The organism is Pseudomonas putida (assembly GCF_050990305.1).
Lineage (GTDB): Bacteria > Pseudomonadota > Gammaproteobacteria > Pseudomonadales > Pseudomonadaceae > Aquipseudomonas > Aquipseudomonas putida_AH.
This window is the reverse complement of record NZ_CP158817.1, coordinates 2,291,475-2,406,817: the sequence shown is the minus strand read 5'-3', so window position 1 is coordinate 2,406,817 and position 115,343 is coordinate 2,291,475. Positions and strand designations below refer to the sequence as shown.

Here is a 115,343-nt window from a genome sequence, read left to right as displayed (position 1 = left end):
GCAGATCGCCAAATCCTCACGAAAAGTTAAAATATTCGTGATAACTCGCAGCGCCAAAACCGTGTCGGCCCCTGTGGGAGCGGGCTTGCTCGCGAAGGCGTAGTGTCAGTTGACATCAACTGCGCCTGACACACCGCATTCGCGAGCAATCCCGCTCCCACAGGGGTTATGTGTGATCCGCCAGTAGCGCATTTATGGTTAAATGCCGCCCCCGCAAATTCGCCGACCTGACCCCATGAACACCGAAGCCCTCGCCACTCTCCACGACCATTTGCTTGCGGCGCTGGCAACCGCTCCCGCCGAAACCCGCCGCCTGTTCCACGGACGTGGCCGTTGCTGGCCGGGGCTTGAGCAGGTGACGGTCGACTGGTTGCAAGGCGTAGTGCTGGTGGCGCTGTTCAAGGAGCCAGAGCCTTCGCAACTGGAAGGCTTGAAGCAACTGTTGATGACGATCACCCAGTCGAGCGAGTGGGCGCAATCCGGTGCGCACACTTTGCTGCTGCAACATCGCTATCTGCTGCAAAGCACCACCGAATGGCTTTTCGGGGAAGAAATCGACGAACTGGCCATCACTGAAGGCGGCCTTAAATATCGGGTGGACCTTGGCCGCAAGCAAAACACCGGCCTGTTCCTCGACATGCGTTATGGCCGCAACTGGGTGCGGGCCAACGCCGAGGGCAAGCGAGTGTTAAATCTGTTCGCCTACACCTGCGGCTTCTCGGTGGCGGCCATCGAAGGCGGCGCGACCCATGTGGTCAACCTCGACATGTCGAGCCCGGCCCTGAGCCGTGGCCGTGACAACCACCGGCTCAACGGACATGATCTGGGCAAGGTCACCTTTCTCGGTCACGACCTGTTCAAGTCCTGGGGCAAGGTGATCGGCAAGGGGCCGTATGACCTGGTGATCATTGACCCACCATCGTTTCAAAAAGGCAGCTTCCTGCTGACCAAGGACTACCAGCGCGTGCTGCGGCGCCTGCCGGAATTGCTCAGCCCGCAAGGCACGGTACTGGCCTGCATGAACGATCCGGCGTTCGGCGCGGATTTCCTCATCGACGGCGTCACCCGCGAAGCGCCGAGCTTGCGGTTCGAGCAACGGCTGGACAATCCGCCGGAGTTTCCGGACGCGGATATCGAGTGTGGGTTGAAGGCGTTGGTGTTTAAGTTGGAGCCTTGATAAGCAAAAGATCGCAGCCTGCGGCAGCGCCTACAGAGGTCCGTATTCCAATGTAGGAGCTGCCAACGCGCGCCGACCATCGACCACCTGAGCAACGCCAATAACGATCACATCGGCGAATTGTTCCTAGCAGCCACCGAAACTGCGGAAGAGGCCATCATCAATGCTCTGTCGGCCGTCGAAACGACCGAAGGTAATGGGTATGCGGTACCGGGCCTGGACGCCGAAGCGCTGCTCAACGCCCTGCATCAGGCCGGGTGGCAAGGTCGCTGAAGCTGACAATTGTGGGAGGATTCGACTAGCGGTACTTGAGGGCGCCCCCCCAACTTTCTACGATGATGGTGCGCAGCCGCTTGCTTGCCCAAGCCGTTGCGTAGGTGGTGAGTGCATTGAACCCCTATCAAGCTCACCGCCTGCTTCATGCGCATCTTGAGCCTCAACGGCTCCACTCCTCCCCATCAAAGAGCTTTGAGGCTCTTTTTTAACCGCATGAAATCCAGACACTTCAAAGCCCGGCACCTGGCCGGGCTTTGTGCAAATTGAGTATCCCCCCATGTGGGAGCGGGCTTGCTCGCGAAAGCGGTGCGTCAGTCGCCATTGGCATTGCCTGGCACACCGCTTTCGCGAGCAAGCCCGCTCCCACGGAGATGTTGTGGTGCCTGATTTTTTGCGTTCAGACCAGTCGCAACCGTGGGCCGCTGGCTGGCACCGCATCGTCGCCCAACCGCTCACGCACAAAATCCCGCGCCTTGCGTGTCAGTTGGTCCAGATGCCGGTCACGCTGCTTTTCCGCATCCTGCATCGCCCGCTTGCCGTGTTTTTGCAGCAGGTAGGTATGGATCTGCCGCACTTCCAGCGAGCTGTAGATCGATGCCACATCCAGCAGGGCCATCAAGCCGTCACTGCCGTGGTCGCGGGTGTTCATCAACACCTGGGTCTCGCGCGCGCCCACCACTTGAAAGCCCATCGCCTCGAAATACGGCACCTTGACCACCGCACAGGACAGCTCAGCGTGGGGATAACGGCCGACCATCTCGCGCAGCATCCGCCGGGCAATGCCCTGGCGTCGATGGCTGGCGTGCACCGCCATGTACGCCACGGCGCAGGCCTCGGGATCGTCCTTGACTGGCAAGTACAGCAGGAAACCGATGACCTGCTGCGGGTCATCAAGATCCGTGGCGACGATCAGCTCCACATCGATCCCTTTTGCCCCGTTCAATGCCTCCAGATACAGGTGCACCTCAAAACCGATCGCGTACTGGTAGATGTTGTACAGCAGGTTGCTCGCCGGGATCGCGACCATGCTGATGTCGGTCAGGTTGTCGACCACCAACTGCAGGATCTGGCTGTTGATGTGCTCGGGGCATGGGGTTTTGAAATGGGTGATGTGGGGCATTGCGGGGATGACTCCGGGACAAGGCATGGGTGGCGCGGCTGCCTATGATAGCGCGACTGGCGGGATGACTCGCTTTGATGTTCCGGCCCCTTCGCGAGCAAGCCCGCTCCCACAACGATCTTTGGCGTCCACAAAAACCTGTGGGAGCAACTGTCTTGACCCTGCCATTTGTCACCGCCACTCGGTGCCATCTCCGACAGGAGCACCGGTCGGTGGTGAACGTAACCCAATGAAATCAGGGAACCCCCCCCGAAATTGAGGAATATTCCCCACCGCTGTCTGACACGCGGCTGAAACACCCTGAAACAACTAGTTAATTAGTCTCGGCTTTTTCCCCGCGACCAATGATGGCCCAACAGTTGCACACCCCCTTTTTACCGCATTAGTTGTCGTTCCCAAATGGGGATGGCGGGTTTCGCCGACTTGGCATGATGCAAGGGGAACCCAAATGAAAGCCGCTATATCGCATACCAAAACACTCCACTTCCTTCGAGGGCCGGGCGTGGTTTCTTTGTTGTTGATCAGTGCCGGCCTGGCTTCGGTCAGCGCCGCACCGCTCGATGATGTTGGCCAGCCACCACCGACCGATCCGTCGGCATACTACAACCCACCCGCCGACCCGGCGGCAGCACTGGAAGCCTTGAAAACCCTGCCCGAAGCCAACCAGGGCGCAATTGCCCTGCCCAATGGCGTGTTCGGCGACCGCGACACACCTCGCACAGACAACGTGCTGCCACCGGCCGCGCAAACCTCGTTCAACTACCCCACCAACGGCAAACCCAGCCCGTTGTACGGGGCCCAGCCGTTCACTCAGCAACTGCTGTTGTTCGAAGAATTCGGCCCGGAAAAACTCGACCCGACGACCCCGGCGCCGTCGCTGTCCTTTCCGGTGCCCACCGTCGGCCCGGCACCGCAGCAAGACCCGAACTTCGTTGCCCGCAGCGGGCCTTCCAGCGCCGCGCTGGACGCCTTCCTGCGCCAGCCGGGCATTTTTCCGTTCCCGTCGCAGTTCTCCAACGTGTTGGACCGCAACCCCTGGCAGGCGCAAATCGAAGCCTTCCTCAACCGTCATCCGGTGGGTTCGCCAGCCGAAGGGCGTCCGCCAGGAAAAGGCTGGTCGCACCAGCGCTGGAACGAGTTCTACCCGCAGTACGCCTACAAGACCGTACAGGCCGGCGTGCGCACCAACGGTGGCTTGCGCGACCGCAAGCAACTGCACAACTACGCTGTCGGTGAATTCGGCCCTGGCGGGCTCTACTACCAGACCTCGGACATCCCGACCACGACCGGCACCACCAAAGGCATCGACGCGCGCTTTCACCCCAACATGCCGATTCAAAACCACAATGCGCTCTGGACCTTCGACGGCAGCTTCCCGCCCAAACTGTTGATGGTCCGCTACGGCCAACCCGTGCTGATGCGTCACTACAACGCCCTGCCCATCGACCCGGCCGCCAACATGGGCTTCGGCCTGCACACCATCAGTACCCACGAGCACAACGGCCACTCCCGGCCGAGAGCGATGGCTATGCCAACGCGTTTTTCTTTCCGGGGCAGTACTACGACTATCGCTGGCCGCTGCAACTGGCCGGCTATGACACCATCAACACCACCGCCCAGGACCCTCGCGCGGCATTTCCTTGCGCGCCGGGCGAAACCCTGTTCGTCAACGACGCCACACCCGGTTTGAAAACCTGTGACAACGGCACGATCAAGATCCGTGGCGACTGGCGTGAAACCATGAGCACCCATTGGTTCCACGACCACATGCTCGATTTCACCGCCCAGAACGTCTACAAGGGCAACGCGGTGATGATGAACTATTACAGTGCCCTGGATCGCGGCAACGAAGCCGTGCAAGACGGTGTCAACCTGCGTCTGCCCAGTGGTACTGCGCTGCCATGGGGCAACCGCGATTACGACGTCAACCTGGTGGTGGCTGACAAGGCCTGGGATCAGAACGGCCAGCTGTGGTTCAACCCGTTCAACACCGACGGCTTCCTCGGCGACCAGATGCTGGTCAACTGGCAGTACCAGCCAAAACTGAAAGTGCGGGCGCGCAGCTATCGCTTCCGCATCCTCAATGGCTCGGTGTCGCGCTACGTCAAGATTGCCGTGGTGCGTGAGGTTGCTGGTAATGGCGGGGAATTCCAGGGGCCTTCCGGCTCCGGCGTGTCCTACAACCGCGTGCCGTTCCACATGATCGGCAACGACGGCAACCTCATGGCCCACGCCGTGCCGTTCGATGGCAGCATGGACCTGGACGGCGACGGCGATAAGCAGGACCACAATGCGACCCTGCCAACCCAGGGCATTGCCGAACGCTACGACATCATCGTCAACTTCGCGAAAAACGGCATCAAGACCGGCGATAAGATCTACTTCGTCAACCTGCTGGAACACAAGACCGGCAAGGGCCCGGAGAAGAACGAACTGAGCCTGGCCGACGTGCTGTCCGAGAAGTACAAAGCGGTGATCAAACAGGGCAGCAATGGGCCGGAATGGGACAAGGGCGACCCTGTGGTCGGCAAGTTCCTGCAACTGGTGGTGCAGCCTTACAGCGGCACGGACGTGAGCATGAACCCGGCCGATTATGAGCCGGCGAAACCGGGCAAACCGGAAGGCAAGATCATGATCCCGCTGACCATCGATCGCGACAATCCGGTCGACCAGGCCAAGCTGAAAGCGGCACGGCATCGCGAGTTCGTCTTCGGTCGCTCCGATGGCACTGACCAAGCCCCATGGACCATCAAGACCGACGGCGGCCCAGGCTACAACATGGACCCACGGCGGATCAGCGCGGCACCGCAACTGGCCAACGGCCCGACCGATGCCGGGTTCTCCGGCGACGGCACCCTGGAAGTGTGGAAAATCAAGAACGGCGGCAATGGCTGGACCCACCCGGTGCACGTGCATTTCGAAGAAGGCATCATCCTCAGCCGCGACGGCAAGGCGCCACCAGAATGGGAAAAATGGGCGCGCAAGGATGTGTATCGCATCGGTGAAGGCATCGACGGCTCGGTGGATGTGGAAATGGCGATCCATTTCCGCGAGTTTGCCGGGACCTACATGGAGCACTGCCACAACACCCAGCACGAGGACAATTCGATGCTGCTGCGCTGGGATATCGAGCATCCGGGTCAGTTCCAGTTGATGCCAACGCCCCTGCCTGGCTGGGACGGTGTCACCTACGTGAGTTCTGCGGCGCTGCCAACCTTCCGCACTGGTGGCACCGGTGACAACAACAACGAAGGCGAAAACAAAAAGCCCGTGGCCAACCCTGACAGCGCCGCCAGCGCCAACGGGCAACCGGTGACCATCAACGTGCTGGCCAACGACACCGATCCGGACGGTAACCTGCCACTCAAAGTGGTGGGCCTCACTCAACCCGACTCCGGCCTGGGCACGGTGACCACCGACGGCACGCGTGTGATCTACACGCCACCGGCCAGTGCTCCTGCTCCCTTCACCGCGACCTTCACCTACCAGGCCAGCGATGCCAAGGACGCCGTCTCGCCGCCGGCCACCGTCTCCGTGGCAGTGACGCCAGCGCCAGCAGTCAACGAAGACCTGGTGGTGACCAGTGCCACCGTCTCGGTGCGCAGCAACAACCGCTACACCTGGGACCTGGCCGGCACCACGTCACGGGGTACGGGCAACACGCTGACGGTCACCGCGGCCACGACCGCCGGGCCGCTCAACCTCGGTAACGCGATCCTCACGCCAACCGGCACCGGGGCTCGCTGGAGGGTGACGGCCAGCACCACGGGGGCAGGTCCGGCGTCTACTCCAACCGTGACCATCACCTCGACCTTCGGCAAGTCGGTGACGGCGCCGCTATCGGTGAAATGAGGTAGCTCGATAAACGCCCGGTCCCTGCAATGGGGACCGGGCGTTGCTCGTCCAGGGGGCAATCGCCTGTAAAGCGACGCCGATCAGCCGATTTTGTTAACCGGCCGGTAATTACCCACCAAATAGATATCCACGGGATTTTTCGGGCGATATGCACCTGATGCGGTCACCCGCTGTTGCACGCTGTCATCGAAGCACTCCTGACCGAATGGCGTCTTGCCAATAGGCCGGAAATACCGTGCGTTCAACAACCGATAGGTTCCGCCAAGAAAGTCCTGATAAGAGTCGGTAATGTCCGCCAGTGCGTTCGGTTGCTTGGGGATTTTCTTCGGGTTCAATTCCAGCCCACAGTCCATGGCTTTCGTGGCCATCCAGCGCAACGGAACATCCGACAGATTGTTATCGGCATACCCGCCGCCCACATTGGCATGCGCGCCGCAAAACCAGACCTGCTCCATCACTTGGTTCGGCTTGGCGATCGGGTCCCACAAGGTGCATTCGTAATTGGCGCGGTTTTCATCAATGGCAACGGCATGGAAAGCGTTGCGCACGATGCCGCTGAGCTCGGTGTCATGAAACTCGTAATATTTATGGTTGAACCACTCGGCAGATTTGAACGGGACACCTAATGCGCCGACCGTGTCCCAGACACCCAAAAAGTGAATGTCAATTTCCCGGGAGTAACTCTCGCGAAAGAACTTGGCGTTTTCCGTATCCGCGCTCGAGTCGCGGGTGCGGTACAGGCTGTAGGCTTCATCGACGCGGTCGATGTGCTTTTTGGTCAGCAGCCCGACGTTACGGATCAATCCCACCAGGCTTCGCGCGGAATAAGCCCCGCGACTGAAACCGAAAATGAACACCTGATCGCCCTCCTCGTAGCTCTTGGCCAGGGCGAGGTAACCTTCCTTGATCTTCTTCGACAGCCCAACCCCGAATGCCCCGCCCTCAAGCTTGTCGTACCAGTCGGTGCCCACGCCGGAAACGTAGATTCTTTTCTGTACCGTCCCGTCTTTTTGACTGGGCAAGATCGCATCATGAAGCTTGACCACATTGGTACTGGTGTTGCCGTCGATCTCCGGCTTCTGGTCAGGCAGGTTCCAGGTGCCATCGAAGGCCACAATGATTTTTTTTGGCATGCGCTTGCTCCTTGACAGTGGATGACCCTTGCACGCCCGCTAGCGCTGCGGCGCGACTATCCGAAAGCGAATATTGATCTGGTTGGAAACAACCGTGTCGGCCCACTCACCCTCACCGATTTTGAAATCATTGCGCTCCAGCGCCAGCTCGCCATCGAAGATGCCGATGGCGTTTTCCGCTTTCAGGTGCACGGGCACCGACACTTCCCGAGTCTGCCCCCGGAGGGTGAGTTTGCCCGTGATCAGGTAGCGGCTGTTGCCCAGGTCCTTGAATCGGGTCGACTCGAAAACCGCCACCGGATAAGCCGCCGTGTCGAACCAGGCGGGCTTTTGCAATTCTTCGTTGGCGTCGCTGCTGCCCGCATCAATGCTTTGCAGGTCAATCGTCAATTTGGCCTGGGCAGCTTCGGGGTGGCTGGTGTCGAATTCCAGGTCGCCTTCAAACTTGCCGAAGGTGCCGTAAACCCTCGAGCCCATCTGGTTGTAAGTGAAACTGATGGTGCTGGCGGTGGGATTGACATCGGTGTATTCGGCCGCAAAAACGCCAGGCACAACACCAAATGCCAGCAAGGCAACACGTGTACAGGCAGGCCAGAATCCAAGGCTCATACAACTCTCCAGACGGCGCTCGCGCGGTGAGATGTGGCGCGTGTCGACAACTCAAAGACTATAGATAGCGATACTTGCCCGAACAAATCCAGCGGCTCTAAACATCAGGCCAATTTGGAATAATTCACACCGGCGCCAACACTATAATTATGACGGCATCAGTCACTTGCCAGTACGCCACTGACTCACCCCGATGTATTCATGCCTGCATGTCAGATGGAGGCCGTCATGACCATTGAAGTCAACCTCGCGCAAATATTGACACTGGCACCCAGCGCGAGATCCAGCTACCGCGAGGCATTTGAGCAGAGCCAACCGGTGCTTGATCATTACGGCATTTCCGATAATTCCTTGCGGGTCGCGCACTTCATGGCTCAGGTCCTTCATGAGTGTGGCGGTCTGACCATTCAGTTCGAAAACCTCAATTACAGCCCGGAGCGGCTGCCCAAAGTCTGGCCAAGTCGTTTCCTGCCCAAAGGGCCTCTCGATCCTCAGCAGTTCGCGCACAACCCGCAGAAACTGGCGAACGAGGTGTATGGCAAGCGCATGGGCAACCAGCCAGGGACCGACGACGGGTTCACTTTTCGGGGTCGTGGGTTGATTCAATTGACGGGCAGGGAGAGCTACACCCACGCCACGCAACTGATCCGCCAGTGGCGGCCAGAAGCTCCGGATTTCAGCGAAATGCCTGACGAAGTGCTGAGCGCACAGTGGTGCGTCGCTGTCGCGGCGGCGGAGTGGGACGAGAAGCAGTGCAACGCGCTGGCGGACTCAGACAGCCTTCGCAAAGTGACACAGGCGATCAATGGCGGCCTGATCGGCCTGGCGGAACGGGAAGAGTGGCTGCGTCGAACCAAGCATGTCTGGTAATCAACCGCCCTGCACACCCGTTCGCTGCCACGCTCGCTGCAGCAGATCCATGACTTCCTTATCCGAGGTCTGGGAAAAATCCATGTACCAATAACCGATCGACATCAACCAATCGGGGATCAGCGGGCAGATCAGCTCGTCCACTTCACGGCGCAACGCCTCGGCGGTTTCAATTGGTGCCACAGGTACGGCAACAACGATCCGCGCCGGCGCGTGAACCCGTACCGCGTGGATCGCCGCCATCATCGAGGCGCCGGTGGCCAGGCCGTCGTCGATCAGGATCACCACCTGATCCTTGAGTTGCAGCGGCGCGCGCGACCCGCGATACACCTGCTCGCGGCGCAGTAACTCTTTCGTCTCCCGGACCACCACGGCATCGAATGCCGCCTTGTCGATCGGATGCCCCCGCAGCGCTTCTTCATTGAGAATCTGTATGCCGCCACTGGCAATCGCGCCCATGGCGAACTCCGGGTTCGACGGCACCCCGAGCTTGCGCACCAGCATCAGGTCCAGGGGCACCTCAAGGGCGGTGGCCACTTCATAAGCCACCGGCACCCCGCCACGGGGCAAGGCCAGGACAATCACATCGGCACGATGGGCGTACACCATCAACGGCTCCACCAGGCGCCGGCCAGCAGCGGCACGGTCCTGGAGAATGGTTTGTGATGAGTGATTCATTTGAAAACCTCCTCAGGCGAGCACACCTGTCGGTTTACATCACACACTCATCGGAATTGTCGGCCTGGTGTTGACCGACAACAAGCCCGGTCATGGTCTAATGCTGTTCACTTAAGTAGATCTTGAGACGCACCAACTCCTGTGGCGAGCGAGCTTGCTCGCGTTGGGCTGCGCAGCGGCCCCAAAAAATCTGACAACCACCGCAATTTTTATGAGTGCTTCGCACTCAAGCGGGACGATGCGGCGCCCCGACTAGCTCCCTCGCCACAAATTTCTTGCTGACTCAAGATTCGCTTATGTGAACAGCATTACGGTCATGGTCTATTTTCAGCTTCACCACATTCACTTGTGGGGGCCGTTGCGTACTGCTTGCCCTATGCAGGTCCTGCCGCGTTGTAACCCTGCACCGAGCACTACAGCCAGAACGAAGTGACGCCAAAAGCATCACGCAGTTGTTGGGCAGTGACGGTTCGGTGCTTCGTATCGAAAGCCAGTGCTGTGCGCAAGGTTGGCCAGTAGCGTTTGGGGAGAAGATTGGGTGCGGGTAGATGGCGGGGCACCCGCTGAAGAGATTCAGACCGCGCATAGGTTTCTGGAGGATGACCAGCAGGTTATGAGAGCTGTGGTGAAGGTGTGAGGAACTGCACTGGGATTGGGTGTGGTCGTACAGTAGAAAGCGCCCTGCTCTACTGGTCTTAGTGGCCTAAAAGTCTTAGAAAATCCAGCATCAACTCAACACCTGTGGTGAGAGGATTTATCGCCGTTAGCCTGCGTAGCAGTCCCTTTTTTTCGGGCCGCTACGCGATCCAACGGGGATGAATTTTCTCCCCCACAATCAATCCCCTCGCCACAGGTGATGTGTCAGAACAACCGAACTACTCCCGCGGATCAATCTGATCCAACACCCGATTGGCCGTGATCTCCGCCAGCATCACGCTGTTGGAAATCCCCAACAGCGCATGTCGCGATCCACCGTCCAGATGATCCACCAACTGATGAACCATCACATCGACCGAGGCCAGCGTCTCGACCAGATAAACCACAAGGGTTTCCGTCGTCGCCTTTGGGTCGACGGTGAACAATGTGCTGGGCGTACGCGGCGTGGCTTTGATATCGGCTGTCGAGGGGAAATGGAAATCGAGGGCGCGTTCGGCGGCGTCGTTGAGTTTGTTTGAATCGGGCTCGTAGGGGGAAGTCGGATCGGCGTCCGGGGGGTTGGGTGTGACCTTGAACATAAGCTTGCTTCCTGGTTGGGTGCCCAGCCTCTTGCTGCTAAACGAGAGGGAGGCAGCTGTGCGCAGGTTAGCAGACCGGGGAAGCTAGCAAAGCCGGCGCGCCCGAAGGCGCCCTGCGCACAGCCACCATCGAGTGCAGGCATGGGAATGCCTGACTGACAGCGCTTGTGCAACTTGCTTACAACCCAGGGCTGCTAAACCCGATCACTGATGAGCAGTGACGCGAATCAAGTTACCGAGCAGCCCCAAGGTGCACAAGCCGGCGGATTCTGGCGTAACCGTAGGCAGCGACGCAAGGTTTTGTAGCCCTCATCCCGTAACCGCAAGTGCTTTTAAACAAGCTCTTTCGGGTGACGTTTAATGAGTAGGTGAACGTGTCCTGTGTGAGTGGGAAGCTTGAGAAATTGAGAAGGCGTTTGGTGTATTTGTCGTAAATGGTACGAGCCACGTGGGGGCTTGATCAGTCCGTATTCGGCCAAAAGCGGACTTTCCACTCTGTGCGCTTTCGACCCATAACGGCCCTCCGTGAGGGGCAGAAACGGCCAGGGTCAAACTGACGGACCTCCAAGGCGTGGCACTGAATTTTGCTTCCCTTGGTTACATTCTTTTTGTTGAAGGTAGGTTTCAGCGCGGGCCTGACGAATTAGAAACTTACTCTTACAGGACAATCGATTCACTGGTAAAGCGCGGCTTTCTTGAGTGAAACGGCTCGGATGGATACGTGATAACTCAAGCGGGACGCGACGGGCTGAAGAGTCATAGCGGATTTGGGTAGTTGCACAGACCACTAGCTTGGTTAGCGGTTTTTTCGCCCCCAAAAAAAGGCCTTTCCATCTCTGAAAAGGCCTGTCGCAATTAGCCTAGGACCGCCGAAAACCCCTAAAGTTTCAGTGAAAAAACAGCAACTTAGAGAATTGTGCCAAGTCGTGTTACTCGTCGGATTTCAATTGTAAGCCCCCGTCCAGAGCCTCAGGATCGCCTCGGCACCCCTTTGAGGTTTTCATAAATGAAGTACTCCTCGATTCTCTTGTTGTCGCTTGGCCTGTTAAGCGGCGTTGCGTCGGCAGGCGGCAATACCGAAGCAGGCATAGGCGGCGCATTGGGCGGAGTATTGGGCTCGGTGGTCGGCCAGTCGATCGGCGGCAGCACCGGCTCGGCAATCGGCGCAGGCGTGGGTGGCGCGGCCGGTGGTGCGGTGGGCGCCAACAAACACAGCCGTGGCGAAGCGGCCATTGGCGGCGCACTGGGCGCAGCCGGCGGTAACGTGGTAGGTCGCAAGATGGGCGGCACCACTGGCAGCCTGATCGGCGCGGCAGCCGGTGGCGGTGTAGGCGGCGCCCTGGGCAATCACATGGGCCGGGAATATGATGATGAAAGTGGTCATCGCTACCGTGGTGGTTACTATGACGACGATCGCGGCTGGCGTCGTCACCACCACGACCGTGGCCATCACTATGGATGGCGCAAACACCACAAAAAATGGCACGACGACGACAACGACGACCAAGACTGATCCCCGCGTTACAGGCCCATTGGAAGGGCTGGCCGCAGCAGTCGCGGCCGGCTAGACCAACATCTCCAGTCCCCCTAGGCTGCCCGAACCATTTCTGCAAGCCTCAATCTTCCTAAGCATATCAGTGGCGGTGGATGTGCCAGGAGCAACAATCAAATCATTTGAATGTTGGTAAAAAGTAGGACATGAGTCCGCTTTGGGTCGATTGCCGCCCTTGGTGACAGGCAGAAACCGGCCAAAAGAAGTCATTCGCACACGTATACTTCAGACTCCAGATTACGGCTTCATTGGCTATCTGGGGAATGCGTGGGTGCGGTATGCAACTCCGCTCCCACGACTAAACCACAATAACCAACGTCGTCCCTGTGGTGGTAAATGCCCAATGTCCCTCAGCATTGTTATCCATCTGATAACTCATGCCCTGCGTCAATACAGACGATGCGTAAACCCGGAGGCTAGTTGCCCCGCCCGCCACCAAACGACCAATCATCACCGGCCGTAGTGGAGATCACCACCATGACATCCTCCGCGTTCAGACCCGTCGCTCATCCCAATTTTTCAACCAGATCGCGGTAAAAAACGCTGCTTGGTCTCAACACTTCGAGGACGGCCTGCGGTTATCGCGATCAGCACAAAGTCATGGCTACGCGGTCCGCCCAAGTAGTGGGGATCGAATATCAGCTCGCCGATTTCATGTTGGTGAATGGCCTGGAAGCGATCAGTCTTCGGCACGTCGAAGCTCTCGTCCAAGGCGTCGTGCAAGCAACTCGCGCTGACGACTCCAGAGCTGCCCTTCCAAGCCGAAGCCCCACGTGACACAAGCCGCTTTAAGGCTCGCGAACCGCGGTGTTTTGCCGACTGCCTGACAGACATTTCCCAAAGCACGCGCCGACTGTCTGCTGTCGAAGCGTTGCTGCGCGATTACCGCGAATGTTTCTTTGAAACGTGCACGCGGTACAACGTCCTTTATCGAAGACAACTTGGCTGTAGGCACGGTAGGAACTGTAGGAGCTGTCGAGTGCAACGAGGCTGCGATCTTTTAATAACAAAGATCAAAAGATCGCAGCCTGCGGCAGCTCCTACACAGTCGGCGTTAATTCATCGCCGTATATACGCACGCATGTTATTTCGCGTTCTTGGAGCGCGCATCCTGCAAGTATGACGGACAACCGCTTGTGCTACTCGTAATGACGCAAGGGTTTTATATGTTCAACGCACCTACTATTTCAGCTATTGATGACAACGAACTTATTCTTATCTCTCTGGACAGCTTATTTCGCGCTTATGAAAGCTGAGCCCCCAAGCAACTTTTTAATCCCTGAATTGGCCGCATTCAACCGGTAAACACGACCCAATGTAGGAGCTGCCGAGTGCAACGAGGCTGCGATCTTTTGATCCTGAACAAAATCAAAAGATCGCAGCCTGCGGCAGCTCCTACAGGGGAGTGATGGTAAACGCCCTTCGCCGGTCCACTCATAAAGCTTTATCATGGCCGCAGTTTCGCTGATCGAGTCCGTCATGAAGTTTGCCATCGCCGTTTTTAGCGCCGCCCATGCGCCCTCCTCGCGCCGCGCCTTGCTGTTCGCCCAGGCCGTGCTGGCCGGTGGGCATGAGATTGTCCGGCTGTTTTTCTATCAGGATGGCGTCTACAACGCGTCCACCAGCGTGGTCACGCCACAGGACGAACTGGACCTGCCCAAGCAGTGGCGCGCCTTTGTCAGCGAACATCAATTGGACGGTGTGGTGTGCATTGCCGCCGCCCTGCGCCGTGGGGTGTTGAATGAGGAAGAAGCCAAGCGCTATCAACGCGAAGCTGTCGCCGTCGGCACGCCCTGGGAACTGTCAGGCCTGGGTCAGTTGCATGACGCGGCGCAGGACGCCGACCGACTGATCTGTTTCGGAGGCGCTTGAAATGGCTAAATCCCTATTGATCATCAGCCGTCAGGCACCGTGGTCCGGGCCGAGTGCACGGGAAGCACTGGACATCGTCCTGGCGGGCGGCGCTTTCGATTTGCCGATCGGCCTGCTGTTTCTCGATGACGGCGTGTTCCAACTCGCCGCGAAACAGGACGCCAAGGCCCTGCAACAGAAAGACTTGAGCGCCAACTTGCAGGCCTTGCCGATGTTCGGTGTCGAAGAGCTGTTTGCCTGTGCCGACAGCGTAGCCCAGCGCGGCCTGGACCCAAACGCCCTGGCACTGGAAGAAGCTCGGGTGCTGGCCACCCATGAAATCACCGCCCTCATTGACCGTTACGACCAGGTGATCACCCTCTGATGTCGACCTTGCATGTGTTGTCTCATTCCCCGTTCGGCGACGACCGCCTGACCAGTTGCCTGCGCCTGATCGGCGCCAGCGATGCACTGTTGCTGTCCGGCGACGCGGCCTACGCCTTGCAGCCGGGCACCGCGCCGTACGCGGCACTCAATGCACGCGGCCTGAAACTCTATGTCCTGGCCGAAGACGCCCAGGCGCGGGCCATCGCGGTGCCAGACTGGGCCGAGGCCATCGATTATCCGGCCTTCGTCGAGTTGTCGATCCACCACGACAAGGTCAACAGCTGGCTATGAAGGTATTGACCGTCGGCGCACGCGCCATCGAGTTGGACAAGGACGGCTTCCTGGTCGAATTGAGCGACTGGTCTGCTGACGTCGCCAGCGCCCTGGCAGCCGCCGAAGACATCCAGTTGAGCCCCGAACACTGGGAAATCCTCGAACTGCTGCGCAGTTTCTATGCCGAGTTCCAACTGTCGCCAGCCACCCGGCCACTGATCAAATACACCGCCTTGAAGCTCGGCCCCGACAAGGGCAACAGCTTGCACCTGAACCGATTGTTCAAAGGCACCCCCGCCAAACTCGCCGCGAAACTGGCGGGCCTGCCCAAACCGACGAATTGCTTATGACCGACTACCCAGCGCTGACCCTCGAAACGCCCGCCGAACACCCGTTTGCCCAGTTCGTGCGCATCCTCGGTAAAGGCAAACGCGGCGCCCGCGACCTGACCCGTGAAGAGGCGCGCCAGGCCATGGGCATGGTGCTCGATGAGCAGGTCGAGGCGACCCAGCTCGGCGCTTTCCTGATGTTGTTGCGGCACAAGGAAGAAAGCGCAGAAGAAATGGCCGGGTTCACCGAGGCGCTGCGTGAGCGGTTGCAGGCACCGGCATTGAATGTCGACCTGGATTGGCCAACCTACGCCGGCAAGAAGCGACACCTGCCGTGGTACCTGTTGGCCGCCAAGTGCCTGGCGCAGAACGGTGTGCGGATTTTCATGCACGGCGGCGGCGCGCACACGGCAGGCCGGCTGTACAGCGAGCAATTGTTGGATGACTTGAAAATCCCGTTGTGCCGCAACTGGCAGCAGGTGGGTGCAGCACTGGATAACGGTGGCCTGGCCTTCATGCCGTTGGTGGACTGGGCACCGCAACTGCAACGGATGATCGACCTGCGCAATACCCTGGGCCTGCGCTCGCCGATCCACTCCCTGGCGCGGATTCTCAATCCACTGGGCGCCCGTTGCGGCCTGCAAAGCATTTTCCACCCCGGCTATCAGGCGGTGCATCGCGACGCCAGCGGCCTGCTCGGCGACACGGTGATTGTGGTCAAGGGCGATGGCGGCGAGATTGAGATCAACCCGGACACCGACAGTCATCTGTACGGCACCACTGGCGGCGAAAGCTGGGACGAAGAATGGCCGCAGCTGTCGAGCCAGCGCCACGTCAAACCGGCCAGCCTCGACCCTGAACATCTGAAGGCCGTGTGGCGTGGCGATGTGGTCGACAGCTATCCGCAGATGGCCCTGATCTCGACCATGGCCCTGGCCTTGCGCGGTCTCGGCCAACCCCGCGAGCAGGCGTTCGAAACCGCCCAGCGCTACTGGGATGCGCGAGACAAATCGATTTAATCGATAATGACACTGCAGTCTTTGCGCTTTTTTATCGAACCTATCGGACTAGACTCTTCTCCAACGCTTATCGGTTGAGGAGTCTCGGACATGGGTTTGTTAGTCGACGGTCGCTGGCAGGACAAGTGGTACGAAAGCAGCAAGGACGGCGCGTTCCAGCGCGAACAGGCGCAGCGCCGCAACTGGGTCACCGCTGACGGCCAACCCGGCCCGAGCGGCATCGGTGGCTTTGTCGCCGAACCCGGTCGCTACCACCTCTATGTATCCCTCGCCTGCCCCTGGGCCCATCGCACACTGATCCTGCGCAAACTCAAGGGCCTGGAAAGCCTGATCGACGTGTCGGTGGTCAGCTGGCTGATGCTGGAAAACGGCTGGACCTTCGACAAGTCCCTGGGATCAACCGGCGACAAGCTCGATCACCTGGACTTCATGCACCAGCGCTACACCGCCGATACCGCCGACTATACCGGCCGCGTCACCGTGCCGGTGCTGTGGGATAAACAGCAAAAACGCATCGTCAACAACGAATCGGCGGAAATCATCCGCATGCTCAACAGCGCCTTCGATGACTTGACCGGCAATGACCTGGATTTCTACCCGGCACCGCTGCGCAGTGAAATCGACACGCTGAACGAACGCATTTATCCGGCGGTGAACAACGGCGTGTACCGCGCCGGGTTTGCCACTTCGCAGCAGGCGTACGAAGCCGCGTTCGATGAGGTGTTTGCCGAGCTGGATCATCTGGAGCAGTTGCTGAGCGCCAACCGCTACCTGACGGGCGAGTACCTGACCGAAGCCGACATCCGCCTGTTCACCACGCTGATCCGTTTCGACGCGGTGTATCACGGCCACTTCAAGTGCAACCTGCGGCGAATTGCCGATTATCCGAATCTGTCGAACTGGTTGCGGGAGATTTATCAGTGGCCGGGGGTTGCCGAGACGGTGGACTTCACCCACATCAAGCACCACTACTACGGCAGCCACAAGACCATCAACCCGACGGGTGTCGTGCCCAAAGGTCCGGCGCAGGATTTCACCGCAGCCCATGATCGGGAGCGGTTGAGCGGGAAAGGGGTTTGGCGCAGGGTTTAAGATTTGTGTTGTTTTTGAAGGCCTCTTCGCGAGCATGGCTCGCTCCCACATTTGATTTGTGCCGATCACAAATCTCCCTGTGGGAGCGAGCCTGCTCGCGAATGGGGCAACTCGGTTTCTAGACCTGCCCCTGAGCCCCTTCAAACCACGCCAGCTTCTCGCGCAGTTGCACCACTTCACCAACGATCACCAGGGTCGGCGCATGCACTTCATGCTCCGCCACCAGTTGTGGCAGGTCCGCCAGGGTGCCGGTAAAGACCCGCTGATTGACCGTGGTGCCCTGCTGGATCAAGGCAGCCGGGGTATCGGCGGCGCGACCGTGCTGGATCAGCTGCTCGCAGATGATCGGCAAGCCCACCAGCCCCATGTAGAAGACCAGGGTTTGCGCTGGCGCGACCAGGTCCGCCCATGGCAGATCGGTGGAGCCATCCTTGAGGTGACCGGTGACAAAGCGCACGGACTGCGCGTAATCGCGATGGGTCAACGGAATCCCGGCATAGGCCGCGCAACCACTGGCCGCCGTAATACCCGGCACCACCTGGAACGGGATGCCTTGGGCCGCCAGTTCCTCGATCTCTTCACCGCCACGGCCGAAGATGAACGGATCGCCGCCCTTCAAACGCACCACGCGCTTGCCCGCCTTGGCCAGGTCGACCAATTGCTGGTTGATCTGATCCTGCGGCACGGCGTGATCGGCGCGGCGCTTGCCGACGTAGACCCGCTCGGCATCGCGACGGCACAACTCCAGAATCGCCGGTGCTACCAGACGGTCATACAACACCACGTCGGCTTGTTGCATCAGGCGCAAGGCACGGAAGGTCAGCAGGTCCGGATCACCGGGACCGGCGCCCACCAAATACACCTCGCCCGTAGCCACCGGTGCCTCGCCATCCACTTTTGCCTGCAGCAAACGTTCAGCTTCGGCCCCCTGCCCGGCCAGTTGCCGATCGGCAATCGGGCCCTGGAACACGTCTTCCCAAAATGCGCGACGTTGCTGCACATCCGGGAACAGCTTTTTCACCTGATGGCGAAAACGCGCCGCCAACCCGGCCAGTTGACCGTAGGTGGACGGAATCCAGGTTTCGATCTTGGCGCGGATCAAGCGCGCCAGTACCGGCGCATCGCCGCCACTGGACACGGCGATGATCAACGGCGAACGGTCGACGATCGCCGGGAAAATCACGCTGCACAGCGCAGGCGCATCGACCACATTGACCGGCACGCCACGTCGATGGGCATCAGTGGATACCTGTGCGTTCAGCGACTCGTCGTCGGTGGCGGCAATGATCAGCCCGCAACCGTCCAGATCCGCTTCGACATAGCCACGCAACAGACACTCGCCACCGCTGGTGGCAACCAGCTCGCGCAGTTGCTGTTCGATTTCAGGTGCGACCACCCGCAGTAGCGCACCGGCATCGGCCAGCAGGCGAGATTTGCGCAAGGCAATTTCCCCCCCACCGACGACCAACACACGACTGCCGCGCAGGTTGTGGAACAGCGGCAGATATTTCATTTAACCGATGACCTCGAGGCCACCCATGTACGGCTTCAATACCTCAGGCACACGGATCGAACCGTCGGCCTGCTGGTAGTTTTCCAGCACCGCCACCAAGGTACGACCGACCGCCAGGCCGGAACCGTTCAGGGTGTGTACCAGTTCCGGCTTGCCGGTTTCCGGGTTGCGGAAACGCGCTTGCATGCGACGGGCCTGGAAGTCGCCGCAGTTGGAGCACGACGAAATTTCACGGTATTTGTCCTGGCTCGGAATCCACACTTCCAGGTCGTAGGTCTTGACCGCGCTGAAGCCCATGTCGCCGGTGCACAGCGCGATGGTGCGATAAGGCAGTTCCAGTAGTTGCAGGACTTTCTCGGCGTTGGCGGTCAAGCCTTCCAGCGCATCCATCGAGGTCGACGGATCAACGATCTGCACCATCTCAACCTTGTCGAACTGGTGCTGGCGAATCATGCCGCGGGTATCGCGACCCGACGCGCCGGCTTCGCTGCGGAAGCACGGCGTATGGGCGACAAACTTGATCGGCAGCAGTTTGGAATCGACGATGTCGCCGGCGACGATGTTGGTCAGCGACACTTCAGCGGTCGGGATCAGGTAGAAGTCGGCTTCACCTTCGCGAGCGATCTTGAACAGATCCTCTTCGAACTTCGGCAGCTGGCCGGTGCCTTGCAGCGCCGGAGCCTGAACCAAATAAGGCGTGTAGGCCTCTTCGTAGCCGTGCTCGGTGACGTGCAGGTTGATCATGAACTGCGCCAGGGCGCGGTGCAGACGGGCGATCGGGCCGCGCAGCAGAGCGAAACGCGCGCCGGACAACTTGGCGGCGGTTTCGAAGTCCAGCCAGCCGAATTTCTCGCCCAGGGCCACGTGGTCTTGTACCGGGAAATCGAAGGCGGTCGGCGTGCCCCAGCGGCGCACTTCGACGTTACCGTCTTCGTCTTCACCGATCGGCACCGATTCGTGCGGCAGGTTCGGGATGCCCAACAGGATCGAATCCAGCTCGCTCTGGATCGCGTCCAGTTCGGTTTTACCGGCAGCCAATTCGCCCGCCATACGCTCGACGTCAGCCATCAACGGCGCGATATCTTCGCCGCGCTGCTTGGCCTGACCGATGGACTTGGAACGTGCATTGCGCTCAGCCTGCAATGCTTCGGTGCGGGTCTGGACGGTCTTGCGCTGTTCTTCCAGCGCTTCGATGCGCGCGACATCCAGGGCAAAGCCACGGGATGCCAGGCGGTCCGCTACGTCCTGAAGGTTGCTACGTAACAGTTTGGAATCGAGCATGTCGGTTTCTCGTTATCAAAGTTTGGTCAAGGATAGGCCAGCCCAGGTGGCTAGCAACCCGCCGAATACGCTGATCGCCGCATAGCCCATGGCCAGCGGCACTTGCCCGCTTTCGAGCAGGCGCACCGTATCCAGTGAAAAAGATGAAAAAGTCGTCAGCCCTCCGAGGAAGCCGACGATCAACCCGGCACGCACCTCGAGCGGCACCTCCGGACGAATCAAAAACAGACCGTATAGAACGCCGATCAGCAAACAGCCGACGATATTAACGGTCAGCGTCGCGGTATAGAAGTGCCGCGGCCAATTCGCGTTGATCCAGTTGCCGGTAGCGAAGCGCAACAGCGTGCCGGCGATCCCGCCAACGGAAACCGCAACAATCAAAGGAATCACTATTTTCTCCGCTGCCGGGGGCTCAAACGGTCGAGTTTCGCAAGATGATTGAGCTTTTCACCGATTTTCAACTCCAGGCCACGGGGCACCGGTTGATAGAACGGTTGTGGCTCGAGCTCTTCGGGGAAGTAATCTTCACCGGCGGCGTAGGCATCCGGCTCATCGTGGGCATAACGGTATTCGTCGCCGTAACCCAATTGCTTCATCAGCTTGGTCGGTGCATTGCGCAGGTGCAGCGGCACTTCCAGCGAGCCATGCTCGGCGGCGCTGCGCAGGGCGGCCTTGAAACCCATGTACACGGCATTGCTTTTCGGCGCGCAGGCCAGGTAGGTAATGGCTTGCGCCACCGCCAGCTCGCCTTCGGGACTGCCGAGGCGTTCCTGCACTTCCCACGCCGCCAGGCACAGGCTCAAGGCACGTGGATCAGCGTTGCCAATGTCTTCGCTGGCCATGCGCACCACGCGCCGGGCCAGGTACAAAGGATCGCAGCCGCCGTCGATCATGCGCGCGAACCAGTACAACGCACCGTCGGGATTGGAGCCGCGCACCGATTTATGCAGCGCGGAAATCTGATCGTAGAAGGCTTCGCCGCCCTTATCGAAACGACGACGGGTGTCGCCCAGCAGGCTCTGCAGCAGATCGACGCCGATTTCACTGTTGTCTTCGGCCAAGTCGGAGGCGTTTTCCAGCAGATTGAGCAGGCGCCGGCCGTCGCCGTCGGCAGCCGACAACAACATCTGAAAGCCTTCATCGCTGAGGGTCAAGTGGCGCTTGCCCAGGCCTCGCTCTTCAGTCAGGGCGCGGTGCACCAGTTTGCGCAGGGCCGTTTCGTCGAGGCTTTTGAGCACGTACACCCGGGCACGGGACAGTAAGGCGTTGTTGAGTTCGAAGGACGGGTTTTCCGTGGTCGCGCCGATGAAAATCAGCGTGCCGTCTTCGACATAGGGCAGAAAGGCATCCTGTTGGGACTTGTTGAAGCGATGCACTTCGTCGACAAACAGGATCGTGCGTCGGCCGTACTGCGCCGCCTGCTGCTTGGCGATTTCCACCGCCTGACGGATTTCCTTGACCCCCGCGAGCACCGCCGACACCGTTTCGAAGTGCGCGTCGGAGACTTCCGCCAGCAGCTTCGCCAGCGTGGTCTTGCCCACCCCCGGCGGTCCCCAGAAAATCATCGAATGCAGGGCACCCTGCTCCAAGGCTTCGCGCAATGGCTTGCCGCGAGCGAGCACGTGTTCCTGACCGACGTACTCATCCAGGTTGGCCGCGCGTAAACGAGCGGCCAGGGGTTGAGCGATCGGGGTGCTGCGAAACAGGTCCATCACTGCTTATGAAACCTCGGGGTAATACAACTCTCTCAAGCCTGCCGCGAACCTGTGGCGAGGGGATTTATCCCCGCTCGGCTGCGTAGCAGTCGCGAAGCATGGCATGCGCAATACCTGATATACCGCACTAGCATGTCTTGGGGTCGCTGCGCTACCCAGCGGGGATAAATCCCCTCGCCACAAAAGCCCGCTCCAACAGGGGTTACTCTTGGATAACGTCCGCACCCTTGGGGATGTCGAATTTGAATTTGGACGCCGGGATCGGCTCGTTGGCCTTCACGCCGGTAAACAGAATGTTGGTGCGCTGGCCGACGCTGTCGATCAGTTGCATGTCATTGACCAGGCCATTGCGGAACGACAGGCGCAGGCTGTCGAACAGGGTGTCCTTGGTTTTCGGCTTGAGGGTGAAGTCGATCACGCCACCGGCTTCCTTGGAACTGATGTCGAAGCTCTGGTTGATCTTGGACACATCACCGGACAGCAACAAGGCCGGAGTTTGAGTCAGGCGCACGTCCAGCTTCTTGATGGTCGCTTGCTCCAGATCCGGGTCCCACAGGGTGACCTTGTTGCCATCGGACACCACCAGTTGCTCCTGAGGCGCATCGGTGTGCCAGTAAAACAGGCCGGGACGCTGCAGCGACATCTGGCCGGCGGTTTCCTGCAATTGGGTGCCGGAGCCGTCAAGGGTCAATTGGGAGAAGCGTGCGCTCAGGGTCTGGGATTTTTCCAGCAATTGGGTCAGGCGCGCCACGTCCTTGTCATCGGCGTTAGCCTGGAGCGTGGTCAAGGCCAGTACCGGCAGCAACAGCATGCGGATCAGACGCATGGGAGTCCTCATAACATTCGTGGGAGTGCGGGTGGCGCCCTGAAGACGCCCTCCGTTCAATTTCGGGTCAGTCGCGCACCGGGCCAGGGGCCAGGACTTCACGCGAACCGTTGGTGTTCATGGCCGTCACGACGCCGGCCATTTCCATGGCTTCGATCATGCGCGCGGCGCGGTTGTAGCCGATTTTCAGCTTGCGCTGAACGGCGGAGATCGACGCACGACGGCTTTCCAGGACGAACTGCACCGCTTCGTCGTACAGCGCATCGGTTTCAGGATCGTCACCGTCACCACCACCGCTGCTGCCTTCAAAGCCACTGCCGGCCTCTTCGACGCCGTTGAGAATGTCGTCGTTATACTCCGGCGCGCCACGCAGCTTCCAGGCTTCCACCACCCGGTGGACCTCGTCATCGGAGACGAAAGCACCGTGGACACGAATCGGCAGGCTGGTGCCCGGCGGCATGTACAACATGTCACCGTGGCCCAACAACTGTTCGGCGCCGCCCTGGTCGATAATGGTCCGGGAGTCGATCTTGCTCGATACCTGGAATGCCATACGGGTCGGGATGTTGGCCTTGATCAGACCGGTGATCACATCCACCGACGGCCGCTGGGTCGCGAGGATCAAGTGAATACCGGCCGCCCGCGCTTTCTGGGCGATACGGGCAATCAGCTCTTCAACCTTCTTTCCAACGATCATCATCATGTCGGCGAACTCGTCGACGACCACGACGATGGTCGGCAGCTTCTGCAACAGCGGCGCTTCGTCGTGGATGCTTTCGCGCTTGTACAGCGGATCGCTCAGCGGCTCGCCTGCGTCAATGGCTTCCTTGACCTTGGCGTTGAAGCCCGACAGGTTTCGCACACCCATCTTCGCCATCAGTTTGTAGCGCCGCTCCATTTCGGCAACGCTCCAGCGCAAGGCATTGGCCGCGTCCTTCATGTCGGTTACCACCGGGCACAGCAGGTGCGGAATGCCTTCGTAGATCGACAGTTCAAGCATTTTCGGGTCGATCATGATCAGCTTGGCGTCATCCGGGCCGGACTTGAACAGGATCGACAGGATCATCGCGTTCACCCCCACCGATTTACCGGAACCGGTGGTACCGGCCACGAGCAGGTGAGGCATTTTCGCCAGGTCAGTAATGACGGGTTTGCCACCGATGTCATGCCCCAAGGCCAGGGTGACCGGCGACTTGAAGTTGTCGTACTCGGGAGTCGACAGCACCTCGGAAAAGCGCACGATCTGCCGGTCTTCGTTGGGAATCTCGATACCAACGGTGGTCTTGCCTGGAATCACTTCCACGACGCGGACACTGGTTACAGCCAGGGAACGCGCCAAGTCCTTGGCAAGGTTGGCGATGCGGCTGACCTTGACCCCGGCCGCCGGCTGGATTTCGTATCGGGTAATCACCGGGCCCGGATGGATCGAATCCACGGCCACTTCGACGCCGAATTCCTTGAGCTTGATTTCCAGCAGATGGCCGACCGCCGCCAGGGATTCCGGGGAGTAATTGAGTTGTTTCTTTTCCGCGGGGTCGAGAATCGAGATCGGCGGCAAGGTGCCTTCCACGGCACTGTCGACGAACAGCGGTGCCTGTTTCTCTTTTTCCACGCGTTTGCTGGGCGCTGCCGGCTTGACCGGGGCCGGGGCAATGACCGGCGGCACCTGCTTCTCGCGCTCGGACATGTGCTTGCTCAGGGCTTGCTCACGCTCGATCAGGCGCTCCTTGACCTTGGCCTGTTCGCGCTTGTCCGTCACGGTCGGTGCGACCACTTCGTGGACGCGATCATCGACTTCACGCAATTGCGCGACCAGTTGCTTGCGTTCAGTGCGGGTAGCCCACCAGCGATTGGCCGCGCCCTGGAACAGTTCGAACAGGTCAAGGGTGATCTTGCCGGTGATGTCCATCACCTTGAACCACGACAGGTCGGTGAACACCGTCAGGCCAAACAGGAACAGGGCAATAAACAGCAATGTGCTGCCTTGAATGTTCAGCGCGTTCTTCGCCAGGTCGCCCAGGCTTTCACCCAGCGCGCCGCCTGCGCCGGCCGGCAGACCGGTCGCGGCATGAAAATGGATATGCGCCAGTGCAGCGCCAGACAGCACCAGGAACACCAGGCCGATCAGGCGCCAGGAAAACAGCCAACCACTCCACTGCCATGGCTCGTGGCGCTGACGGAAAATCTGATAAGCCTTGATTGCCAGCAGCAACGGGAAGATATACGCGAAGTAGCCCAGCACCATGAACAGGATATCGGCGCTGTAGGAGCCCGCCGGCCCGCCGAAGTTCTGAACGTCGTCGATCTTGCTGTTATGACTCCAGCCCGGGTCATCCTTGCCGTAGGTCAGCAAGGCCATCATCAGGAACAGGCACAACGCACCGATGGCGATCAATGCACCTTCCTTGAGGCGGTAGTGCAATTGCTGGCGCCAGAGCGGAACGACTGTCTTGGGTGCTTCGGTGGATTTCTTCAAAACGCTTCTATTCCTGCGCCAAGGGCGCGTCCATCTGTTGATTGACTATAAAAAACTGCCCAATCCAGGCAGGTAAAAAAGTTAACAAGCGTAACCGGGTCTACTTTTAACACTGCGCCTAGGCTTTTATAAACCCGAGACGCAACCTTGCTCTTTTTACAATCATTGTTACAAACGCTGTTACAACCGGGCATTGTACGGGTTTGTCCGTCCGATGCCATGCTTGAAGCACTTGGATGTAGCATAGTCAAAAGCACATCACATGCGACTCAATTTGAGCATGCATTCTCTTTTGTGACAAAGGCTTATGAGGTGTTTTTATGAGCGAAGCGCAACATCACCGCCTGATCATCCTGGGTTCCGGCCCCGCCGGTTACAGCGCAGCCGTGTATGCCGCCCGCGCCAACCTCAAACCCGTTGTCATCACCGGCATACAGGCAGGTGGCCAGCTCACCACCACGGTCGAAGTCGACAACTGGCCAGGGGACGTCGAAGGTCTCACTGGCCCGGTCCTGATGGAGCGCATGCAAAAACACGCCGAGCGCTTCGCCACACAGATCGTTTACGACCACATCCATACAGCCAAGTTGCAACAGCGCCCGTTCGAGTTGACCGGCGATAGCGGTACTTATACTTGCGATGCATTGATCATCGCCACCGGCGCCTCCGCACAATACCTGGGGCTGCCCTCGGAAGAGACATTTGCCGGCAAAGGCGTTTCAGCCTGCGCAACCTGCGACGGCTTCTTTTATCGCAACCAAGTGGTCGCGGTCGTAGGTGGCGGCAATACCGCGGTTGAAGAAGCGCTGTACCTGTCGAATATCGCCAAGGAAGTTCACTTGATTCACCGCCGCGACAAACTGCGTTCGGAAAAAATTCTCCAGGACAAACTTTTCGACAAGGCCGCCAATGGCAACATTCGCCTGCATTGGAACCAGAATCTGGAGGAAGTGCTGGGCGATGCCAGCGGCGTAACCGGCGCGCGACTGCGCGACAGCCATACCGGCGAAATCAAGGAACTGGCGGTGGCTGGCGTGTTCATTGCCATTGGCCATAAACCCAACACCGACCTCTTCATTGGCCAACTGGAAATGCGCGATGGTTATCTGTTGGTAAAAGGCGGCAGCGAAGGCAATGCCACTGCAACCGCCATCGACGGTGTATTTGCCGCCGGCGATGTGGCCGATCACGTCTATCGCCAGGCAGTGACTTCCGCCGGAGCCGGCTGCATGGCTGCCCTGGATGCGGAAAAATACCTCGACGACATTCCCGCCGTTTAACGGCACACTGGTTGGCGGGCCTTGCGCCCGTCACCGCCCTCCCCTTCTGCAAGCCCGGACGCCATGCTGACTTGGTTACAACGCAATTCCCTGACCTTCCCGCCGCTGGACAAAGCCATGCGCGACCCCAACGGCCTGCTGGCCGCTGGTGGCGATCTGTCTGCCGATCGACTGATACAGGCCTACCGCCATGGCTGCTTTCCCTGGTTCTCGGAAGGCCAGCCAATCCTCTGGTGGTCGCCGGATCCGCGCACCGTGCTGTTTCCCGACGAACTGCACGTTTCCCGCAGCCTGAACAAGTTGCTGCGCCAACAACGCTATCAAGTGACCTTCGACCGGGATTTTGCCGCAGTTATCCACGCCTGCGCCGCCCCCAGGGAATACGCCGACGGCACCTGGATCACCGAAGCGATGCAGGATGCTTATCTGGCGTTGCATAAGCGCGGTTACGCACATTCCGTGGAAGTCTGGGACCAGGGCACACTGGTCGGCGGGTTGTATGGACTGGCCATGGGCCGGCTGTTTTTCGGCGAGTCCATGTTCAGCCGCGCCGACAATGCCTCCAAATACGGCTTTGCCATGCTGGTACGACATCTGAAAGACTCGGGTTTTGTGCTGATCGACTGCCAGATGCCTACCGATCATCTGCACAGCCTGGGTGCGCGATCGATTCCCCGCAGCGCGTTTGCCGGCTACCTGGCACAGTATCTGGACCAGCCCAGCCGCGCGACCTGGGTTTGCTGAGCGCCTTTTGCTCGCGTGGCTTACACTTAGAGACGCCCCCTAATCAAAAGCTTATCCGAGGGTTGATCATGACCGAGTTGGCGCGTTTGAAGTTTTATGCCACTCAGCCCCATTCTTGCAGCTATCTGCCTGAGGAGCAGGCGACGACCCTGTTCCTCGACCCTAGCCAGCCCATGGACGTGCATGTCTATGCAGACCTGTCGGAAATGGGTTTTCGTCGCAGTGGCGACCACCTGTATCGACCCCACTGCCAGAACTGCAATGCCTGTGTGCCGGCGCGCATCCCTGTGGCGCAATTCACGCCCAATCGTCAGCAGAAACGCATTTTCAAACGCAACGCCGACTTGCAGGTACGCCCAGCCAAGCCAGGCTTCAGCGAAGAGTACTTCGATCTTTACCAGCGCTATATAGAAGAACGGCACGCCGATGGCGACATGTACCCGCCCAGTCGCGATCAGTTTTCGACGTTCCTGGTACGCGACCTGCCGTTTTCACGGTTCTACGAATTTCGCCTCGACGGTCGGCTGCTGGCGATTGCTGTCACCGACCTTCTGCCGAACGGTCTTTCGGCGGTCTATACCTTTTACGAACCCGACGAAGAACGCCGTAGCCTGGGGCGTTACGCCATTCTCTGGCAAATCGCCGAGGCCCGCCGGCTGGGCCTGGATGCGGTCTACCTGGGCTACTGGATCAAAAACTGCAAAAAAATGAGCTACAAGACCCAATATCGCCCCATTGAACTGCTGGTCAACCAGCGCTGGGTCGTTCTGAACTAGAGCACACCCTAAACCCCTTGGCTTGAACCCCACTTTTCGGGCACAATGCACGCCGCTTTTGCCTGGCGCAGTTGCACCGGGCCATTCACTGGACACCGAGGGCTTTACTGCATGTCGAAAGAAGACAGCTTCGAAATGGAAGGCACTGTCGTCGACACCCTGCCCAACACCATGTTTCGCGTGGAGTTGGAAAATGGGCACGTCGTAACCGCGCACATCTCCGGCAAGATGCGCAAGAACTACATTCGTATTCTTACCGGCGACAAAGTGCGCGTCGAGCTGACGCCCTATGACTTGAGCAAAGGGCGCATCACCTACCGCGCTCGCTAATCAGGTCAATACAAGACGCCCGGCTTATGCCGGGCGTTTTTGTTTGCCCGGGATTTGCGGGGCACGCCGAAACCCTTGTAGGAGCTGAGCTTGCTCGCGATGACTGACTGACATTCAACATTGATGTCGATAGTTAGGCCGCCATCGCGAGCAAGCTCGGCTCCTACAGGGTTTGCGTAACCCTTTAAAATTTGGCAGACAGCAAAAAGGCGCCAAACGGCGCCTTTTTGTTTTGCTGCGATAACGTCAGGCCATTTCGGCCGTGGTCTCGAACTCGAAGGTCAGTTCGCCGTCCTTGATATCGATGTGCACCACACCGCCATGCTCGGCCAGCTCGCCAAAGAGAATCTCCTCCGCCAGTGGACGCTTGATCTTGTCCTGAATCAGGCGAGCCATGGGGCGAGCCCCCCATCATGGCATCGTAGCCAGCTGCGGGCAGCATCGGTGACTTCCAGCAAGTCACGCCGAAACCCTTGTAGGAGCTGAGCTTGCTCGCGATGACTGGCTGGCATTCAACATTGATGTCGATAGTTAGGCCGCCATCGCGAGCAAGCTCGGCTCCTACAGGGTAGGCGTGACGCATCAACATTTGGCAGGCAGCAAAAAGGCGCCAAACGGCGCCTTTTTGTTTTGCTGCGATAACGTCAGGCCATTTCGGCCGTGGTCTCGAACTCGAAGGTCAGTTCGCCGTCCTTGATATCGATGTGCACCACACCGCCATGTTCGGCCAGCTCACCAAACAGAATCTCCTCCGCCAGTGGACGCTTGATCTTGTCCTGAATCAGGCGAGCCATGGGGCGAGCCCCCATCATGGCATCGTAGCCAGCTGCGGGCAGCATCGGTGACTTCCAGCAAGTCACGCCGAAGCCCTTGTAGGACCTGAGCTTGCTCGCGATGACTGACGGGCATTCAACATTGATGTCGATAGTTAGGCCGCCATCGCGAGCAAGCTCGGCTCCTACAGGATTTGCGTAACCCTTTAAAATTTGGCAGGCAGCAAAAAGGCGCCAAACGGCGCCTTTTTGTTTTGCTGCGATAACGTCAGGCCATTTCGGCCGTGGTCTCGAACTCGAAGGTCAGTTCGCCGTCCTTGATATCGATGCGCACCACACCGCCATGTTCGGCCAGCCCGCCAAAGAGAATCTCCTCCGCCAGTGGACGCTTGATCTTGTCCTGAATCAAGCGAGCCATGGGGCGAGCCCCCCCATCATGGCATCGTAGCCAGCTGCGGGCAGCATCGGTGACTTCCAGCAAGTCACGCCGAAACCCTTGTAGGAGCTGAGCTTGCTCGCGATGACTGGCTGGCATTCAACATTGATGTCGATAGTTAGGCCGCCATCGCGAGCAAGCTCGGCTCCTACAGGGTAGGCGTGACGCATCAACATTTGGCAGGCAGCAAAAAGGCGCCAAACGGCGCCTTTTTGTTTTGCTGCGATAACGTCAGGCCATTTCGGCCGTGGTCTCGAACTCGAAGGTCAGTTCGCCGTCCTTGATATCGATGTGCACCACACCGCCATGTTCGGCCAGCTCGCCAAACAGAATTTCCTCCGCCAGTGGACGCTTGATCTTGTCCTGGATCAGGCGAGCCATGGGGCGAGCCCCCCCATCATGGCATCTTAACCACCGCATCGGTGACTTCCAGCAAGTCACGCCGAAGCCCTTGTAGGAGCTGAGCTTGCTCGCGATGACTGACTGACATTCAACATTGATGTCGATAGTTAGGCCGCCATCGCGAGCAAGCTCGGCTCCTACAGGGTTTGCGTAACCCTTTAAAATTTGGCAGGCAGCAAAAAGGCGCCAAACGGCGCCTTTTTGTTTTGCTGCGATAACGTCAGGCCATTTCGGCCGTGGTCTCGAACTCGAAGGTCAGTTCGCCGTCCTTGATATCGATGTGCACCACACCGCCATGTTCGGCCAGCTCACCAAACAGAATCTCCTCCGCCAGTGGACGCTTGATCTTGTCCTGAATCAGGCGAGCCATGGGGCGAGCCCCCATCATGGCATCGTAGCCACCGGCAGCCAGCCAGCTGCGGGCAGCATCGGTGACTTCCAGCAGTACGCGCTTGTCTTCCAGCTGCGCCTGAAGTTCGATAAGGAACTTGTCCACCACACTCTTGATGACCTCATGACTGAGGCGACCAAACTGGATGATGGTGTCCAGACGGTTGCGGAATTCTGGCGTAAAGCTCTTCTTGATCACTTCCATCGCGTCGGAAGAGTGATCCTGAAGAGTGAAGCCGATCGACGCACGCGCTGCGGTTTCGGCACCGGCGTTGGTCGTCATGATGACGATCACGTTACGGAAATCCGCTTTGCGCCCGTTGTTATCGGTCAACGTACCGTGGTCCATGACCTGCAACAGCAGGTTGAAGACTTCCGGATGCGCCTTCTCGATCTCATCGAGCAACAGCACGCAATGAGGCTGCTTGGTGATGGCTTCGGTCAGCAAACCACCCTGATCGAACCCGACATAACCTGGAGGCGCACCGATCAGACGCGATACGGTGTGGCGCTCCATGTATTCGGACATGTCGAATCGCACCAACTCGACACCCAACGCCTTGGCCAGTTGCCGCGCCGCTTCGGTTTTACCGACACCGGTGGGACCTGCGAACAGGAACGAGCCGACGGGCTTGTCTGGCGACTTGAGACCGGCGCGGGACAGCTTGATCGCAGTCGCCAGCGAATCGATCGCGGCATCCTGACCAAACACCGTCAGCTTCAGGTCACGCTCAAGGTTACGCAGCAGCTCTTTATCGGAGCTCGTAACGTGCTTTGGCGGAATCCGTGCGATTTTCGCAACGATGTCCTCGACCTGAGGCACTTCGATGCGTTTTACACGCTTCTCGACCGGCTGCAGGCGCTGGAAGGCACCCGCCTCGTCGATAACGTCGATGGCCTTGTCCGGCATATGCCGGTCATTGATGTAGCGCGAAGCCAGTTCGGCAGCGGCACGCAGGGCTTCATCGCTGTACTCGATGCTGTGATGCTGCTCGAATCGACCTTTGAGACCGCGCAGAATACCGACGGTATCCTCCACCGAAGGCTCCGACACATCGACCTTCTGGAAGCGTCGCGCCAGGGCACGATCCTTCTCGAAAATCCCACGGAATTCCTGGAAGGTAGTCGAGCCAATGCACCGGATGTCACCGGACGACAGCAGCGGCTTGAGCAGGTTCGAGGCATCCATGACACCACCGGACGCAGCACCCGCACCAATGATGGTGTGGATCTCGTCGATGAACAGAATCGCCTGCGGACGTTTTTTCAGTTCGTTGAGCAACGCCTTGAAGCGCTTCTCGAAATCACCGCGATACTTGGTACCTGCAAGCAATGCCCCCAGATCAAGGGAGTAGACGACACTGTTGGCCAGCAGGTCCGGCACTTGGTTGTCGACAATGCGCTTGGCCAGGCCTTCGGCAATCGCAGTTTTACCCACGCCCGCCTCGCCCACCAGCAGCGGATTGTTCTTGCGACGACGCGCCAGGATCTGCGCGACACGCTCGACTTCCAGCTCGCGGCCTACCAATGGATCGATACGACCCTGACGCGCGAGTTCGTTGAGGTTACTGGCATATGCATCCAGAGGATTGCCTGAAGAAGAAGACTCACCGCCCTCGTCGTCCTGCATATCTTGCTCACCCTCGGAGTGATCACCGTGCCCTGGCACCTTGGAGATACCGTGGGCGATGTAATTGACAACATCGATACGGGCAACGCTCTGCTGTTTCAGCAGGAACACTGCCTGACTCTCTTGCTCACTGAAGATCGCGACCAGCACGTTGGCACCAGTCACTTCGCGTTTGCCCGAGCTCTGTACGTGAAACACAGCACGCTGCAGGACACGCTGGAAGCCCAGGGTTGGCTGGGTTTCACGGTCCTCGTCATGAATGGGGATCAATGGCGTGGTGGAGTCAATGAACTCCTGCAGGTCGTGCTTGAGTTTGTCGAGGTTTGCACCGCACGCACGCAAAACGGTGGCGGCAGCCTCATTGTCCAATAGGGCCAGCAGAAGATGTTCGACGGTCATGAATTCATGACGTTTCGAACGGGCCTCCTTGAAGGCAAGATTGAGGGTGACTTCGAGCTCGCGGTTTAACATAGCTTCACCTCATACCCAAGTGTCCGGCGATTAACCGTCCTTCTCGATTTCACAGAGTAGCGGATGCTGGCTTTCCCTAGCGTACTGGTTGACCTGCATGGCCTTGGTCTCGGCGATGTCGCGGGTAAACACTCCACATACTGCCCGTCCTTCTGTATGGACGGCCAGCATGACCTTGGTCGCCAGCTCGCGATTCAGGTTAAAAAACACCTCGAGCACTTCGACGACGAAATCCATCGGTGTGTAGTCATCATTAAACAAAACCACCTTGTACATCGGCGGCGCCTGTAAAGCAGGCTTAGCCTCCTGAACAGCAATGCCTGCGGAATCGTCGTCGTGTAAATCAGGGCGATCCTGATTGAATGTTAGTCGAATCTGGCTGATTGCATGCATGGAAAGAAAGGTTCGTCAGTTGTGCGAATACAGTGGTGGGGGCACCTATTAACGATTTCAACTCCGAGTGCCGGGTCACCTTGACTATCGGCAAAACGGTGTTACAACCAATAGAGCCCACAGTGGGTAAAAAAGGTCCGCGGAGTCAACTTTTTTCGAAGAAGTGACTGCGGATGAACTGGATGATACTCCAGTGATGGAGTCTGTTGCAGAGGGAGTTGGTATGTCAGGCGACAAGGTCAGAGGCACGGTCAGCGGCAAGGTGAAATGGTTCAACAACGCCAAGGGATACGGTTTCATCAACGAGGACGGCAAAACAGAAGACTTGTTTGCTCACTACTCGGCCATTCAAATGGAAGGTTATAAAACCCTGAAGGCCGGACAAGCCGTCGTCTTCGATATCATCCAGGGGCCAAAAGGCCTGCATGCCGTCAACATCGGCGCCCCTGTGGATGCCTCGAAAGCCACGACACCCGCTACGCAACAGACCGTGACGGCTTAAATCCGCACCGTCATCCAGTCATAAAAAAACCGCCCGACTCAATCACTTGAATCGGGCGGTTTTTGTACGCCTGCCGGTTGCTTACATGTGTTTGATCAACGCCTCACCGAACCCGGAAGACGAAACCAACGTGGCGCCCTCCATCAAACGCTCGAAGTCGTAGGTCACGGTCTTGGCCTTGATCGCGCCGTTGGTGCCTTTGATGATCAGGTCCGCCGCCTCGGTCCAGCCCAGGTGACGCAACATCATCTCCGCAGAGAGGATCACCGAGCCCGGGTTGACCTGGTCCTTGCCGGCATATTTCGGCGCGGTGCCGTGGGTAGCCTCGAACATGGCCACGGTGTCGGACAGGTTCGCACCCGGCGCGATACCGATACCCCCCACTTCCGCCGCCAGGGCATCGGAAAGGTAGTCACCGTTCAGGTTGAGGGTCGCGATCACATCGTATTCGGCCGGGCGCAGCAGGATCTGCTGGAGCATGGCGTCGGCGATGGCATCCTTGACGATGACTTCGCGACCGGTTTTCGGGTTCTTGAACTTCATCCACGGACCGCCGTCGAGCAGCTCGGCGCCGAACTCTTCCTTCGCCACCTCATAACCCCAGTCCTTGAAGGCACCTTCGGTGAATTTCATGATGTTGCCCTTGTGCACGATGGTCAGCGACTTGCGGTCGTTATCCACGACGTACTGCAGGGCCTTGCGCACCAGACGCTTGGTGCCTTCCTTGGATACCGGCTTGATACCGATACCGCAGTCCTGATCGAAACGGATCTTGGTGACACCCATTTCTTCTTTCAGGAACTTGATGACTTTAGTGGCTTCAGGGGAACCGGCCTTCCATTCGATACCGGCATAGATGTCTTCGGAGTTCTCGCGGAAGATCACCATGTCGACGTCGCCAGGCTTTTTCACCGGGCTAGGCACGCCGTCGAACCACACCACTGGCCGCAGGCAGACGTACAAGTCCAACTGTTGGCGCAGGGCAACGTTGAGCGAGCGGATACCGCCACCGACCGGCGTGGTCAGCGGCCCCTTGATGGAGACAACGTAATCTTTCACGGCATCCAGGGTTTCCTGAGGCAGCCAGGTGTCCTGGTCGTAGACTTGGGTGGCTTTCTCACCGGCATAGACCTCCATCCAGGAAATCTTGCGCTTGCCCCCATAGGCTTTTTGCACGGCAGCATCAACCACTTTGATCATCACGGGACTGACGTCGACGCCAATGCCGTCGCCTTCAATGAACGGAATGATCGGATTATCAGGAACATTAAGAGAATGGTCGGCGTTGACGGTGATTTTTTCGCCGACGGCTGGAACCTGAATCTTCTTGTAACCCATGCTGAACTCCATTGATTGGATTGAACATCTGGCTTGGTTCGAGCGTAACCCAGTTAAATCGGCGCGCAAACCCTATGTTCCATTGATCTTCCGCAAAGCCATGAAACAGCTGAGCTACAAGCCTGAAAGCAAAGGGAAAAACGCCAAACTCCAGCACGACGAATGACTCGGGGCCCGATGCGTCCCTGCGACCTTTAGACCAATGGACGAGAATCGATTCACATGAACCATCGGCAGATTGCCAGCTACCTATGTATAATGCCGCCCGCTGACCACAGGGTCACGACGGCCGACCTCTCCCTGCTACTCAAATGTAGCCCGAGACTTTCCGCCCAAAAGCCGGCCTGTTACCGCAGTCCGACTGCTTGACGCTCTACTGATGCACCCAACATCACCGCGAAGAAAACTCGACATTCGACTCATGGATGACTTTGAACGAACGCGCTTACCCGGCGCCCCTCGAGTTTCTGCGCACGCTTTAGCAAAGAAGAGAGAGTTAATCCGAATATGCCCACCCGCTCGAAGATCATCTATACCTTCACCGACGAAGCCCCAGCCCTCGCCACCTATTCACTGTTGCCTATCGTAGAGGCCTTCACCGCCTCGGCTGATATCGCCGTTGAAACCCGCGATATCTCTCTTGCAGGGCGCATCCTGGCCAGCTTCCCCGAGCAACTGGGCGACAAAGCCGTAGCCGACCACCTCGCCGAACTGGGCGACCTGGCCGTTACGCCTGAAGCCAACATCATCAAGCTGCCGAACATCAGCGCCTCGGTTCCGCAGCTGCAAGCCGCGATCAAAGAACTGCAAGCCCAGGGCTACGCCTTGCCGGACTACCCGGAAACCGTGACCTGCGACGCCGACAAAGAAGCCAAGGCCCGTTACGACAAGGTCAAGGGCAGCGCCGTGAACCCGGTTCTGCGTGAAGGCAACTCCGACCGTCGCGCGCCGCTGTCGGTCAAGAACTACGCACGCAAGCACCCGCACAAAATGGGCGCCTGGGCTGCGGACTCCAAGTCTCACGTTGCGCACATGAGCACCGGCGATTTCTATGGCAGCGAAAAAGCCGCCCTGATCGACGCCGCTGACGCCGTGAAGATCGAGCTGGTCGCGCAAGACGGCACCACCACCGTCCTGAAAGAAAAAACCAGCGTTCAGGCCGGCGAGATCCTCGACTGCGCCGTGATGAGCAAAAACGCCCTGCGCGCGTTCATCGCCGCCGAAATCGAAAGCGCCAAGCAACAAGGCGTGTTGCTGTCGGTTCACCTCAAAGCCACCATGATGAAGGTCTCCGACCCGATCATGTTCGGCCAGATCGTTGCCGAGTTCTATAAAGACGCCCTGGCCAAGCACGCAGAAGTGCTGGCACAGATCGGCTTCAACCTGAACAACGGCATCGGCGACCTGTACACCCGTATCAAGGCCCTGCCAGCCGAGCAACAAGCAGCTATCGAAGCCGACATTCAAGCGGTTTACGCCGCTCGTCCGTCGCTGGCGATGGTCAACTCCGACAAGGGCATCACCAACCTGCACGTGCCGAGCGACGTCATCGTCGACGCCTCGATGCCAGCCATGATCCGTGACTCCGGCAAGATGTGGGGCACCGACGGCCAGCTGCACGACACCAAGGCTGTGATCCCGGATCGTTGCTACGCCACCATCTACCAGGCCGTGATCGAAGACTGCAAAGCCAATGGCGCTTTCGATCCGACCACCATGGGCAGCGTGCCAAACGTTGGCCTGATGGCGAAGAAAGCCGAAGAGTACGGCTCCCACGACAAGACCTTCCAGATCAAGGCCGATGGCGTGGTTCGCGTGACCGACAGCAAAGGCACCGTGCTGATGGAACAGGCTGTTGAAGCCGGCGACATCTTCCGCATGTGCCAGACCAAGGACGCGCCGATCCAGGATTGGGTCAAACTGGCCGTCAACCGTGCTCGCGCAAGCGCCACTCCAGCCATTTTCTGGCTCGACCCAATGCGCGCCCACGACGGCGTGGTGATCGAGAAAGTTCAGGCTTACCTGAAGGATCACGACACGGCCGGCCTGGACATCCAGATCATGGCGCCAGTCGATGCAATGAAGTACACCCTGCAGCGCACCCGCGAAGGCAAGGACACCATCTCGGTAACCGGTAACGTACTGCGCGACTACCTGACCGACCTGTTCCCGATCATGGAACTGGGCACCAGCGCCAAGATGCTGTCGATCGTGCCACTGATGAACGGTGGCGGCCTGTTCGAAACCGGCGCCGGCGGTTCGGCTCCGAAGCACGTGCAGCAACTGCTGGAAGAAAACTTCCTGCGCTGGGATTCCCTGGGCGAGTTCCTGGCCCTGGCCGCATCCCTTGAGCACCTGGGTGTGAACTACAACAACCCGAAAGCGCTGGTTCTGTCCAAGACCCTGGACCAGGCCACCGGCCTGTTCCTGGACAACAACAAGTCGCCATCGCGCAAAGTCGGCAACATCGACAACCGCGGCAGCCACTTCTACCTGGCGCTGTACTGGGCTCAGGCCCTGGCCGCCCAGACCGAAGACACTGCACTGCAAGCGCAGTTCGCGACCCTGGCCAAGACCCTGACCGAGAACGAAGCAACCATCGTTGCCGAACTCAACGCCGTTCAAGGCAAGCCAGTGGACATCGGCGGTTACTACCACGCCAATGCCGAGCTGATCAGCAAGGCCATGCGCCCGAGCGCCACGCTCAACGCGGCGATTGCTGCGCTGGTGTAAGGCTGTAAAGATGTAAAGAAACCCCGGCCTTCGTGCCGGGGTTTCTGTTTGTGGAAATACGCCGACCACAACCCTGTAGGTGCCAGCTTGCTGGCGATAGCGGCTCATCATTCAACACTTTTATTGGCTGATACACCGCATTCGCCAGCAAGCCGGCTCCTACAGATTCGGTATTTCAACATTTGAGGGCATTTCATGGACTGGCAACCCCACATCACCGTCGCCACCATCGTCGAAGACAACGGCCGCTTCCTGATGGTTGAAGAATCCAAAGGCGGTCGCAACGTGCTCAACCAACCCGCCGGCCATCTGGACCCGGACGAAACCCTGACCGAGGCCGCCATCCGCGAAACCCTCGAAGAAACCGGCTGGGACGTCGAGCCGACCGGCGTGTTGGGCATCTACCTCTATACCGCACCCAGCAACGGCGTGACCTACCAACGGGTCTGCTTCATCGCTAAGCCCTTGAAACACAACCCCGATTACCAACTGGACGACGGCATCGTCGGCGCCAGATGGCTGACCCGTGACGAATTGATGCAACAGCGCGCAAACTGGCGCAGTGAGCTGATCATCCGCTGCATCGATGATTATCTGGACGGCAAACACTTCGGACTCGAACTGATCCGTCCTTCTCTTTAGCCTTGCGGGCCCGAGCCTGTTAGAATCGCGTCCTTTTTCAAGACACTCATTGAATCCCTATGCGTGATCCAGCCCCTTCTGACACACAAAAGAAGCGCGTCATTGTCGGCATGTCCGGCGGCGTGGACTCTTCCGTTTCCGCCCTCCTGCTGATCGAGCAGGGTTATGAGGTGGAAGGCCTGTTCATGAAGAACTGGGAAGAAGACGATGGAACGGAATACTGCACCGCCATGGATGACCTGGCGGACGCCCAGGCCGTGTGCGACAAGATTGGCATCAAGCTGCACACCGCCAATTTCGCCGCCGAGTACTGGGACAACGTGTTCGAGCACTTCCTGGCCGAATACAAGGCCGGTCGTACGCCGAACCCGGACATCCTGTGCAACCGCGAGATCAAGTTCAAGGCATTCCTCGACTACGCCATGATGCTCGGTGCCGACCTGATCGCCACCGGTCACTACGTACGTCGGCGTGACATCGACGGTCGCACCGAACTGCTCAAAGGCCTGGACCCGAACAAGGACCAGAGCTACTTCCTGCACGCCGTCGGCGGCGAACAGATCGCCAAGACCCTGTTCCCGGTCGGCGAGCTGGAAAAACCCCAGGTGCGGGCGATTGCCGAGAAATACGAACTGGCCACTGCAAAGAAAAAGGATTCCACCGGGATCTGCTTTATCGGCGAGCGCCGCTTCAGCGATTTCCTCAAGCAGTACCTGCCAGCGCAACCGGGCGAAATCAAAACCACCGAAGGCGAAGTCATCGGTCGCCACCACGGCTTGATGTACCACACCATCGGCCAGCGCCAGGGCCTTGGCATTGGCGGTTTGAAAGACGCGAGCGACGAGCCGTGGTACGTATTGATCAAAGACCTGGAGCACAACGAACTGATCGTTGGCCAGGGTAACGATCATCCGTATCTGTTCTCCCGCGCCCTGCTCGCCTCGGATATTTATTGGGTCAACCCGATCGACCTGAGCCAGCCGCGCAAACTGACGGCCAAGGTCCGCTACCGCCAGAGCGACCAGCCCTGCACCCTGGAAAAGACCGCCACCGGCTATCGCGCCACCTTCGATGACCCGCAACGCGCGGTCACGCCGGGTCAGTCCGTGGTGTTCTACGACGGTGAAATCTGCCTCGGTGGCGGCGTCATCGAAGTCGCCGAGCCGTGGACCAGCAAAGGCCAGCAGCAATGAGCCCCATTCAGGAGCAACTGACAGCGCTGGGCGGCGTGTTTCTCGCCGCCGTGCTGGTCGACAGGATCGCCAAGACCGGTCAGACCAACGAAGCCGGTCTGACGTGCATGCTCGGCAGCCTGTTGATCCGCGACCCCAAGGACACGCTGGAAGTGTACGGCGGCGACGACATCAACCTGCACGAAGGCTACCGCGCCTTGATCGGCGCCCTCGAGCGCGACCCGAGCGCCCTGCAGCGCGAGCCGCTGCGCTACGCGCTGGCCATGCTGGGTCTTGAGCGTCAGCTGGCCAAGCGTAACGACATGTTGGACGTGATCGGCAAACGCCTGCCGCAAATCCAGTCCCAGGTCGAACACTTCGGCCCCGCGCACGAAAACGTCATCGCGGCGTGCGGCGCGCTGTACCAGGACACACTGAGCACTCTGCGCCAACGCATCCAGGTCCACGGCGACATGCGCAACCTGCAACAACCGAGCAATGCCTCGAAAATCCGCGCGCTGTTGCTGGCCGGGATTCGCTCGGCACGGCTGTGGCGGCAATTGGGTGGCCATCGCTGGCAGCTGGTGATCAGTCGCCGCAAATTGCTCAAAGAGCTTTACCCGCTGATGCGCAGTAGCTGAAGCGCGTCAATTACACGATTTTGTAGTCAGTAACGCGTAATACGCTGGTCAGTTGGCAACGGACCCGCGGATTTTTTCATGTATGATACGCGCCCCATTTCGTTGCCCGACTGTCCGAGAACACCCCATGCAGCTCTCTTCGCTCACTGCGGTTTCCCCTGTTGACGGCCGCTACGCCGGCAAAACCCAGGCCCTGCGCCCAATTTTCAGCGAGTACGGCCTGATCCGTGCCCGCGTTCTGGTTGAAGTGCGCTGGCTCCAGCGCCTGGCCGCTCACCCTGCCATCAGCGAAGTGCCGGCGTTCTCCGCCGAAGCCAACGCCGTATTGAACACCCTGGCGGAAAACTTCTCTCTGGAACACGCCGAGCGTGTCAAAGAGATCGAGCGCACCACCAACCACGACGTCAAAGCCATCGAATACCTGCTCAAAGAGCAAGCGGCCAAACTGCCGGAACTGGCCAAGGTCAGCGAATTCATCCACTTTGCCTGCACCAGCGAGGACATCAACAACCTGTCCCACGCCCTGATGCTGCGCGAAGGCCGTGATGACGTGATGCTGCCGCTGATGCGCCAGACCGCCAACGCCATCCGCGAACTGGCCCTGCGTTTCGCCGACGTGCCGATGCTGTCGCGCACCCACGGTCAACCGGCTTCGCCAACCACCTTGGGCAAAGAGCTGGCGAACGTGGTTTACCGTCTGGAGCGTCAAATCGCCCAGGTCGCCGCCGTTCCGCTGCTGGGCAAGATCAACGGTGCTGTCGGCAACTACAACGCACACCTGTCGGCCTACCCTGAGATCGACTGGGAAGCCAACGCCCGCGCCTTCATCGAAGACGAACTGGGCCTGGCCTTCAACCCGTACACCACGCAGATCGAACCCCACGACTACATCGCTGAGCTGTTCGATGCGATCGCGCGCTTCAACACCATCCTGATCGACTTCGACCGCGACATCTGGGGCTACATCTCCCTGGGCTATTTCAAACAGCGCACCATCGCTGGCGAAATCGGTTCCTCGACCATGCCGCACAAGGTCAACCCGATCGACTTCGAAAACTCCGAAGGCAACCTGGGCATCGCCAACGCACTGTTCCAGCACCTGGCGAGCAAACTGCCGATCTCTCGCTGGCAGCGTGACCTGACCGACTCCACCGTACTGCGCAACCTCGGTGTCGGCTTCGCCCACAGCGTGATCGCGTACGAAGCAAGCCTCAAAGGCATCAGCAAGCTCGAACTCAACGCTGAAAAAATTGCTGCCGACCTGGACGCCTGCTGGGAAGTCCTGGCCGAGCCAATCCAGACCGTGATGCGTCGCTACAACATCGAAAACCCGTACGAGAAGCTCAAAGAATTGACGCGCGGCAAGGGCATCAGCCCGCAAGCGCTGCAAACTTTCATCGATGGCCTGGAAATGCCGGCCGAAGCGAAAGCCGAGCTCAAGCAACTGACTCCGGCCAACTACATCGGCAACGCTGTAGCGCAAGCAAAACGCATCTGATCGACTGTTTGACCCGTTTGAGACGCCCGGCCGCGCCGGGCGTTTTTATTCCCGTCTGAAAAATGCTTTTTTTCAATAGGTTACATATGAATCCCGATATTCCTCTTCAACTTCTGGGTGGTCTTACGGCGCGCGAGTTCATGCGCGATTACTGGCAGAAAAAGCCACTGCTGATCCGTCAGGCGATTCCTGATTTCGAAAGCCCGATCGACGCCGACGAGCTCGCCGGCCTGGCCCTGGAAGAAGAAGTCGAATCGCGCCTGGTGATCGAAAACGGCGAGCGCCCTTGGGAGTTGCGCCGCGGACCGTTCGCCGAAGACGAATTCAGCAAATTGCCGGAGCGCGACTGGACTCTGCTGGTGCAGGCGGTCGACCAGTTCGTGCCGGAAGTCAGCGAGCTGCTGGAAAACTTCCGCTTCCTGCCGAGCTGGCGCGTCGACGACGTGATGATCAGCTTCGCCGCTCCAGGTGGCAGCGTCGGCCCGCACTTCGACAACTACGACGTGTTCCTGCTGCAAGGCCACGGCAAGCGCAACTGGAAAATCGGCCAGATGTGCGACACCGACAGCCCACTGCTGCAGCACGCCGACCTGCGCATCCTGGCCGAATTCGAAGCCACCGATGAATGGGTACTGGAACCGGGCGACATGCTCTACCTGCCACCACGCCTGGCTCACTGTGGCGTGGCGGTCGATGACTGCCTGACCTACTCCGTGGGCTTTCGCGCGCCAAGCGCCTCCGAAGTGCTGACCCACTTCACCGACTTCCTCAGCCAGTTCCTGTCGGACGAAGAGCGCTACACCGACGCCGACGCCCAGCCTGCAGCCGACCCGCACCAGATCCAGCGCGACGCCCTTGATCGCCTGAAGAACCTGCTGGCCGAGCACATGAGCGACGAGCGCTTGCTGCTGACCTGGTTCGGCCAATTCATGACCGAGCCGCGCTATCCGGAACTGGTGGTCGGCCCTGAAGACCTCGAAGAAGAGGATGTCCTCGGTGCCCTGGAACAAGGCGCGGTACTGATCCGCAACCCGAGCGCACGCCTGGCCTGGTCGGAAGTCGATGACGACCTGCTGCTGTTCGCCAGCGGCCAGAGCCGTTACTTGCCGGGCAAGTTGCGCGAACTGCTGAAGATGATCTGCGCCGCCGATGCACTCCATGCCGACAACCTCGGCCCATGGTTGAGCGATGAAGACGGACGTGGCCTGCTGTGCGAACTGGTCAAGCAAGGAAGCCTGGGGTTTGCCGATGAATAAAATTCACGTACGTGTCGCAGACTGGCAAAAGGACAACGCCGAGATCCGGCGCATTCGTGAAGCGGTGTTTGTCGCCGAGCAGTCCGTTCCGCCAGAACTGGAATGGGATGCCGACGACGTGACTGCCGTGCACTTCCTCGCTCTCGAAGGCGATTTCCCGATCGGTACTGCACGCCTGCTGCCTGACGGCCATGTCGGCCGAGTGTCGGTCCTCAAGGACTGGCGCGGCCTGAAGGTCGGCGATGCGCTGATGCACGCGGTGATCGACGAAGCCGAGAAGCGCGGACTGAAGCAGCAGATGCTCAGCGCCCAGGTTCAAGCCACGGCGTTTTATGAGCGCCTGGGCTTTTGCATGGTCAGTGAGGAATTTCTGGAAGCAGGGATTCCCCATGTGGACATGGTGCGCCATTCGGCCTGACCCTGTGGCGAGGGGATTCATCCCCGCTCGGCTGCGTAGCAGTCGAAAACCCTGTGCATGCGGTATGCCTGAGACACTGAGGTAGCACGTCTTGGGGCCGCTGCGCTGCCCAACGGGGATAAATCCCCTCGCCACAAAGGCTGTGAAACACACCACAAAACGCCCCGTCATTTTCAAATGCCGGGGCGTTTTGCTGTCTAGGATTCAACTAGCCCCAATACAGGCCGACAAACTGACACTATCAGCACATTCACCTGTAGGAGCGAGCATGCTCGCTCCTACAGATCAAGAATTCGAAGTCGGAGATAACGGAAATGTCCCTACGCACCCTGCTCACCACACTGCTGGTGGCATGCAGTTTTTCAGTCATGGCGGCCACCGAAATCGTGCCACTGAACTACCACACCAGTGCCGATATGTTGCCGGTGGCACAGGAGTTCATCGGCAAGGATGGCCAGGTCAGCGCTTATGGCAATCAACTCATCGTAAACGCCGATCAACGCAAAATCGACGAACTTAAGGCGCTTTTGAGTCAACTAGACACCGCCCCCAAGCGCCTGCTGATCACCGTCGACACCAACGAAAATAACACTCAGGGCGATCAGGGATACTCCGTGAACGGCGCCAAGCCGAGCCAGACCCGCATCATCAGCCACAGCACCGATAGCCGTGACGGCGGCATCCAGCAAATCCAGGCCACCGATGGTATGCCGGCCCTGATCCAGGTCGGTCAGAGCGTGCCAATCACCAGCAGCCAGAGCGACTCCTATGGCGGTTACAGCAACCAGACCCAATACCGCAACGTCACCCAGGGCTTCTACGTCACTGCCAGCGTCACTGGCGAGATCGTTCACCTGTCGATCAGTACCAACCATGACCGCATGAGCCAGGAACGTCCCGATGTAGTGAACGTACAAAGTACCGACACAACCGTCACGGGCCGCCTGGGCGAGTGGATCCTGCTGGCCGGGGTGAATGGCCAGACTCAAGCCGACAAACAAGGCCTTAGCCGCACTTACTCAACTCAAAGCCGGAACGACATGACGTTGCGCGTGAAAGTCGACACCTTGGACTGAGTCACCGAATACTGACTACCGAGTCGTATTAGACCAAAGATGTAGTGCTTGAAAAAAAGCACTACAAAACGTTTGACGAGTCAAAAAAGCGAAGGCATGATGGCCTCGCTCCCGCTAATCAGGGGCCCTGGCAAGGGCCTTCGAGGCGATGTTCGCACCTACCCCCGCGAACCGCTTCGTGTCTGTACCGCCCACAAGGTGTGTTTGACGAGGTTGTCGACTGGAACGAAGTTGTCCCGAGGGACGGAAGCGTAATTAGGTAACCCGGCACCACACTGATGTTCGTACCAAGGCCCACGACGCCCGAATGCGCCCGCAGTTTCGCCTTTACCTGCTCACTTCCCCTCGAGCCCATCGTTCACCCCGTCGCCTCCCCCGCCGAACCGACTTGAGCTTCCTAGTCTCTGGTCAGCGAGCGCACGAATATTCCACCGCAGAACAACTTTTCATAAAGACGCGACGAGGTTTATCTCCATGGCACTGACACGCGAACAGCAAATTGCAGCCCTCGAAAAAGACTGGGCTGAAAACCCGCGCTGGAAAGGCGTGACACGCACTTACTCCGCTGCTGACGTCGTCCGTCTGCGTGGCTCGGTTCAACCTGAGCACACCTTTGCAAAAATGGGCGCCGAGAAGCTGTGGAACCTGGTCACCCAGGGTGCCAAGCCAGCCTTCCGCCCAGAGAAAGATTTCGTCAACTGCATGGGCGCCCTGACCGGTGGCCAGGCTGTACAACAAGTCAAAGCCGGCATCCAGGCCATCTACCTGTCGGGCTGGCAAGTGGCTGCGGACAACAACTCCGCCGAATCGATGTACCCAGATCAGTCGCTGTACCCGGTGGACTCGGTTCCAACCGTGGTCAAGCGCATCAACAACTCGTTCCGTCGTGCTGACCAGATCCAGTGGAAAGCCGGTAAAGGCCCGGGCGATGAAGGCTACATCGACTACTTCGCACCAATCGTGGCTGACGCCGAAGCCGGTTTCGGCGGCGTACTGAACGCCTACGAGCTGATGAAGAGCATGATCGAAGCAGGCGCCGCCGGCGTTCACTTCGAAGACCAACTGGCTTCCGTGAAAAAATGCGGCCACATGGGCGGCAAGGTACTGGTTCCTACCCAGGAAGCCGTACAGAAGCTGACCGCTGCCCGCCTGGCGGCCGACGTTGCTGGCGTACCGACCATCATCCTGGCCCGTACCGATGCCAACGCCGCTGACCTGCTGACCAGCGACTGCGACCCGTACGACCAGCCATTCGTGACTGGCGAACGTACCCAGGAAGGCTTCTACAAAGTGCGCGCCGGCCTGGACCAGGCGATCGCTCGCGGCCTGGCCTACGCGCCGTACGCCGACCTGATCTGGTGCGAAACCGCCAAGCCTGATCTGGAAGAAGCTCGTCGTTTCGCCGAAGCGATCAAGAAGGAATACCCGGACCAGATCCTGTCCTACAACTGCTCGCCTTCCTTCAACTGGAAGAAAAACCTGGACGACGCGACCATCGCCAAGTTCCAGCGCGAATTGTCCGCCATGGGTTACAAGCACCAGTTCATCACCCTGGCCGGCATTCACAACATGTGGCACAGCATGTTCAACCTGGCGCACGACTACGCCCGCAACGACATGACTGCCTACGTGAAGCTGCAAGAGCAAGAGTTCGCTGACGCCGCCAAGGGCTACACCTTCGTGGCTCACCAGCAGGAAGTGGGCACCGGCTACTTCGACGACATGACCACCGTAATCCAGGGTGGCTCGTCCTCGGTAACCGCGCTGACCGGTTCGACTGAAGAAGAACAGTTCCACTGATTCTCTTCATCTGAGTCAACGGCCGCTGCGGACTGAATAGAAAGCTAACCGCAGTGCCGCACATCTGACGCCCCGACTGGTTCGGGGCGTTTTTTTGCCTGCGACTCAACAAACACCACAAAACTCTGTAGGAGCTGACGAGTGAAACGAGGCTGCGATCTTTTGATTTTTCTTAGAAGCAAGATCAAAAGATCGCAGCCTCGTTTCACTCGTCAGCTCCTAAAGTAATGCCCATATAAGACAACTTCCCGAGTACCCGAGGGATAAGCAGTTTGAAAACCACCACAAACAATATTGATTATCATTTAGCTGCAACTATGTTCGTTACATTCCCTACAAAACATAATTCCCGAAAAGCCGGCTAATGCCCGCAACGCATGGGCTACAGGGCTTCGCAGGCTCGCTATGTCCTTATTCCTATAAATAATTTCGCTATAGGAATTTTACTTGCCGGGTGTTTAGCCATAAAATCAGCGGGATTGATTGCTGCGACATATCGTCACTGCTTTGTTTCTTTTTCAAGCTCAGAGACCTTTGCTCTCTGTTAAGGATTACCAGCATGCCCGAAGCGACAGGACTCATGGCCCACAACTGGGGCTTTGCCATTTTCCTTCTGGGCGTTGTCGGCCTCTGTGCCTTCATGCTCGGCGTCTCCAGCCTCCTCGGGTCAAAAGCCTGGGGCCGCAGCAAAAACGAACCGTTCGAGTCCGGCATGCTACCTACAGGTGGCGCCCGCTTGCGGCTCTCAGCCAAATTCTATCTGGTCGCGATGCTCTTCGTGATCTTCGATATCGAAGCCCTCTTTCTCTTTGCCTGGTCTGTGTCCGTCCGCGAAAGCGGCTGGACCGGATTCGTCGAAGCTCTCGTTTTCATAGCAATTCTGTTGGCAGGTCTTGTCTACCTATTCCGAGTGGGCGCCCTTGATTGGGCTCCGGAAGCTCGGCGCAAGCGGCAAGCGAAGCTGAAACAATGAGGCTTTGGCAATGCAATACAATCTCACCAGGATCGACCCCGATGCTCCTAACGAGCAGTATCCGATTGGCCAACGGGAAACCGTTTCCGATCCGTTAGAAGATCAAGTCCACAAAAACATTTTCATGGGCAAGCTCGAAGACGTGCTTAACGGCACGATCAACTGGGGGCGCAAGAACTCTCTGTGGCCGTATAACTTCGGTCTTTCGTGCTGCTACGTGGAAATGACCACCGCCTTCACGGCGCCCCACGACATCGCGCGCTTTGGCGCCGAAGTTATCCGGGCATCACCGCGCCAGGCGGATTTCATGGTTATCGCCGGTACCTGCTTCGTCAAGATGGCGCCGATCATCCAGCGTCTCTACGAGCAAATGCTCGAGCCGAAGTGGGTCATCTCCATGGGTTCGTGTGCCAACTCCGGTGGCATGTACGACATCTACTCCGTCGTTCAAGGGGTGGACAAGTTCCTGCCCGTGGACGTCTACGTGCCTGGCTGCCCGCCTCGCCCTGAAGCTTTCCTGCAAGGCCTGATGCTGTTGCAGGAGTCGATTGGCCAGGAGCGTCGCCCACTTTCCTGGGTCGTTGGCGATCAAGGCGTGTATCGCGCCGAGATGCCTTCTGAAAAGGAAAAGCGCCGCGAACAGCGTATTCAGGTGACCAACCTGCGCAGCCCCGACGAAGTCTGATCCAGTTCCGCTGTTTCAAAGAAACGAAAAACTGGCTTCATTCTTTACGTTGACCGAAAGCGATAAATAACCATGACTACAGGCAGTGCTCTGTACATCCCGCCTTACAAGGCAGACGACCAGGATGTGGTCGTCGAACTGAACAACCGTTTTGGCCCCGAGGCATTCACCGCCCAGCCTACCCGCACCGGCATGCCGGTGCTTTGGGTTGCCCGCGCCAAACTCGTCGAAGTCCTGACCTTCCTGCGCAACCTGCCCAAGCCGTACGTCATGCTCTATGACCTGCACGGCGTGGACGAGCGTCTGCGCACCAAGCGTCAAGGGCTGCCCAACGGCGTCGACTTCTCCGTGTTCTATCACCTGATGTCGATCGAACGTAATAGTGACGTCATGATCAAGGTCGCCTTGTCCGAGAGCGACCTCAGCCTGCCTTCCGTCACCAGCATCTGGCCGAACGCCAACTGGTACGAGCGTGAAGTCTGGGACATGTACGGCATCGACTTCAAAGGTCACCCGCACCTGTCGCGCATCATGATGCCGCCGACCTGGGAAGGTCACCCGCTGCGCAAGGACTTCCCGGCCCGCGCCACCGAGTTCGACCCGTTCAGCCTGACCCTGGCCAAGCAACAGCTCGAGGAAGAAGCCGCGCGTTTCAAGCCGGAAGACTGGGGCATGAAGCGTTCCGGCCCGAACGAGGACTACATGTTCCTCAACCTGGGTCCCAACCACCCTTCGGCGCACGGTGCGTTCCGCATCATCCTGCAGCTGGACGGTGAAGAGATCGTCGACTGCGTCCCGGACATCGGCTACCACCACCGTGGCGCCGAGAAGATGGCCGAGCGTCAGTCCTGGCACAGCTTCATCCCGTACACCGACCGTATCGACTACCTCGGCGGCGTGATGAACAACCTGCCGTACGTGCTCTCGGTCGAGAAGCTGGCCGGCATCAAGGTGCCGGAGAAAGTCGACGTCATCCGCATCATGATGGCCGAGTTCTTCCGGATCACCAGCCACCTGCTGTTCCTGGGTACCTACATCCAGGACGTTGGCGCCATGACCCCGGTGTTCTTCACCTTTACCGACCGTCAGCGCGCCTACACCGTGATCGAAGCCATCACCGGTTTCCGTCTGCACCCGGCCTGGTACCGCATCGGCGGTGTCGCCCACGACCTGCCACGCGGCTGGGAAAAGCTGGTCAAGGACTTCGTCGAGTGGATGCCAAAGCGTCTGGACGAATACCAGAAAGCCGCCCTGGACAACAGCATCCTGCGCGGCCGGACCATCGGCGTCGCCGACTACAACACCAAGCAAGCCCTGGAATGGGGCGTCACCGGTGCGGGCCTGCGTTCGACCGGTTGCGACTTCGACCTGCGTAAAGCGCGTCCATACTCGGGCTACGAGAACTTCGAATTCGAAGTGCCGCTGGCGGCCAATGGCGATGCCTACGACCGTTGCATTGTGCGCGTGGAAGAAATGCGCCAGAGCATCCGGATCATCGACCAGTGCCTGCGCAACATGCCGGAAGGCCCGTACAAGGCGGATCACCCGCTGACCACGCCGCCGCCGAAAGAGCGCACCCTGCAGCACATCGAAACCTTGATCACGCACTTCCTGCAAGTTTCGTGGGGCCCGGTCATGCCGGCCAACGAATCCTTCCAGATGATCGAAGCGACCAAGGGCATCAACAGTTATTACCTGACGAGCGATGGCGGCACCATGAGCTACCGCACCCGGATCCGTACCCCAAGCTTCGCCCACCTGCAGCAGATCCCTTCGGTGATCAAAGGCAGCATGGTCGCGGACTTGATCGCGTACCTGGGTAGTATCGATTTCGTTATGGCCGACGTGGACCGCTAAGCATGAACAGCACGCTTATCCAGACAGACCGTTTCACCCTGAGTGAAACCGAGCGCTCGGCCATCGAGCACGAGCTGCATCACTACGAAGACCCGCGCGCGGCGTCCATCGAAGCCCTGAAGATCGTCCAGAAGGAACGTGGCTGGGTGCCGGACGGCGCCCTGTACGCCATCGGCGAAATCCTCGGCATCCCGGCCAGCGACGTCGAAGGCGTGGCGACCTTCTATAGTCAGATCTTCCGTCAGCCGGTGGGTCGTCACATCATTCGCGTCTGCGACAGCATGGTCTGCTACATCGGCGGCCACGAGTCCGTGGTCAGCGAAATCCAGAGCAAGCTGGGCATCGGCCTGGGCCAGACCACCGCCGACGGTCGCTTCACCCTGTTGCCGGTCTGCTGCCTCGGCAACTGCGACAAGGCACCAGCGCTGATGATCGACGACGACACGTTCGGCGACGTGCAGCCTGCCGGCGTTGCCAAATTGCTCGAGGGCTACGTATGACCCTGACTTCCTTCGGTCCTGCCAACCGCATCAAGCGTTCGGCCGAGACTCACCCGCTCACCTGGCGCCTGCGTGATGACGGCGAAGCCGTCTGGCTCGACGAGTACCAGGCCAAGAACGGTTACGCTGCTGCGCGCAAGGCCTTCGCCGACATGGCCCAGGACGACATCGTCCAGACCGTGAAAGACTCCGGCCTCAAGGGTCGTGGCGGTGCAGGCTTCCCCACGGGCGTGAAGTGGGGGCTGATGCCCAAAGACGAATCCATCAACATCCGTTACCTGCTGTGCAACGCGGATGAAATGGAGCCCAACACCTGGAAAGACCGCATGCTGATGGAGCAACTGCCCCATCTGCTGATCGAAGGCATGCTGATCAGTGCCCGCGCGCTGAAAACCTACCGTGGCTACATCTTCCTGCGTGGCGAGTACACCACCGCCGCCAAGCACTTGAACCGTGCCGTGGAAGAAGCCAAGGCAGCCGGTCTTTTGGGCAAGAACATCCTGGGCAGCGGTTTCGATTTCGAGCTGTTCGTCCACACCGGCGCCGGGCGTTACATTTGCGGTGAAGAAACCGCACTGATCAACTCCCTCGAAGGCCGCCGCGCCAACCCGCGCTCCAAGCCGCCCTTCCCTGCCGCCGTTGGCGTGTGGGGCAAGCCGACCTGCGTGAACAACGTCGAAACCCTGTGCAACGTCCCGGCGATCATCGCCGACGGCGTGGACTGGTACAAATCGTTGGCTCGCGAAGGCAGTGAAGACATGGGCACCAAGCTCATGGGCTTCTCCGGCAAGGTCAAGAACCCGGGCCTGTGGGAACTGCCGTTCGGCGTCACCGGTCGCGAGCTGTTCGAAGACTACGCCGGCGGCATGCGCGACGGTTACCAGCTCAAGGCCTGGCAGCCCGGCGGCGCCGGTACCGGCTTCCTGTTGCCGGAACACCTGGATGCACAAATGTATGCCGGCGGCATCGCCAAAGTGGGCACCCGTATGGGTACCGGCCTGGCCATGGCGGTGGACGACAGCATCAACATGGTGTCCCTGCTGCGCAACATGGAACAGTTCTTCGCTCGCGAGTCCTGTGGTTTCTGCACCCCTTGCCGTGACGGTTTGCCATGGAGCGTCAAGCTCCTGATGGCGATCGAGAACGGTCAAGGGCAAGCCGGCGACATCGAGACCCTGCTGGGTCTGGTGAACTTCCTCGGCCCAGGCAAGACCTTCTGTGCTCACGCACCGGGCGCCGTGGAGCCGTTGGGCAGCGCAATCAAATACTTCCGCCACGAGTTCGAAGCCGGCATCGCGCCTACCAGCGCCGCCGTCCCGCCTCTGGCAAAGCCGATCGTAGTCGGCGCGTAAACGCTTAAAGAAGCGAAGGGTCCGTGCCCTTCGCTTTTCGTGCGATGACGCCTTCACCGGCTGTGTTGATTCGCACGGATGACAAGATTCCATTAGCCACGCCCGCTGACACCGGGCCAACGAAGAACTTTGAACCATGGCCACTATCCACGTAGACGGCAAAGCGCTCGAAGTCGACGGGGCAGACAACCTGTTACAGGCATGTCTGTCGCTAGGCCTCGATATTCCGTATTTCTGCTGGCACCCTGCCCTGGGCAGCGTTGGCGCTTGCCGCCAATGCGCGGTCAAGCAGTACACCGACGAAAACGACACCCGTGGTCGTATCGTCATGTCCTGCATGACCCCTGCCACCGACAACACCTGGATCTCCATCGACGATGAAGAATCCAAGGCCTTCCGCGCCAGCGTCGTTGAATGGCTGATGACCAACCACCCTCACGACTGCCCGGTCTGTGAGGAAGGTGGTCACTGCCACCTGCAAGACATGACGGTGATGACCGGCCACAACGAGCGCCGTTATCGCTTCACCAAGCGTACCCACCAGAACCAGCAACTGGGCCCGTTCATTTCCCACGAAATGAACCGCTGCATCGCTTGCTACCGCTGCGTGCGCTTCTATAAGGATTACGCCGGCGGCACCGACCTGGGCGTATTCGGCGCCCACGACAACGTGTATTTCGGTCGCGTTGAAGACGGCACCCTGGAAAGCGAGTTCTCCGGCAACCTCACCGAGGTCTGCCCGACCGGTGTGTTCACCGACAAGACTCACTCCGAGCGCTACAACCGCAAGTGGGACATGCAGTTCTCACCGAGCATCTGCCATGGCTGCTCCAGCGGTTGCAACATCTCCCCGGGCGAACGTTACGGCGAACTGCGTCGCATCGAGAACCGCTACAACGGTTCGGTGAACCAGTACTTCCTGTGCGACCGTGGCCGTTTCGGCTATGGCTACGTCAACCGCAAGGACCGTCCGCGTCAGCCGCTGCTGGCCAACGGCGCCAAGCTGAGCCTCGACGAAGCACTGGATAAAGCCGCCGACCTGCTGCGCGGTCGCAACATCGTCGGTATCGGTTCGCCACGCGCCAGCCTCGAAAGCAACTACGCGTTGCGCGAACTGGTCGGCGCCGAGCACTTCTACTCCGGTATCGAAGCCTCCGAGCTGGAACGCATCCGTCTGGTACTGCAGGTTCTGAAAGACAGCCCGCTGCCTGTGCCGAACATGCGCGACATCGAAGACCACGACGCTGTGTTCGTCCTCGGTGAAGACCTGACCCAAACTGCCGCCCGTATGGCCCTGGCCCTGCGTCAGTCGGTCAAAGGTAAAGCTGAAGACATGGCCGACGCCATGCGCGTCCAGCCTTGGCTTGACGCCGCGGTGAAGAACATCGGTCAGCACGCGCTGAACCCGCTGTTCATCGCCAGCCTGGCTGAAACCAAGCTCGACGACATCGCCGAAGAGTGCGTTCACGCCGCTCCCGACGACCTGGCCCGCATCGGTTTCGCCGTGGCTCACGCCCTCGACGCCAGCGCACCAGCCGTTGAAGGCCTGGACGCTGAAGCCCAGGAGCTTGCCAAGCGCATCGCCGACGCCCTGCTCGCGGCCAAGCGCCCACTGATCATCGCCGGTACGTCCCTGGGCTCCAAAGCCTTGATCGAAGCCGCCGCGAACATCGCCAAGGCCCTGAAGCTGCGCGAGAAGAACGGTTCGATCAGCCTGATCGTGCCAGAGGCCAACAGCCTGGGCCTTGCCATGCTCGGTGGCGAATCGGTCGACGCTGCGCTGCAGGCCGTGATCGATGGTAAAGCCGACGCCGTCGTCGTGCTGGAAAACGATCTGTACACCCGTACCGACAAAGCCCGTGTCGATGCCGCCCTGACTGCCGCGAAAGTGGTGATCGTGGCTGACCACCAAAAGACCGCCACCAGCGATCGCGCGCACCTGCTCCTGCCAGCCGCCAGCTTCGCCGAAGGCGACGGTACCCTGGTGAGCCAGGAAGGCCGCGCCCAGCGCTTCTTCCAGGTCTTCGACCCGCAATACATGGACGCCAGCATCCTGGTCCACGAAGGCTGGCGCTGGCTGCATGCCCTGCGTGCGACCTTGCTGAACAAGCCGATCGACTGGACGCAACTGGACCATGTCACCGCTGCCGTGGCTTCGAGCACCGCGCAACTGGCCGGCATCGTCGACGCCGCACCGTCCGCCGCGTTCCGCATCAAAGGCATGAAACTGGCTCGTGAACCGCTGCGCTACTCCGGTCGTACCGCCATGCGCGCCGACATCAGCGTGCACGAACCGCGTACCCCGCAGGACAAAGACACCGCGTTCGCCTTCTCCATGGAAGGTTACTCGGGCTCGGCAGAACCGCGTCAGCAAGTGCCATTCGCCTGGTCTCCGGGCTGGAACTCGCCGCAAGCCTGGAACAAGTTCCAGGACGAAGTCGGTGGTCACATCCGCGCTGGCGACCCGGGCACCCGCCTGATCGAAAGCACCGGTGACTCGCTGAACTGGTTTGCCGCTGTTCCACGCGCGTTCAACCCGGCTCCAGGCACCTGGCAGGCCGTGCCGTTCTTCCACCTGTTCGGCAGCGAAGAAAACTCTTCGAAAGCCGCGCCGGTCCAGGAACGCATTCCAGCTGCCTACGTCGCTCTGGCCAAGTCCGAAGCCGACCGCCTGGGTGTCAACGACGGTGCCATGCTGAGCTTGAACGTGGCGGGCCAGACCCTGCGTCTGCCGCTGCGCATCAACGAAGAGCTGGGCGCAGGTCTTGTGGCACTGCCTGCGGGCATCGCCGGCATTCCACCGGCAATCTTTGGCAAATCCGTTGACGGTCTGCAGGAGGCAGCTCAATGACCTGGTTCACTCCTGAAGTGATCGACATCATCATCGCGATCCTCAAGGCCGTGGTGATCCTGCTGGCCGTGGTGATCTGCGGCGCCCTGCTCAGCTGGGTCGAGCGTCGTCTGCTCGCCCTCTGGCAGGACCGTTACGGTCCGAACCGTGTCGGTCCGTTCGGTGCGTTCCAGATCGCCGCCGACATGATCAAGATGTTCTTCAAGGAAGACTGGACGCCTCCATTCGCCGACAAGATGATCTTCACCCTGGCACCGGTAGTCGCCATGAGCGCCCTGCTGATTGCCTTCGCGATCATCCCGATCACCCCGACCTGGGGCGTGGCGGACATCAACATCGGCATCCTGTTCTTCTTCGCCATGGCGGGCCTTTCGGTCTACGCGGTGCTGTTCGCCGGTTGGTCGAGTAACAACAAGTTCGCCCTGCTCGGCAGCCTGCGGGCGTCGGCTCAGACCGTGTCGTACGAAGTGTTCATGGGCCTGTCGCTGATGGGCATCGTGATCCAGGTCGGCTCGTTCAACATGCGCGACATCGTCGAGTATCAAGCCCAGAACCTGTGGTTCATCATTCCGCAGATCTTCGGTTTCCTGACCTTCTTCATCGCTGGCGTCGCCGTGACTCACCGTCACCCGTTCGACCAGCCGGAAGCGGAACAGGAACTGGCCGACGGTTACCACATTGAATACGCCGGCATGAAATGGGGCATGTTCTTCGTCGGCGAGTACATCGGCATCGTGTTGATTTCGGCGCTGCTGGTGACCTTGTTCTTCGGTGGCTGGCACGGTCCGTTCGGCATCCTGCCGCAGATCCCGTTCATCTGGTTCGCACTGAAAACCGCTTTCTTCATCATGATGTTCATCCTGTTGCGCGCTTCGATTCCGCGCCCACGTTATGACCAAGTGATGGATTTCAGCTGGAAGTTCTGCCTGCCGCTGACCCTCGTCAACATGCTGGTGACCGCTGCGATCGTGTTGCTCAACACGCCCGCCGTCGCGGCTCAGTGAGGATAGAGAATCATGAAGTACATATTTGACATCGTGCATGGCCTCTACACCCAGCTTCGCAGCCTGGTGATGATTTTCGGCCACGCCTTCCGCAAGCGCGACACGCTGCAGTACCCGGAAGAACCGGTCTACCTGCCGCCGCGCTACCGTGGCCGTATCGTCCTGACCCGCGACCCCGACGGTGAAGAGCGCTGCGTAGCCTGCAACCTGTGCGCCGTGGCTTGCCCGGTCGGTTGCATCTCGCTGCAGAAAGCTGAAACCGAAGACGGTCGCTGGTACCCGGACTTCTTCCGCATCAACTTCTCGCGCTGCATTTTCTGCGGCCTCTGCGAGGAAGCCTGCCCGACCACCGCGATCCAGCTGACACCGGATTTCGAAATGGCCGAGTTCAAACGTCAGGACCTGGTGTACGAGAAAGAAGATCTGCTGATCTCCGGCCCCGGCAAAAACCCTGATTACAACTTCTATCGTGTTGCAGGTATGGCCATTGCCGGTAAGCCGAAAGGCTCCGCGCAGAATGAAGCCGAACCGATCAACGTGAAGAGCTTGCTGCCTTAAGGAAGAAAGATGGAATTCGCTTTCTATTTCGCATCGGGTATCGCGGTTGTGTCCACGCTTCGCGTGATCACCAACACCAACCCTGTGCACGCCCTGCTCTACCTGATCATTTCGCTGATTGCCGTGGCGATGACGTTCTTCGCCCTCGGCGCACCGTTCGCCGGTGTCCTGGAAGTGATCGCCTACGCTGGCGCCATCATGGTGCTGTTCGTGTTCGTGGTGATGATGCTGAACCTGGGCCCGGCCTCGGTTCAGCAAGAGCGCGTCTGGCTCAAACCCGGTATCTGGGGCGGCCCGGTCGCGCTCGCGGCCTTGCTGCTGGTTGAACTGCTGTATGTGCTGTTCTCCCACCAGAGCGGCCAAGCCGTCGGCCACACCACCGTAGACGCCAAGGCCGTGGGCATCAGCCTGTTCGGTCCGTACCTGCTGGTGGTCGAACTCGCCTCGATGCTGCTGCTCGCTGCAGCCGTCACGGCGTTCCACTTGGGCCGCAACGAAGCCAAGGAGCAATGACGATGCCTGCTATCCCCATGGAGCATGGTCTGGCGGTCGCCGGCATCCTGTTCTGCCTCGGTCTGGTTGGCCTGATGGTCCGCCGCAACATCCTTTTCGTGCTGATGAGCCTGGAGGTCATGATGAATGCCTCCGCGTTGGCGTTCATCGTTGCCGGTAGCCGCTGGGCGCAACCAGATGGACAGATCATGTTCATCCTGGTGATCAGCCTTGCAGCCGCCGAGGCCAGTATCGGCCTGGCAATCCTGCTGCAACTGTATCGCCGCTTCCACACGCTCGATATTGACGCTGCCAGTGAGATGCGCGGATGAATCTTCTCTATCTGACTTTCGTATTCCCTCTCATTGGTTTCCTGCTGCTGTCGTTCTCCCGTGGACGCCTCTCGGAAAACCTCTCGGCGCTGATCGGCGTCGGCTCTGTCGGCCTGTCTGCCATCGTCGCGGCTTACGTGATCTGGCAATTCAACGTCGCGCCACCTGAAGGCGGCCACTACACCCTGGTGTTGTGGCAGTGGATGGCGGTGGAAGGCTTCAAGCCTAACTTCGCGCTGTACCTGGATGGTCTGTCCCTGACCATGCTCGGTGTGGTGGTTGGCGTTGGCTTCCTGATCCACCTGTTCGCGTCCTGGTACATGCGCGGTGAAGCCGGTTACTCGCGCTTCTTCGCCTACACCAACCTGTTTATCGCCAGCATGCTGTTCCTGGTGCTGGGCGATAACCTGTTGTTCCTGTACTTCGGCTGGGAAGGCGTGGGTCTGTGCTCGTACCTGTTGATCGGTTTCTACTACAGCAACCGCAACAACGGTAACGCCGCACTCAAAGCCTTCATCGTGACCCGCATCGGCGACGTGTTCATGGCTATCGGCCTGTTCATCCTGTTCGCCCAACTGGGCACCCTGAACGTCCAGGAACTGTTGGTGCTGGCACCGCAGAAATTCCAGGCCGGCGACTTCTGGATGGTCATGGCCACCCTGATGCTGCTGGGCGGTGCGGTCGGTAAATCCGCGCAACTGCCGCTGCAAACCTGGCTGGCGGACGCGATGGCCGGTCCTACCCCGGTTTCGGCACTGATCCACGCCGCAACCATGGTGACCGCGGGTGTCTACCTGATCGCCCGTACCCATGGCCTGTTCACCCTGGCGCCGGAAATCCTGCACCTGGTCGGCATCGTTGGTGGCGTGACCCTGGTCCTGGCCGGTTTCGCCGCCCTGGTCCAGACCGACATCAAGCGTATCCTCGCCTACTCGACCATGAGCCAGATCGGCTACATGTTCCTGGCCCTGGGCGTTGGCGCCTGGGACGGCGCGATCTTCCACCTGATGACCCACGCCTTCTTCAAGGCCCTGTTGTTCCTTGCCTCCGGTGCGGTGATCGTTGCCTGCCACCACGAGCAGGACATCTTCAAGATGGGTGGCCTGTGGAAGAAACTGCCTCTGGCCTACGCCAGCTTCATCGTCGGCGGCGCGGCCCTGGCGGCCCTGCCACTGGTGACCGCCGGCTTCTACTCCAAGGACGAAATCCTCTGGGAAGCATTCGCCAGCGGCAACCATGGCCTGCTCTACGCCGGTCTGGTCGGTGCGTTCATGACCTCGCTGTACACCTTCCGCCTGATCTTCATCGCGTTCCACGGTGAAGCGAAGACCGAAGCCCACGCCGGCCACGGCATTGCTCACTGGCTGCCACTGTCGGTACTGATCGTATTGTCCACCGCCATCGGCGCGATGATCGTTCCACCACTGCACGGTGTACTGCCGGAAAGCGTCGGCCATGCCGGCGGCGAAGCCAAGCACAGTCTGGAAATCGCTTCGGGCGCTATCGCCCTGGCGGGTATCCTGCTGGCCGCGCTGCTGTTCCTCGGCAAGCGTCGCTTCGTGACCGCCATCGCCAACAGCGGCATCGGTCGCTTCCTGTCGACCTGGTGGTTCGCTGCCTGGGGCTTCGACTGGATCTACGACAAACTGTTCGTCAAGCCATACCTGGCGATCAGCCACATCCTGCGCAAAGACCCGCTCGACCAGACCATCGGTCTGATCCCGCGCATGGCCAAGGGTGGTCACACCGCCCTGAGCCGTACCGAGACAGGTCAACTGCGTTGGTATGCCGCCTCGATGGCTGCTGGTGCCGTGCTGGTTATCGGCGCCGTCGTGCTGGTAGCGGTCTGATATGAACCTTGCGAACTTGCGAAAGGAATTGAGCCCGTCATGATTCTGCCTTGGCTAATCCTGATCCCCTTCATCGGCGGCCTGCTGTGCTGGCTGGGTGAGCGCTTCGGCGCCACCCTCCCCCGCTGGATTGCGCTGATCACCATGTCCCTGTTGCTCGCCCTCGGCCTCTGGCTGTGGGCCCACGGTGACTATTCGTTTGCCCCGGCGCCTGGCGCCGATCCGACCTGGGCGCTTGAGTTCAAGCACGTCTGGATCCAGCGCTTCGGCATCAACGTGCACCTGGCCCTCGACGGCCTGTCGCTGTTGATGATCATGCTGACCGGCCTGCTGGGTGTCCTCTCGGTACTCTGCTCCTGGAAAGAGATTCAGCGTCACGTGGGCTTCTTCCACCTGAACCTGATGTGGATCCTGGGCGGTGTCGTCGGCGTGTTCCTGGCCCTCGACCTGTTCATGTTCTTCTTCTTCTGGGAAATGATGCTGGTGCCGATGTACTTCCTCATCGCGCTCTGGGGTCACAGTTCTTCGGACGGCAAGAAAACCCGGATCTACGCGGCGACCAAGTTCTTCATCTTCACTCAGGCTTCCGGCCTGATCATGTTGGTGGCGATCCTGGGCCTGGTACTGGTCAACTTCAACGACACCGGCGTGATTACCTTCAACTACGCCGACCTGTTGAAAACCAAGATGTCGGCCGGCACCGAGTACATCCTGATGCTCGGCTTCTTCATCGCCTTCGCGGTGAAACTGCCGGTCGTGCCGTTCCACTCCTGGTTGCCTGACGCTCACGCCCAGGCGCCAACCGCAGGTTCCGTGGACCTGGCCGGTATCTTGCTGAAAACCGCTGCCTACGGCCTGCTGCGTTTCGCCCTGCCGCTGTTCCCGAATGCCTCGGCCGAGTTCGCGCCGTTCGCCATGACCCTGGGTCTGATCGGGATCTTCTACGGTGCGTTCCTGGCGTTCGCGCAAACCGACATCAAGCGTCTGATTGCCTTCTCGTCCGTTTCCCACATGGGCTTCGTACTGATCGGCATCTACTCCGGCAGCCAACTGGCGCTGCAAGGCGCTGTGATGCAAATGCTGGCGCACGGTCTGTCCGCTGCCGCACTCTTTATCCTGAGCGGCCAGCTGTACGAACGCACCCACACCCGCGACATGCGTGAAATGGGTGGCCTGTGGTCGAAGATCGCTTACCTGCCGGCCATCAGCCTGTTCTTCGCAGCCGCCTCCCTGGGTCTGCCGGGCACTGGTAACTTCGTCGGTGAGTTCCTGATCCTGATCGGCACCTTCCCGTTCGCGCCATGGGTCACCATCATCGCCACGTCGGGCCTGGTGTTCGGTTCGGTCTACTCGCTGATCATGATCCACCGTGCGTACTTCGGTCCGGCCAAGTCGGACGCGGTCATGCACGGCATGGACGGTCGCGAAATGATCATGGTGGTCGGTCTGGCAGCGCTGCTGATCTACATCGGCGTCTACCCGCAACCGTTCCTCGACACCTCTGCCGCTACGATGCATGGCGTGCAGCAGTGGCTCGGCACCGCCTTCACTCAACTCGCTTCGGCCCGGTAAGAGCGCTATGGAATTCACGACTCAACACTTTATCGCGCTAGCGCCGCTGTTGATCACCAGCGCCACGATCATCGTGGTGATGCTGGCGATCGCCTGGCGCCGCAACCACTCCCAGACCTTCCTGCTGTCGGTGGCGGGTCTGAATCTGGCACTGCTGTCGATCCTGCCAGCCCTGAAAGTCGCGCCATTGGCCGTGACCCCATTGCTGCAGATCGACACCTTCGCCTGCCTGTACATGGCGCTGATCCTGGTCGCCACCCTCGCCTGTGTCACCCTCGCCCACGCCTACCTCGGTGATGGCGGTTCGGGCTACCCGGGCAACCGTGAAGAACTGTACCTGCTGATCCTGATGGCCGCCGCCGGTGGCCTGGTACTGGTCAGCGCGCAACACCTGGCCGGCTTGTTCGTTGGCCTGGAGTTGCTGTCGGTACCGGTCTACGGTCTGGTGGCTTATGCCTTCTTCAACAAGCGTTCGCTGGAAGCCGGCATCAAGTACATGGTGCTGTCGGCTGCCGGTTCCGCGTTCCTGTTGTTCGGCATGGCCCTGCTCTACGCTGATGCCGGCTCCCTGAGCTTCGTCGGCATCGGCCAGGCCCTGGCGGCCACCGGCATGCCAAGCTCCCTGGCACAACTGGGCCTGGGCATGATGCTGATCGGCCTGGCCTTCAAGCTGTCGCTGGTTCCGTTCCACCTCTGGACCCCGGACGTGTACGAAGGTGCTCCGGCACCGGTGGCCGCGTTCCTGGCCACCGCTTCGAAAGTGGCCGTGTTCGCGGTCATGGTGCGTCTGTTCCAGATCTCGCCAGCGGCGAGCAGCGGCGTGCTGAGCAACGTACTGACCATCATCGCCATCGCGTCGATCCTGTTCGGTAACCTGCTGGCCCTGACCCAGAGCAACCTCAAGCGTCTGCTGGGTTACTCGTCCATCGCCCACTTCGGTTACCTGCTGATCGCCCTGGTGGCGAGCAAGGGCCTGGCCGTGGAAGCCATCGGCGTGTATCTGGTCACCTACGTGATCACCAGCCTCGGCGCCTTCGGCGTGATCACCCTGATGTCCTCGCCGTACAACGGTCGTGACGCGGATGCCCTGTACGAATACCGCGGCCTGTTCTGGCGCCGTCCTTACCTGACCGCCGTCCTGACCGTGATGATGCTGTCCCTGGCCGGTATCCCGCTGACCGCGGGCTTCATCGGCAAGTTCTACATCATCGCCACCGGTGTCGAATCGCATCAGTGGTGGCTGGTCGGCTCCCTGGTACTGGGCAGCGCCATCGGCGTGTTCTACTACCTGCGCGTCATGGTCACCCTGTACCTGATCGAACCGAACCTGCGTCGCCACGATGCTCAAATGCACTGGGAGCAAAAGGCAGGCGGCGTGATGTTGCTGGCCATCGCCGTAATGGCGTTCTTCCTGGGTCTGTATCCACAGCCACTGCTGAACCTGGTTCAACAATCGGGTCTGGCGGGTTGATCGCTTAAGCGTTCTTCGCAGTGAACAGAAACGGCACCTTCGGGTGCCGTTTTTGTTTTTGTAGGATTTGTTACCGCTGCCCTGCCCCCCTTCTGTAATCCCCGAAAGCTCTCGCTGGATTGGTCGACTCGTCCTACAGGTGTTTTTACGACCGGGGTCTACCGTTGAAAACGGGAACGAAAAGGTTGGCCTCGATGCCTTGACCTATTCAATTTTAAGAACAAAACTATACGTAGGTAGCGTACAGAATATGGATGCTCTATTTGTCGAGTTACGTATGTTTCAGAAACATCGAAACGATTACCTGGATGACGATCTGTTTCGCAGCTTTCAGTTGGAATTGCTGAAGAACCCCGAAGCGGGCGATCTCATAGAAGGCACCGGAGGGTTGCGCAAAATTCGCTTCTGCGACCAACGACGAAATAAAGGCAGGCGCAGTGGCTTACGGGTGATTTATTACTGGTGGTCAGGCTTCAATCAATTCTGGCTGTTCACCGTGTATGGCAAAGACGAGCAAGACGACCTGTCGCCCTCACAAAAAAAGCTTTTCAGAGAAACGCTGAATAGAGAAATCAAAACGAGATCCCAATATGAAACGTGACATTTTTGCGGAACTGATGGATGGCCTCGAATCCCTGGCCGATGAGCGCCAAGGCAAGATCACGCTGCGAACTCACAAGGTTCAGCTGCCAGAACTGATGCCCATCACTGCCGAGGAAGTAATCGCCATCCGCCAGCAGCTCAACCTCTCCCGCTCGGTGTTTGCGATGTATCTGCGTACCAACACCCGAACACTGGAGAACTGGGAACAGGGGCGCGCAACGCCCAATGCCCAAGCCACGACGTTGATCCGTCTGGTCGAGCGCTTTCCACAGACGATCGAACATCTCGCAGCCCTGACCTGAATTCAGAGAGTCTTGCACCTGACGCGGCTCAAGAGATCTAGTGGATGCTTACTCGGCTGATGAAATGTGGTGACTGGAATAACCTCTTCGCGAGCAGGCTCGCTCCCACAGTGAGCCTGCGGTGTACATAACATCTGTGGACACCTGCGGTCACCTGTGAGAGCGAGCCTGCTCGCGATGGCGGTGATACAGGCACCAACAAAAACGGCACCTTCCGGTGCCGTTCGCCTTTCACATTACAAGCACTTACTTACGCGCATCCGCCCATGACTTGAGCAGTTCGTTGTAGCTCACGGTTTCGCCTTTAGGCTTCTCGTTGGCCAGTTTCGGCTTCGGTGCGCCCGGCTGGTCGAACCAGTATTGCGCGTCGCGTTCCGGGTTCATTTTAGGGGCGCAGGTGCTCTGCACTTTCGAGCGTTCCAGGCGGGACATGATGGCGTCCTGGTCCTTGGCCAAACCGTCGAGTGCCTCTTGTGGGGTCTTGTCGCCGCTGGCGGCTTCGGCGATGTGGCTCCACCACAGCTGCGCAAGACGTGGGTAGTCCGGCACGTTGGTCCCGGTCGGGGTCCATTGCACGCGAGCGGGGCTGCGGTAAAACTCCACCAGGCCACCGAGTTTCGGCGCCAGGTCGGTCATGGCTTGCGAGTTGATGTCGGACTCGCGGATCGGCGTCAGGCCGACGATGGTTTTCTTCAGCGACACGGTTTTGGAGGTCACGAACTGCGCATAGAGCCAGGCCGCCAGTTTCTGCTTCTCAGGGGTGGATTTCATGAATGTCCAGGATCCCACGTCCTGATACCCCAGCTTCATGCCCTCCTCCCAGTACGGTCCACGCGGCGAAGGCGCCATGCGCCATTTCGGCGTGCCATCGGCGTTCACCACAGGCAGGCCCTGCTTGGTCATGTCGGCGGTGAAGGCGGTGTACCAGAAGATTTGCTGGGCGATGTTGCCCTGGGACGGAACAGGACCGGATTCAGAGAACGTCATGCCCGCCGCTTCCGGTGGCGCGTAGGCTTTGAGCCAGTCGACGTATTTCTGGGTGGCGAATACCGCGGCCGGGCCGTTGGTGTCGCCGCCACGGGTCACGCTGGAGCCCACCGGATGGCAATCCTCGACACGAATCCCCCACTCGTCCACCGGTAAGCCGTTGGGAATACCTTTGTCGCCGCCCCCCGCCATGGAGAACCAGGCATCGGTGAAGCGCCAGCCCAGGGACGGGTCTTTCTTGCCGTAGTCCATGTGCCCATACACGCGCTTACCGTCGATTTCCTTGACGTCTTCGCTGAAGAACTTGGCAATGTCTTCATAGGCCGACCAGTTCACCGGTACGCCCAATTCGTAACCGTATTTTTCCTTGAACTTGGCTTTCAGCTCCGGTTTTTCGAACCAATCGGCGCGAAACCAGTACAGGTTGGCGAACTGCTGGTCGGGTAATTGATAAATCTTGCCGTCCGGCGCAGTGGTGAAGGAGATGCCGATGAAGTCTTTGATGTCCAGGGTTGGCGAAGTGAAGTCCTTGCCTTCGTTGGCCATCAGATCGGTGATCGCTTCGGTCTTGCCGTAGCGAAAGTGCGTGCCGATCAAGTCCGAGTCGTTGACCCAGCCGTCATAAATGCTCTTGTCCGACTGCATCACGGTCTGCAGTTTTTCCACGACGTCCCCTTCTTGCAGCAGGTCGTGGGTCACCTTGATCCCGGTGATCTCGGTAAAGGCCTTGGCCAGCACCTTGGACTCATACTCGTGGGTGGTCAGGGTTTCCGAGACGACTTTGATATCCATCCCGCGAAACGGCTCGGCCGCCTTGATGAACCACTTCAATTCCGCCAGTTGTTGATCCGCCGTCAACGTGGACGGTTTGAATTCGCTTCCAATCCATTTCTTTGCAGCCTCTTCGTAAGCATCGGCCCAGGCCGAAGCGCTCAAACCGCTGAGTGCCAGCAGGGCTGCCAATGAAATGCTATGTCGCAGCTTATTGTTTTTGTCGAACATAGAGACCTCCTGTTTAATTTTCGGAGCAACATTGCCGAGCGATTCGACTAGCCCCAACACATCACCACCAACAGCCACACCAGGGACAACGCGAACGCTATCCAGATGCTCCAGTCGGTCACGCCGATTACCAGCAGATGCAGGTAGGCGCTGCCGAGAAGACCGATGAACAACCGATCGCCACGGGTGGTGGCTATCGGCAAGAAACCACGCCGAAGAATGCTCGGCGAACGCAGCTCCCACGTGGTCATGACCACGAGGATCAAGGCGACCACGCTGAAGAATGCCGCCGTGGGGACGGTCCAGCTCATCCATTCCATCATCAGTTCCTCATACCCGGCCCAGGGCAAAGCCCTTGGCCACGTGGTTGCGAACAAACCAGATCACCAGCATGCCCGGCAGGATGGTCAACACCCCCGCCGCCGCCAGCACACCCCAGTCGATGCCAGACGCCGAGACTGTGCGGGTCATCACCGCCGCGATGGGTTTGGCGTTCACCGATGTCAGGGTTCGCGCCAACAGCAGTTCGACCCAAGAAAACATGAAGCAGAAAAATGCCGTCACGCCGATGCCGGAGCCGATCAGCGGGACGAAAATCTTCACGAAGAATTTGGGAAAACTGTAGCCGTCGATGTAGGCCGTTTCGTCAATTTCCTTCGGCACACCGGACATGAAGCCCTCCAGAATCCACACCGCCAGCGGCACGTTGAACAAGCAATGGGCCAACGCCACGGCGATGTGGGTGTCGAACAGGCCAATCGAGGAATACAGCTGGAAGAACGGCAACAGGAACACCGCCGGCGGCGCCATGCGGTTGGTCAGCAGCCAGAAGAACAGGTGTTTGTCACCCAGGAAGCGATAGCGCGAGAACGCGTACGCCGCCGGCAGCGCCACGCTCAGGGAGATCACCGTGTTCAGGCTCACGTAGTACAGCGAGTTGAGGTAACCGGTGTACCAACTTGGGTCCGTGAAGATCACCTTGTAGTTGTGCAAGGTGAAATCCGCGGGAAACAGCGTCAAGCCGCCGAGGATTTCGGTGTTGCTCTTGAAGGACATGTTCAGCAGCCAGTAGATCGGCACCAGCAGGAACAGGATGTAAAGCAGCAATGGGACAAGCTTTCTCTTGCTCATGGCAGACCTCAACGGTTGGCGTCAGCGTGAGTCATGGCCGTGTAGAACAGCCAGGACACCAACAGGATGATCAGGAAGTACACCAGCGAAAATGCAGCCGCCGGCCCGAGGTCGAATTGCCCTACAGCCATCTGGGTCAGGGTCTGACTGAGGAAGGTCGTGGCATTGCCCGGCCCGCCGCCGGTCAGCACAAACGGCTCGGTGTAGATCATGAAGCTGTCCATGAAGCGCAGCATCACCGCGATCAACAGCACGCTCTTGAGCTTGGGCAACTGGATGTGCCGGAACACCGCCCAGGCCGAGGCCCGGTCAATGCGTGCCGCCTGGTAGTACACGTCGGGAATCGCCCGCAGACCAGAGAAACACAACAGCGCCACCAACGAAGTCCAGTGCCAGACGTCCATCACCAGCACCGTGACCCAGGCGTCCATGGTGTTGGCCGCATAGTTGTAGCTGATGCCCATGGCGTTCAGGCTGGAGCCCAGCAGGCCAATATCGGCGCGACCGAAGATCTGCCAGATGGTGCCGACCACGTTCCACGGGATCAGCAGCGGGATCGCCAGGACGATCAACACCACCGACGACCAGCGGCCCTTGGTCGGCATGGTCAGTGCAATCGCAATCCCCAGCGGGATCTCAATCAACAACACGCAGGCCGAGTAGATGAACTGACGCAGCAACGAGTCGTGCAGGCGTGGATCGAGCAGCACCTGTTTGTACCAATCAGCACCGACGAAGTAGCGACTGGACTGGTCGAAGATGTCCTGCACCGAGTAGTTGACCACGGTCATCATCGGGATCACCGCACTGAACGCCACCAGCAGGAACACCGGCAGCACCAGCCACCAGGCTTTGTTGTTCTGCACCTTGTTCATGGCTGCACCTCCCCAACGGCCTGTGGCTCCAGCAGAAACTCGTCGGCATACACCATCAGCCACTGTCCCGGAAAACTGATGTAAGCCGTGCCTTGCGGCACCGGTTTGTCTTCGGCCAGCCGCACTTTCAGCGGCGCGCCATCAAGGTTCAGGGTCATGATCTTGTAGGTACCGAGGTCTTCGACGTGTACGACTTGCGCCTGTAACGCGTCATCAAACGGTTCTTCCCACACATGGACGAACTCAGGCCGGATACCAACCTTGAGGTTTTGCCAGGTGGACTCGGCAATACGTTTTTGCATGGCGTCGGACAGCGACAGATGGGTCGAGGCGAAACCGACGCCGCCCGGTTGCGGCTGCACCTCGATCAGGTTCATGCCGGGGCTGCCGATGAAATAGCCGACGAAGGTGTGGCTCGGCCGCTCGAACAATTCCCGTGGTGTGCCGAACTGCACGATCTGTCCGCCGTACATCACCGCGATCTTGTCGGCGAAAGTCGAGGCTTCCAGTTGATCGTGGGTGACGTAAACCATGGTGATGTTGAACTGCTCGTGGATCTGCTTGAGCTTGCGCCGCAGCTTCCACTTCAGGTGCGGGTCGATCACTGTCAGCGGCTCATCGAACAGGATCGCCGATACGTCATCGCGCACCAGCCCACGGCCCATGGAGACTTTCTGCTTTTCGTCGGCGGTGAGGTTGCGGGCCTTTTTGCTCAGTAAATTCTGCAGGTCGAGGACTTCGGCGATTTCCTGCACCTTGGTGTGAATTTTCGGCTCGGCCATGCCCTGATTACGCAGTGGGAAGGCCAGGTTGTCGAACACCGTCATGGTGTCGTAGACCACCGGAAACTGGAAAACCTGGGCGATGTTGCGTTTTTCCGGCGTCAGGTTGTTCACCGCTTTGCCATCAAACAGCACATGCCCTTGGGACGGGCTGAGCAGCCCGGAAATGATGTTGAGCAAGGTCGATTTGCCGCAGCCCGATGGACCCAGCAAGGCGTAGGCACCACCCTGCTCCCAGATATGGTCCATCTGGCGGATCGCGTAGTCCTCAGGACCGCTCGGCGTGCTGGTGTAACTATGGGCGAGGTTCTGCAAACGAATTTCGGCCATCAGGCAACCCTCGCGACACGCCGGCCGGGCGCTTGAACCAGGCGCCCCTGGGTATCGAACACAAACAGCTTATGGGTCGGGATGTAGATGCGAATCGGCGCATCGACGTCGTATTCGTGAACGCCGGGCAAGTGCAGCACCAGCAAGAAATGCTCGTTACGCACGTGCAGGAAGGTTTCCGAGCCGCTGATTTCGGCGACTTCCACGGTCACCGCCAGTTCGAGGTCATCGTCGTTGCTCGGCACCAGCGAGATATGACTGGGACGCACACCGAAGCGGAACTCGCCCTCGCCCACCGGACGTAAATCCACGTTCAACGGAAAGTGCACGAAATTGGCGAAACTCACTTCGTTACCGGCAATGCGTCCCGGCATCAGGTTGATCGGTGGCTCGGAAAACAGCTCGGCCGCCAGCACCGTTTGCGGCTGGTGATAAACCTCGGACGCTCTGCCGCTCTGCACTACCCGGCCCTCGTGAAGAATGGTGGTGGTGCCACCCAGCGCCAGGGCTTCGTTGGGCTCGGTGGTGGCGTAGATAGCGATGGTGTGATGAGCCTTGAACAGCTCGCGCATTTCCTGGCGCAGTTCTTCACGCAACTTGTAGTCGAGGTTGACCAATGGCTCGTCGAACAGGATCAGCTCGGCGTCCTTGACCAGCGCTCGGGCCATGGCCGTGCGTTGTTGCTGGCCGCCCGAGAGCTCGAGCGGATGACGCTGAAGAAATTTCTCGATGCGCAGCATCTTTGCGGTGTCCAGCACCTTGCTCTGGATCAGCTCATTGGACACACCGGCCTGGCGCAAGGGCGAGGCGATGTTCTCGAAGACGGTCATGGTCGGGTAGTTGATGAACTGCTGATACACCATCGACACGTTGCGCAGGCGCACCGGGCGTTGGGTCACATCGACGCCATTCATCAGGATGCGACCGCTGTCAGGCTTGTCCAGCCCGGCCATCAGACGCATGAGACTGGTTTTGCCGGACAGCGTACGCCCGAGCAAAACGTTGAATGATCCGGGTTCGAACTTGAGGCACGCATCGTCTATCCAGGTCTGGCCCTCGACGGTGCGGCTGACATGCTCCAGGGTTAATGACATGGCTCGGCCTTTTTTATTTTTGGAGTCAAGCGACCGCAGCGATAGAGCGATATCTGTGCCAGAAATCACATGTCATTGATTCAGCATGAAATTATGAAAAATGACCAATGAGTCGCGTTCGATGCTGAACACAAATGAACAACCGCGACTGAACAACTGAACACCCTCGCGATTGACAATGAACATTAGTGAACAACACTCTATGGATCGTTCTCGCACGCCCGTAGGAGCCGGCTTGCTGGCGATGGCGTTATCGATATCGCCATCGCCATCGCCATCGCCATCAAGCCGGCTCCTACGGGTATGTGGTGTACCTGCATTACCTTGCAAACCCATAACAACAATAAAAGCGTTAATCCGAGGCTGACTTGAATGGCCGCACCTGCCCCCGCGTTATCCCACGAGGCCATCATCCAGGACTCCTGGTCCCGTTGCCGCGCCTTCGGCCTCAACCATCAAAGCGCCCCGGCCTTCGATCAATTGCCCGCCGCCGGCATCGCACAGTTGCTGGAAAGCCAGCATTCATTGGTGCAAACCACCCACCAGGAAGTGCTGCCCTACTACGAGAACATCCTGAGCAACTCCAATTGCCTGATCATGCTCGCCGACAATCAGGGGCAAGTGCTGACGTCCTGGGGCACCCAGCGTTTTATCGAGCCGAACCTGGCCCGCGGCTTCAGTGCCGGCGCCAGCTGGATGGAGCGCTGCACCGGCACCAACGCCATCGGCACCGCGCTGGCCTGTGAGCAGGCCGTGCACATTGAGCACGATGAACACTTTCTCAAGGCCAACCGTTTCATGACCGGCTCCGCCGCGCCGATCTTCGATGCCGAGCGCAAGGTTATCGCGGTACTGGACGTGTCCAGCGACAGCTACCTGCCGCCGTCCCACACCTTGGGCATGGTCAAGATGATGAGTCAGACCGTGGAAAACCGGCTGATCCTCAACCTATTCCACGGCCAGCATTTCCAGCTGACCTTCAACACCGGCCTGAACAACCTCGACAGCCAGTGGGCCGGGTTGCTGATTTTCGATGAGAGCGGCCAGGTGCTGTCGGCCAACCGCCGTGCTGACAACCTGTTGGGCGTGCGTTTGTCACGGGTCAGTGTCGAGAGCCTGTTCAAGGTGTCGCTGCTGGAACTGCTCAATCAGCCCGAAGGCCTGCCCTTCTCCCTCCAGTCCTGCGGCCGCAATCGCTTCCAGTGCCTGCTGAAGCGGCCGAAGCAGGCGCCGATCCAGGCGCGCGTGTTCACAGAAACCGTTGTCCCGGCGCCAGCCGCCATCAACCTCAACACCCTGCACTTCGGCGACAGCCGCGTGGAAAAAGCCGTGCGCCAGGCCGAGCGCTTGCTGGAAAAAGACATCCCGTTGCTGATTCATGGAGAGACCGGGGTCGGCAAGGAGGTCTTCGTCAAGGCCCTGCATCAAGCCAGCACCCGCAACAAACAAGCCTTTATTGCCGTCAACTGCGCGGCGATCCCCGCCGAATTGGTAGAGTCCGAGCTGTTCGGCTACGAAAAAGGCGCCTTCACTGGCGCCAACCAGAAAGGCAGCATCGGCCTGATCCGCAAGGCCGACAAAGGCACGTTGTTCCTCGACGAAATCGGCGACATGCCACTGCCGACCCAGGCCCGTCTGTTGCGCGTATTGCAGGAGCGTTGCGTACAGCCGGTGGGCAGCAGTGAGTTGTTCCCGGTGGACATCCGCATCATTTCCGCGACTAACCGCTCCCTGCGCGAGCAGGTGCAGTTGGGGCGTTTTCGCGAGGATCTGTATTACCGCATCGGGGGCCTGACTCTGGAGCTGCCACCGCTTAGGGAGCGCAGCGACAAGCAGGCGCTGTTCAAGCGTTTGTGGGAGCAACACCGCGAACCGAGCCAATGGGCCGGTTTGAGTCGTGAGGTAATGGAATTGTTCGACCGCCACCCGTGGCCAGGCAACTTGCGCCAGGTCAGCAGCGTGATGCAAGTGGCGCTGGCCATGGCCGAGGAACAACCGGTGCGGCCGGAGCATTTGCCGGATGATTTTTTTGTCGATCTGGAGATGGAGCCGATGGAGTCGCCAGAGCCGTTGGCGGTGGATCTGGATGATGCCGATGAATTGAATCGGCAGTTGCAGGCGGTTGGGGGGAATATCTCGCACCTGGCGCGGCGGTTGGGGGTTAGCCGCAATACCCTTTACAAGCGGTTGCGACAATCAGAAAGCTGACTGCTGTGCAGTCAATCGCCAGCAAGCCGGCTCCTACAGTGTCGCGTCGAACACAAGATCGGCGAACGCCCCAACTTTGTAGGAGCCGGCTTGCTGGCGATGACGTCAGCGCAAACACCATTAACCCCAAAAACAAAAACCCGCACAAGGCGGGTTTTTTATCTGTACGCCGAAATGCGTAATTGTGCGCAAACCCCAGTAAATACAAGGCCACACGGTGGTATAATGTGCGTAGCGGTATGTGGCTATACGCCAAAACCCGTGTAAAAATGTGGGGCTGAGTGTGGGGCTGTATAAATGAGCGAGCTAAATCCGAAGCAAGTCGAGCACCTAACCGAGCCGGGCAGATACTCAGACGGTGACGGGCTTTATCTGGTAATCAAGGCCGGGGGAAACAAATCTTGGCTGTTGCGCTACCAACTCAACGGCAAGCGCCGAGATATGGGCTTGGGACCGTATCCAGCTGCAAAACTCAAAGCAGCTAGGCAGGCCGCCGCCGAGGCACGTGCACTGATCCTGAAGGGCTGCGACCCATTGGATGAGCGCCGAGCCGAGCAGCAGCGCCATCAAGAGCAACGCCGAGCAGAACAGGCAAATGTCGCCACCTTCAAATCACTGGTGCTGGATTACCATTCGGCGCACTGCCAACACCTGACTGAACGCCGCCGCAAAGGGTGGTTGTCAATTATGGAACGCTACGCTTTCCCGACTATGGGCACGCTACGACCTGATCAAATACAGACGGAGCATGTACTACGAGTTCTGCAGCCGATCTGGAGCGCGAAACCAGCAACAGCCGATGAGTTGCGCGGCCATATCGAGCGGGTGCTGGATGCAGCCAAAACGCTCAAACTTAGGACCGGGGAGAATCCTGCACGCTGGCGTGGTCACTTGGACAACTTGTTAAGTCGAGCAGACAAAAAGCGCGCTAGGCAAAAGACCAAACATCCAGCGATGGCTTGGCGTGACCTACCGACATTCATGGGCAAACTGGCCTCTAGAGAAGGGCGTGATGCTAATGCGTTGCAATTGTTGATTTTGACTGCTGCTCGCGCCGGAATGGTACGTTTTGCCACTTGGGACGAGTTCGATCTTGACGCTGCCACATGGAGCTTACCTGCCGAGCGCATGAAAACCCGCCAGCCGTTTACTGTTCCGCTATCGCGGCAGGCAGTTGCATTACTACAAACCATTCCGCGCATTGCTGGCAGTCCTTATCTGTTTCCTGGCACCAGCAGCAAGTCTGGCGTCATGCACATTGGCGCAACCTTCAACCTGCTGCGCGCAATGGGGCTACCGGACATAACCACCCACGGCTTTCGCGCCACCTTTCGCACATGGGCGAGTGAATGCACCCACTACCCGCGTGAAGTTTGTGAGCTGGCGCTGGCACACGATGAACGCGATCAGACAGAGGCCGCCTACAGTCGAAGCAATTTGCTAGAAAAGCGTCGAGAGCTAATGCAGGCGTGGGCTGACTACGCCACCACCCCGCCAGCGGCGAACGTGGTGCATGGCGCATTTGGGAGGGTTGGGGTATGAATGCGCTTGAAGCACTGGAAGCGTACTTCCCCGAGACCAAGGGTCTCGTGGGGCCATATGGCCTGCTAGTGGGATTGGCGTATCTGGAAGAAAACGCCGCGACTGAGCCAGGTAGAAGAGAACAGTTGATGGAGCTATTAGACTCCATAGCGCCACTGGCAAATACGCTGACCGACGAGCAACTTGAGCAGCTGACCAAGGTAATAGTTTGCTTCTTTAGGCTTGGCGCTACGTTGGTGGTGCCACATATCGTAGACAAAAAGAAGGCAGAACAAGTATTCCAGCGCTCATTAGGTCCTTTAAACGCCGCCAAAACGATTGCACAGAACCGAGCCAGAACACTTGCTTCCGAAGCATGGCAAGCCGACACCGAGCAGGAATATCGACTAAGTGAAGTGGCGGCAATGGTTAAAGGTAGCTTGGAGCACGAGGGCTTCACGCAACTACCGAAACTTCCGAGCATTAAGGACTGGATCAAGCCCACTGCACCAGCCTACGCCAGAAAGGGGGGCCGCCCCCGTAAAACCCCTTAAGCGCTACGGTAAACCCCAATACCGCAACGGAAGCACAATTTTTTAAACCGGCCGTACCGCACAGCATATGCCCTATACGCCGCAGCCCGTGGCCATACTTGGGGCACCAATCATGAACACCACGCCACTCCCTCGCACAATTTTACGCATCCACGACCTGCAGAAAGCCATGGGCCTCAGCCGCACAAAGATCTATGAGCTAATAGCCGAGGGTAAGTTTCCAAAAGGTAAACCGATAGCTGGCCTGCACGCCGTTGGCTGGGACAGTCTTGCTGTACAGGATTGGATAAACAATCAGCTAGATCACCCCCAATAAAAAGCTGCCAACCAGTCAAGGGATCAGCGGCTTGGGATGTAGCAATATGGTTGTAATTTTATACCCCCTTGGCGCGTACAGCACCCTTAAAGGTTGGGCTTCTCGGGAGAGAACCCAATGGAAAAGCTTTCGCTAAACAAGGCAAAACCCAAAGCCAGCCCGCTTGACCGCTATTTTGGCCAGCGCGTGGTTATGCAGCTTGGCCCAGTGACCTACACCGGGATTCTGAAAGCAGTTGAGCCTCAGTGGTTAGAAGTGACCGACGCCACAATCACCGGTAGTCGAAACGCCGCGCAGGTGAATTGTGTTCAGATCTACCACCAAGCGTTCAATCGAATTGCCCATCTTCACCTTGAGGCCGACTCGCTCGCGCTGGTGGTGTTGTCATGAGCACCGTCTCCGTCCTGACCAGCTCCAACCCTGCGCGATTAACGAAACAATGGGAACTCATCAATGGCGAACCGGTTAAAATCTCCGCAGGTGAGATGCTGGAAGGAATGGCGGCGCACATGCCAGTTGCTAGCCCTGCCGACTTTGTAAGATTGTTACCAGCACTGAAGGAGAATCAAGCGTTAGTGTTTGGCCTGCCGCCTGAAGTGTCTTGCAAAGTTACTACTCAGCAAAAGTTGGCAGATTCCCCCGGCGAGATAGCTCGCACTAAGGAGTATTTCAAGTGGAACGAAGGCTCCGGCTGGATGATGCTGGACTACGACCCGCAAGAGGGCAAACCCCCGCTAACACGCGAGGGATTGCTCTCGGCGCTCTACAGCGCGGCTCCGGGGCTGCGGGCCGCTCCAATGGTCTGGGGTGTCAGTAGTTCGAGCAACATCCACAACGCAGATAGCGGCGAAGTGGTTACAGGCGTTCGAGGCCAGCGGCTTTATGTGCTGGTTTCGAGCGCTAAGGACATCGAGCGTGCGGGTGCTGCCTTGTTCGACCGCCTGTGGCTAGCAGGGTATGGACGCTTCGATATCAGTTCCGCAGGGACGCTGATGCCGCGCACGCTGGTGGATAAGTCTGTGTGGCAGCCCAACAGGCTGGACTTCGCTGCGCCCCCGGTGTGCATCGCACCGCTGGAGTCACGACGCCCCGCCCCCGTGGCTATGAACAATGACGCCCCAGCGTTGGACTTGCAGCTGGCAATCCCCGACCTTACGCCCGAAGAGAACAGCGAGTTGGGTCGACTACAGCGGTGCGCCGAGGCCGAAAGTCGAGATAAGGCCGCTGCGGTTCGGTATGAATGGTTGAAGGCGAAATTTGCGCACCTACCTGAAGACGAACAGGAACGGGCTAGGGCATGCCTGAGCCGCTCCCTCGACACCGGGGCTCTGAATGGGGACTTCATACTGGTCAGCGCTGACGGGGGGCGGGTTACTGTCGATCAGATTTTGACCGAAGGTAAGATGTGGCATGAGGCCAGGTTCCACGACCCCTTTGAGGCGGAGCATTTGGACGACCCGCGCATCGCTGTTGTTTACGTCAATGCCGATGGGGCTGCGCGCCTGTATAGCCACGCGCACGGCGGGAAGAACTACAAGCTGGAGGCTTCGGCGCCAAAGCTGCGGTTTACCTTCTTGAATGCGGACACGCTGGCGGAGCACTGCGTAGCTCCCGCCTATATCGTTGACGGAGTGCTGGAAGAAGACGCGCATGGCACCGCCTACGGTGGCTCAGGGAGCTATAAAACCTTCTGGGTTCTGCGTCTAGCGCATAGCATCTGCACTGGGGCGGAGTTCATGGGTCACAAAGTGCTACGCATAGGACCCGTGGTGATTGTGTGTGGCGAGGGGCAAGGCGGTATTTCACGAAGGGTAAAGGCGCTGTCGAAGCACTTGGGGGGATTTAACGGCAACCTGAGCATCGTAACCGCAGGGGTAGACCTCTCAGATGATGCTTGCATGGAGGCATTCGGCGTGGAACTGCAGGAACTGCATCCTGTTCTGGTGATATTTGACACCTTCGCAGCGTTGAATGGCGGTGTCGACGAGAACAGCCCCTCCGATGTTGGTCAGTGCCTTCGACGAGTCAAACAGTGCTGCCGAAGCGCAGGGGCCTCTAGCATCATTGTTCATCACAGCGGTAAGGACACCACCAAGGGCGCACGTGGAGCAGGCAATTTCTACAACGATATGGACTTTGTGTTCGCGTTCAAACCAGTTGGGTTGGAGGGCGAGCGAAGGTTTGAGGTAACGGCCCATCCAGCCACTGGCAAGATGAAGGACGGCGAGCCTTTCAGCATTAATGCGATGGCGCTACAGATACCATTAGGCATCTATAACGAAGATGGTGTGGAAGTAACGTCGCTGGTAGCGGAGCCATTTACTCCTGCGGATGTAGTGCTGGCAGAATTTTCCGCTAAGGAGATGGCGATAGCCATTTTGTTCAAGCTTCATGGGGACGCTGGTGGCGAAGATGCAGTAGTGACGCAAGCTGCGTGGTATGACGCCATGAAAAACGCAGGCATCAAGAGTCACACTAGTGTAGCTGCACGCTTAGTTAAAGCGGAGATTGTGGATAAGCTCCAAGGGAATGAGTACCGCCCACGGCCAAGTAAAAAGACTAAATTTTAGGGGCAAAAGCTGCGTTACAAACTGCGTTACAGCCCTTTTTGCGTTACCGTAACGCAGGGTGTAATGCATACCCGCACCAGCCGCCCTAGCACGGGCGTTACAGCCGTAACGCAACCTGTAACGCTGGTGCATTACGTTACACATACCCCCTATAAGGGGGTATGTAACGCACCCATACTTTTTGGTAAAAATAACCCATTGGCGCTATCCATCTGGCCGCGCCTCTGCTGCGTTAAGGTCGGCCAGCGCCAGCAATACTCGATCCCAACGTATTGGCGCGTCCATCCGCAAGGCTACTGTTGCCACGCCGCGCCGTGTTGACGGCGCCAGCGTTTTTATAATCCATGAGGGTATTCTGCGGCGTTGCATCCAGCGCCGTACTTCCGCTTCCGCCACGCACTCGGTCTGACGCAGTTTTCCCAACAAGTCGTCGAACCGCTCCTGTGCCATCTTGGGGGGCTTGGCTATGCGTTCCAGCGGTTCATCCCCGCATCGCAGCAATCGGCGCAGGTACGCCCTGCGGGTTGTTAGTACATCGTCGTGCGACGTGCCACGTACTAGCCTATGACAAGCTCGGCACGCCAGCCGCTTCACCATATACAACTTAGTTCGGAGCGCTGAGCAATAAGGGCAGCGGAGGTAGCCGCCCCACCGGTTTGTTACGACCTCAACTTGCTGCACCACATCACCGGCTGTCACTTGGAGCTGCGTGGCACTTAGTGCTAGCGTCGCAATGCTTACCCCGTCGGCTTCCAACTCCAGCTTGGTGCCGAGCTCCAGGCCACCTAACCGCCGCAATAGGCCCAACTCCAGCGCTGGGACCTCGCCCGTCTTCATGGCTGCTGCTCCCGCTTGGCGCGGCGAATCGCCGCTAGACGCTGTTCACGCTGAGCCCGCTGGAGCGCTGCCCTGCTTTCGGCATCACGCCGCCCCACCATCTCGACTAAGGGTGCTATCGGGCCAGTGACAAGAACCGCTATGCCGCTGGGTTGCACGACAGACCTGCTCGCTAGTTCTGCCAGCAACGCCTTTGGCCCTTGTGCTGTTGCTTCCAACAAAGCTACGGCGTCCTTTGCCCTGCGCAAACGCTCAGCAGTACCAAGCCCAGAACGCAGCCCATGGCACTTGGCGCAGGCGAAAGTTTCGAGCAGGTATAGTAAATGAGTAGGTTTTCCGCACAGAGGGCAATACCAGCAAACTCTATGCGCGCCAGGACGGCCACGCACGCCGACCCATCGGAGAAGCAACGCTTGCTGATTGCTGCTCCAACTAACTAACAGTGCTGAACGGTCAGGCGCTACGCAGTCAAATTTCAACTCGCCTAAACTCAAAGTGCCGGGTGTGGAGTCCCTCAGTAACCCTTGATGCAGCAGGGTTCTGATGTCCAGCGTAGGTAGGTCTGCGCGCTGCACAGTGGCGGCCCTTTGGTAGTGGCATGGTACACTTATTTTACCACGCACTAAGGCCGCCATTAGCTTTGCATTGCTGCACACTGCAAATCCAAATCAAAACCCATATAATAAGATAGTGCAATCGAAGCGCCTAAAAGACTCAAAACAGGGCCGCTCCTTATCACAACCAAGGCAATAACTGTGCGCAACATGAACACTTACCATTCAACAAAATTACTGCACACCATCTCTATCAACAACTCTAGATTTTTACTAAAAATAAAACCGAACCAAGCAGAATACAAGCCAACTTCCATTTGAAAATATTTTCTGTAGATAAAAAGCGCCTCAAAAATCATCGACTTTTAAGGCGCAGATAAACATCTACAAACACAGAAATTAAAACACTATCGATTACATAATGTTTGTGGTTTACCCCAGCACCAGGCGATCAAAAGCTAAATAGTTGGCTCCACCAATGCTAGCTTTGCAAGCTGAATCAAAAATGCAGAGCTAGTATGCGCAGCATAATGATGTACATCATCTGATTTTGTCTCATCACCAAAATCACAAACTGACTTTACTGAAATACATAGTGGTCGCGGCTCAGCCGCATGTTGAGCAGCTGTGAAGACAGCGTAGCTTTCCATCTCAACACCTACCAAATTTTTATGGAGGTCACGCACATCCTCCATTAAAGAGGTAGCTTGCAGCACCGAGGCACCACTCGCCATCGCTTCGATATGGACTTCTGGACGCTGCGTGGGTTTTTTGCCCTCGTAGTTATAATGCAAATCACGTAAAAATTTTTCATCCGATGCAACGGATTTAGCTGCTGCTCTAAGCGATTCATCTAGCCGCCATTGGTAGGTGGCTGGGCGGAATCGAAGAACTCCCGATTCTGTTTCTCTCTGCCATTTGCCACTTCCCCAGTCAAAGCATGGATCGGCAATGAGTATATCACCCAGTTCAGACTTCCCTCTTACTCCTGCACAAATACCAACTATGGCAAGATATTTTGGGCGGAAGTTATGAATGAGTTTTGAGCTAGAAACTGCCGCTGACGGCATCCCCATTCGCGGAGCAACGGTGGCTACCGCTTTTAGGCTACCATCCGGCCCTTGCAAAATAGTTTCGTAGTAATCAGCGTGATCATATGGCACCGTAATTTTGGTCCACGATGAGAGCGAGAGTAAACTATCAAGTTCTTCTTGAATGGCCGTAAATATTGCAAGGTCGTAATGATAGTTCTTACCATCATTAGTGAAAGGCGGCTTATTGAGCTCTTGCAAGTATATCAGTGCTTCCTTCAGTGGCTGACACCAAGATAACTCAGTATAGGAAAACCTCATCAACTTCCAAAGAGGCGATGAAAACTCTGAAGCCGCAATCTCCGCACCATCGTCGAATGCAGTTAACCCAAATAAACAACCCGGCCTCTTAGCGTGATTATTATTCTTAATAAAATGCAACACATCTAACCCCGCACCTACTTCCGGGCCGCTATTGGAGTTTCGTGCGAGATTAATATCAAGTATAACTAAGTCATAGCGATTCGATCGAATCGCTTTTTTAGCTGCAACCACATCATATACATGATCAATAGAGTCATCTTCTATCCCAGGAACCTCCAAAACCACCTTAGTGATTACCCGGTGTTTCTCACTATCATCATCTACCAATAGAATTTTTATCATTTCCCACCAAGCATCCTTAAAATTTTCTCCAGTTCATGCCGCCAACTGGTTCCGTTTTGATCATAATAAACGCTACCTAAAAAAAACTCAGGGAACTCTCGATAGCATTGCGCAGTTATTTCTTTAAAACTGACCTCGTCTTCGTCGTCACCAAACGACTCCAACTGAGTGACAACTATTACTTTTGTATTAATATTTTTTAGCTTTAACTTTCTCATTATATCATACCCCCCCAACGGCCTAAGCCTGCCCTCTCTTGCATTTGGGCGTCTATCGAAGGTAGGTAAAGTCATATCTAATATCACGAGTCCAGGTGGCTCAAGCTCTAAAGCTTTTAAGCCGCTCTGAAAGCTCAAGAACAGCCTCAACTGCTCGTCCTCACCGTAAAACTCACTCAAAAACGAAATTATATTATTCGCCTTCAGTGCACTATCTTCAACTATATATATCGTCATCGAGCTATCTCGGCGTCATAGTCAAATTCGTATTAAATGTACCGTCATCCAACACAGCAAGAAGCAGACCATGGTCCGTTCTCAGATCAAACTCTGCAATTCTCCAAACTTTCGACAAGCCTGACCCACCCTCCTTCCTAGCCCTGCGTAGAGCCGAATCGCGCTCGTAAGAACTCATAGCTTGGCTTGCGGCATCTCTCCGCTCCTCGACAGAGAGAAGATTGCTCAGTTTATTTGAGCATTCAATTATAATGCTCGATTTTTCAGTTCTGGCTTTGAGACTGACTGGAACCGGCTCATTCTGCACTCCACCATGGATAATTACGTTTTGGAGCAAAATAAAGAATATTTCGCATAGGCCGTCCAGCATTGAACCATCTATTTTGTACGGGACGTCTATTTCTAATGTTGGTTGAATAGGCGTTTTTACATAGCAGTTTTTAACCTGCTGTATTGCTACATGCACAGCCAATTCGAGGTCGAAAGGTTCGCGAGCCAAATTACTTGGCCGCCTAAACCATTCAGACACATCAGCAACCGCTACTTGAAATGCCGTTTTTGCACGGACTATTGAATCTATGAGCGGTGCAACCTTTAGACGCGACGCATCTAATTCAATAGAGCGCAATAGACTTTCAAAATGAAAAGACATTTGTGTGGTAAGCGTATACTTCAAGTCATTTCTAATATTTTGTAGCGATAACTCAGTAAGATCCCAACAGTAAGAAATAAGGCGATCACAGAGAGTATCAAAATCTGTGTTAGTTGTAATGCTATCCATGACCTTGCCCGACATCCTGGATGCACCATCAAACGAAAACATACCTTGAGGAAGATCCGTTGTTTTCATATGCAGTTTTTCTTTTAGATATGAGACAACTAGATCCTCAAATGATTGAGTAAATTTCCCCAGCGCCTTTGTGACTCGACTTACTTCATCCTCATCCCAATCCTTGAGCTTGTTTAGCCAGCTTTCAGGCAGAACATATTCTGTTTGTGTCTTAACGCAAAGCAAGTCCTCCACTGCTAGGGGGCTTCGAAGATGCCCTTCAAAAGACCCATGTCGAATGGTAGTACTTACATGCGTATCAAGACCGTAAGCAGGATTAAATGCGAACTGATAAACACACTCCAAAAGCATTGAGCGAAACAAACCTTCCAGCTCCGTTGCTGGTAGCTTCAAGCTTCGAATATCAGTATTATTAGTACTATTTATTAAATCCATTAGTATTTTGGATAATTTTTCGGCTTGATAAGCGAGTGTCGGCGAGCTTAATAATTCTGTGTATCGTCCAAACGAGCTTAACAAGCTTGCTTCAAGAACCTGCTTTATTCCATCTTCATCGACAAATATTTTACTACTTTGCACTTGCTCCAAAAGCTTTGCTACATTATTGTCTCTAGTAATTATCCTAATTTCGCTCAGATAGGACTGCTCATTCTGTGGATCAAGCTGCAGTAACTCCTGGCAGATAAGTATTCGCTCGCTATCGATTTCATCCAAGGACTCAAACAGCGTTGTGTCATCCATCAACCTAGGAACACATATATTTCTAAGGAAGTAGATGTAGCGCGAATAATTATCAGTAGATATAAGCTGAACCAGCTCCGTAGGGCGTGATATACCCAAAGCGCTTAGTGCGTTTTCGTATGTGTCAGATAAATCACGCTCAAATTTACCTATGCCGTTTTTTGTAGCAATGAAAATCAGGATCGCAAGCCCAATACTTTCTTGAAGCTCGGTTTTTCCAATACAAGTATTTACTAACTTCTCAAGCGGGTATGCTCGTGCAGCAGAAGGCGACTCAATGCAATGATCAACAACCAAATACATGGCTGATTCAAAATCCATCATTGCCATATAGGCATCAAACAAATAAATTCTTGCTGCATTTGAAATATATTTCACACTCGAACTAGCCATATCGGTATAGCAAATTATAGCCTTTGCGTAATTCGAGGTGGCCATGCTAGCGTGCCCCTCATATGCAGCACGACGATAAGAGGGAAGTCCAAGACAGCTGCGTAGTGGTTCGACGTCCCCCTCCGCGAGTACGCCCCTCAAGATCAATGATGGAGATTGAGGATACTTACCCTTCAAAACAGAAAACCATCCATTCGTCGAGAGCTTATCAAAGACGGGCGCGCTCCACGGATTGTCACCTGGCCCAGTTAGCGCATTAATATTCTGTAGTTCAGTTGGCGAATCTTTAAACAGAACATCATGACTCCGATGCAAAAATGCACCTATTTGGCTGGCATAATGATGCCCTGCACATGTGAGCGCTATTTTCTTTAAAGCCTTGTCAGCCTGAGCCTTATCAGTATCAAAAATCAAACTTTGATACATCAGCCTAATTATATTTTGCTTAATCGAGCTTGGTTTTATTTCTACCTTGGCTTCATTGGCGCAAGCATAGCTTCTTGCGATTAATTCCAAAATCTCGCAATCGCCACTTATAACGCTTTGGTACTGACCTGTCGTATACAAGTCCGCCCATGCCAAAAAGTCAAATTCATCAGGGGAGTATTGGTCACGTGCGACCTGCAAGGTTCTTGTTACGCGAACATCTCCAACATCCTCTATTTGGCTAAATGCTACAAGAATTTCATTGCTAGCAGAAACTCCATTTCTTGAGAAATACAGAACACTCATAGCAACGAGAGTTTCAAATCTATCTATTATGCAGTGGGGCTCATCCCAACTTATTGCAGTTGAAGGATCCGAAATCCGCGCTGACTCAATAGGAAGTAGCTTGCGCACCACATAATCACTGAGCTCACCACCCCCTATCATGTGTGATACTTCGTCGCTAAAATCCGCAAAAGAGACGCTTACCTCAGCTTGAAGACTTAAATAATAAGAAACCCAAGTAACTATTTGGTTAGGGCTTCCAGCTGAAAGCACCTCTTCCAAGAAATCTTTTTGAGCTTTCAAGCCTTTCGCGCTTTGCAGGAAATTTAATTTACTGTGAATAAGCCACAAAGAGAATCCAAACTTCAACTGGATCTCGTCTAAAATCTCTGCAGCCGAGTCAAACTCTCCATTAAAGTAACTTAATTGAAATTTTGTCTTAAGTGCAACAAACTCTTTAAGCTCAGCACTGAATAACGCAAGAACCGAGGCTGTCCAAATTATTTCTCCTGCGGCCGTAATTTTTACAAGACGACGACGAGCAGGATAATCCTTTAGATTTTTAGGAAAGGTTACTGGAGCGAAGAGTTTTTTATATATTTGCTGGCAGCCGAGCTGCCTAACAATTGCAGGAAAATGCATTGGCTCAAACGATGAACGTGCAAGCCCAACCCCGTATCTCAATTCACGGGTGGCGTGAAGCACTCGCTTAAAAGAACTTGCTGAATTTTCTTTAGACGTAGACTTTCCAACATTTTTTCTATTTTTTGCGCTCAATTTTATCACGCTACCCTTGAGATTTTATTAGCATAATAACTAGATGCCTTAGCCATTTAGACATCATGCTTACCCAAGTTCCATCAGGAACGCATCACGCACTTCTGGGCAATAATATCGTGTGCATTTACTGTAAAATTGGCGCTTCAAGCTTAATCTTCCTTAATACTTAATTTTTTGACATTCGCCCATAGTCTAAGACTGGGCAGTCCTTTGACGCAGGAAACGAAGGTCTGTCGTTCCACTGCCGCCTTGTATACATGACCCTCATAGCATGTCCATTTGTCCGGCGTTTTGCCACCACTCCGAAAAAATTTCCTTGATAGCGCTGGTATAACGCGACACTCCTATCTCCGGACAACCTCAGATTGGCGATTTGAGTCCATGTATGGCCCATCGCGAGCTTCTGCCGGCTGGCTGCGTACTGGTAGTACCAGACACTTAGAAACTACAAATTTTTCGTGGATGTCTACAAACCGGCACATACCCCACCGTATTTTACTTCACCGGGGGGGGGGGGGGCACTTAGGGCTGTGGGTGGCCGCGTGGGGCTAGGCCCCTAACCGCCGCAAAAAGGTAGGGGCAATCCACCTGCGCGCCCAACAGGGCCGCTACAGCATGCTTATGGGGCAGTTGCACGGTGTAGCTTGGGCTGGTGTGCAGTTAGGTGTGCACTGCTGCCTGTTTGGCAAGCCATCAACCCTTCACGCAAGCAATTGGTGTGGGGCTCAGTGTGGGGCTATCACAACATACACAACTTTACCCCATATAAAACAATATGTTACGACATAAAAAAACCCGCACAAGGCGGGTTTTGTTTGTAGCGAACACAACAATCAGTCAGCCAACCGCCAGGTCGTCCCGCCCTTACCGTCTTCCAGCACCACGCCCATGGCCGTGAGCTGGTCACGGATGCGGTCGGATTCGGCCCAATCTTTACCAGCACGCGCCGCCAGGCGAGCCGCGATCAGCGCCTCGACTTCAGCCGCGTCCACACGCCCTTCGGCGCCGGCTTGCAGGAAGTCATCGGCTTCGAGTTGCAACACACCCAACACGCTAGCCAGTTCCTTCAAACGCGCTGCCAGACCGGCCGCTGCATCCAGATCGCTTTCGCGCAGGCGGTTGATCTCGCGCACCATCTCGAACAGCACCGCGCAGGCTTCCGGCGTGCCGAAGTCGTCGTTCATCACCTGGGTGAAGCGCTCGACGAAGGCTTCGCCGCCCGCCGGGGCCACGCTCGGCAGGCCTTTCAACGCGTGGTAGAAACGCTCCAGGGCGCCCTTGGCGTCCTTGAGGTTGTCTTCCGAGTAGTTGATGGCGCTGCGGTAATGGCTCGACACCAGCAGGTAACGCACGACTTCCGGGTGGTACTTGTCGAGCACGTCGCGGATGGTGAAGAAGTTGTTCAAGGACTTGGACATCTTCTCGCCATTGATGCGGATCATGCCGCAATGCATCCACGCGTTGGCGTAGGTCTTGCCGGTGGCCGCTTCGCTCTGGGCGATTTCGTTTTCGTGGTGCGGGAACTCAAGGTCACTGCCGCCGCCATGAATGTCGAAGGTTTCACCGAGGCAGCAGGTGGACATCACCGAGCATTCGATGTGCCAGCCCGGACGCCCGGCGCCCCATGGCGATTCCCAGCTCGGCTCGCCCGGTTTGGCGGCTTTCCACAGTACGAAGTCCAGCGGGTCCTGCTTGGACTCGTCGACTTCGATGCGCGCGCCGATGCGCAGGTCTTCGATCTTCTTGCGCGACAGCTTGCCGTAGCCCATGAACTTGCCGACGCGGTAGTACACGTCGCCGTTGCCCGGGGCGTAGGCGTAACCCTTGTCGATCAGGGTCTGGATCATTGCGTGCATGCCAGGGATGTGGTCGGTGGCACGCGGCTCCATGTCCGGCTTCTTGATGTTCAGGCGCGCTTCGTCTTCGTGCATCGCCGCGATCATGCGCTCGGTCAAGGCTTCGAACGACTCGCCGTTCTCGTTGGCCCGGTTGATGATCTTGTCGTCGATGTCGGTGATGTTGCGCACGTAGGTCAGGTCGTAACCGCTGAACCGCAGCCAGCGGGTGACCAGGTCGAAGGCGACCATGCTGCGGCCGTGGCCCAGGTGGCAGTAGTCGTACACGGTCATGCCGCACACGTACATGCGCACCTTGTTGCCATCGAGCGGCTTGAAGACTTCTTTGCTCTTGGTGAGCGTGTTGTAGATCGTTAGCACGTCATAAATCCTTGAATCACTGGCCCCACGAATCACGCAGGGTCACGGTACGGTTGAATACCGGCTGGCCTGGTTTCGAGTCCTTGATATCGGCGACGAAGTAACCTTCGCGCTCGAACTGGAAACGGTCTTCCGGCTGTGCATTGCCCAGCGAAGGCTCGGCACGACAACCGGTGAGTACCTGCAGCGAATCAGGGTTGATGTTGTCCAGGAAGCTGGCGCCGTCTTCGGCCTTCTCCGGGTTGGCGGAGCGGAACAGACGGTCGTACAGACGCACTTCGCACTCGACGCTGGCGGCGGCCGGCACCCAGTGGATCACGCCCTTGACCTTGCGACCCTCAGGGTTCTTGCCCAGGGTGTCCGGGTCGTAGGAGCAACGCAGCTCGACGATGTTGCCGTCGGCGTCCTTGATCGCCTCGTCGGCACGGATCACGTAGCTGCCGCGCAGACGCACTTCGCCAGCCGGTTCCAGGCGCTTGTAGCCTTTGGGCGGCTCTTCCATGAAGTCTTCACGGTCGATATAGATTTCACGGGCAAACGGCAGCGCGCGCACGCCCATGTCTTCTTTCGGGTGGCATGGCAGCTCGAGGTTTTCGACCTGGCCTTCCGGGTAGTTGGTGATCACGACTTTCAGCGGACGCAGCACGCACATGGCGCGCGGTGCGCTCTGGTCGAGGTCGTCACGGATGCTGAACTCGAGCATGCCGAAGTCCACCACGCCGTCGGAACGGTTGGTGCCGATCATTTCGCAGAAGTTGCGGATCGACTTCGGCGTGTAGCCACGGCGACGGAAGCCCGACAGCGTGGACATGCGCGGATCGTCCCAGCCGTTGACGTGCTTTTCATCGACCAACTGTTTGAGCTTGCGCTTGCTGGTGATGGTGTAGTTCAGGTTCAGGCGGCTGAACTCGTACTGACGCGGCTTGCACGGCACCGACAGGTTGTCGAGGAACCAGTCGTACAGCGGACGATGGCCTTCGAACTCCAGGGTGCAGATCGAGTGGGTGATGCCTTCGATGGCGTCCGACTGACCGTGGGTGAAGTCGTAGTTGGGGTAGATGCACCACTTGTCACCGGTCTGGTGGTGGTGAGCGTGACGGATGCGGTACAGGATCGGGTCGCGCAGGTTCATGTTCGGCGAGGCCATGTCGATCTTGGCCCGCAGCACGCGTGCGCCGTCCGGGAACTCGCCGGCGCGCATGCGGGCGAACCAGTCCAGGTTCTCTTCCACCGAACGGTCGCGGAACGGGCTGTTCTTGCCAGGTTCGGTCAGGCTGCCACGGTATTCCTTGGCCTGCTCGGGGGTCAGGTCGTCGACATAAGCCTTGCCGGCTTTGATCAGCTCGACGGCCCAGTCGTGCAACTGGTCAAAGTACTGCGAGGCATAACGCACTTCGCCGGCCCATTCAAAGCCCAGCCACTTGACGTCGCTTTCGATCGCGTCGATGTATTCCTGGTCTTCCTTGGCCGGGTTGGTGTCGTCGAAACGCAGGTGCGTGACGCCACCGAATTCCTGGGCCAGACCGAAGTTCACACAGATCGACTTGGCGTGACCGATGTGCAGGTAGCCGTTGGGCTCAGGCGGGAAACGGGTGACGATCTGCGTGTGCTTACCCGAGTCCAGGTCTGCCTGGATGATCGGCCGCAGGAAGTTGACCGGCACGGCAGGGCCGGTCTTGGAATTCGAGGTAGGGTCGACAGTGGGCTTGCTCATAGGATCCTTGAACGTACAAGTGCGTGGCCGAGAATAAGGGCCTGACAAAACAAAGCCGCTATCATAGCCGATGCCGTCAGGCCGCAGACAGGGCAGGCCTAAAAACCGCTGCATTTAATCGGATCTAAACGAAAAACAGCCTCGAAATTCGCGTCCGTCGCGCTAAACTGCGCACCTTGGTCCAAACAGGCCAACACGGTTGGGGGCCTTGCAGCCCGAAACCCACGAATTCCTTGAAAGAGTAGCCAACATGACCCAAGTCAAATTGACCACCAACTTCGGCGACATCGTCCTCGAACTGAACGCTGAAAAGGCACCGATCACCGTTGCCAACTTCGTTGAATACGTCAAAGCCGGCCACTACGAAAACACCGTTTTCCACCGCGTCATCGGCAACTTCATGATCCAGGGCGGCGGTTTCGAGCCAGGCATGAAAGAAAAGAAAGACAAGCGTCCAAGCATCCAGAACGAAGCCGACAACGGTCTTTCCAACGACAAATACACCATCGCCATGGCCCGTACCATGGAGCCGCATTCGGCTTCGGCACAGTTCTTCATCAACGTGACCGACAACAGCTTCCTGAACCACAGCGGCAAGAACGTTCAAGGCTGGGGCTACGCGGTATTCGGTAAAGTGACCGCAGGCACCGACGTTGTCGACAAGATCAAAGGCGTTGCCACCACTTCCAAGGCCGGCCACCAGGACGTACCAGCAGACGACGTGATCATCGAGAAAGCCGAGATCATTGAGTGATATTGCTGATTTCAGACTTGCATCTGGAAGAGGAGCGCCCGGACATTACCCGGGCGTTTCTGGATTTGCTCGCCGGACGCGCCCGCTCGGCGAGTGCGTTGTACATTCTGGGCGACTTTTTCGAAGTGTGGATTGGCGACGACGCCATGACCCCCTTCCAGCGTTCCATCTGCCAGGCCCTGCGTGAGTTGAGCGACAGCGGCACGGCCATTTTCCTGATGCACGGCAATCGCGATTTCATGCTCGGCCAGGCCTTCTGCAAGCAGGCCGGCTGCACCTTGCTGAAAGATCCGAGTGTCGTGCCGTTCAACGGCGAACCGGTGCTGTTGATGCACGGCGACAGCCTCTGCACCCGCGACGAAGCCTACATGAAGCTGCGTCGCTACCTGCGTAACCCCATCACCCTGTTCATCCTGCGGCATCTACCGTTGAGTACGCGGCATAAACTGGCGCGCAAGCTGCGCAGTGAAAGCCGTGCGCAAACACAGATGAAGGCCAATGACATCGTCGACGTCACGCCCGAAGAGATCCCGCGGATCATGCAGCAATACGGCGTGAAAACCCTGATCCATGGCCATACTCACCGTCCGGCCATCCACAAATTGCAGCTGGGCGACCAGGCGGCGCGGCGGATTGTGCTGGGGGATTGGGATAAGCAAGGCTGGGCATTACAAGTGGATGAGCAGGGATTTGCCCTGGCGCCGTTCGATTTCGCCCCGCCCCCGCAATTGGCAGCTCCCACCACCTGACTGCCGAACACAAAATCTTCGTAGGAGCCGGCTTGCTGGCGACAGCGGCATGTCAGATGACTTCAATGCACCTGATACACCGCTATCACCAGCAAGCCGGCTCCTACAATGATCGCGTTCGGATCAGTGGCCGGCAGAGGCCGCAGGCCCGGCCTTGGCGGTGAACGGCGGCTTGGCCAGCCACACGATCAATATCAACCCCATGAACATCCAGCCCAACAAGGTGAAGTAGTCCACCGTGGACATGATGTACGCCTGGCTGATCACCGTCTGCTCCAACTGCGTATAGGCCTTGGCCCCTGCCCCGCCCAGTTGCGTCAACGTCTCGCGGGTCGCCGGGTCGAACGGGGTGATGCTTTCGGTGAGGTAGGCATGGTGCTGGTCGGCGCGACGGATCCAGATCCAGGTGGTCAGGGAGGCCGCGAAACTGCCGCCCAGGGTCCGCAGGAAGGTGGCCAGACCCGAACCATCGGCAATCTGGTGTGGCGGCAAATCGGACAGCAGGATGGTCAGGGTCGGCATGAAGAACAACGCCACGCCGATGCCCATGAACAGCTGCACCATGGCGATGTGCTGGAAGTCCACTTCATTGGTGAACCCGGCACGCATGAAACAGCTCAGGCCGATGGCCAGGAACGCCAACCCCGCCAGCACACGCATATCGAACTTCGGTGCGTATTTACCGACAAACGGCGCCATCAGTACCGGCAGGATCCCCAGCGGTGCCACGGCAAAACCGGCCCAGGTCGCGGTGTAGCCCAGTCGCGTTTGCAGCCACTGCGGCAGGATCAGGTTGATCCCGAAGAACCCTGCGTAACCCAGAATCAGCACGATGGTGCCGTAGCGGAAGTTGCGATGGGCAAACAGACGCAGGTTCACCACCGGGTGTTCATCGGTCATTTCCCAGATCACGAAGAACGCCAGGGCCACCACCGAAATCACTGAGCCGATAATGATGAAATTCGATTCGAACCAGTCCGCGTCGTTGCCTTTGTCGAGGACGATCTGCAACGCGCCGACGCCGATGATCAAGGCGATCAGACCGACGTAATCCATCGGTTGGCGGCTGGTGACCACCGGACGTTTCTTCATCTGTTGCGTGACCACCCATGCCGCGAACAGGCCGACGGGCACGTTGATGAAGAAAATCCACGGCCAGCTGTAGCTGTCAGTGATCCAGCCGCCGAGAATCGGCCCGGCAATCGGCGCCACCACCGTGACCATTGCCAGCAATGCCAGGGCCAGCCCCCGTTTCGCCGGGGGGTAGACCGCAATCAGCAGCGTCTGGGTCATCGGGTACAACGGCCCTGCCACCACGCCTTGCAGGACCCGAAAGCCCACCAGTTCCGGCATGGAACTGGAAATCCCGCACAGAAACGACGCCAGCACGAACAATAGCGTGGCCCAGACGAACAGCTTCACCTCACCAAAACGCCGGCTGAGCCAACCGGTCAGTGGCAAGGCGATGGCGTTGCTCACGGCGAACGAAGTGATCACCCAAGTGCCCTGCTCCGCACTCACGCCCAGGTTGCCGGATATCGTCGGCAACGCCACGTTGGCGATGGTGGTGTCGAGCACTTGCATGAAGGTTGCCAGCGACAGGCCGATGGTGCTGAGCACCAGGCTAGGCGGCGTGAATGACGCGTTATTGCTCATCGCAATTCCTATGAAACCATACGGTCGCAGCTAATCCCCTGTAGGAGCGAGCCTTTGTGGCGAGGGGATTTATCCCCGCTGGGTTGCGCAGCAGCCCTGATACCGTTACTCGCGATGTACATGACACACCGCGGTTTCAGGTTCTGGGGCCGCTTCGCAGCCCAACGGGGCGGTGCGACGTTTCGCTAAATCCCCTCGCCACACAGGTACATTCCTACAAGGGTCGGTATCAGCGGTTCGCGGTCTTGCTGACCGCGGCGCTGTTGTCATGAATCAGTTGGGTGATCATGGCGTCGGCCTCGGCCAACTGGCGGTCATAGATGCTGGTGCTGAACGACGCCTTTTGTGGCGGCTGTTGCGCCAGCACCGGGCCGCTCTGGTCGCGCAGGTCGACATCGACCATGGTCGACAGGCCGACCCGCAACGGGTGCTTGGCCAGTTCCTCGGCATTGACATGAATGCGCACTGGCACACGCTGCACGATCTTGATCCAGTTACCGGTGGCGTTCTGCGCCGGCAGTAAGGCAAACGCGCTGCCGGTACCGGCGCCGAGGCTGTCGATGGTGCCGCTGTATTTCACGCTGCTGCCGTAAAGATCGGTTTCGATCTCCACCGGTTGGCCAATGCGCATGTCGCGCAATTGGGTTTCCTTGAAGTTGGCGTCGATCCACAACTGATCCAGCGGGATCACCGCCATCAAGGCCGTACCCGGCTGCACGCGCTGCCCCAGTTGCACGGTCCGCTTGGCCACGTAGCCGGTGACCGGCGCGATCAAGGTGCTGCGGGCATTGTTCAGGTAGGCCTGACGCACTTGCGCGGCAGCGGCCATCACGTCCGGATGCGAGGACACCACGGTGTCGTCGACCAGCGCGCTGGTGGTTTTCAGCTTCTGCTTGACGTCGGCCAGGGCATTTTGCGCCGAGGTCAGGTCATCACGGGCATGGGACAGTTCTTCCTGAGAAATCGCCCCGCCAGCGGCGAGGTTTTTCCGGCGGTTGTAGTTGTCCTGGGCTTTCTGCACTTCGGCCTGTTGCGCATTGACCTGGGCCTTCATGCCATCGACATTGCTGTACAGGCCGCGCACCTGACGCACGGTGCGTGCCAGTTGGGCCTGGGCATTTTGCAAACCGATTTCGGCGTCATTGGGGTCGAAGTTCACCAGCACCTGGCCTTCTTGCACCAGATCACCATCGTCGGCGCCAATGCTCACCACGGTGCCAGTGACCAGCGGGGTGATTTCCACCACGTTGCCGTTCACATAGGCGTCGTCGGTGCTTTCGCTAAAGCGTCCGTAGAACTCGTGGTAAGCCCAGACACCCGCGCCACACAGTGCGACCACCACGGCAAGGGCCAGCAGCATGAACTTGCGCTTGCCCGCGTTAGGGTTACCGGGAGCGTTTTCAGAAGATTGAGTTGTATCGGCAGTGGCCATGACAAGTCCCTTGAATTATTGAGTCAGCGTGGCTGGAGCAGCGTTCACCGAGGCGATGGCCTCAGGCTGAAAACCACCACCCAGCGCCTGCATCAGTTGGATCGACAGATCGATCTGCTCGGCATTCAGGTTGGCCAGCTGACGCTGGGCCTGAAGCAATTGCTGCTCGATGCTGAGCACGTCCAGATAGTTTCCGATGCCGGAACCGTACCGCTGGACCACGGTGTTGTAGGAATCCTGGGCGATGTCAGTGGCGTGTTGCTGGGCGGCGATTTGCCGACCGATGTCACGCAACTGGTTGATGCTGTCGCTGACATCACCCAGCGCCCTGACCAGGCTTTTGTTGTATTGCGCCACCGCGAGGTCGTAGTCGGCATCGCGGGAATCGAGGTCGGCGCGCAGGCGGCCACCATCGAAAATCGGCACGGAAATCGTTGGTGCAATGTTGAAGAAGCGGCTCGCCGAACCGAACATCGCATCACCCAACAAGGATTCGGCACCGGCCGCGGCACTGAGGTTCAAATTGGGATAGAAACGGGTCTTGCCGGCATCGATGTTCTTGCTCGCCGCTTCCACCCGCCAGCGCGCGGCGACCAGGTCTGGACGACGACCGAGCAACTCGGCCGGAAGTACCGATGGCAACGCCACGGCGCTGGCCTTGAGGATGTTCGGCCGGACGATTTCATTGCCACGGTCGGGGCCTTTGCCCAGCAACACGGCCAGGGCTATTTTCGCGCTGTTCAGACGCTTCTCGGCGTCGATCAGGTTGGCTTGCGAGGTGGCTTCCAGGCTTTCGGTCTGTTGGAACTGGTACTGGCTGTCGATGCCGGCACTCAGGCGCCGCTTGCTCAGGTCGAGCATTTGTCGGGTGCGCTTGAGGTCCTCGGCGGACAGGTCGTAGACGATGTGCGCCTGCCCCAGGTCGCTGTAGGCGCGGGCCACGTCGGCGGACAGGGTCAGTTGCGCGGCCTGCCGGTCGACTTCAGCGGCACGGGCTTCGCCCAGCGCAGCTTCCCAGGCGTCACGCTGACCGCCCCACAGGTCGAAGTTGTAATTGAAGTTCGCGCCGAGGCTGCGCAGGGTCGCATAACGGCCACCCTGCCCGGTCGGATCCTGGTCGCGGGCCAGCCGCGAACGGCTGACACCGGCGCTGGCATCGAGGGTCGGCATACGTTCAGCATCGGTGGCGGACGCGGCAGCGGCGGCCTGATGGGCACGGGCGTCGGCGATTTGCATGTCCGGGCTGTCGTGCAGGGCTTCGCGGATCAGGCCGTCGAGTTGCGGGTCGCCCAGGCTTTTCCACCAGTCGCTTTTTGGCCAGGCCGCCGGCGACAGCGTCACGCCACTGAGGGATTGGCCGGCCTTGAGGCTTTTTGCATCGAGGCTGACGCCTTCGGTGGTCAGGCCGCTGTAATTGGCGCAACCGGCCAGGCTCATGGCCAACAGCACCAGGCTCAATCCGGTACGCAGGGTCTTACTGTTCATTATCGCTACCTAAGCGCAGCACCGTGATCGCGTCACCGGCCGCCAGCAAAATTTTCTTGAGGATGTGCTCCAGGGTTTTCAGTTCCTCCGGTGTCACCGCCCCTGCCAGCTCGTTCATGGCGTCAGCGCCGATGTGCGGCAGGCGGTCGGCGAGCTTCTGCCCTTCTTCGGTGAGTACAAGCTGCACCTGGCGGCGATCGGCTTCGCTGCGTTGGCGGGCGAGGAAACCTTTCTGCTCCAGGCGATCGAGCATGCGGGTCATCGAGCCGCTGTCCAGGGACAAGTACCGGCACAGCTCGCCCGGCGAGTCGACGCCGTACAGAGCAATGATGATCAACACCTTGAACTGCGCGGCGGTGATGCCGTGGGGTTCCATGTGCGTATCAAGGATCCGGTCCTTGAGCAGCGCGGCGCGCCCGAGCAAGAGGCCGAGATGGCAATTGTGGAAGTTGTCCGGGGAGAAATGCTTCATCTGAACACCAATTAACTGCCTAGGCAGGGAATGTATGTCGAAATATTACTGCCTAGGCAGCCAATGTCAACGTAATAGTTAGGTTGCTAGCTAAATACTTGACCAATGGCGTCGGATAAAAGCAAAAAGATCGCAGCCTTCGGCAGCTCCTACAGAGGTTTATGTATCCCTGTAGGAGCTGCCGAAGGCTGCGATCTTTTGATCTTGAGAGGACTAAAAGTCCCGCTTGTAGAAGATGTCCAGCGAACTGGCTACACCGCCCGCCGCTTCGAGGTAGACCTTTTTGCTCAGCTTGTAGCGCAAGGCAATGGTATTGGCCGGTTCGAACACGCCCACGCCATAACGCAGGCTGAGTTTCTCGGAGAGGTTGCCGCTGGCGACCACGCTGGTGGCGTTGCCGCTGCCCTCGGTATCGAGCTGGAAATCCTCGATGCCCAGGTTCTTCGCCAGGCCGCCGGTCACCCCGGAGCTGCCCATCAGGCCCAACCCGAGTGCGGCCTGGGCGAGCATATTGTTGTCCTCGCCGTTGGTACTCAGCGGACGCCCCAGCACCAGATAGGACAACGCCTGCTCTTGGCTCATGGCAGGTTCCGAGAAAATCTGCGTGGTCGGCTGCTCGGCACTGCCACTCAAGCGAATGCCGGCGATCACGTCGTCAGTCTGACGAATCGCTTCGATGTCGAGGTACGGCTGGTCGATGGGACCGGCAAACAGCAGACGCGCGCGACGCACCGTCAGGCGCTGGCCGTAAGCGCGGTAACGCCCGTCGTTGAGCCACAGTTCGCCACGGGTGTCGAGGTTGTCGCCGATGTGCACGTGCCCCTTCAGGTTCGCCGTCAGGCCAAACCCGGCGAAGGCCAGCTTGTCGTCGCCCACCACCACATCGATGTCCATGACCGTGGCCATCGGCGGTTTGCCCTCTTCGGTCTGCTGGCCGACGATCACCGTGTCACCGGAAACCTTGACCGTCGACGGCGGCAGTTCGCGAACGGTGATGTCGCCCTTGGGCACATGCACTTTGCCGGCGACCGCGAGTTTGTCGTCCTTGATCGAGATCTTCAGGTCCGGTGCCACTTCGAGCTTGGCATACGGCTCGATGGAAACCGGCAACTGCGACCCTTTGAGCGCCAGGTCCACCACCAGCGCCTGGCCCCAGGCGATGTTGCCGTTGAGGCTGCCCTGCCCGGTCTTGCCACTTTTCCAATCGCCATTGAGCTGCACGGTTTCGCCCACGATGGCTGCCCGCAGCTGCAAGGCTTTGATCTCCAGCGGCAACTCGGGGCCGGACACTTCGCCGTCACTGAGCAACAGATTGCCATTGACCTGCGGCGCCAGCAGCGTGCCTGCAATGGTGCCGCTGCCGTTCAGGCGCCCACTGATTTTCTCGACCATGGGCACAAACGGACGCGCCACCGACAGGTCCAGGCCAGTCAGGCGAAACGAACCGGTCAAGGGTTTGTTCTTCGGCAGCGGATTGATCTGCGCCTGCACCATCAGTTCGCCGAGCTTGCCACCGACGAAGTTGAGGTTGGTGTCGATGCGCTTGGGCGTGAGCTTGCTGGTGAGGTTCAGGGTCTGGTACGGGAAGTCCAGCCACTGGTCCTTTTCCTTGATCCGCAATGTGCCGCCGCTGGCATCGATGCTGATCTGCCCGTTCGGGCCGCTGGCCGGTACATCCAGTTGCACGTCGGCATTGAGGCGGCCCTGCCAGGCGAAATCCTTCGGCAACCACTGAGCCAGGCTGTCGATGGGGAATTGCTTGAGGTGATAACGCAGCTTCGGCTCGGGCATCAGGCGCTGGTCTTCACCGCACAAACTGGCCGCGCCGGACATCCAGCAATGGGCGCCGAAGTTGATTTTGCCGTCCGCCAGCCGTTCCAGCCTCGCTGGACCTTGCAGCTTCCAGTCCTGACCGCCGACCTGAATATCACCACTGGCCAGGCGTCCGCGCCAGTTGCCCTTATCCAGCGCGCCATCGAGACCAAGGGCCAGTTTCAGCTTCGGCCCTTGCAGGTCAAGGTTGAGCTTCTGGTTCTTGATGTCACCCTGGCCGCTGGCGGTCAGGGTGCCGAGCGAGGTATCGCCGGCCTGAATGCCGCTGCCCTTGAGGTCGAATTTCGCCCGTTGCGCACTGTCGAGGGTGGCGTCCAGGTTCAGGCTTTGCAGGCGGTTGTCGGCGAAGGCCAGTTGCGAGCCCTGCAGTCCGAGCTTGCCTTGCGGTGCCTTGAGCGTGCCCGCGACGTCGACCCGGCCATTGATCTGGCCGCGCAATTGCGGCCACAGCTGGGCCAGGCGCGGCAACTTGATGTCGATCTGCCCAGCGAGTTTCTGTTGCAGGCTGCCCTTGCCACTGATGCTGTTATCGCCCAGGCGGATTTGCAGCGCGTTCAGGTTCCAGTGCTCGCCGCCGCCATCGGCCTTGGCTTGCAACACGGCCGGTTGGCCCCGCAGCTTGCCCTTCAGATCGAGGTCGGCGCTCAGGCTGAGTGTTTCATTCTTCATCTCGCCCTTGCTGCGCAGCGGCCCGGCGAGGGTGCCCGGCAGTTCCGCGACCCAGTACGCCGGATTGATCGCCGACAGGTCCAACGCAGTGTCCCAGGCGATGCCATCGGCGAATTGCAGGTTCAGGTGCCCTTCGGCCTTGCCCTGCCCGGCGGTCAGTTGAATTTGTTGCAGGTAGATTTTCGTCAGGTCGCCGGCGAACGGGCTGGCCAGACTGAAGGCGCCAGCCGGGCCGTCCGCCGCGGCGTCGAAATGGCCAAGGTATTTGCCATCGGTGTAGGAGACTTCACCTTTGAAGGTGCGCAAGGCGACTTCGGGCTCGTCGATCAGTGGATAGAGACGATGCCAGGGAAAATCCAGCCAATCGACTTTCGCTTCGGCATTCAGGCCCTTGCTCCAGTCCAGTTGCCCCGTGAGCTTGAGGCTTTGCTTGTCGTTGGCCGTCAGATCCAGTGCGGCGATCTGCGCGCCGCTGGCGTCGACCTTGCCTTGCAACGCCAGCGCCACCGGGCCTTGTTCGGCGGGCAGCGTGGCTTTGCCGAGCAACTGATAACCGCTTTTCAGGTCGCCATTACCAGTGAGTTCCAGCTGGTTGAGTTGCAGGGTGTCCGGAAGGTCGGCGCTGGGTTTGAAGGCGTCAGCGGTGATGCGCACCTTGGCCGGCAGGTTGTCCGCCAAGGGTTGCAGTTCGCCGGTCAGTTGTCCGTTAAGGTAGCCGCTGCTGTCGGCTTTCACATTCAGGGTCTTGAGCAGGTCGCCATCGACAGTGAGGGCCAGCGCCCAGGGCTCGGTGCCGGGGGCCGGCAAGGTCAGTTTACCTTGCGCCTTGAGCGGCCAGTCGCCGGTCGGTTGCAGCTGGCCGGACAGGTTCAGGCTCAACTCATCACGTTGCAAACTGACCGAGTCGATCTGCAAGCCGCTGGCCGTCCAGTGTGCCGCCAGGTGCAGGTCCTTGAGCTGTTCGCTGCCATTGAACAGCAGGCTGCCCACTTGAATGTCACCCAGTTCCAGGGCTACCGGCAGCTTCAAGTCCGGAAGCCTGATCGGCCCGCTGCTTTGTTCTTCAGCGCCGGGCGCAAACTGCAGGCTGACCTGATCGGCCTTCAACTGCTCGATGCACAGGGTCATGCGCGTCAGGCACAACGGCGACCAGGCGAAGATCACTTTATTGAGTTCGACCCGGTCGCTGCCCTGTTGCCACAACACATGGTCGGCGCTCCATTGCCCGCCCAAGCGCCCCTGGAAATTGTCCAAGGTCAGGCCCGGTACAAAGCCGAGTGCCCAGCGACTGCCTGTCGCCGTGCCCAGCACGGAGGCCAGCGTCACGACCACCAACGTCAGCAGCGCCAAAATCGCCAGCAGCGTTACTTTCAAGCCACGCTTCACAAAAACAGGCTTCACAGCTCGGGCCCCATGGAAAAGTGCAATCGGATGCCGCCATCGTCATCCAGCGCATGGGCCAGGTCGAGGCGGATCGGCCCTACCGGCGAGACCCAGCGCACGCCCATGCCGACCCCGGTCTTGAGGTTCGGCAGTTCCAGGGTATTGAAGGAGTTGCCCTGATCGACGAAGGTCGCGATCCGCCATTTATCGGCAATGGAGTATTGGTACTCGACGCTGCCGGCGACCATGTAGCGGCCACCGATGCGGTCGCCCTGGTTGTTTTCCGGGGACAGGCTTTGATAGTCGTACCCGCGCACGCTCTGGTCGCCGCCGGCGAAAAAGCGCAGTGACGGTGGCACCGAGCTGAAGCCGTTGGTGGCGCTGCCACCGACCTGCACCCGCCCGAGAAAGCGGTGCTTGTCGAAGACCGTGGTCAGACCTTTGACCAGTGCCGTGCCGTAGAACAGGTTGTTGTCCGAGCCCAAGCCTTCCTTGGCCACTTTGCTTTCGAAGGCCAGGCGGTAACCGTTGTGCGGATCGATGCGGTTGTCGCTCTTGAGGTAGGTGTAGCTCACGCCCGGCATCAGCAAGGTACTGAGCCCGGAGTCGTCGCCGAGCCGATACTCCTCGCGTTGCCACTTGAGCGAGACCACCCGCTGCCAGCCGCTGGGCAGCTTGCTGTGCCATTCCGGGCCCAGGGTCAGCAGCTTGCTGAGGCTGTCCTTGTCGGCGATTTCTTCGTTTTGGTAACCACCGGCAAAGCGCAGTTTGTCGGTCAGCGGCGGGTCCAGCGGAATGTCGTAGAACAGCCCGACGTTTTGCCGTGGCGCCGAGACTTCGGTCTCCCAGCCATAGCTGTGGCCCTGCGGGTTGACCCAGTGCCGGGTCCAGTTGGCCTTGATCCGTGGGCCGACGTCGGTGGAGTAGCCAAGGCCCAGGCCCATGGTCCGTGGCTTGCGGGTATCGAGTTTGACGTCCACCGAAATGACGTCGTTTTGGGAGGCCGTGGGTGCCGCATCGACCCGCACACCTTCGAAATAACCGCTCGATTGCAGGGCCTGGTTGAGTTCGGCGATCAGTTCGGAATCATAGGGCGTGCCGGGTTTGAACGGCACCATGCGTTGCAGCAGGTCTTCGTCGAACGGCGTGTCGCCTTCGAAGCTGACTTTGCCCAGGGAGTAACGCGGACCACTGTCGTAGATCAGTTCGATATCGGCCACGCCGGCCCGCGGGTCGACCGACAGTTTCGAACGGGTGAAATGGCCGTTGAAAAAGCCGTAGCGCGAGGCCTGGTTCTGGATCAGGCGCTTGGCGTCGTCGTACTGGCCGTGGTTGAGCACCGCGCCGGTTTGCAGGGCATGGCCCTTGGGCACGCGAAACCCTTTGAGGGACGCCGCCGGGCCGTCGATGCGGATCGTGACATTGCGCAAATGCACCGGCTCGCCAGGTTCGATATTGAGGATCAGGCGCGGCGTCTTGCCGCCCTTAACGTCGCTGTCGATCTGCGGCTGGTAATAACCCAGGGCCTGGGCGGCCTTGCGCGCCTGTTCCTCGGCGCCACGACTGAAGCGCAGCAAGGCTTCTTCGTCACGATCGCCGAGGCTGCCGATATAGCCCTCTATATTGGCTTTCAGTGCATCGTTGGACGGTTTGATCCGCACATCCAATTCACTTTGGGCCAGTGCCGCACAGCTGCTGATCAGCAGGAGCACACCACTGGTCATTCTTCCTGGAAACTTCATAGGCGCGGATGCTATCACGAGCTAAGGGCTGTGATAGAGACAGACCAGTCTGAAAAGTTCGCCGTCTAGGCCGATGCTGTTTGTAATACTTGGGGATTGGGATGAAAAAATACGTGCTCACGGATGGGTCCTATTGCCACCTCGCCGATTTCCTCATAGCCCTGACGCTTGTAGAACTCCAAATAACGCGGATCCCCGGTGTCGAGTATCACCCCTTGCGAGCTTTCATCCACCGCACACCAGTTGTGCACCGCTTGCAGCAACTGCTCGCCGAAGTGTTTACCCTGAAATTGCGGATGAATCCCCAGTAGCGGCAAGACGTGTACCGAATCGGACGGTGCACAGGCGGCGACCGCTTCGTGATACTCAAGGTAGCGGCGAGTGCAGCGGAAACCGGTGCTGAGCACCATGCGCAAACGCCACACCCAGCTTTCGGTAATCCCCAGCCGGCGTTGTGGCGGCGCGATCAGGGCGATGCCGATCAAACGGTCATTGACCAGCAGGCCGATAGCCGGCAAATCCTGCAAAAAGTGTTGCAAGACCAACTCCCGCACCGTCGCACGTACCCGCTGCTCATAGCCGGGGCGTTCCGATTCAAATAGATAGCTGAACGTCGGCTCGTGTCGGTAAGCCTGGTACAACAACGAACGCGCTTCGCGGGAATAACCGCTGTCGAGCATATGAATATCGGCAATGGCGTTAGACGTTTCGGGCATGACGGTTGATCTCCCCGGCGCAGCGCGAGTGGCGGCGCTCTTGTAGGTAGGAGGCAATGGGTGACGACACAGTTCCCCCCACAGGTATAGACCAGACTCATTCAGTATGGGAACGAAGGTGGCACGAGGCGTTGATCAGTCAGTCAATTATGAGGTTGGTTGTACCGGCCTCTTCGCGGGCAAGCCCGCTCCCACAGATTACGAGTGAATGAAAATTTTGTGTACGGCCCCGTTCACTATGGGAGCGGGCTTGCCCGCGATGAGGCCGGCACTACTAATAGATTTCTGACAGGCCACCGTAAATCCCCTCACCCCACACTGGCCCCATTCCTACATGTCAGCTAGCATCGCCCTTTTGCCAGGACTGCCGACCATGAAGATTGTCTCCTTCAACATCAACGGGCTGCGTGCCCGTCCCCATCAGCTGGCGGCGCTGATCGAAAAGCATCAGCCCGATGTCATCGGGTTGCAAGAAACCAAGGTCCACGACGACCAGTTCCCCCTCGAAGAAATCAAGGCCCTGGGCTACCACGTGTATTTCCACGGCCAAAAGGGCCACTACGGCGTCGCCCTGCTCTCGCGCCAGGAACCGATTGCCCTGCACAAAGGTTTTGCCACCGATGAAGAAGACGCGCAGCGGCGCTTCATCTGGGGCACCTTCGCCGATGCCAATGGCGTACCGGTGACCATCATGAACGGCTATTTCCCACAAGGTGAAAGCCGCGACCACCCGACCAAATTCCCGGCCAAGGAACGCTTCTACAGCGACTTGCAGCAACTGCTGGAAACCCAGTTCAAGAACGACCAGCCGCTGGTGGTCATGGGTGATGTGAACATCTCCCCGGAAGACTGCGACATCGGCATCGGCCCGGACAACATGAAGCGCTGGCTGAAAACCGGCAAATGCAGCTTCCTGCCGGAAGAACGCGAATGGATGGCCCGCTTGAAAAACTGGGGCCTGGTGGACAGTTTCCGCCACCTCAACCCGGACGTGGCCGACCGCTTCAGCTGGTTCGACTACCGCAGCCGCGGCTTCGAAGACGAGCCCAAGCGCGGACTGCGCATCGACCTGATCCTGGCCTCCCATGGCTTGCTGCCACGGGTCAAGGACGCGGGCGTGGACTACGAACTGCGCGGCATGGAAAAACCTTCGGATCATGCGCCAATCTGGCTTGAGTTGAGCTGATTTCAAGCTTAAATCGGCCCTGTGGGAGCGAGCTTGCTCGCGATGGCGGTGTGTCAGGCACCTTTTTCGTTGACTGGACTGACGCCATCGCGAGCAAGCTCGCTCCTACAGAGAATTGATTAGTCAGCCCTGCGGATCGAGATTATCCAGCGCCCGATTCACCGCCAGATCCGCCAGCATGATCACCTGCTGAATCCCCAGCAACGTACAGCGCTGCGGCCTGTCCAGAAACGTCGCGAAATCGCTGGCCATGACACTGGCAGACGCCAGGGATTCGCAGGCGTGGGCCAGCAAGTCTTCGGTCCTGATGTCCGGGGCGATGAGGAACATGGTGCTGGGGTTGTGTGCGGTGGTGGGTTTGAGGGGGCGTTCGCGGGCGGGGGGATCGGCTTTAGATTCGGGTGAATTGGGGGACGGTTTGACCATGGTGATGCTCCTTGATTGATGGAGCTACCACTGTTCGCTGCGAAACGAAGAAGGTGGCAGCTGTACGCAGGTTCGCAGACCGGGAATCAAGGAACCCGGCAGACTCGAAAGTCTCCCGCGCACAACCGCCATAACGTCATTCAGAAGACCAAAAAAACGCCAACTGAAAGGACATGGGGCACTGAGCGCCTTGATTGACCCGGGCTGCGAAACCCGATCGCTGAATTGGCAGCGACCCGGCAAAGATAGGGTCGGGTTCCAAGGCGCACAAACCGGCGGATTCTGGCGTAGTTGTAGGCCGCGACGCAAGGCGATGTAGCCCCGGCTCCGGGTCCTAAGATATTTCCTTCAACCACAACCCCTGTGGCGAGCGAGCTTGCTCGCGTTGGGGCGCGAAGCGACCCCGAAAGCAGCCGATACCGTTTAGACAGACACACCGCAGTGAATGGATATACGGCTGCTGCGCAGCCGAGCGAGAGCAAGCTCCCTCGCCACAAATGCCGACTCAGCCCCTAAGATTTTCGTCGGAAGTCAGGCCGCCATCGCAGGCAAGCCTTGCTCCTACAAAAAAACACAAAGCACAAAGCACAAAGCACGCAAGGCGATGTAGCCGCGCTCCGGGTCCTAAGATATTTCCTTCAGCCACAACCCCTGTAGCGAGCGAGCTTGCTCGCGTTGGGGCGCGAAGCGGCGCCGAAAGCAGCCGATACCGTTTAGACAGACACACCGCAGTGAATGGATATACGGCTGCTGCGCAGCCGAGCGAGAGCAAGCTCCCTCGCCACAAATGCCGACTCAGCTCCTAAGATTTTTGTCGCAAGTCAGACCGCCTTCGCGGGCAAGCCTTGCTCCTACAAAGGCACAAAGCAAAAGCACATGGGTGAACATCCGCCCCACCGCCGCCTCGATCGCCAGTTGTAGCCACGCTCCGGGCCCCACAGACACCTGCTGTTTTGTAGGAGCTGCCGAAGGCTGCGATCTTTTGATGTTGATTTTTACAAGCAAGATCAAAAGATCGCAGCCTTCGGCAGCTCCTACGTTGGATTGGGTACATCCGTGAGTAACAGGTCGGCTACTAGGCCGCCATCGCTGGCAAGCCAGCTCCCACAGTTGATCAGGGGTACATCCGCAAGAACCAGGTCGGCCCGAAGGCCGCCTCGGTCACTCTTGCTCCTCAGGCACCACCTTGTTCTGCGTCAGGTACCGATCCAGCGTCGCATTGGCCTCGGGCGTCGAAGGATCCCCCGCCACCTGCCACAGATGCCGCTCGATCCCCTGCGCCAGCATATGCCCCACCGCCGCCTCGATCGCCGACAGCACACACAACTGCGCCGGCTCGTTGGTGGTGTAGCCAGCCTCGGCCTCCAGCAACTTCTTGAACTCGATGAACTTGAACACACCGGCGCTGCGGGCCACGGAGTAAATGGTCTTGCTGGTCATCACGTTGGCCAGCACCTGGCCGCTGCGCACGTCCACGGCCCGCAGGTTGACCGTGACCTGGTCCACGCGATACTCCCGAGAGATGTCGATGCCCAGGTAACGCGCCCCTTCTCCCCCGCTTTTCACGTTGGTGTCATAGGCGATGATCCCGCCTTCTAGCATCATGTTCGCCGCTTGCAGCGGTGGCAGTTCAGCCTGGATGTTCACCGGGGTGTTCGGTTTCTTTTGCGAGGCGCGGATGATTTTGCGTTCGGTCAACAGGTTCTGCAGCCCTTCACGCTCCAGCACCACGAACCAGCCGCTGGCCTGCAAGGCGTCCATCAGCATGCTTGCCGCGCCCTGGGTGACGCTGGTGGAAAACGAACTGGCCGGAGTCGGTTTGTACTGCCCGGTCTGGTCACGGAAGCCGTACACCACCGCCATCAAGCGACCCTTGGGCCGTGGCATGTTGATCAGGTCGTAGTAGGTCGAGGCCCTGGGGGTCAGGGTCGGGATTTTTTCGTCCTGCTCGGCCGGTAAAGGCTCGCGCAGTGCACAACCTTGTAATGCCGCCAATATCAGCCCTAGCGCTATTATTTTTTTCATGTCCTTAACTCCCCATCGACCCGATTCCTTTCAGTTCAGGCCGTTCACCTTGATTTCCGACAGCTCGCCAGTGGCTCGATCGGTCACTTCAATCGTCAATTGCCCGGAGTCGTCGACGACGTTGACGATAAACGCGTCAGTGGACAGGCTTCCGGTGTTGCCGTTGGAGATGTTGTCCATCAATTGCCCCAGCAACCGCGATTGCAGCTGTGCGGTAAAGCGGTCCAGCGCCGAGGTTCCGGTGGCACTGGAGCGGTTTTTCAGATCCGGGTCGTCGAAGTCGTTTTGCGCCTGGGCGTTGTTCAGTAGCCAGGTGCCGTTCAACGGGTTGCCGCCGAACGCCGGATTGACAGGCGTGTAGACCAGTTCCGTGGCCTGGGCCAGCGCACAGGCGCCAAGGCCGAGCAGGCAAAAACCGGCGTGCTGCAAAAACATTTTTGTTTTCATAGTTCGTCCCTCTCAAGGTCCGTGGTGTCCTGCAACAAGGCTTCCAGCTTGCGCTGAGTAATCTGCCCGCGTACCCAGTCGGCGGCGGCATAGGCCTCGTCCTTAAGCTCCACGGTGTTGGGCGGCAGGAAGCGCCGATAAACCAAACGTTGTTGAAATTCCACGGTCACCAGGCTGCCCCAGCGCGCCGAAGGTCGTTCGCGAACCACCAGGTTGAAATCCATCGGGCTGGTGGCGCGCAGGCGTTCACTGAACGAGTAGTAAAAATCGTGGCCGATGTGCGAAATCGTGTCGTCGATGATGAAGCCGAGCATTTCGTCCTCCTCGGCGGCCGAGGCCAGGCCGCTGCTCAACACCAGGATCAACGCCAGGCAGAAGCGTTTCATGGCTGCAACGCCTGTGGCGCGGTGGACTGGCCTTTGGCAGGGCCCGAGGCGCCGTCGGTAAAGGCCTTCTCGGCCACGAACTGCCAGTCCTTGTAGCTTTCCATGCCGTTGAAATCCGACCACTGTGCAGGAAAGTCAGTCTGCTTCAGGGGTTTGTCCGTCGACGGGCTGCTGATGCCGGTGATGCGTCCGTCGAAGCCGCGCATCAGGAACCATTCGCCACCGCCGATCGGGTCCGGATAGAGCTGGCGCAGATGGTGCTTGGCGCTGGGAAAACGCTCGTCCTGCAACAGATCGGCCAATTCCTTGGGGTACTGGGCCAGGCCAGGCGAGCTGCGGTAATAGCTGCGCAGGGCCTGGGCATATTGGGTGCCGACCCACAGCAACTGGCGTTCGCGGTCGCGCCTGGCGGCGGTGGCCCACAATTCGCCGGCACTGGCCAGGCCCATGCCCATCACCATGATCAGCAACAGCACACCCAGGTAGGTGAAGCCGTCCTCTGTTCCCGGCTTACCACTCGGAATACAGGCTGCCATCACGCGCCCTCCCTGTGGCACCGCTCTTGATATCGGCCACCCCGCCGGCCACGCCTTCAGGCGGTGCCACCAGGACCCAGGTGTCCTTGCGTTCGGCGATCGGGTCCATGGGCTGGTTGCGCAGGTAGCGCAATTCCACCAGCTGTTCGAGAGAATCGGGGTAGTGCCCGGTGTCACCGTAATAGTGATCCAGTGCTTCGCGCATCGCCGACAGGCTCTGGCGCAGGGTGGTCTCCTTCGAGGCCTCCAGGCTGTTGAAGTAGCGTGGCAAGGCGATGGTCATCAGGGTTGCGATGATTGCCATCACCACCATCAGTTCCAGTAGGGTGAAACCCTTTTCCCGACGCATATGCTCACCACTCCCGGTAGGCGATGCCGTTGAGGCCTTTGCCACGGGCCTTGGAATAGACGTCGAAGACGTCCTGGCCATCCCGTGGGTTTTCAGCCGAACTGTCATAGGCGCGCAGGCCCCAGCCACCGTCATCGTCACGCTTGACCGTCGCCAGCGGATCGTGGGGAATGCGCCGCAGGAAGTAGAACTTCGCCCCCTTGACGCTGCGCACATCACGCACGCCTTCGACCAGCACTTTCAGGTTGGGCGGGTAGCCATTGCTGTCGAGCGTCTTCTCGATGTAGCCCGCATCGAAGGCCCGTTTGTAGGCGTCGATGGCATCGCGGATCTGGTACAACGCGGTGCGCAGATCCTGCTCTTTGCCCCGGCGCACCACGGTCTCGGTCAGCGGTGCGGCCATGCCGGCCAGCAGGCCGATCAGGGCCAGCGTCACCACGACTTCGATCAGGGTAAAACCGCGTTGCGAGGCGTTCATGATCAAGGCTTCCCGACGCTGATTTCGACGTTGGTGGCGACTGGCTGACCGATGGACTTGGCTTGAACCGTAGGCTTTGTTTGCACCGCAGGCTTTGTTTGCACCGTAGGCTCAGGTTCTACCGAAGTGTCCATCCGGCGATCCGGCGCCTGGATGTGCATGCTGGTTTCCGTGCCGGTCGTGAATTCCATGTCTGACGGGCTCTGGTACGGCAGGTTGCGCACCACGCGAGGAGTGATCGACAACACCAGCTCCGATTTGCCGACAGTGTCCTTGTTGCTGCCGAACAGGCGGCCCAGTCCCGGAATGTCGCCAAGGCCCGGGATCTTGTTGCCGGTGGCGCCATGGTCGTTGCGCATCAGGCCGGCAAGGATCTGGGTTTCGCCATCGTGCAGACGCAGGGTGGTCTGGGCGTTGCGGGTATCGACCTGTACCGGAATGGTGCCCTGGCGGGTCGGTTCCAGCGGCGTGGCGTTACTGACCTCCAGCGCCACCTTGATCGCCACTTCGTTGTTCAGGTGCACAGTCGGCTGCACTTCCAGTTTCAGACCGACATCGAGGTAAGTCACGCTTTCGGTGATCACCGGTCCTTGAGTCGACGGTACCGAGGTGGCGCTGATGATCGGCACGCGCTGACCGATGTGGATCCGTGCCTGTTCGCGGTTGCTCACCCGAATCACAGGGCTGGCCAAGGTGTTGATGTCGTTGTCCTGGGCGTTGATCTTGGCTTGTGGCGATGGCGAGATGGTGATCCGGCTGGAGTCGATGCCCTTGAGCTGATCCAGAATGGTCACCGCCGAACCGTCGCTGTTGACCACACCGAAGGTGTTCGGCCATTGCAGGCCAAGGTCGAGAATGCGCTGGGTGGCGACTTCCATCACTTCCACTTCCAGCACCACTTCGGGGTTGGACTGGTCTTGCGATTGCAGGAGTTTTTCTGCCATGCGAACCGCGTCGCCGGTATCGCGCATGGTCAGGGTATTGAGGCGTTCATCGACGAACACGTCGCGGGTCTTGAGCATGGTCTTGACCATGTTCAGCGCAGTGTTGGCATCAATGCTGGTCAGGTAGAAGGTGCGCATTACCAGCTCTTGGTAATCCTTGAGCTTTTGCGGCGAATCCGGGTAGATCAGCAAGGTATTTTCATTCACCACTTTCTGGTGCAGCTGGTTCTGTTGCAGCAGCAGTTCCACGGCGTCTTCGATGCGCACATCACGCACGAAGATCGTGGCTTTCATGTCCGGACGCAGGTCCTTGTCGAAGATAAAGTTCAGGCCGGCGACCTGGGACAGTACTTCAAAGATGGTCTTGAGATTGGCGTCGCGAAACTCCAGGGTGACCGGCTTGTCCAGGCGAGTGCGCAATTGTGGGTACTGAACCACGTTGCGGCTCTGCACCAGGCGGATATTGCTTTGCAGCTCCAGGGCGCCTTCGTTGTTGGGGTCCAGCTCCAGGATCTGTTTGACCTGGCGATCGGCACCGTAGATGTCGCCGCGACGCAGGTCGCCACGGGCCAATTCGAGTTTTTCATCGAGACTGCGCATGTGATCAAGTTGCTGGATGGCGTCCTGGGCCCGACGGTTGTGCGGTTCGATGGTCAGTACCCGACCGTAAGTCAGGCGTGCCGAGGCGAAGTCACGCTGGGCACGCTCCATGTCCCCTTGAGTCATCAACGCCGTCACCGCCCGGGCACGGCCGCTGGTCAACGCCAGGTGCAGCTCGGTATCACGCGGGTTTTCCCGTATCCCTGCCTCGATCCGGGCCAGGCCGGCTTCGTACTGACCCGACTCCATCAGGGTGGTGCCTTCATCCTTGGCCACCTGCGCCGAACTGCAAGCGGCCAGCCCGGCACAGAAACCAATGCTCATCAGCAAGCGGGATTTGTTCATTGCGCGCTCCCTACAGACAGAGTCTGGGACAAATGCAGAGGCAGATAGACCAGGCTCAATTCCATGTCGGAAATCCGCTCGATCTTCCATGTTGCGTCGATCACATCCCCTTTGCGCACGACGTAGATTTTCTCGCCGTTCTGCAGGAAAACCTGCAGGTCGGTACGGTCGTCCATCCGGCCGATGAACTGGAAGGGCATGGGCGGTGCAGCGGGGGCCTGCACCACCGGGGTGACGTTGACGGGTTGTTCGGTGACGCTGGCCAGGGTCGGCGCCGCTTTCCAGCTGCGGGCGGAGAACAAGTCACCGGCCGGGCTCAGGTCCTTGATCGCTGCCGCCGCACCGGCCACTTTGGCCGCTGGCAGCGCACCTCCGGTCTTGGCCTTGTCGGGAGTGGCCACGGCGGCCACGTCGACCTCGGCGTCATCGGCCGGCTTGAAGTATTCGGGCAACCAGGTCAGCGCCGCGGCCACGCCGAGGAACGCTACCCAACCCACTGCGCGTTTGTTGTTCATCATGACCTCGACAGGTAAAGGGTCATGCGGATCCGGCCGGTCAGGTCGGTATCGGCGATTTTTTTGCGCTGCAACTCCAGGTCTTCCACCACCACCGCAGGCAACTGGCCCAGCAAGGCGTGCATGAAGCGCCGCAGTTGTGGGTAGCTGCCCCGTACCGGCAGTAAGATCTGATACCGGGCCAGGTGAGTCTTGGGATCGACGCCCAGCGAGTACTCGCCGCGCGACAGCGTGATGCGCTCCTGAGCGGCCAGGGCGTAGATCTTGTCGATGGCCACGGTGGCCTGAGGCTGCGAGGGCAATTTGCTGCGGAAATCATCGAGCTGGCGCTGCGGCACCACCGGCGCGGCCACCGTGCCGTCTTCAACCTTGGCCAGGTACTCGCGGGCTTCGCGGGTCTGCTGGCTGAGGCTTTGCAGCGATTGCCAGTCCGGCAACAGCCCGGCCAGGCCCCAGGTCAATGCCAGCACCACCAGAGCCAAACCTGCCAGACCCGGCACGCCCAGGCTTTGCAGGTATTCACGGACGATCAATTTAGGGATTTGCATCGCCAATCTCCCAGGTAGCCGACAGATTGAAACGCACCGGTTGCTCCGGCACGTTGGTCACGATCTCGTGGCTCAGCAGCGACACGTCGGACAGCTCGTCAGTCGCTTCCAGGCGTTGGTGGAAATCGAGCATGGCTTCCAGGTCCCGCGCCTCGGCACTGATCCGCACCTGGCCCTTGCGGGCATCTGGCGTGATGCTCAGCAACGCGACATTTTCCCGAGGCATGGCTTCAAGGGTGGAGAACAGACGTTCCCAAGGGCGGCGTAATTGCTGCGAGACCTTGCGCATTTCCGCCAGGTTCTGTGCCTGCTCGCGGGTTTCCGCCGGGGTCAGGCTGACCTTGGTGCCAGTGCTGGCACCCGTGCCGGTATCGCCACTGAGCACCCGTTGAGTGGTTTGCAGGTGACCTTGCTGTTCTTCGGCCTGCGCGCCTATGTGTTGCTGAATCGCGATGCAGGTCAGCGCCAACACCACGCCACCGGCCAGCAGGCTCCAGCCCAGGGGCGTCGAACGGCGGCGCGGTTGAAAGTCGAGCATCAGGGCGCGCATGTCAGGCCACCGCCCGAGACATGACGTACAGGCAATCGTGTACGGCTGTCCGGTCCTCTTCCAGGGTCCGCAGGTGCACACCGGGTACTTCCGGGTGCGAGTCGATGCGCGCCGGGGCGTGCAGGTAAACGTTCAGTGGCCGTTCGCTGGTGGAGGCCTGCAAGTGGCTTTCGCGGCCGATCAGCGCGGTCAGCGCGGCATCACTGTCGTTGCTGCCCACCGAACGCACCGAGGTCCAGCGTCCTTCGCGGGCCACCAGCATCACGCTGCGCACAGGTTCGGCGACCACGAACAGGAAGTCCCCGGCGTCGAAGCTTTTATCGAAATGGTTGAAGGCGGCCATCAGGTACGGCTGTACGGAGCGCAGCTTCATGCCACGGTTACTGACCAAGCTGCGCAGGCGATCCAGCAGGTCTTGGGGCAGCGCGGTGGCGATGCGGTCGTAGCCGGCGGGCTCGGCCGAAATCATCAGGCTCCAGGGTTGATTCGGCGCCCCGTAAAGGTCTTCGAAGCACAGTTGGGCGAAGCCCTGCAGTTCGTCCGGGCTGCTGATCTGCTCACTCCAGGGCACCAGGCAGAAGCGGCTGAAGTGGCCGGAGATCACCACCGTCAGTTCGGCCCCTGCGTGGGCATGTTCGCCCAGTAGGCGGTCGAGGGTTTCCAGGGCCACGTGCCAGGCCTGGAAGCCTTCATCGATGTAGCCGACGCTGCCCAGCCACAGGGTTTGACTGCCCTGGCGCTGACCGAGGCCGACACCATTGGCGCCGAGGACGGCGACATAACGCTCACGAGATAAAAGTGACACGATTGATCTCCTCGAGAGTGGTCCGGCCCTGTTGCACCAGTTCCAGCGCGGATTCGCGCAGCAGGCGCAAGCCACGCTTGCAGGCGTGAGCCTTGATTTTCGAAATGGGTTGGCGTTCGACGATCATCTGCCGCAGTTCATCGTCCAGGTGCAGCAACTCGGCAATCGCACTGCGCCCGCGGTAACCGGTGCCGCGGCAATGACCGCAGCCCTTGCCATGGACGAAGTGGTAGTGGGCAACCTGTTGCGGATCGAGCCCCGAGGCTTGCAGCTCTTCTTCGTTCGGGGTGTAGGGCGCGCTGCAGGTGGCGCACACCAGGCGAATCAGGCGCTGGGCCAGCACGGCATTGAGTGCGGACACCAGGCTGTAAGGGTCGATTTCCATCTGGGTGAAACGGCCGATCACGTCGAACACGTTGTTGGCGTGGATCGTGGTGAACACCAGGTGCCCGGTGAGGGCCGATTGCACGGCGATCTGTGCGGTATCGGGGTCGCGGATTTCACCGACCATGATTTTGTCCGGGTCATGGCGCAGGATCGAGCGCAGGCCGCGGGCGAAGGTCAGGCCTTTCTTTTCGTTGACCGGGATTTGCAGCACGCCCGGCAGTTGATATTCCACCGGGTCTTCAATGGTGATGATCTTGTCCACGCCGTGGTTGATCTCGGTGATCATCGCGTACAGCGTGGTGGTCTTGCCGCTACCGGTCGGACCGGTCACCAGCACCATGCCGTAGGGCTCGGCGGCCAGACGGCGCAGTTGGCGCAGGGTTTCTTCTTCAAAGCCCAGGGCCTGCAATTGCACGCCGCAGACTTTGTCGGCCAGGTCCTGTTTGTCGAGCACCCGCAGTACCGCGTCCTCGCCGAAAATGCTCGGCATGATCGACACCCGGAAGTCGATCTGCCGGCCATTGATGCCGATCTTGAAGCGACCATCCTGGGGCACACGTTTTTCGCCGATGTCCAGTTCGGCCATGACCTTGACCCGGGAAATCACCTGTTCGGCGAACTCGCTGCCCTGGATCTTGCTGATGTTGTTGAGCACGCCATCGATGCGGTATTTGATCACCAGGCCACTGCCGGTGGTGCCCAAATGAATGTCGCTGGCGTGCATTTTCAGCGCGTCGTACAGGGTCGAGTTGACCAGCTTGACCACCACGCTCGAGTCTTCGCTGATGCTGGTCAGGGACAGGGTTTGCAGGTTATCGATTTCGATATTGGCGTCCGATTGCGCATTGAGCGACTCCACCGCGTGGAAGCTCTCTTCGTGGCGCGCCAGGTAGGCTTTCAGGTCGTCGGCGTGCACCAGGTACAGAGGCGCGCCGTGCAGGCAATCGTCGATCCAGGCTAGGCGGGCCGTGTCGAAGGGGTCGGCAAACACACCGATGACGGCGTCGTCGTGACGCAGCAGGATGAATTCACGCTTGAGGCATTGGGCCAGGGTGACCCGATCGAATACGGGTGTGGATTGAAACAGGCTGTCGGTGTCGAGCACCGGATAATGCAGGGTGGCGCCCAGGCATTGAATGAAGGGCATGGGGTCCAGTTCGCACAGTTCCCCGAGGGCATCGAGGACTCGCTCGCCGGAAGCGGCGGCCAGGGTCCGTGCCTGGGCCAATTGCTCACTGGTAAAGCGGGTCGGTACACACTCCAATGGCACAGCATCGACGACAAGGGATAGACGGTCCATGGTTTGCTCTCCAACGCCCGGGGCTTTGAGCCCTGTCGGCGCGGCGAGCAATTGCGGCGGGTGCCGGAACGTCTTGTCGCGCCATTACTCCCCGGTGAGCAATTGTTCGTCGTCTGGCGCTTTGGAGGCCGAAGTGTTTCGTCGGCGATCCGCTAGCACCCAACTACCGTCGTACAACTGCAGCGGGAAACTTTCGGTCCTGCTCTGGCGTCGTTCGACAAAGCCTTCGGAACTGCTCGCGCCCGCTTTGGGTTCGCGCTCCACCCCCAGAAGATCGCAGACTGCACGGGCCAATTCCGCCAACGGAAACGGTTTGAACAGGATGTGGCTGACTCCCAGTTGCCGGGCCCTTTCGCAAACCTCTGCGGTGGGGTGCCCTGTGATCAGCACAAAATGACACTTCCTGTTCTGGCGGACGGCATCGAGCACCTGAAAGCCTTCCATATCGGGCAAGCGGTAATCGAACACCATCACATCGGGTGAAAAACGTTCGGCTTCGCCGATCGCGGTCTCACCGTTGTGAGCTATCCGGACTTCCAGCGCTTGCGCCTGCAGGTAACCCTGGAGGTTTTCCGCTAGCAGCTGTTCGTCTTCAACAACCAGTACTTTGTTTAACAAGGTCGACTCCTTGAAACCGCAGGTCCGAAAACCGAACCTGGCAGAGTGCGCGCCTTACAAGGTCTAACGCACACTTCATGCCAGGCTGAGCGCCGGTCGATTTTTCGCTTCATGTCCTTGAATTTAAAAACAATGCTTTTTTCGTCCACGTCCCCCACCCCCAAAAGCGGGGAAAACCGAACGGGTGGGCATTGAAGCTTTTCCCCACTTTTGGGGGACTGTTCAATCGTCATCAATCCGTTCGATCCGGTTGCTGGAACGCAGCTGTGCCAGAACCTGCAGACGAGCCTGGACCTGTTTCTGTCGGGCAAGGTACGCCCGTACCATGTCAAGTCCTTGCTCCTCTGTGACATCTGTTGCCTCCATTCGGTTCTCTAAATAAATCAAGTGCCAACCCACCGCTGTGCGCACGGGTTCGCTGACGGCCCCTGGCGCCAATGCAAAGGCGGCCGCCTCGAACTCAGGCAGCATGCGCCCTCGGGAGAAGTAGCCCAGGTCGCCACCCTGGCTGGCCGAGACGTCTTCGGAGCTGTTGCGGGCAACGCTGGCGAAGTCTGCCCCCTGTCCGATTTTGTTACGGATTACCTCCAAGCGTAGTCTCGCAGCCTCAACAGTGGAAGGCTCCGCACCCTGAGGCACTTTGATCAGGATATGCCTGACACGAATTTCCTCAGGCCGGCTCATCTCGGCGCGGTGCTCGTCGAAAAACGCCCGGACCTGTTTTTCGTCCGGTTCGCCGATTTTGGTGAGTTCGGCAAACACCTGTTGCGCCGCCAGATCACGGCGGGTGTACTCGATGTAAGCGGCCTCATCGAAACCGGCGTCCTCCAGGCGCCGGGCGAACACTTGCGCACCACCCATCGCCTGACGGGTCTGATCCACCTGACTTTTCACCGTGGCATCGCTGATCACCACGCCGCGCTTGAGCGCTTCCTGCCAGAGCAATTCCTTGTCGATCAACGCGTCCAGTGCTGCCTTACGCAACTGTTTGTAAGCACTGGGATTGCGAATGCTGGCGACCGCCCGTCCCTGATCTTCCAGATATTCGGCGAAGTAACGCTCCAGGCGCAGCTGGCTGATTTCCTCGCCATTGACCCGTGCCGCGACCGGGCCATTGCTGCAAAAGGCCGTCGGTACCCACAACGTCAACAAGACCAGCAAAGTGTTAAGTCTCATGTACAGCCTCCGGTCAGGGCATGACAGCAATGGGTTTGTAAGGGGCAACCAGATAGAAGCGCTGGTCAGGCAAGTCCACCGTGACCACATGCGCGCCGCTCAGGCCCAGGCGCCGGCCCGGTCCGAAGCTGATCAGCGGCGTCAGGCCGGTATCAAAGTCATGCAGTCCCTCCAGGGCACTGATCAGTTTTTCGCGGCTGGCGTCCCGCCCGGCCTGTTTCATGCCTTCGCTGAGCAGCATCATCGAACTGAACGCGCCGACTTGCAGCACCGCATGCTCACCCCCCAAGCGCTGGCGTTCGCGCAACTGGGTCAGGGCCTGGCGCCCTGCCAGCGACCAGTCGCTGGGCACGAATGGGTAGGCCAGGAAGACCCGGCGGGAAAAATCGCTGGGCATTTGCAGCAAGTCACCGGCCACCTGATTCGAGGCGGCAAACATGTAAGGCACCTGCCCCGCCGTCTGCAAGCGTTCAGCCAAATGACTGAAACCGCTGCTGCTGCCCAGGTAGAACACCGAGCGCGAACCCAGCGGCAATTCATCCTGCGCCGACTGATAGGTCTGCAGGCGCACCTTCTGCCAGGCGTTGTCTTGCAGGTACTGCGCAAGATTCTCCGCGGCCAGCCGTTGGCCGGGCTCGTCTGGGTAGGCGATCAGCGTCGGTCCCGGCAAGACCCGCAAACTGGCGGCGGCGTAATTGGCCAGGGCTATCATCTGCTCGCGCAGCCCCGGCAGCGGTTCGAAGATTTGTCGCCCGAGCCGAGCCGTCCCTTGTAGCGATAACGGTCCGATCAGGGGCACGCCGGCTTGTTCCAGGCGTGGCGCCAAGTCGGCATCCAGCGCCGGTGCCAACGGGGCGATCAGGGCAAACACCTGCTCCTGTTCGATCAGTTGATTCAAGGCCTGCTCGGCACTGGCGCGGTCCGGACCTGGATCGAGGATGGTCAGGCGCAACTGCCGTCCATGAATGCCCCCCGCTTCGTTGATTCGCGCCACGCACCCCTTGAGCACCGACGCCACCGTGGCGCCCTCTTCGCTCAAGGGTCCGGTGCTCGGCAACAATGTGCCCAGGTGCAGGCTGTCGGGGCTCAAGCCGGGGTCGCGGTCATCGGCCAGGCGCTTGAGGTACGCCGTGAGGTTGCGTTGATCATTCATCGACAGCGCGAAGCGCGGCATTGCCGGGTCGAGTCGATTGTTGCCGGGGTCCCGCCCCTCCTGTACCGCCCTGGCCAATGTGCTGTCGGTATAAGCCGGGTAGGTACGCCCATTGATATGCTGTTGACCGTAGGTGCTGGTGAGTCGCGACCAGGTCAATTCCGGCGGCCGCACCCCGCCCTCGGGGCGCCCCAGCCCATCGGCACCGTGGCAGTTGGCGCACGGCAGGCTGGTGGCCGGCAGCAGCATGCCGGCCGCTCCGATCCGCGCCATGATGGGCTCGCCACTGGCCGACACGCCCTCGCGATACAGCCGCTTACCGGCGCTCTCGCTGGGCGTCAGCGGCAATGCCTGAGCGGTCAGGCCAACGTTTGCGAGCAGGATCAGACCGAGGATGAGGGCGCTTTTCATGGCGCGGACTCAACGACCGGCCACGGGCATTGTCAGCAACTGCAAGCGCTGAGCAATGGCGGCGGCCGGGGCGTCGGGGCGGATTTTGCTCCAGCGTTTGTTGGCCACATCGCCAACGATCAACTGGGTCGAGTGTTGCTCGGGGGTCGGCACTATCTGGCCGATTCGGCCTAGTACAAGGTCCATTTGTGCCTTGTCGCCGGTAAGAAAAAGCCAGTGAGGGCCATCGACGCCCTGCTTCAAGGTGTAGGCCTTGAGCACCGCTGGCGTGTCCCGCAGCGGATCACTGGTAAGGGAAATAAAGGTGATGCCGTCCGCCTTGTCGCCCAACACTTCACGCACTTGTTTGAGTTTCTGAGTGATCAGCGGACAAGCATCATTACAACTGGTGTAAATCACATTGAGCAACACCACGCGGTTCTGTAACGCATCGCTGTAGAAACGCAAGGTATTGCCGTTCTGATCCTGCAAGGGGGTATCGGTGAACCATGTTTTCGCATCATGAGTGCCACCCGCCGGTTGCGCTGCCACCGTTGCCGGTGCCACCGCTTCAGTGGCGGTCGCCGGTTGGCCATGCCCTTCATGGGAAAACGCCAGGAAGCTGATCACGCAAAAGCACATGGTCAAGAGGATCAAGGC

Annotated in this window: 97 protein-coding genes and 7 pseudogenes (1 of these 104 only partly in view); 50 read left to right on the top strand and 54 right to left on the bottom strand. The window is 58.8% G+C overall.

All coding sequences use genetic code 11. The features are described 5' to 3' along the window. Positions 1 to 235: 235 nt before the first annotated feature. Positions 236 to 1,177: a class I SAM-dependent methyltransferase gene (locus tag ABTV22_RS11145; RefSeq protein ID WP_433740151.1), complete on the top strand. Its 942-nt coding sequence runs from the start codon at positions 236 to 238 to the stop codon at positions 1,175 to 1,177. A 69-nt stretch (positions 1,178 to 1,246) separates the two neighbouring features. After that, positions 1,247 to 1,450, top strand: a pseudogene (locus tag ABTV22_RS11140) (P1 family peptidase); the annotation flags it as partial. Between the two features lie 400 nt (positions 1,451 to 1,850). On the opposite strand, the gene ABTV22_RS11135 reads toward ABTV22_RS11140, so the two are convergent. Further along, the gene (locus ABTV22_RS11135) at positions 1,851 to 2,573 is read right to left on the bottom strand and encodes a GNAT family N-acetyltransferase (RefSeq protein WP_433740149.1); all 723 of its coding nucleotides are present in this window, start codon (positions 2,571 to 2,573) and stop codon (positions 1,851 to 1,853) included. Between the two features lie 448 nt (positions 2,574 to 3,021). Here ABTV22_RS11135 and ABTV22_RS11130 point away from each other — a divergent pair. After that, positions 3,022 to 6,425 (top strand): annotated as a pseudogene (locus ABTV22_RS11130) (Ig-like domain-containing protein). An 83-nt stretch (positions 6,426 to 6,508) separates the two neighbouring features. Here ABTV22_RS11130 and ABTV22_RS11125 read toward each other — a convergent pair. Both ABTV22_RS11125 and ABTV22_RS11120 read right to left on the bottom strand, forming a co-directional pair. Then, a complete protein-coding gene (locus ABTV22_RS11125; protein ID WP_433740147.1) occupies positions 6,509 to 7,561 on the bottom strand; it encodes a DUF2235 domain-containing protein in 1,053 nt (350 codons plus the stop codon). A 39-nt stretch (positions 7,562 to 7,600) separates the two neighbouring features. Continuing rightward, positions 7,601 to 8,170, bottom strand: a complete 570-nt coding sequence (locus tag ABTV22_RS11120) for a YceI family protein (protein WP_433740145.1) — start codon at positions 8,168 to 8,170, stop codon at positions 7,601 to 7,603. Between the two features lie 228 nt (positions 8,171 to 8,398). Between ABTV22_RS11120 and ABTV22_RS11115 the strand changes: the two genes are divergently transcribed. After that, on the top strand, positions 8,399 to 9,040 hold the full coding sequence (locus ABTV22_RS11115; RefSeq protein ID WP_433740144.1) for a glycoside hydrolase family 19 protein: 642 nt from the start codon (positions 8,399 to 8,401) through the stop codon (positions 9,038 to 9,040). Here ABTV22_RS11115 and ABTV22_RS11110 read toward each other — a convergent pair whose 3' ends face one another. Next, entirely contained in the window at positions 9,041 to 9,718 is a 678-nt protein-coding gene (locus tag ABTV22_RS11110; protein WP_433740142.1) for a phosphoribosyltransferase, read from the bottom strand. Positions 9,719 to 10,593: 875 nt separating this feature from the next. Continuing rightward, complete coding sequence (locus ABTV22_RS11105; RefSeq protein WP_433740140.1) at positions 10,594 to 10,953, bottom strand: DUF6124 family protein; 360 nt, start codon at positions 10,951 to 10,953, stop codon at positions 10,594 to 10,596. Positions 10,954 to 11,959: 1,006 nt separating this feature from the next. Here ABTV22_RS11105 and ABTV22_RS11100 point away from each other — a divergent pair. Then, a complete protein-coding gene (locus ABTV22_RS11100; protein ID WP_433735495.1) occupies positions 11,960 to 12,466 on the top strand; it encodes a glycine zipper domain-containing protein in 507 nt (168 codons plus the stop codon). Between the two features lie 455 nt (positions 12,467 to 12,921). Here the strand turns inward: ABTV22_RS11100 and ABTV22_RS11095 are convergent. After that, a pseudogene (locus ABTV22_RS11095) lies at positions 12,922 to 13,285 on the bottom strand (tautomerase family protein). Positions 13,286 to 13,984: 699 nt separating this feature from the next. On the opposite strand from ABTV22_RS11095, the gene tusD reads away from it, so the two are divergent. The 6 genes from tusD (at position 13,985) to ABTV22_RS11065 (ending at position 17,456) form a co-directional block, all read left to right on the top strand. Further along, entirely contained in the window at positions 13,985 to 14,377 is a 393-nt protein-coding gene (gene tusD / locus ABTV22_RS11090; RefSeq protein WP_433740139.1) for a sulfurtransferase complex subunit TusD, read from the top strand. A 1-nt stretch (position 14,378) separates the two neighbouring features. After that, positions 14,379 to 14,741 carry a sulfurtransferase complex subunit TusC gene (gene tusC / locus ABTV22_RS11085; RefSeq protein ID WP_433740138.1) on the top strand — a complete coding sequence of 121 codons (363 nt, stop codon included), beginning with the start codon at positions 14,379 to 14,381 and terminating at the stop codon, positions 14,739 to 14,741. After that, positions 14,741 to 15,034 (top strand): sulfurtransferase complex subunit TusB, encoded by a 294-nt coding sequence (tusB, locus tag ABTV22_RS11080; RefSeq protein WP_433740136.1) that lies wholly within the window; start codon positions 14,741 to 14,743, stop codon positions 15,032 to 15,034. The genes tusC and tusB overlap by 1 nt, the downstream gene beginning before the upstream one ends. Beyond that, a complete protein-coding gene (locus tag ABTV22_RS11075; protein ID WP_433740134.1) occupies positions 15,031 to 15,366 on the top strand; it encodes a TusE/DsrC/DsvC family sulfur relay protein in 336 nt (111 codons plus the stop codon). The genes tusB and ABTV22_RS11075 overlap by 4 nt, the downstream gene beginning before the upstream one ends. Beyond that, on the top strand, positions 15,363 to 16,364 hold the full coding sequence (locus ABTV22_RS11070) for a glycosyl transferase family protein (RefSeq protein ID WP_433740133.1): 1,002 nt from the start codon (positions 15,363 to 15,365) through the stop codon (positions 16,362 to 16,364). The genes ABTV22_RS11075 and ABTV22_RS11070 overlap by 4 nt, the downstream gene beginning before the upstream one ends. 90 nt (positions 16,365 to 16,454) lie before the next feature. Beyond that, a complete protein-coding gene (locus ABTV22_RS11065; protein ID WP_433740131.1) occupies positions 16,455 to 17,456 on the top strand; it encodes a glutathione S-transferase family protein in 1,002 nt (333 codons plus the stop codon). A 118-nt stretch (positions 17,457 to 17,574) separates the two neighbouring features. On the opposite strand, the gene cysG is transcribed toward ABTV22_RS11065, so the two are convergent. From cysG to ABTV22_RS11035, 6 genes are all read right to left on the bottom strand, one after another. Further along, a complete protein-coding gene (gene cysG, locus ABTV22_RS11060) occupies positions 17,575 to 18,969 on the bottom strand; it encodes a siroheme synthase CysG (RefSeq protein ID WP_433740129.1) in 1,395 nt (464 codons plus the stop codon). Next, positions 18,970 to 20,250 (bottom strand): serine--tRNA ligase, encoded by a 1,281-nt coding sequence (gene serS / locus ABTV22_RS11055; RefSeq protein WP_433740127.1) that lies wholly within the window; start codon positions 20,248 to 20,250, stop codon positions 18,970 to 18,972. It lies immediately after the preceding gene. A gap of 15 nt (positions 20,251 to 20,265) precedes the next feature. After that, positions 20,266 to 20,640 carry a fluoride efflux transporter CrcB gene (gene crcB, locus ABTV22_RS11050; RefSeq protein ID WP_433740125.1) on the bottom strand — a complete coding sequence of 125 codons (375 nt, stop codon included), beginning with the start codon at positions 20,638 to 20,640 and terminating at the stop codon, positions 20,266 to 20,268. Further along, entirely contained in the window at positions 20,640 to 21,962 is a 1,323-nt protein-coding gene (locus ABTV22_RS11045) for a replication-associated recombination protein A (protein WP_433740123.1), read from the bottom strand. The genes crcB and ABTV22_RS11045 overlap by 1 nt, the downstream gene beginning before the upstream one ends. Before the next feature lie 205 nt (positions 21,963 to 22,167). Further along, positions 22,168 to 22,791, bottom strand: a complete 624-nt coding sequence (lolA, locus tag ABTV22_RS11040) for an outer membrane lipoprotein chaperone LolA (RefSeq protein ID WP_433740121.1) — start codon at positions 22,789 to 22,791, stop codon at positions 22,168 to 22,170. 67 nt (positions 22,792 to 22,858) lie between these two features. Further along, the gene (locus tag ABTV22_RS11035) at positions 22,859 to 25,267 is read right to left on the bottom strand and encodes a DNA translocase FtsK (protein WP_433740119.1); all 2,409 of its coding nucleotides are present in this window, start codon (positions 25,265 to 25,267) and stop codon (positions 22,859 to 22,861) included. A gap of 320 nt (positions 25,268 to 25,587) precedes the next feature. On the opposite strand from ABTV22_RS11035, the gene trxB reads away from it, so the two are divergent. The 4 genes from trxB (at position 25,588) to infA (ending at position 28,397) form a co-directional block, all read left to right on the top strand. Further along, a complete protein-coding gene (gene trxB / locus ABTV22_RS11030) occupies positions 25,588 to 26,547 on the top strand; it encodes a thioredoxin-disulfide reductase (RefSeq protein ID WP_433740117.1) in 960 nt (319 codons plus the stop codon). 63 nt (positions 26,548 to 26,610) lie between these two features. After that, positions 26,611 to 27,291 (top strand): leucyl/phenylalanyl-tRNA--protein transferase, encoded by a 681-nt coding sequence (gene aat / locus ABTV22_RS11025; RefSeq protein ID WP_433740115.1) that lies wholly within the window; start codon positions 26,611 to 26,613, stop codon positions 27,289 to 27,291. A 68-nt stretch (positions 27,292 to 27,359) separates the two neighbouring features. Further along, positions 27,360 to 28,067: an arginyltransferase gene (locus tag ABTV22_RS11020; RefSeq protein ID WP_095192702.1), complete on the top strand. Its 708-nt coding sequence runs from the start codon at positions 27,360 to 27,362 to the stop codon at positions 28,065 to 28,067. 111 nt (positions 28,068 to 28,178) lie between these two features. Next, positions 28,179 to 28,397, top strand: coding sequence for a translation initiation factor IF-1 (gene infA / locus ABTV22_RS11015; RefSeq protein ID WP_002553999.1), 219 nt, complete (start codon positions 28,179 to 28,181; stop codon positions 28,395 to 28,397). A gap of 246 nt (positions 28,398 to 28,643) precedes the next feature. Here infA and clpA (ABTV22_RS11010) read toward each other — a convergent pair. The 6 genes and pseudogenes from clpA (ABTV22_RS11010) to clpS form a co-directional block, all read right to left on the bottom strand. Beyond that, positions 28,644 to 28,888: pseudogene (clpA, locus tag ABTV22_RS11010) on the bottom strand (ATP-dependent Clp protease ATP-binding subunit ClpA); the annotation flags it as partial. Positions 28,889 to 29,041: 153 nt separating this feature from the next. Next, a pseudogene (locus tag ABTV22_RS11005) lies at positions 29,042 to 29,261 on the bottom strand (hypothetical protein); the annotation flags it as partial. Positions 29,262 to 29,438: 177 nt separating this feature from the next. Then, positions 29,439 to 29,684 (bottom strand): annotated as a pseudogene (gene clpA, locus ABTV22_RS11000) (ATP-dependent Clp protease ATP-binding subunit ClpA); the annotation flags it as partial. Between the two features lie 153 nt (positions 29,685 to 29,837). Beyond that, positions 29,838 to 29,999: pseudogene (locus ABTV22_RS10995) on the bottom strand (hypothetical protein); the annotation flags it as partial. A 229-nt stretch (positions 30,000 to 30,228) separates the two neighbouring features. After that, positions 30,229 to 32,499 carry an ATP-dependent Clp protease ATP-binding subunit ClpA gene (gene clpA, locus ABTV22_RS10990; protein WP_433740113.1) on the bottom strand — a complete coding sequence of 757 codons (2,271 nt, stop codon included), beginning with the start codon at positions 32,497 to 32,499 and terminating at the stop codon, positions 30,229 to 30,231. Positions 32,500 to 32,529: 30 nt separating this feature from the next. Next, the gene (gene clpS / locus ABTV22_RS10985; protein WP_015094394.1) at positions 32,530 to 32,892 is read right to left on the bottom strand and encodes an ATP-dependent Clp protease adapter ClpS; all 363 of its coding nucleotides are present in this window, start codon (positions 32,890 to 32,892) and stop codon (positions 32,530 to 32,532) included. Between the two features lie 223 nt (positions 32,893 to 33,115). Between clpS and cspD the strand changes: the two genes are divergently transcribed. Then, positions 33,116 to 33,394 (top strand): cold shock domain-containing protein CspD, encoded by a 279-nt coding sequence (cspD, locus tag ABTV22_RS10980; RefSeq protein ID WP_433740111.1) that lies wholly within the window; start codon positions 33,116 to 33,118, stop codon positions 33,392 to 33,394. A gap of 81 nt (positions 33,395 to 33,475) precedes the next feature. On the opposite strand, the gene icd is transcribed toward cspD, so the two are convergent. Further along, positions 33,476 to 34,732 carry an NADP-dependent isocitrate dehydrogenase gene (icd, locus tag ABTV22_RS10975; RefSeq protein ID WP_433740109.1) on the bottom strand — a complete coding sequence of 419 codons (1,257 nt, stop codon included), beginning with the start codon at positions 34,730 to 34,732 and terminating at the stop codon, positions 33,476 to 33,478. Between icd and ABTV22_RS10970 the strand changes: the two genes are divergently transcribed. The 25 genes from ABTV22_RS10970 (at position 34,731) to ABTV22_RS10850 (ending at position 62,370) form a co-directional block, all read left to right on the top strand. Continuing rightward, complete coding sequence (locus ABTV22_RS10970) at positions 34,731 to 34,898, top strand: hypothetical protein (protein ID WP_433740107.1); 168 nt, start codon at positions 34,731 to 34,733, stop codon at positions 34,896 to 34,898. The two genes, icd and ABTV22_RS10970, sit on opposite strands and share 2 nt — an antisense overlap. A 341-nt stretch (positions 34,899 to 35,239) precedes the next feature. Next, positions 35,240 to 37,465 carry an NADP-dependent isocitrate dehydrogenase gene (locus ABTV22_RS10965; protein WP_433740105.1) on the top strand — a complete coding sequence of 742 codons (2,226 nt, stop codon included), beginning with the start codon at positions 35,240 to 35,242 and terminating at the stop codon, positions 37,463 to 37,465. Between the two features lie 195 nt (positions 37,466 to 37,660). Beyond that, entirely contained in the window at positions 37,661 to 38,107 is a 447-nt protein-coding gene (locus ABTV22_RS10960; protein ID WP_433740103.1) for an NUDIX hydrolase, read from the top strand. A 59-nt stretch (positions 38,108 to 38,166) separates the two neighbouring features. Then, positions 38,167 to 39,300 carry a tRNA 2-thiouridine(34) synthase MnmA gene (mnmA, locus tag ABTV22_RS10955; protein WP_433740101.1) on the top strand — a complete coding sequence of 378 codons (1,134 nt, stop codon included), beginning with the start codon at positions 38,167 to 38,169 and terminating at the stop codon, positions 39,298 to 39,300. Further along, on the top strand, positions 39,297 to 39,920 hold the full coding sequence (hflD, locus tag ABTV22_RS10950) for a high frequency lysogenization protein HflD (protein WP_433740099.1): 624 nt from the start codon (positions 39,297 to 39,299) through the stop codon (positions 39,918 to 39,920). The genes mnmA and hflD overlap by 4 nt, the downstream gene beginning before the upstream one ends. A 127-nt stretch (positions 39,921 to 40,047) precedes the next feature. Beyond that, complete coding sequence (gene purB, locus ABTV22_RS10945) at positions 40,048 to 41,418, top strand: adenylosuccinate lyase (RefSeq protein ID WP_433740097.1); 1,371 nt, start codon at positions 40,048 to 40,050, stop codon at positions 41,416 to 41,418. A gap of 86 nt (positions 41,419 to 41,504) precedes the next feature. Continuing rightward, positions 41,505 to 42,674 (top strand): JmjC domain-containing protein, encoded by a 1,170-nt coding sequence (locus ABTV22_RS10940; RefSeq protein ID WP_433740095.1) that lies wholly within the window; start codon positions 41,505 to 41,507, stop codon positions 42,672 to 42,674. Then, positions 42,667 to 43,092 (top strand): GNAT family N-acetyltransferase, encoded by a 426-nt coding sequence (locus ABTV22_RS10935; RefSeq protein ID WP_433740093.1) that lies wholly within the window; start codon positions 42,667 to 42,669, stop codon positions 43,090 to 43,092. The genes ABTV22_RS10940 and ABTV22_RS10935 overlap by 8 nt, the downstream gene beginning before the upstream one ends. Before the next feature lie 314 nt (positions 43,093 to 43,406). After that, positions 43,407 to 44,168 (top strand): secretin N-terminal domain-containing protein, encoded by a 762-nt coding sequence (locus tag ABTV22_RS10930; protein WP_433740091.1) that lies wholly within the window; start codon positions 43,407 to 43,409, stop codon positions 44,166 to 44,168. Between the two features lie 474 nt (positions 44,169 to 44,642). Further along, positions 44,643 to 45,968: an isocitrate lyase gene (gene aceA, locus ABTV22_RS10925; RefSeq protein ID WP_433740089.1), complete on the top strand. Its 1,326-nt coding sequence runs from the start codon at positions 44,643 to 44,645 to the stop codon at positions 45,966 to 45,968. Positions 45,969 to 46,527: 559 nt separating this feature from the next. Next, on the top strand, positions 46,528 to 46,941 hold the full coding sequence (locus tag ABTV22_RS10920) for an NADH-quinone oxidoreductase subunit A (protein WP_003223812.1): 414 nt from the start codon (positions 46,528 to 46,530) through the stop codon (positions 46,939 to 46,941). Between the two features lie 10 nt (positions 46,942 to 46,951). Next, entirely contained in the window at positions 46,952 to 47,626 is a 675-nt protein-coding gene (locus ABTV22_RS10915; protein ID WP_433740087.1) for a NuoB/complex I 20 kDa subunit family protein, read from the top strand. A 72-nt stretch (positions 47,627 to 47,698) separates the two neighbouring features. After that, complete coding sequence (nuoC, locus tag ABTV22_RS10910) at positions 47,699 to 49,483, top strand: NADH-quinone oxidoreductase subunit C/D (RefSeq protein ID WP_433740085.1); 1,785 nt, start codon at positions 47,699 to 47,701, stop codon at positions 49,481 to 49,483. A gap of 2 nt (positions 49,484 to 49,485) precedes the next feature. Beyond that, positions 49,486 to 49,983, top strand: coding sequence for an NADH-quinone oxidoreductase subunit NuoE (nuoE, locus tag ABTV22_RS10905; protein WP_008020715.1), 498 nt, complete (start codon positions 49,486 to 49,488; stop codon positions 49,981 to 49,983). Then, positions 49,980 to 51,335: an NADH-quinone oxidoreductase subunit NuoF gene (gene nuoF, locus ABTV22_RS10900; protein ID WP_433740082.1), complete on the top strand. Its 1,356-nt coding sequence runs from the start codon at positions 49,980 to 49,982 to the stop codon at positions 51,333 to 51,335. Before nuoE ends, nuoF begins: the two co-directional genes overlap by 4 nt. Positions 51,336 to 51,471: 136 nt before the next feature. Then, positions 51,472 to 54,186, top strand: coding sequence for an NADH-quinone oxidoreductase subunit NuoG (nuoG, locus tag ABTV22_RS10895; RefSeq protein WP_433740080.1), 2,715 nt, complete (start codon positions 51,472 to 51,474; stop codon positions 54,184 to 54,186). Beyond that, a complete protein-coding gene (gene nuoH, locus ABTV22_RS10890; RefSeq protein WP_433740078.1) occupies positions 54,183 to 55,190 on the top strand; it encodes an NADH-quinone oxidoreductase subunit NuoH in 1,008 nt (335 codons plus the stop codon). The genes nuoG and nuoH overlap by 4 nt, the downstream gene beginning before the upstream one ends. Positions 55,191 to 55,202: 12 nt before the next feature. Continuing rightward, entirely contained in the window at positions 55,203 to 55,748 is a 546-nt protein-coding gene (gene nuoI, locus ABTV22_RS10885) for an NADH-quinone oxidoreductase subunit NuoI (RefSeq protein ID WP_178132024.1), read from the top strand. A gap of 9 nt (positions 55,749 to 55,757) precedes the next feature. Beyond that, positions 55,758 to 56,261, top strand: coding sequence for an NADH-quinone oxidoreductase subunit J (nuoJ, locus tag ABTV22_RS10880; RefSeq protein ID WP_085718312.1), 504 nt, complete (start codon positions 55,758 to 55,760; stop codon positions 56,259 to 56,261). Between the two features lie 2 nt (positions 56,262 to 56,263). Continuing rightward, positions 56,264 to 56,572, top strand: a complete 309-nt coding sequence (gene nuoK, locus ABTV22_RS10875) for an NADH-quinone oxidoreductase subunit NuoK (protein WP_007946416.1) — start codon at positions 56,264 to 56,266, stop codon at positions 56,570 to 56,572. Beyond that, positions 56,569 to 58,422 (top strand): NADH-quinone oxidoreductase subunit L, encoded by a 1,854-nt coding sequence (gene nuoL / locus ABTV22_RS10870; RefSeq protein ID WP_433740075.1) that lies wholly within the window; start codon positions 56,569 to 56,571, stop codon positions 58,420 to 58,422. Before nuoK ends, nuoL begins: the two co-directional genes overlap by 4 nt. A 39-nt stretch (positions 58,423 to 58,461) precedes the next feature. Next, the gene (gene nuoM / locus ABTV22_RS10865; protein WP_433740073.1) at positions 58,462 to 59,994 is read left to right on the top strand and encodes an NADH-quinone oxidoreductase subunit M; all 1,533 of its coding nucleotides are present in this window, start codon (positions 58,462 to 58,464) and stop codon (positions 59,992 to 59,994) included. A 7-nt stretch (positions 59,995 to 60,001) separates the two neighbouring features. After that, positions 60,002 to 61,465, top strand: a complete 1,464-nt coding sequence (gene nuoN / locus ABTV22_RS10860; protein ID WP_433740071.1) for an NADH-quinone oxidoreductase subunit NuoN — start codon at positions 60,002 to 60,004, stop codon at positions 61,463 to 61,465. A 250-nt stretch (positions 61,466 to 61,715) separates the two neighbouring features. Continuing rightward, positions 61,716 to 62,066, top strand: a complete 351-nt coding sequence (locus ABTV22_RS10855; protein ID WP_433740070.1) for a toxin — start codon at positions 61,716 to 61,718, stop codon at positions 62,064 to 62,066. Next, positions 62,056 to 62,370: a helix-turn-helix domain-containing protein gene (locus ABTV22_RS10850; protein WP_433740068.1), complete on the top strand. Its 315-nt coding sequence runs from the start codon at positions 62,056 to 62,058 to the stop codon at positions 62,368 to 62,370. Before ABTV22_RS10855 ends, ABTV22_RS10850 begins: the two co-directional genes overlap by 11 nt. Positions 62,371 to 62,616: 246 nt before the next feature. On the opposite strand, the gene ABTV22_RS10845 is transcribed toward ABTV22_RS10850, so the two are convergent. From ABTV22_RS10845 to ABTV22_RS10820, 6 genes are read right to left on the bottom strand one after another with little or no spacing between them, the layout of a single operon-like run. Continuing rightward, complete coding sequence (locus ABTV22_RS10845; protein ID WP_433740066.1) at positions 62,617 to 64,359, bottom strand: ABC transporter substrate-binding protein; 1,743 nt, start codon at positions 64,357 to 64,359, stop codon at positions 62,617 to 62,619. Positions 64,360 to 64,406: 47 nt separating this feature from the next. Further along, on the bottom strand, positions 64,407 to 64,679 hold the full coding sequence (locus tag ABTV22_RS10840) for a DUF2160 domain-containing protein (RefSeq protein WP_433741362.1): 273 nt from the start codon (positions 64,677 to 64,679) through the stop codon (positions 64,407 to 64,409). Between the two features lie 10 nt (positions 64,680 to 64,689). Further along, on the bottom strand, positions 64,690 to 65,490 hold the full coding sequence (locus ABTV22_RS10835; protein ID WP_433740064.1) for a carbohydrate ABC transporter permease: 801 nt from the start codon (positions 65,488 to 65,490) through the stop codon (positions 64,690 to 64,692). Between the two features lie 8 nt (positions 65,491 to 65,498). Beyond that, complete coding sequence (locus tag ABTV22_RS10830) at positions 65,499 to 66,365, bottom strand: carbohydrate ABC transporter permease (protein ID WP_433740062.1); 867 nt, start codon at positions 66,363 to 66,365, stop codon at positions 65,499 to 65,501. Beyond that, positions 66,362 to 67,477, bottom strand: a complete 1,116-nt coding sequence (locus ABTV22_RS10825) for an ABC transporter ATP-binding protein (RefSeq protein ID WP_433740060.1) — start codon at positions 67,475 to 67,477, stop codon at positions 66,362 to 66,364. The genes ABTV22_RS10830 and ABTV22_RS10825 overlap by 4 nt, the downstream gene beginning before the upstream one ends. Next, positions 67,477 to 68,571, bottom strand: a complete 1,095-nt coding sequence (locus tag ABTV22_RS10820; protein WP_433740058.1) for an ABC transporter ATP-binding protein — start codon at positions 68,569 to 68,571, stop codon at positions 67,477 to 67,479. Before ABTV22_RS10820 ends, ABTV22_RS10825 begins: the two co-directional genes overlap by 1 nt. Positions 68,572 to 68,943: 372 nt before the next feature. Here ABTV22_RS10820 and ABTV22_RS10815 point away from each other — a divergent pair, with 372 nt between their 5' ends. The 6 genes from ABTV22_RS10815 to ABTV22_RS10790 all read left to right on the top strand — a co-directional run bounded on the left by ABTV22_RS10815 (position 68,944) and on the right by ABTV22_RS10790 (position 75,740). Continuing rightward, complete coding sequence (locus tag ABTV22_RS10815; protein WP_433740056.1) at positions 68,944 to 70,779, top strand: sigma-54-dependent Fis family transcriptional regulator; 1,836 nt, start codon at positions 68,944 to 68,946, stop codon at positions 70,777 to 70,779. Between the two features lie 297 nt (positions 70,780 to 71,076). Further along, entirely contained in the window at positions 71,077 to 72,321 is a 1,245-nt protein-coding gene (locus ABTV22_RS10810; protein WP_433740054.1) for a tyrosine-type recombinase/integrase, read from the top strand. Continuing rightward, positions 72,318 to 72,854 (top strand): hypothetical protein, encoded by a 537-nt coding sequence (locus ABTV22_RS10805; protein WP_433740052.1) that lies wholly within the window; start codon positions 72,318 to 72,320, stop codon positions 72,852 to 72,854. Before ABTV22_RS10810 ends, ABTV22_RS10805 begins: the two co-directional genes overlap by 4 nt. Positions 72,855 to 72,921: 67 nt before the next feature. After that, on the top strand, positions 72,922 to 73,170 hold the full coding sequence (locus ABTV22_RS10800) for a helix-turn-helix transcriptional regulator (RefSeq protein WP_433740050.1): 249 nt from the start codon (positions 72,922 to 72,924) through the stop codon (positions 73,168 to 73,170). Between the two features lie 117 nt (positions 73,171 to 73,287). Then, positions 73,288 to 73,560, top strand: coding sequence for a hypothetical protein (locus ABTV22_RS10795; protein WP_433740048.1), 273 nt, complete (start codon positions 73,288 to 73,290; stop codon positions 73,558 to 73,560). Next, positions 73,557 to 75,740, top strand: a complete 2,184-nt coding sequence (locus ABTV22_RS10790) for an AAA family ATPase (protein ID WP_433740046.1) — start codon at positions 73,557 to 73,559, stop codon at positions 75,738 to 75,740. The genes ABTV22_RS10795 and ABTV22_RS10790 overlap by 4 nt, the downstream gene beginning before the upstream one ends. 1,849 nt (positions 75,741 to 77,589) lie before the next feature. Here the strand turns inward: ABTV22_RS10790 and ABTV22_RS10785 are convergent. The 5 genes from ABTV22_RS10785 to ABTV22_RS10765 all read right to left on the bottom strand — a co-directional run bounded on the left by ABTV22_RS10785 (position 77,590) and on the right by ABTV22_RS10765 (position 86,628). After that, a complete protein-coding gene (locus tag ABTV22_RS10785) occupies positions 77,590 to 78,828 on the bottom strand; it encodes a hypothetical protein (protein WP_433740044.1) in 1,239 nt (412 codons plus the stop codon). After that, complete coding sequence (locus ABTV22_RS10780; protein ID WP_433740042.1) at positions 78,825 to 79,283, bottom strand: response regulator; 459 nt, start codon at positions 79,281 to 79,283, stop codon at positions 78,825 to 78,827. The genes ABTV22_RS10785 and ABTV22_RS10780 overlap by 4 nt, the downstream gene beginning before the upstream one ends. Positions 79,284 to 79,287: 4 nt before the next feature. After that, on the bottom strand, positions 79,288 to 82,695 hold the full coding sequence (locus ABTV22_RS10775) for a hypothetical protein (protein ID WP_433740040.1): 3,408 nt from the start codon (positions 82,693 to 82,695) through the stop codon (positions 79,288 to 79,290). An 836-nt stretch (positions 82,696 to 83,531) separates the two neighbouring features. Further along, positions 83,532 to 84,914, bottom strand: coding sequence for a cysteine--tRNA ligase (gene cysS, locus ABTV22_RS10770; RefSeq protein ID WP_433740038.1), 1,383 nt, complete (start codon positions 84,912 to 84,914; stop codon positions 83,532 to 83,534). Positions 84,915 to 84,930: 16 nt separating this feature from the next. Continuing rightward, entirely contained in the window at positions 84,931 to 86,628 is a 1,698-nt protein-coding gene (locus ABTV22_RS10765) for a glutamine--tRNA ligase/YqeY domain fusion protein (RefSeq protein ID WP_433740036.1), read from the bottom strand. Positions 86,629 to 86,878: 250 nt separating this feature from the next. Between ABTV22_RS10765 and ABTV22_RS10760 the strand changes: the two genes are divergently transcribed. Both ABTV22_RS10760 and lpxH read left to right on the top strand, forming a co-directional pair. Next, positions 86,879 to 87,382 carry a peptidylprolyl isomerase gene (locus ABTV22_RS10760; protein WP_433740034.1) on the top strand — a complete coding sequence of 168 codons (504 nt, stop codon included), beginning with the start codon at positions 86,879 to 86,881 and terminating at the stop codon, positions 87,380 to 87,382. After that, positions 87,379 to 88,131 (top strand): UDP-2,3-diacylglucosamine diphosphatase, encoded by a 753-nt coding sequence (gene lpxH, locus ABTV22_RS10755; RefSeq protein WP_433740032.1) that lies wholly within the window; start codon positions 87,379 to 87,381, stop codon positions 88,129 to 88,131. Before ABTV22_RS10760 ends, lpxH begins: the two co-directional genes overlap by 4 nt. A gap of 123 nt (positions 88,132 to 88,254) precedes the next feature. Here the strand turns inward: lpxH and ABTV22_RS10750 are convergent, their stop codons facing one another. The 7 genes from ABTV22_RS10750 to ABTV22_RS10720 all read right to left on the bottom strand — a co-directional run bounded on the left by ABTV22_RS10750 (position 88,255) and on the right by ABTV22_RS10720 (position 99,519). After that, the gene (locus tag ABTV22_RS10750; RefSeq protein ID WP_433740030.1) at positions 88,255 to 89,787 is read right to left on the bottom strand and encodes a DHA2 family efflux MFS transporter permease subunit; all 1,533 of its coding nucleotides are present in this window, start codon (positions 89,785 to 89,787) and stop codon (positions 88,255 to 88,257) included. A gap of 229 nt (positions 89,788 to 90,016) precedes the next feature. Beyond that, positions 90,017 to 91,219 (bottom strand): HlyD family efflux transporter periplasmic adaptor subunit, encoded by a 1,203-nt coding sequence (locus ABTV22_RS10745; RefSeq protein ID WP_433740028.1) that lies wholly within the window; start codon positions 91,217 to 91,219, stop codon positions 90,017 to 90,019. Between the two features lie 15 nt (positions 91,220 to 91,234). Continuing rightward, positions 91,235 to 92,704, bottom strand: coding sequence for an efflux transporter outer membrane subunit (locus ABTV22_RS10740; protein ID WP_433740026.1), 1,470 nt, complete (start codon positions 92,702 to 92,704; stop codon positions 91,235 to 91,237). After that, positions 92,694 to 93,176 (bottom strand): MarR family winged helix-turn-helix transcriptional regulator, encoded by a 483-nt coding sequence (locus ABTV22_RS10735; protein WP_433740024.1) that lies wholly within the window; start codon positions 93,174 to 93,176, stop codon positions 92,694 to 92,696. Before ABTV22_RS10735 ends, ABTV22_RS10740 begins: the two co-directional genes overlap by 11 nt. Before the next feature lie 213 nt (positions 93,177 to 93,389). Next, positions 93,390 to 97,064 carry a translocation/assembly module TamB domain-containing protein gene (locus tag ABTV22_RS10730; RefSeq protein ID WP_433741361.1) on the bottom strand — a complete coding sequence of 1,225 codons (3,675 nt, stop codon included), beginning with the start codon at positions 97,062 to 97,064 and terminating at the stop codon, positions 93,390 to 93,392. 11 nt (positions 97,065 to 97,075) lie between these two features. Then, positions 97,076 to 98,803 carry an autotransporter assembly complex protein TamA gene (locus ABTV22_RS10725; protein ID WP_433740022.1) on the bottom strand — a complete coding sequence of 576 codons (1,728 nt, stop codon included), beginning with the start codon at positions 98,801 to 98,803 and terminating at the stop codon, positions 97,076 to 97,078. 65 nt (positions 98,804 to 98,868) lie between these two features. Next, the gene (locus ABTV22_RS10720; protein WP_433740020.1) at positions 98,869 to 99,519 is read right to left on the bottom strand and encodes a GNAT family N-acetyltransferase; all 651 of its coding nucleotides are present in this window, start codon (positions 99,517 to 99,519) and stop codon (positions 98,869 to 98,871) included. A 373-nt stretch (positions 99,520 to 99,892) separates the two neighbouring features. On the opposite strand from ABTV22_RS10720, the gene xthA reads away from it, so the two are divergent. Beyond that, positions 99,893 to 100,705: an exodeoxyribonuclease III gene (gene xthA, locus ABTV22_RS10715; RefSeq protein WP_433740018.1), complete on the top strand. Its 813-nt coding sequence runs from the start codon at positions 99,893 to 99,895 to the stop codon at positions 100,703 to 100,705. A gap of 123 nt (positions 100,706 to 100,828) precedes the next feature. On the opposite strand, the gene ABTV22_RS10710 is transcribed toward xthA, so the two are convergent. The 17 genes from ABTV22_RS10710 to ABTV22_RS10630 form a co-directional block, all read right to left on the bottom strand. Next, a complete protein-coding gene (locus tag ABTV22_RS10710) occupies positions 100,829 to 101,131 on the bottom strand; it encodes a DUF6124 family protein (RefSeq protein WP_433740016.1) in 303 nt (100 codons plus the stop codon). Positions 101,132 to 102,292: 1,161 nt separating this feature from the next. After that, positions 102,293 to 103,156, bottom strand: coding sequence for a CsgG/HfaB family protein (locus ABTV22_RS10705; RefSeq protein ID WP_433740015.1), 864 nt, complete (start codon positions 103,154 to 103,156; stop codon positions 102,293 to 102,295). Between the two features lie 30 nt (positions 103,157 to 103,186). After that, positions 103,187 to 103,603 (bottom strand): curli assembly protein CsgF, encoded by a 417-nt coding sequence (locus ABTV22_RS10700; protein ID WP_433740013.1) that lies wholly within the window; start codon positions 103,601 to 103,603, stop codon positions 103,187 to 103,189. Continuing rightward, complete coding sequence (gene csgE / locus ABTV22_RS10695) at positions 103,600 to 103,989, bottom strand: curli production assembly/transport protein CsgE (RefSeq protein ID WP_433740011.1); 390 nt, start codon at positions 103,987 to 103,989, stop codon at positions 103,600 to 103,602. The genes ABTV22_RS10700 and csgE overlap by 4 nt, the downstream gene beginning before the upstream one ends. After that, on the bottom strand, positions 103,986 to 104,525 hold the full coding sequence (locus tag ABTV22_RS10690; RefSeq protein WP_433740009.1) for a type II secretion system protein: 540 nt from the start codon (positions 104,523 to 104,525) through the stop codon (positions 103,986 to 103,988). The genes csgE and ABTV22_RS10690 overlap by 4 nt, the downstream gene beginning before the upstream one ends. Further along, positions 104,500 to 104,874, bottom strand: coding sequence for a type II secretion system protein (locus ABTV22_RS10685; protein ID WP_433740007.1), 375 nt, complete (start codon positions 104,872 to 104,874; stop codon positions 104,500 to 104,502). Before ABTV22_RS10685 ends, ABTV22_RS10690 begins: the two co-directional genes overlap by 26 nt. 4 nt (positions 104,875 to 104,878) lie before the next feature. Further along, positions 104,879 to 105,352: a type II secretion system protein gene (locus tag ABTV22_RS10680; protein ID WP_433740005.1), complete on the bottom strand. Its 474-nt coding sequence runs from the start codon at positions 105,350 to 105,352 to the stop codon at positions 104,879 to 104,881. A gap of 2 nt (positions 105,353 to 105,354) precedes the next feature. Further along, positions 105,355 to 107,241 carry a secretin N-terminal domain-containing protein gene (locus ABTV22_RS10675; protein ID WP_433740003.1) on the bottom strand — a complete coding sequence of 629 codons (1,887 nt, stop codon included), beginning with the start codon at positions 107,239 to 107,241 and terminating at the stop codon, positions 105,355 to 105,357. Then, positions 107,238 to 107,756, bottom strand: coding sequence for a hypothetical protein (locus ABTV22_RS10670; RefSeq protein ID WP_433740002.1), 519 nt, complete (start codon positions 107,754 to 107,756; stop codon positions 107,238 to 107,240). Before ABTV22_RS10670 ends, ABTV22_RS10675 begins: the two co-directional genes overlap by 4 nt. Next, positions 107,756 to 108,304 carry a GspMb/PilO family protein gene (locus tag ABTV22_RS10665; protein ID WP_433740000.1) on the bottom strand — a complete coding sequence of 183 codons (549 nt, stop codon included), beginning with the start codon at positions 108,302 to 108,304 and terminating at the stop codon, positions 107,756 to 107,758. The genes ABTV22_RS10670 and ABTV22_RS10665 overlap by 1 nt, the downstream gene beginning before the upstream one ends. Then, positions 108,291 to 108,854, bottom strand: coding sequence for a PilN domain-containing protein (locus ABTV22_RS10660; protein WP_433739998.1), 564 nt, complete (start codon positions 108,852 to 108,854; stop codon positions 108,291 to 108,293). The genes ABTV22_RS10665 and ABTV22_RS10660 overlap by 14 nt, the downstream gene beginning before the upstream one ends. A 1-nt stretch (position 108,855) precedes the next feature. Further along, complete coding sequence (locus tag ABTV22_RS10655) at positions 108,856 to 109,659, bottom strand: hypothetical protein (RefSeq protein ID WP_433739996.1); 804 nt, start codon at positions 109,657 to 109,659, stop codon at positions 108,856 to 108,858. After that, positions 109,640 to 111,346 (bottom strand): GspE/PulE family protein, encoded by a 1,707-nt coding sequence (locus ABTV22_RS10650; RefSeq protein ID WP_433739994.1) that lies wholly within the window; start codon positions 111,344 to 111,346, stop codon positions 109,640 to 109,642. The genes ABTV22_RS10655 and ABTV22_RS10650 overlap by 20 nt, the downstream gene beginning before the upstream one ends. 84 nt (positions 111,347 to 111,430) lie before the next feature. Continuing rightward, positions 111,431 to 111,964 (bottom strand): response regulator, encoded by a 534-nt coding sequence (locus tag ABTV22_RS10645; protein ID WP_433739992.1) that lies wholly within the window; start codon positions 111,962 to 111,964, stop codon positions 111,431 to 111,433. 222 nt (positions 111,965 to 112,186) lie between these two features. Next, entirely contained in the window at positions 112,187 to 113,140 is a 954-nt protein-coding gene (locus tag ABTV22_RS10640; protein WP_433739990.1) for a peptidylprolyl isomerase, read from the bottom strand. A gap of 13 nt (positions 113,141 to 113,153) precedes the next feature. Beyond that, on the bottom strand, positions 113,154 to 114,704 hold the full coding sequence (locus ABTV22_RS10635) for a cytochrome c/ABC transporter substrate-binding protein (RefSeq protein ID WP_433739988.1): 1,551 nt from the start codon (positions 114,702 to 114,704) through the stop codon (positions 113,154 to 113,156). A gap of 9 nt (positions 114,705 to 114,713) precedes the next feature. Then, positions 114,714 to 115,343, bottom strand: the 3' portion of a protein-coding gene (locus ABTV22_RS10630; RefSeq protein WP_433739986.1) for an SCO family protein. The gene runs 12 nt beyond the window's last position; the window shows 630 of its 642 coding nt (coding positions 13–642); its start codon lies beyond the right edge, outside the window — the gene reads right to left on this strand; the stop codon is at positions 114,714 to 114,716.

Excerpts from the sequence above, each read along its gene's own strand:
- clpA (WP_433740113.1), bottom strand. The coding sequence starts at position 32,499 with ATGTTAAACCGCGAGCTCGAAGTCACCCTCAATCTTGCCTTCAAGGAG.
- ABTV22_RS10745 (WP_433740028.1), bottom strand. The coding sequence starts at position 91,219 with ATGGCCACTGCCGATACAACTCAATCTTCTGAAAACGCTCCCGGTAAC.
- ABTV22_RS10935 (WP_433740093.1), top strand. The coding sequence starts at position 42,667 with ATGAATAAAATTCACGTACGTGTCGCAGACTGGCAAAAGGACAACGCC.
- ABTV22_RS10780 (WP_433740042.1), bottom strand. The coding sequence starts at position 79,283 with ATGACGATATATATAGTTGAAGATAGTGCACTGAAGGCGAATAATATA.
- nuoL (WP_433740075.1), top strand. The coding sequence starts at position 56,569 with ATGAATCTTCTCTATCTGACTTTCGTATTCCCTCTCATTGGTTTCCTG.
- ABTV22_RS10960 (WP_433740103.1), top strand. The coding sequence starts at position 37,661 with ATGGACTGGCAACCCCACATCACCGTCGCCACCATCGTCGAAGACAAC.
- ABTV22_RS10840 (WP_433741362.1), bottom strand. The coding sequence starts at position 64,679 with ATGGAATGGATGAGCTGGACCGTCCCCACGGCGGCATTCTTCAGCGTG.
- xthA (WP_433740018.1), top strand. The coding sequence starts at position 99,893 with ATGAAGATTGTCTCCTTCAACATCAACGGGCTGCGTGCCCGTCCCCAT.
- ABTV22_RS10795 (WP_433740048.1), top strand. The coding sequence starts at position 73,288 with ATGGAAAAGCTTTCGCTAAACAAGGCAAAACCCAAAGCCAGCCCGCTT.
- ABTV22_RS10825 (WP_433740060.1), bottom strand. The coding sequence starts at position 67,477 with ATGGCCGAAATTCGTTTGCAGAACCTCGCCCATAGTTACACCAGCACG.
- ABTV22_RS10650 (WP_433739994.1), bottom strand. The coding sequence starts at position 111,346 with ATGGACCGTCTATCCCTTGTCGTCGATGCTGTGCCATTGGAGTGTGTA.
- ABTV22_RS10965 (WP_433740105.1), top strand. The coding sequence starts at position 35,240 with ATGCCCACCCGCTCGAAGATCATCTATACCTTCACCGACGAAGCCCCA.
- ABTV22_RS10700 (WP_433740013.1), bottom strand. The coding sequence starts at position 103,603 with ATGAAAACAAAAATGTTTTTGCAGCACGCCGGTTTTTGCCTGCTCGGC.
- ABTV22_RS11070 (WP_433740133.1), top strand. The coding sequence starts at position 15,363 with ATGACCGACTACCCAGCGCTGACCCTCGAAACGCCCGCCGAACACCCG.
- ABTV22_RS10810 (WP_433740054.1), top strand. The coding sequence starts at position 71,077 with ATGAGCGAGCTAAATCCGAAGCAAGTCGAGCACCTAACCGAGCCGGGC.
- ABTV22_RS11105 (WP_433740140.1), bottom strand. The coding sequence starts at position 10,953 with ATGTTCAAGGTCACACCCAACCCCCCGGACGCCGATCCGACTTCCCCC.
- ABTV22_RS10635 (WP_433739988.1), bottom strand. The coding sequence starts at position 114,704 with ATGAAAAGCGCCCTCATCCTCGGTCTGATCCTGCTCGCAAACGTTGGC.
- ABTV22_RS11020 (WP_095192702.1), top strand. The coding sequence starts at position 27,360 with ATGACCGAGTTGGCGCGTTTGAAGTTTTATGCCACTCAGCCCCATTCT.
- ABTV22_RS10720 (WP_433740020.1), bottom strand. The coding sequence starts at position 99,519 with ATGCCCGAAACGTCTAACGCCATTGCCGATATTCATATGCTCGACAGC.
- ABTV22_RS10785 (WP_433740044.1), bottom strand. The coding sequence starts at position 78,828 with ATGATAAAAATTCTATTGGTAGATGATGATAGTGAGAAACACCGGGTA.
- ABTV22_RS10710 (WP_433740016.1), bottom strand. The coding sequence starts at position 101,131 with ATGGTCAAACCGTCCCCCAATTCACCCGAATCTAAAGCCGATCCCCCC.
- icd (WP_433740109.1), bottom strand. The coding sequence starts at position 34,732 with ATGGGTTACAAGAAGATTCAGGTTCCAGCCGTCGGCGAAAAAATCACC.
- ABTV22_RS10820 (WP_433740058.1), bottom strand. The coding sequence starts at position 68,571 with ATGTCATTAACCCTGGAGCATGTCAGCCGCACCGTCGAGGGCCAGACC.
- purB (WP_433740097.1), top strand. The coding sequence starts at position 40,048 with ATGCAGCTCTCTTCGCTCACTGCGGTTTCCCCTGTTGACGGCCGCTAC.
- nuoG (WP_433740080.1), top strand. The coding sequence starts at position 51,472 with ATGGCCACTATCCACGTAGACGGCAAAGCGCTCGAAGTCGACGGGGCA.
- nuoH (WP_433740078.1), top strand. The coding sequence starts at position 54,183 with ATGACCTGGTTCACTCCTGAAGTGATCGACATCATCATCGCGATCCTC.
- ABTV22_RS10850 (WP_433740068.1), top strand. The coding sequence starts at position 62,056 with ATGAAACGTGACATTTTTGCGGAACTGATGGATGGCCTCGAATCCCTG.
- cspD (WP_433740111.1), top strand. The coding sequence starts at position 33,116 with ATGTCAGGCGACAAGGTCAGAGGCACGGTCAGCGGCAAGGTGAAATGG.
- ABTV22_RS10690 (WP_433740009.1), bottom strand. The coding sequence starts at position 104,525 with ATGGCAGCCTGTATTCCGAGTGGTAAGCCGGGAACAGAGGACGGCTTC.
- ABTV22_RS10670 (WP_433740002.1), bottom strand. The coding sequence starts at position 107,756 with ATGAACAACAAACGCGCAGTGGGTTGGGTAGCGTTCCTCGGCGTGGCC.
- nuoC (WP_433740085.1), top strand. The coding sequence starts at position 47,699 with ATGACTACAGGCAGTGCTCTGTACATCCCGCCTTACAAGGCAGACGAC.
- nuoJ (WP_085718312.1), top strand. The coding sequence starts at position 55,758 with ATGGAATTCGCTTTCTATTTCGCATCGGGTATCGCGGTTGTGTCCACG.
- ABTV22_RS11100 (WP_433735495.1), top strand. The coding sequence starts at position 11,960 with ATGAAGTACTCCTCGATTCTCTTGTTGTCGCTTGGCCTGTTAAGCGGC.
- cysG (WP_433740129.1), bottom strand. The coding sequence starts at position 18,969 with ATGAAATATCTGCCGCTGTTCCACAACCTGCGCGGCAGTCGTGTGTTG.
- ABTV22_RS10815 (WP_433740056.1), top strand. The coding sequence starts at position 68,944 with ATGGCCGCACCTGCCCCCGCGTTATCCCACGAGGCCATCATCCAGGAC.
- aceA (WP_433740089.1), top strand. The coding sequence starts at position 44,643 with ATGGCACTGACACGCGAACAGCAAATTGCAGCCCTCGAAAAAGACTGG.
- ABTV22_RS10855 (WP_433740070.1), top strand. The coding sequence starts at position 61,716 with ATGGATGCTCTATTTGTCGAGTTACGTATGTTTCAGAAACATCGAAAC.
- ABTV22_RS10835 (WP_433740064.1), bottom strand. The coding sequence starts at position 65,490 with ATGAGCAAGAGAAAGCTTGTCCCATTGCTGCTTTACATCCTGTTCCTG.
- ABTV22_RS11110 (WP_433740142.1), bottom strand. The coding sequence starts at position 9,718 with ATGAATCACTCATCACAAACCATTCTCCAGGACCGTGCCGCTGCTGGC.
- ABTV22_RS11120 (WP_433740145.1), bottom strand. The coding sequence starts at position 8,170 with ATGAGCCTTGGATTCTGGCCTGCCTGTACACGTGTTGCCTTGCTGGCA.
- ABTV22_RS11125 (WP_433740147.1), bottom strand. The coding sequence starts at position 7,561 with ATGCCAAAAAAAATCATTGTGGCCTTCGATGGCACCTGGAACCTGCCT.
- nuoN (WP_433740071.1), top strand. The coding sequence starts at position 60,002 with ATGGAATTCACGACTCAACACTTTATCGCGCTAGCGCCGCTGTTGATC.
- ABTV22_RS10800 (WP_433740050.1), top strand. The coding sequence starts at position 72,922 with ATGCCCTATACGCCGCAGCCCGTGGCCATACTTGGGGCACCAATCATG.
- ABTV22_RS11075 (WP_433740134.1), top strand. The coding sequence starts at position 15,031 with ATGAAGGTATTGACCGTCGGCGCACGCGCCATCGAGTTGGACAAGGAC.
- nuoF (WP_433740082.1), top strand. The coding sequence starts at position 49,980 with ATGACCCTGACTTCCTTCGGTCCTGCCAACCGCATCAAGCGTTCGGCC.
- ABTV22_RS10660 (WP_433739998.1), bottom strand. The coding sequence starts at position 108,854 with ATGCGCGCCCTGATGCTCGACTTTCAACCGCGCCGCCGTTCGACGCCC.
- hflD (WP_433740099.1), top strand. The coding sequence starts at position 39,297 with ATGAGCCCCATTCAGGAGCAACTGACAGCGCTGGGCGGCGTGTTTCTC.
- ABTV22_RS10705 (WP_433740015.1), bottom strand. The coding sequence starts at position 103,156 with ATGAAAAAAATAATAGCGCTAGGGCTGATATTGGCGGCATTACAAGGT.
- serS (WP_433740127.1), bottom strand. The coding sequence starts at position 20,250 with ATGCTCGATTCCAAACTGTTACGTAGCAACCTTCAGGACGTAGCGGAC.
- ABTV22_RS11135 (WP_433740149.1), bottom strand. The coding sequence starts at position 2,573 with ATGCCCCACATCACCCATTTCAAAACCCCATGCCCCGAGCACATCAAC.
- tusD (WP_433740139.1), top strand. The coding sequence starts at position 13,985 with ATGAAGTTTGCCATCGCCGTTTTTAGCGCCGCCCATGCGCCCTCCTCG.
- ABTV22_RS10940 (WP_433740095.1), top strand. The coding sequence starts at position 41,505 with ATGAATCCCGATATTCCTCTTCAACTTCTGGGTGGTCTTACGGCGCGC.
- nuoM (WP_433740073.1), top strand. The coding sequence starts at position 58,462 with ATGATTCTGCCTTGGCTAATCCTGATCCCCTTCATCGGCGGCCTGCTG.
- nuoE (WP_008020715.1), top strand. The coding sequence starts at position 49,486 with ATGAACAGCACGCTTATCCAGACAGACCGTTTCACCCTGAGTGAAACC.
- aat (WP_433740115.1), top strand. The coding sequence starts at position 26,611 with ATGCTGACTTGGTTACAACGCAATTCCCTGACCTTCCCGCCGCTGGAC.
- ABTV22_RS10915 (WP_433740087.1), top strand. The coding sequence starts at position 46,952 with ATGCAATACAATCTCACCAGGATCGACCCCGATGCTCCTAACGAGCAG.
- ABTV22_RS11145 (WP_433740151.1), top strand. The coding sequence starts at position 236 with ATGAACACCGAAGCCCTCGCCACTCTCCACGACCATTTGCTTGCGGCG.
- nuoI (WP_178132024.1), top strand. The coding sequence starts at position 55,203 with ATGAAGTACATATTTGACATCGTGCATGGCCTCTACACCCAGCTTCGC.
- tusC (WP_433740138.1), top strand. The coding sequence starts at position 14,379 with ATGGCTAAATCCCTATTGATCATCAGCCGTCAGGCACCGTGGTCCGGG.
- ABTV22_RS10765 (WP_433740036.1), bottom strand. The coding sequence starts at position 86,628 with ATGAGCAAGCCCACTGTCGACCCTACCTCGAATTCCAAGACCGGCCCT.
- ABTV22_RS11115 (WP_433740144.1), top strand. The coding sequence starts at position 8,399 with ATGACCATTGAAGTCAACCTCGCGCAAATATTGACACTGGCACCCAGC.
- ABTV22_RS10735 (WP_433740024.1), bottom strand. The coding sequence starts at position 93,176 with ATGAAGCATTTCTCCCCGGACAACTTCCACAATTGCCATCTCGGCCTC.
- mnmA (WP_433740101.1), top strand. The coding sequence starts at position 38,167 with ATGCGTGATCCAGCCCCTTCTGACACACAAAAGAAGCGCGTCATTGTC.
- ABTV22_RS11065 (WP_433740131.1), top strand. The coding sequence starts at position 16,455 with ATGGGTTTGTTAGTCGACGGTCGCTGGCAGGACAAGTGGTACGAAAGC.
- ABTV22_RS10685 (WP_433740007.1), bottom strand. The coding sequence starts at position 104,874 with ATGCGTCGGGAAAAGGGTTTCACCCTACTGGAACTGATGGTGGTGATG.
- ABTV22_RS10740 (WP_433740026.1), bottom strand. The coding sequence starts at position 92,704 with ATGAACAGTAAGACCCTGCGTACCGGATTGAGCCTGGTGCTGTTGGCC.
- csgE (WP_433740011.1), bottom strand. The coding sequence starts at position 103,989 with ATGAAACGCTTCTGCCTGGCGTTGATCCTGGTGTTGAGCAGCGGCCTG.
- trxB (WP_433740117.1), top strand. The coding sequence starts at position 25,588 with ATGAGCGAAGCGCAACATCACCGCCTGATCATCCTGGGTTCCGGCCCC.
- ABTV22_RS10640 (WP_433739990.1), bottom strand. The coding sequence starts at position 113,140 with ATGAGACTTAACACTTTGCTGGTCTTGTTGACGTTGTGGGTACCGACG.
- ABTV22_RS10805 (WP_433740052.1), top strand. The coding sequence starts at position 72,318 with ATGAATGCGCTTGAAGCACTGGAAGCGTACTTCCCCGAGACCAAGGGT.
- ABTV22_RS10675 (WP_433740003.1), bottom strand. The coding sequence starts at position 107,241 with ATGAACAAATCCCGCTTGCTGATGAGCATTGGTTTCTGTGCCGGGCTG.
- ABTV22_RS10845 (WP_433740066.1), bottom strand. The coding sequence starts at position 64,359 with ATGTTCGACAAAAACAATAAGCTGCGACATAGCATTTCATTGGCAGCC.
- nuoK (WP_007946416.1), top strand. The coding sequence starts at position 56,264 with ATGCCTGCTATCCCCATGGAGCATGGTCTGGCGGTCGCCGGCATCCTG.
- ABTV22_RS10830 (WP_433740062.1), bottom strand. The coding sequence starts at position 66,365 with ATGAACAAGGTGCAGAACAACAAAGCCTGGTGGCTGGTGCTGCCGGTG.
- clpS (WP_015094394.1), bottom strand. The coding sequence starts at position 32,892 with ATGCATGCAATCAGCCAGATTCGACTAACATTCAATCAGGATCGCCCT.
- ABTV22_RS10760 (WP_433740034.1), top strand. The coding sequence starts at position 86,879 with ATGACCCAAGTCAAATTGACCACCAACTTCGGCGACATCGTCCTCGAA.
- ABTV22_RS10920 (WP_003223812.1), top strand. The coding sequence starts at position 46,528 with ATGCCCGAAGCGACAGGACTCATGGCCCACAACTGGGGCTTTGCCATT.
- ABTV22_RS10790 (WP_433740046.1), top strand. The coding sequence starts at position 73,557 with ATGAGCACCGTCTCCGTCCTGACCAGCTCCAACCCTGCGCGATTAACG.
- ABTV22_RS10970 (WP_433740107.1), top strand. The coding sequence starts at position 34,731 with ATGCTGAACTCCATTGATTGGATTGAACATCTGGCTTGGTTCGAGCGT.
- ABTV22_RS10680 (WP_433740005.1), bottom strand. The coding sequence starts at position 105,352 with ATGAACGCCTCGCAACGCGGTTTTACCCTGATCGAAGTCGTGGTGACG.
- ABTV22_RS11045 (WP_433740123.1), bottom strand. The coding sequence starts at position 21,962 with ATGGACCTGTTTCGCAGCACCCCGATCGCTCAACCCCTGGCCGCTCGT.
- infA (WP_002553999.1), top strand. The coding sequence starts at position 28,179 with ATGTCGAAAGAAGACAGCTTCGAAATGGAAGGCACTGTCGTCGACACC.
- ABTV22_RS10665 (WP_433740000.1), bottom strand. The coding sequence starts at position 108,304 with ATGCAAATCCCTAAATTGATCGTCCGTGAATACCTGCAAAGCCTGGGC.
- lolA (WP_433740121.1), bottom strand. The coding sequence starts at position 22,791 with ATGCGTCTGATCCGCATGCTGTTGCTGCCGGTACTGGCCTTGACCACG.
- ABTV22_RS10725 (WP_433740022.1), bottom strand. The coding sequence starts at position 98,803 with ATGAAGTTTCCAGGAAGAATGACCAGTGGTGTGCTCCTGCTGATCAGC.
- ABTV22_RS10930 (WP_433740091.1), top strand. The coding sequence starts at position 43,407 with ATGTCCCTACGCACCCTGCTCACCACACTGCTGGTGGCATGCAGTTTT.
- ABTV22_RS10750 (WP_433740030.1), bottom strand. The coding sequence starts at position 89,787 with ATGAGCAATAACGCGTCATTCACGCCGCCTAGCCTGGTGCTCAGCACC.
- tusB (WP_433740136.1), top strand. The coding sequence starts at position 14,741 with ATGTCGACCTTGCATGTGTTGTCTCATTCCCCGTTCGGCGACGACCGC.